Source organism: Stenotrophomonas sp. YJH_SMC_12-1, from assembly GCF_059370935.1.
Window position 1 is genome coordinate 1 of record NZ_JCAFUD010000007.1, and the last position, 111075, is coordinate 111075.

Here is a 111075-nt window from a genome sequence, read left to right on the forward strand (position 1 = left end):
CTACGGCGCGCCGCCGAAGATCGAAACACGGTAGTGCCGGCCGCTGGCCGGCAACCTGGCAATGCCACCGAAGATCATGAGGATGCCGGCCAGCGGCCGGCACTACCGGAATACCACGAGCTGTTGCGTCAGGCGACGCCCGGCGGACGGGAACGCGTGGCTGCGGCGGTTCTACGGCGCGCCGCCGAAGATCGAAACACGGTAGTGCCGGCCGCTGGCCGGCAACCTGGCAATGCCACCGAAGATCATGAGGATGCCGGCCAGCGGCCGGCACTAGATCATGAGGGTGCCGGCCAGCGGCCGGCACTACCGATTGCGAAGGTTTACGGCCCTGGCGGCAAACGCACTTCGAAACGGGCGCCGCCCAGTTCGCTGGAACGGCCGACGGCCAGTTCGCCGCGGTAATCCTTGATCAGGTCCTGCACGATCGACAGACCGATGCCGTGGCCCTGCACGCGCTCGTCGCCACGCACGCCACGCTGCAGCACCTTGCCGATGTCGTCCGGGGCGATACCCGGGCCATCGTCGTCCACCGCCAGCAGCAGGCCTGCGCGGCGCGCGTTCGGTGCCGGCAGCGGCTGCGCGGTCAGCAGCACGCGGCGGTTGGCCCACTTGAAGGCGTTTTCCAGCAGGTTGCCGAGCAGTTCCTGCAGGTCGCCCGGTTCGCCGTGGAAGCGCGCGGCCGGATCGATGTCGAACTCGCACAGCACGCCCTTGGAGGCGTAGACCTTCTCCAGGCCACGCACGATTTCCTCGGCGTTGGACTCGATCGGAAGCGGCGCGGAGAACAGCTTGTGGCCCGACGACGCAGCACGTGCCAGCTGGTACGAAACCAAGTTGTTCATGCGCTGCAGCTGCACGTCCAGCTCTTCTCGCAGCGCGCCATCGCCCGCGCCGCTGTCCATCTGCGTGCGCAGCACCGCAATGGGCGTCTTCAGGCTGTGTGCCAGGTCGGCCAGGGTGTTGCGCTGGCGCTCGAGGTTCTCGCGCTCGCTTTCGATGAAGGCGTTGATGCTGTCGGTCAGCGGTTCCAGCTCGCGCGGGTGGCGCTCGCTCATGCGCTCGGTCTCGCCGCGCTGCACCTTGGTCAGCTCGGTGATCACCCGACGCAGCGGACGCAGGCTCCACTGCAGGATGACGGTCTGCAGCAGCAGCAGGATCAGGCCGATGCCGCCCAGGTAGAACCAGACACGGCCGCGGAACACGCGCAGCTGCGCGCCCAACGCGCGCGAGTCTTCCATCACATAGATCGTGTACGGGAATTCGGTGGCCGGGTCGGCATCGGCGTCCCACACCAGGCCCAGGCCATAGCGGTACACCGAGCCCTGGCTGCCGTCGATCTGGATCATCGGCAGCGGGCCTTCGAACACTTCCTGGCGTGGCGCCAGCAGGCCGCCGCCGACGGTGGGCAGCATCGGGCCTTCGGCGGACATCGAATTGCCCTTGCCGTGCGGCATCACTACCTGCAGGTACAGGCCACTGCCCGGCACGTCGAAGCGCGAATCCGGCGGCTGCTCGCGGATGTACAGCGAGCGGTCGCGGGTAAAGTCGATGCCGGCCGCGTACGCGGTGGCGTAGTTCTTCAGGCGCTCACGCAGGTTCGCCTTCGCCGTATCGGCGAAGGCGGCGTCGAGTGCGTAACCGGCCAGGGCCAGGAACGCGACCAGGCCCACGGACGCGGCAAGCATCTGGCGCGCCTGCAGGGAGCGCGGCCGCCAGCGTCGGAAGAACCACAGACGGCCGGACATCATGGTCTCGCCAGGCTGAGCCGGCTCAGCCCTCGTTGCGCGGAATCGCGAAACGGTAGCCGCGGCCGCGCACGGTCTCGATCGGCTTCAGTTCGCCATCCGGGTCCAGCTTCTTGCGCAGGCGGCCGATGAACACTTCCAGCACGTTCGAGTCGCGGTCGAAGTCCTGCTGGTAGATGTGCTCGGTGAGGTCGGCCTTGGAGACCAGTTCACCGGCGTGCATCATCAGGTACTCCAGCACCTTGTATTCGTAGCTGGTCAGGTCGACATTGCTGCCGGCCACGCTGACGGTCTGCGCAGCCAGGTCCAGGGCGACCGGGCCGCATTCCAGGGTCGGCTTGCTCCAGCCGGCGGCGCGGCGCAGCAGCGCGTTGACGCGGGCCAGCAGCTCTTCAACGTGGAACGGCTTGACCAGGTAGTCGTCGGCGCCCTGCTTCAGGCCTTCGACCTTGTCCTGCCAGCTCGAACGCGCGGTCAGGATCAGCACCGGGAACTTCTTGCCTTCGTCACGCAGGGCCTTGATCAGCTCCATGCCCGACATCTTGGGCAGGCCGAGGTCGATGATGCCGACATCGAACGGAACTTCGCGCCCCATGTAGAGGCCTTCCTCGCCGTCCTGCGCAGCATCGACGGCAAAGCCTTCGCGCTTGAGCCGGGCTGCCAGGGTCTCACGCAGCGGGGCTTCGTCTTCGACCAGAAGGATACGCATGAACTCTCCCTAGTGTCCTGGGTGTGGCCCGGAGGCCTGTGGGGTACGGGTTGATAGCGACAACTATCCCTGTTCAGGGGTTATCGCCGCGTAGTGATGACATATCCGACCGCGGCGTGCGCGGCTGTGAACGCGACGGTGCGGGGTCGTCCATGTAGCGGACCCGGCCCCGGTCGTCCATGTACTTCACCCGGTTGATGTCACGCCCATCGAACGGCACGCGCTCGGCGCCGAGGATGTGGCCGCCGGTGGTGCGCTGCACGCGGCGCACGGCATCGGACAGCGAGCGCTCGTCGCCACGGCCACCGCGCTCGCCCCGCTCCATCATCTCCGCGCGCCCCTGATCGCCACGCGGCGGCTGTTGCGCCAGCGCCGAAGACAGCGGCGCAGCCGCCAGCACCACGCAGGTGGCCAGGGCAATGCGGCGATGGAAGGGAGCGGAAGACATCGATGCGATCCTAGCCGAGCACGGCGATTCGTTCAAAAGTCGTAAATCCGGGAGCCGGGTTCGGGACCCGGCGCTTTACAAATCCTTTGCAAATTCTTGGTTTGGGGCAGTGAATCCGGTCTGAACTTTTCCGGTCCTGCGCTCGCGTCGTTCATCTAGGTGAACATTCGGGACGAATCGCCGCCCCTTGTCAAGTCAGGACCGTGACCGACGTCACGCTGCGGCGCGATCAGCTTCGCGTTCGGTGACCGCCAAGGCCTGTTCGATCAGGCTCCAGCCGGCGCCCGGGCGGTGTGCGCCCTCGCTCAGCACCTGGCGGAAGGCGCGACCACCGGGCTGGCCATGGAACAGGCCGAGCAGGTGGCGGGTGATGTGCTTCAGCGCCAGGCCTTCGCCCAGCCGCGCCTCGATGTAGGGCCGCATCGCGCGCAGCAGGTCACCACGTGCCTGTAGCGGGGCGCCGGTGTGCAGCGCCTCCAGCTGATGCAGCAGATAGGGGTCGTGATAGGCCGCCCGGCCCAGCATCACGCCATCGACGTGCGCGGCCTGCGCCTGTACCGCCTCGATGCTGGCCAGGCCACCGTTGATCACCACCGGCAGTGCCGGGCGCTCCTGCTTCAGGCGGTAGGCCCAGTCGTACTTCAGCGGCGGAACCTCGCGGTTCTCCTTCGGTGACAGGCCCTTCAGCCACGCGTTGCGCGCATGCACCACCACCATCGCCGCACCAGCGGCGACCTGGCGGTCGACGAAGCTGGCAAACACGTCGTAGTCGTTGTCCTCGTCCACGCCCAGGCGGCACTTCACCGTTACCGGGATGTCGACCGCATCGACCATGGCCGCCACGCACTCGGCCACCAGTACCGGCTCGCGCATCAGGCAGGCGCCGAAACGCCCGGCCTGCACGCGGTCGGACGGGCAGCCGCAGTTGAGGTTGACCTCGTCGTATCCCCACTCGGCGGCAATGCGCGCAGCCTGCGCCAGCAGGGCCGGATCGCTGCCGCCCAGCTGCAGCGCCAGCGGCTGTTCGCTGCGATCGAAGCCGAGCAGGCGCTCGCGGTCGCCGTGGATGACCGCGTTGGCGTGCACCATCTCCGTGTACAGGCGTGCACCCGGCGCCAGCACGCGATGGAACACGCGGCAATGGCGGTCGGTCCAGTCCATCATCGGGGCAACGGACAGGCGAATTTCTTCAGTTTTCAACATTTTCATGCACTTACCACCGTAGATGGGTACACAGAAGCACCCGATTTTTCCTATTTTTTTTCCTACTGATTCCCATTCATCTGTACCATCCGCGTACCAACAGGAACGTGGTACACCGGGAGCTGGTACACCGATGGCAACGCTGCAACCGCGCAACGGCCGCTGGCGCGCCATTGTGCGTCGAAAAGGTCATCCCACGCAGAGCAAGACCTTCCCCACCAAGACTGCCGCCAAGACCTGGGACGACCGCATCGAGCGCGAACTCGCCGACTACGAGGCCAGAGGCGGCACCCCCGGAGAGAACCTGACCATCGAGCAGCTGATCAGCTGGCGGATCGAGGATCTGGCCTCGGTGAAAGCTGCAGGCGCGACCCAGACCGGAAACCTGACCCGACTCCGTGAAGGGCTGGGCAGCATAGTGGCCAGGCACCTGACGGCCAACGATGTGATCGACCACGCCCGCCGTCGCGTTCAGGGCAACCACATGAACGCCAAGGGGCACATTATCCCCCCTTGTTCGGCTGCAACCATGAACGTCGAGCTGGGGTTCCTGTCCGAGCTGCTGAAGCTAGCCGGGCCAATGAAGGGCGTGAAGCTGGCAAGCGACCCGGTGGCCGAAGCCCGCCCCGTTCTATGACTCTTGAAGTTGGTCGGGAAGTCCAAGCAGCGTGACCGCCGCCCGACGGCCGAGGAGCTGCAGCGCCTGCACGCCCACTTCGCAGCCGCAGAATGGCGGGCCACTATTCCCATGAACGATATCGTCGCCTTCGCGATCCTCACGGCGAAGCGTGAGAGCGAAATCACGCGGCTGCAGTGGTCGGACCTCGACGCCAACAACCGCACCGCGATGCTGAGAGATGCGAAGCACCCCCGCGCGAAGGCCGGTAACCACCGCACTTTCCCTCTCCTGGGCGAGTGCTGGGAGCTGGTGCAGCGTCAGCCGCGGACCGCCGGTGAAGACCGGATATTCCCCTTCAACTCGAAGTCTGTCGGCACGGCCTTTACTCGCGCCTGCAGCAAGCTCGGGATACTGGACCTGTGCTTCCATGATCTGCGGCACGAGGCCACCTCTCGCTTGTTTGAGCAGGGCTACGATATCCCTGAGGTTGCGGCGGTTACGCTCCATCGATCATGGAATGAGCTGAAACGCTATACCCAACTGCGGCCAGAATCCCTCCACCGAGTTCCGACCTAGGATGCGTGAGTGGACACCATGAATGACCAAACGGATTTCTCGGCACTGATCCGCATCACCTCGATGGACGCATTGAAAGCAGCGACCGAAGCGCGCTCCAAAGCCGACTCTGCCAGCTATCGAATGGCGGTTCGACAGATTTTTGCGGGGGCCGAGGGCATCCTCTGGTATGCAAAATGCATGGCGCGCGCAGCCGCAAAGATGCAGCCAGAGACCTACTCTGCATTGGAGATCGCCGCTCTCAACGATGAAACCTATGCAGTTGCGGAGAACGGCACCGTAAGGACTAAGCCGAACTTCATACCGATGGTCCACAGTATGAAATTGGTTGCCGACCTGATGTCCCGCAAGCAAGTGTCGAATGCCGACTTCACGTTCGACCAAGAGATGCTAGCCACCATTAAGCAGGCAGTAGCGGTCCGCAATCGACTCACGCACCCGAAATCAGGCGACGATCTTCTAGTAACGGAGGAAGAGTTTAATGTCGTGGTCGCCTCTTGGGGGCTGATGCTTGCCTTCACACTGAACACGGCGCTTGAAGCTGACAAGCGCCTCGGCACCGGCATCTTTCCAGTAATTAAGACCCCTAGGGTTTCGCTGCTGGACGCACTCGTCGGTGCAACCCAGCACGACATGGACGCGGGAGACACGCCGCAATAGCTTCAACTGGTCGACCTTGCGCTAGTGCTGGCCGAGATCCTGCAGGCGTACCGTGTGAGCCGGGCTGTAAACAGCCCACGCAACAACACCGAGCAGCTGCGGCAGCCAATCGCCTAGGTCGACGTCGTCATCCCCACTACTCCCAACCGAACGGCGGCGGGATGTGTAGCTTGGCCAACCTGTTCGCGCGTACCGCCGACCGGTACGCGGCGATCTTGGCCACGTCCTCGCGTAGACGCGCTTCATGCCTGGCCACCCATAGCTCAGCGCCGGCGCGGCCCTGCTCGTAGCTGCTGCAGTGCCGGCATGACCCGCCCGGCCCGCCAGGTGCGTCCCGGTGCCGGCCCAACGTGGCCACCCAGCTATCGTCGTCCACACGCTGCGTCAGCGCGACGACCCACACCCCCTCACAGGCGATCACGGTCAGGGGATCGGTGGGCAAGCTGGCCGAACGTGTCGTCCAGTAGAAGTCGGTGGGCAGCGGCATGGCCGGCAGCTTACGGCTGGCCGTCGCAAAGGCTGCGACAAGGGCGCGAGCAGCAGGCGTGAGCGAGTGCGAGTGCGAGTGCGAGTGCGAGTGCGAGTGCGACGATGCTGACGGCCCTTACGCGCGATGAGGTGCAATTTTTGAGGTGACCACGGGAGGGAGGTAACAAAGGTAATCGAGCCTTCAAGTCGTGAAAATTCATTCCTATAATCAATGCCTTACATGATCTACATGAAGGTAACAATTGGGTAACCTTGGAGTAACCCGATTACCCTTTAGAGAAGTAACATCGGCGGAGAAAAAAGTCCTTATGAATCAATGACATTACTTTGTAGGCAGCAGAAAATTACCTAATATCACCTCAAAAGTAACCACCTCTATTCCTTTGCAATCAAAGGCTTAGCCCCTGATCGGGGCCGCGTGTTGCCCGGTTACCTCCTTCCCGTGGTCACCTGAAAAATCGGTACTGCCGAGGAGCGCCAGTGACCGCCCGCAGACAGCCTTTCAGGCGCCCCTCTCGCGCAGGGAACCGCAGGGCCGGCCGGTGTCAGAGAACCCCGGAGAACGCCATACAGGGCCGGGACTGGCCCCTGCTGCAGACAGTGCAGAAAAAGCACCCTCTGAAGTGCGCAGGCGTGGCGGGGAGACGAGTGCGCGCGTCGGCGCCCGAGTATCAAGGCTTCAATGAGCCGCGCATTTATTGAAGGCAAAAAAAAGGGACGAGGCCGGAGCTCGTCCCTTGCGATCGGGGAATCGCGCGTCACTTCTTCTGTGGGGGCAGCGGCGGCGGCAGCCTGCTTGACGCCTTCTTGCTAGCACTTGCCGTGGTAGCCGGCCGCAAGACGGGCTTGGCGGGCTGGAGAAGCGCAAGCCGGTCAATACTCTCCATACCGACCCCCAAGGATCCAAGTCTGTTGATGCTGTCGTTCGCGAAGATCACTTGGACGTTGGTCTTTTCCTTCTTCGACATATCTTTGCCTTTAGCCTGATAAGTGTGCACGCCAGCAGAAATACCCGCCGCAGCGAGCATCACAACACCGGCACCAAAAGAAATCGCTGCCGCCCTGTCCAGGTTGGCGAGGCGACTACTAGCTTCTCTCTCCCCCCGCGAGATAATTGATTCTATATATCGTTTACTCTCCGCATAGGCGATGAGCACGGACACGATGGCAATGCCAAATGAAGCTACACCGAGCGCGTACAGCCAAAGGCCGACCAAGCTCGTCGCCCCAACCGTCGTAAGTAGCGTGACGATCAGGCCTATACCAGCAGTGGATAGCGTTATAAGGCTCTTATCGTACTCAAGCGACAGGTTCAGCCAAGCATTGATAGCCTGGCTATAGAACTGGATGCGTTTTTGCTCCTCAAATTCGGTAGGGTCCACAATCTCTTGCCATAGGCGCTCCGGAGCGGCTATTACATCGCACTTTGACCGGGACTGACCAGCGCAGATTGACACGGACCCGGCCGAGCTCGTCATAGTTCTTGCCTATAAGACGGTCGCAGCGCACGTCGAGCTTCCCGCCTCAGCATACCCCGCTTGCCATACAAACAGATTCCGTAGCGGTAACTTTGGCGGTACCCGCAGGCCTCCCTCCGGTTATGCCTTTTACTATCAGTAAGTTGCGGCCGAAATGCGAAGCCCTCCAGGTCTCCGCCTCGACGACAAGCTCATGCTCCAAGAACAGGACTATAAGGTCTCCCGTACATTGAGCACTGCCGCCAACTAGGACAAACGCCGCAAGGCTTATTGGCAGCTGTATCAAGTCGAGACGACCCTCGGCGTCCCCATGCGCACCGCGGAAGCCCTGGGGGTTGAGCCGTTGGCCACCGGCAACCACTTACCTCAGCCGCGCTGAATAAGCCTTGCGCCTCGTGCATGGCAGCCTTGCCGGGCCTCGGTTGCGCCGAACCTTTCTTGTGCCCCTGCTGCAGACTTGGGAAGAGACAAGCGCGCGCAGGAGGATCCAGGGTCCGCTATCATCACCTAGCGGCTACAGGGGGCGCATGCCCGGAGGCAGCAATCGCTGGCACTGTGACCTTTGGGTCACTTGCTTGGACGCGGCAGCAGAGCGCGGATGCTCTGCACAATGAAAGGAACGCACAGTGGCGAAAGTTGTATCGATCTTTAACAATAAGGGAGGCGTCGGGAAGTCGACGATCTCTTGGAATCTCGCGCACGCATTGGGATGTCAGGGGAAGCGCGTCCTACTCGTCGACTTCGACCCCCAGTGCAATCTTTCTATTGCGGTGCTGGGCGAGCAATATTTCAATGATCAAATGCCTACGCAGGCACAGCCCTATGGCCGCACGGTTCGGTCTTTCCTGCAGCGCTTCCTGCAAAGCACTACAGGCGAAGAGGTGTTCCTGCACAAGGGGCCACATACCAATCAGCTAGTCGACCTAATCGCAGGCGACTTCTGGCTCAACGTCTACGCCGACTCATTGAACGTTGGTAGTGACTTGTTGGCGGGCACTGGCCTCGCTCGCTATGTCGCGCTGCGGAAGCTAATCGCAAAAGCAGAGGAAGTAGCCGGCTACAGTTATGACTACGTGCTGGTAGACCTGCCGCCATCTTTCGGCGCGCTGGTAAGGGCGTCGTTTTATTCATCCGATTACTACGTTGTTCCCTGCACCTCCGATAACTTCAGTGTCTACTGCGTTGGTTTGATCGGGCAGATGGTGCCGAACTTCGTCGAGGACTGGCGTACAGGCCTGCAGCGTTTCAAGCAGGCGAACAACAACTTCACGTCGTTCGACAATCTCGGCATGCCAGTTTTTGCCGGCTGGGTATTCAATGGCTTCGATACGGCAGCTAAGCGCCGTAGTTCAGTGCAACTGGTCGCACAGGTGCCACTTGGCCCGCGAGAAATGATCCGTGCAGACCAGACAATGCACGATCGAATTGTCGAGGCAGTAGAAGAAGATCTGGCGGAGGTCCTGGGTACCCGAATCACCCATTACCAGCCAGTGGCCAATGGCCTACCGGAAAACTACCGCGTGGGCGACTTCGAGGACGCGAACGTGCTGATCCAGAACAGCCTGTGGCTCAACGTACCACTCGGCGAGCTGCGAGCACATCAGCAGGTGGCCTCGCTGAGAGATCGCCAAGGTTGGGCTGAGAATCAACTCTCCCAAATTGACCTATTCAAGACGAAGTTCGACGAGTGCGCTCGTAATCTGATCGCTGTCTGCGTCTAAGGAAGCAGACTGGCCGGCCCTATACACCGGGGCCGGTCTTCAGCCCTTTAGGTCGCCAGCCAAGTTCAGCCTCACCAGAAGAAGTGCATGCAGAGTAATTTTCTTTGCGCTCCCTTCATGCCGCTGCCGCTCCCAGCTCTAAGGCGTCGAAGCGGATCACTTCCTGCCCCAGCCACTCGTTGATCGCGGTCATGCGCGTCTGCAATGGGGCGAGTTCCATTGCAGTGCGCTACCTGAGGCTATCGCATGGGCGAGCACTGTTGAGGCGAGCAAGCCGGGTCCTACTTCTGATACGCCGAATCTGCAGTGCACGAAGAAGCGGCGGCGGGATATCGAACTTGGACTTAGAGCTTAGGCGGCTCGCCACTAGAGATCTGGAAGCTAAATCCAAGCATGACTAGGACAGCGGCGCCTTAGATATCTGCTGTATCAAGGGCCTTCTTTGTAGAACTGTAGCGTAGGAGCTTTCGCGTGAATCAGATGCTGTGTGACCACATTGATCAGTTGGACTTGGCTCTAGATCAGTTGGCCATGAAGGATCGGAACTTCGATCGCTTCGCAATTATGCTGATTGACAACGTGGTCGAGCTGACGCTGCATCAGCACGCTCGCGATAGACAGATATTTAGTGATGTGTGGAGCCCCTCAGCCGATACAAAGTTCAGTGAGAAATCCTTGCAGGCGGCGCTGGGTCAGAAATTTGATGCAAAGGTGGCCTTTGCATTAAAGACTGGGCTGTTGACGCAGGAGATGAGCCAGTCCATCAATTGGCTTCATTCTTTCCGAAATAGCTCGTATCACGCGGGACTGCGTCACGAGGGAATACTGCATTCGCTTGCAAACTTCTATTTTCTCAACTGCTGTGATCTTCTGACCAAGTTCCGACCCGCAGTATGGTCATTCGGCTCAGAGCGGGTTTCCCATCGCGTCGCAAAGTATCTGGATGACACCGTCAGTATTGAGCTGTTCTGGAAGATGGGCGATGTGTTCGACTTAGCGTGGAAACGCCTTAGGGCCGTGGCGGTCAACATGAAGCCCGACATGGTTGGCGATCTGACTCGCGATTGGGAAAACACAATCAACCTTGTCGATGCTCAAATCACGTTCATCGCAGGAAACGCGCCGCACCGGGGTATCTACAGCAGAGATCAAGTGGTCGTAGACGCCCAAACTTGGGCTTTGATATATACGGAGAAGGGCGTCAAGTACGCAGTAGAGAACGGCTATTCCGGACGCGCAGCTCAGGGCCCCGCAATCACTAGGTGGCTTCTGTCGAACTATGAAGCACCGTTTCCAGTTGATCCCATCCCTGCGTGGAGAGAGCGCCTGCATTCGTTCCGGAAGGAGAAGGATGCGCACAAGGCCCTGCAAAAGTACTGCAGTTTCATTACGCAAACGCAGGTGTTGCGGGAGGCGATATCTGATCAGTCCGAGCTCCTCGATGGTTACATCCAAGAGCAGATTGACTTGGCTAGGGATAAGTAGCTTAGTTCTCCTGGCAGCACCCGGTTGTATGCGGTGACTGGATCTTGCGGGGGCCTAGGATCCTCGCTCCAACTCAAGCGCCGTTGTGAAGCCGCTGCTGCCGTCGATGGTGTGAATGACCTTGGACACCAACCAGTCGGTGCCATCAATCTCCGGCTTGAAGCCGCTGACGGTGACCGTCTGCTCAGGGTAGATATCGGCGCGGCCCAGCGCGAGCGTGTAGCTCAGCTGGGCCGTACCGCGATCCAGCCGTTTGAACTCCGCTTCGGCCTGCTGACGCGCTTCGTCGGCGTTGGCATAGGTGGCCTGCAGCTTCTTCTCATTCTCTGAGGCGCCTACCAGCACGCCCGTGCGGCGGGCGCCCTTGCGGTCGCCCCAGTACGCGCGTACCGCGGAGTACTTCTCCCGGTCGGCGACGCTGTAGCGGTGCTGGTCACCACTGGCGCGGGTGATCTGAACGCCTGGCAGCGGCTCGCCGCTGGCCGTGGTGCCGGCGCCGATGGGCGAGAAGATCAATGTGCCGGCCTTGATTGTGGCCACCGCGTCGAAGCGCTTGCCCAGGCGGGTGAGCAGGTTGATGTCGCTCTCGTTGGCCTGGTCGAGGTGGGGAATGGGCTGGCGCGCCAGATCCGCGGCCACCGCCAGCCGCAGGGAATGCTCGCCGGCAATCGCCCCGAGAATGTCGCCCAGGGTGCTTTCGTGCCAGCTGCGTTCGCGGCGGCTGCGCACCGCACCGGCCAGGTTCGCCGAACGCGCGCGGATGCTCAGAATGTCGGGCGATCCGCTGTGCTCCACATCATCGACCACGAACGTTCCCTTATCGAACAGGCCGCTGCCCTCCCAGCCGATGGCCACCTGCAGCTCGACACCGCGACGCGGCAGCGACAGGCGTCCGTCATGGTCGTGCAGGCGCAGGTCGATCTGGTCCGCTTCGTCGCCACGGCTCCACGTCACCCACAACCGCGTAATCGCCACGGCGATGCTGAACATGGGGTCGGCCAAGATCGCGCAATGCGTGTTTGAGCGTCGGAAGGGGAGCAGGAAGGGCTGGGAGATGGTCAAGGGCAGCGACTTCAACGACGAAACCAGCTGGATTTCGCCCGAGCTTGCCGACCTGGCCAGCCGCCTTCCCTTCCCCTACGAGGTAGCCAACATGCTGCCCGGCAAGCGGGCTACGGCCGCTGCCGTAGCACAGGCCGCGCAGGAGGTGGCCAATGGCTGATTTCGTCGCCCTGGTGGCCATGTCCGTGCTGCTGCCCGTTGCCGGCGCCACCCTGCTCAAGATGTGGCAGACGCGCCCACCGCGTCGGCGCAACAGTGGCCTGGCCGTAGGCCAGATCCCGCAGGCGCTGCGCCGCCGTACCCCCATGGCCGTGCGCCGGGGGGTAGCCCATGGTTGAGCTGATGATCCGTGACCCGCACAGGTACTGCCCGGACTGCGGCCTGGCCGGTCACATCGACTACACCGAGATTCCCGCATCCGTGCGCACCTACACGCGTGCTGATGGCGAGTACTCGGACCACGTCGGCCCCTCCCGAGACTGCGAATGCCGCGACTGCGGCGCTTCTTTCACGCTGACCGGCTGGGAGGACTCCCATGGTTGATATCGACACCGCTCGCCGGTTCCTCGCCGCTGAGTTCGAGAGCGTCGGCCTGCCTCACGTCGCCGGCGGCATCCTGGCCGGCACCTGCCCGTTCGGCCAGGGCGCGTACATCGCAGCCGTTGCGGCCGCGCTGGCTGCGCCCAGTAGGGCCTATGGCTGCGAGAAGGGGGTCGCATGACACAGCAACAGAAGACGCCGCCACGTACCCTCCCCATTTGCAAGCGCCGACATATTGCCCGGTACATTCACGACCTCCGCAGAGCCGAGGCCGGTGGCGGTCACCTCATTGAATGCACCTGTAGTCATACCGCCAAGCATGCAAGCTTTGACCTTGCCTGGGCCCGTTGGCTCAAGCACCACGCGTTCCATCCGGTGTCGGCATCCGTGCAGCCAGATTGGTCGAACGTAGTACAGCTGAGCTTGCGGCTCGCGGGTGGCGACGCATGACGCAGGATGGGTTCGGCACGTTCTGGCTGCTATATGGCCAGTTCGGTACAACCATGACCACTGAGCAGCTCCGGGCGACCTACTTCCCGGCAACTTCGCTCAAAACGATGGCCAACAAGCACACCGCCGGCCTGCTTCCATCGAGGGTAGGCGATGTGTACGACACACGGGACGTTGCCGGCTGGTGGGACGACCAGCGAAAGGCTCGCGTAACTTAACGACAAAGGCCGCCCAATGGGCGGCCCTTTTGTGTGAGGTAGACCTGATCCGCTCAGTGGCTCTCTCGCTTACCTAGATAGATGTGCTTGACATAACCATAAGGACAAATCAATGCACATTTTCATTAACTCCAACTTCGCCCGCCGTGGTACACATACCACCAACAACGTCAACTTGACCAACAGCCCCAACGCTGTTGTGAACATTGCCACCCCCACCCAGCCGCTAAGCCACTTCCCATGCGACGGGACACATATCACCAACAACGTCAACGTGAATAACAGCCCCAATGCTGTTGTGAAAATTGGCGGCGCTACCCCACCTCCTAACCAGCCACCCGAGCGAACCAATTGGATGGTTCTGGCGGTCAAAGCGCTCGCCGCCATAGTCACTGCTGTCAAGGTAATTGGTCCGCTGCTGGGACCGTTGCTCGGTAGCTGACAGGCACCGCCCCGAGGGGGGGCCAAGCTATTGCACCAATAATGTACCAATAGCTTTCAAACCGTTGCCCCGCTTAGATGTCGCTCCGATCCATCATCGGGGCAACGGACAGGCGCAGGGAATCAGCGTAACGGGCGGTGGCGGACGTCATGGGGGTGTTGATCGTGGAGACTGGCATTGCCAGTGAGATCAATAGTTTACACCGCTCGGCTGAATGGCGGCGGCTGGCGCCCGGATAGCGCTGGGGCGCCCGGGCCCGAGGGCCGTCCGCAGGCCGGGCGGCGCCACCCCACAATGACGGGCAACCGGTCACAGTTGTCGCGATTCGTTGACGACGACGAAATATTGACGCCGTTATAGTCCGTCGCTCGCAATGGATTGGACGTGTGGAGCAGATGATGCAGCACAAGCGTTTGAGCAGGACCCTCGCCACCGCGCTGGCGGTCGCCGTACTGGCCATCGGCACGGCAACCGCAGCACCGGCTGCCACCGGGCTGAGCCCGACCTTCACCACCTGCCGTGACAAGGCACAGGGTGCGATCGAGCAGGCCGCCTGCCTGACCTCGGAAAGCGCACGCCAGGACCAGCGCCTGAACCAGGCCTACCGCCAGCTGCAGGCAAAGCTGAGTGGCGCAAAGAAGACCAAGCTGGTGAATGCCCAGCGCGCGTGGCTGCAGTCGCGCAGCCGCGATGGCGAACTGGATACCGCGCTGTACGACGATTCGCAGCCCGGCAACCTGCAGGGCGAGCTGAACGATGTGATGCGCCTGAGCGCGCGTGCCGACCAGCTGCAGAAGTATCTGCAGCTGCTGGACTGACCCTTGAGGGGCAAACCCTCTGACTGCACAAGGATGTAAGACATGCCAACCAACATCGATACCCATGATCTCGATGCCACCTCCGGCGCCGTGTATTTCGCCGTCGGCCGTGGTACCGAAGGGGGTCCCGCCTCCTACCATCTGGCCATCGCCGGCATCACCCAGGGCGTGACCGAACCGCACTGGGGCACAGTGAACAAGGTCGCGCAGAACAGCGGTTACAGCCTGGGCGCGATCCAGGTCGACTTCGGCCAGCGCGGCGAGTGGGCGCTGGGCGCCATCGACGGCCACGCACTGAAGGCGGGCGAGACGACCTATGTCGACGCCGTGATCGATCAGGCCAGCAGCTATGCCAAGGCGCACAACCTGCCGTTCACCCAGGACCACGCCGACCTGCGCCGCGACCTGCTCAGCCACGGCAATGGCCTGAGCGGGCGCAGCTCGATCCAGTTCATCGATACCAACACGCGCGACAGCATCAACGCCTGGGCCGGTTCGGCCGAGGGCAAGCAGTGGATCCACGCGAACATCGACTACCCGCAGGTGCGCAACGCCACCCGGATCGGCATGGCGATGGTGGACGCACACGGCAGCGGCATCGCCGAGGAAAACCGCTTCGAAGCGATCAGCCTGATCGCCAAGACCGCCAACCAGTTGCCCAGCCAGCTGCCCAAGCTGCAGAAGGTGCTGGAAGAAGGCGGTGACTACGAGGCGCTGCGCGCGAAGGCCGGGCAGATCCGCGAGACCTACCAGTACTTCGACGCGCCCAAGGCCGGCGACATCGCCGTGCGCTACGAAAATGCCTACGCCAACAACAAGGACGCAATGGACCGCGCCCATGCCAAGGTCAGCAGCCGCGACTACTCGCCCGCCGGTGAGCACAACGATGCGGACATCAAGGTGGCGCTGGACCAGATCGGCGCACCGCGCCAGCAGGCCGGTTCGCAGACGTTGAAGGACGGGTCCAGCGGCCGTGACGTGCTGAAGCTGGAGAGCAATCTGGTCACGCTGGGCTATGCCAGTGCTGACGGCCAGCAGACGCTGAATCCGGACCGGCGCTTCGATGCCACCACCCGCAAGGCGGTGGAAGACTTCCAGCGCGCACACAATCTGGACCCGGTGGACGGCAAGGCCGGGCCAGCCACGCTGGCCGCGATCGACCGCGACGCGCGCGAACTCCAGGGCAACCTGGCCGCGCTGGGGCTGACCGACGCCAAGGGTCAGGCCATCGGCAGCGACGGCTATCTGGGCGGTGGCAGCCGCCATGCGATCAACGCGTTCCAGCAGCAGCATGGCCTGCCTGCGACCGGCATTGCCGATGCGGAAACCCGCCAGGCGCTGGCCAATGAAGTGCAGCAGCGTGCGCAGGCACAGGGCAACACCCAGGAGCAGCAGGCCGCGGCCGAGCCTGCGCGCGAGACGGTGTACCCGATGTCCGACCCGCGCAGCCCGCAGAACTGGCTGTACACCGAGACCCTGGTGCAGGTGAAGTTCGCCGAGGAAGCGCGTGGCCTGCCCTCCGGCGAGCACAGCGAGAAGCTGGCCGCTGCGCTTACCGTGGAAGCTGCACGTGCCGGCCTGTACCGGGTTGATCGCGTTGAGCTGAACCAGGATGGCTCGATGGCGCGCGCGGTGCAGGCCAATGCGCTGCATGACGAAAGCGCGTTGAACCGCAATACCGCGCCGGTATCGACCGCTGACGCGATGCGCCAGAGCGTGCAGGAGAACAGCGAGCGGGCGTTGCAGGTGAGCGATCAGCAGCGCGAGCAGCAGAAGATCGACCAGCAGACCCAGCAGCACGGCCCGCGGGCCATGATGGCGTAAGAGAGCGGGCCCACGGGCCTGCGAGTGCCATTACCTTGCTCACCCCTCGTCGGCTTGAGGCCGACGGGGGCATTGGTTGAGGTGCGTCGAGGATTGTCGCAAATGCGAGGTCTTGCGCCTCGGAGCGTGCCCACGCTTCGAGGGAGTCGGCCTCGAGGTGTAGCCGATCCGGTTTGATCGCGTCGACGCTTTGACGACAGATAAGTCCGTCCGGAGCTTTCCCTAAGTGGTCAGTACCCGCCATCCATAGGCGGTCTGCTTCTTGAAACACTGCCGCCTCAGGCGGTCAGGTCTCACAGGTGGGCGTCGCGCAGATCAATCTGTACCTTCGGCGTCACGTGCGGGTAATCGAACACCGCACCCAGAGGGCCGGCCGAGGCAAAGAACACCTGCCCACGCACGCGGTAGACCTGCGTGTCACCGGCATCGTAGCGCTGCATATCCAGCATGCGGCCGAGGAGTTCGATGACCATGTTGGCCATGCCCTGGGCGACGAATCCGCGGTCACGCTCGCTGGGCGTCTCGGCGATGTCCTCGACGTTCTGCGACGATGCCGGACAGCGGAAGGCAGCGAAGCATGCCGCCGCTCTACAATCGGGCCATGGCCACCCACCGCCCGCAGTTCTTCGACCCCGCCACCGAACAGGGCGTGCTGCGCCTGTCGATCGCCGCCTCGCTGCTGCTGGCCGCCGCCGCAGTGGTATTCGGCCTGCTGGCCAATTCCTCGCTGATCATCTTCGACGGCATCTACGGCCTGATCGACGTGGTCATGACCTGGCTGTCGCTGCTGGTGGCACGCCTGATCGCGCTGTCCACCCAGACCGACGCGTTGCAGTCGAGGCTCAACCAGCGCTTCACCATGGGCTTCTGGCACCTGGAACCGATCGTGCTGGGGGTCAGCGGCACGCTGATGATCGGTGCGGCACTGTATGCCCTGGTCAATGCGGTGGATGCACTGATGTCCGGGGGCCGCCACATCGCACTGGGCCCGGCCATCGCCTTCGCCGGGCTGTCCATCGTCGGCGAAGGCGCGCTGGCCTGGTTCATCCTGCGCGCCAACCGCCGCATCGGCTCGGAGTTCATCGCACTGGATGCGAAAAACTGGGTGATCGCGGCCAGCATGTCAGCCTGCTACCTGCTGGCCTTCCTCGGCGGCGTGCTGGTGCAGGGCACCTCGTGGGCCTGGGTCGGGCCGTACATCGACCCGGCCATCCTCGCCTTCGTCTGCGTGCTGGTGATGATCGCCCCGCTCGGCACCGTGCGCCGGGCGCTGGCGGGCATCCTGCTGGTCACCCCGCCGGAGCTGCAGGCGCACGTGGATGCCGTGGCACGCGCGATCGTGGCCAAGCATGGCTTCGTCGAGCACCGCAGCTACGTGGCGCAGGTGGGGCGAGGCGAGCAGATCGAGCTGTTCTTCGTGGTGCCGGAAAACGACCCGCCGCGGCCGCTGGTGGAATGGGACCAGCTGCGCGACGAGATCGGCGACGCGCTGGGCGAGGCCTCGCCGGACCGCTGGTTGACCATCATGTTCACCACCGACCGCGAGTGGACGATCTAGGCCACCAGGACGATCGATCAAGTTTTTCGTACGCCCTGCAACCCAACGTACGCGGAAACCGGGCAAAGTACGCTCCAACGCACCACCCACCCACCGACCAGGAGCATCCCGATGTCCATCGAAAAGGTTCTGTACACCGCCCAGGCCACCTCCACCGGCGGCCGTGAAGGCCGTTCCGTCTCCTCCGACAACGTGCTGGACATCCAGCTGTCGACCCCGCGCGAGCTGGGCGGCGCCGGTGGCCCGGGCACCAACCCGGAACAGCTGTTCGCCGCCGGCTACTCGGCCTGCTTCCTGGGCGCGCTGAAGTTCGTGGCCGGCCAGGCCAAGGTCGCGCTGCCGGCCGACACCACCGTCACTGGCAAGGTCGGCATCGGCCAGATCCCGACCGGCTTCGGCATCGAAGCCGAGCTGACCATCAGCGCTCCGGGCGTGCCGCGCGAGCAGCTGGAAGAGCTGGTGCAGAAGGCGCACATCGTGTGCCCGTACTCGAATGCCACCCGCGGCAACATCGACGTGACGCTGATCGTTGCCTGATGGGGTGCTGCCGGCCAGCGGCCGGCACTACCAACGTAAAGAGCAAAAAAATGGGCGGATGCCGGTCGAAACCGAACATCCGCCCATCCCACCTTCGTTGTCCCACAGGGGGGCATGAGGTTGCCGGCCAGCGGCCGGCACTACCAGGTCACTTCTCGCTCGTGATGAGCTGCACGACGCTGGAGAAATCCAGCTTGCCGCGGCCGGCCTGGTGGTTCATCGAGTACAGGTTGCGGGCCACTTCGCCCAGCGGAATCGAGGCACCGACACTCATCGCCGCTTCCACCGCCAGGCCCATGTCCTTCAGCATCAGATCGCTGCCGAAACCGCCGCTGTAGCCGCGCGAGGCCGGCGCGTTTTCCAGCACGCCCGGCCACGGGTTGCACACTTCAGTGGCCCAGCTGCGGCCGGTGCTGACCGCCATCATCTGCGACAGCACCTTCGGGTCCAGGCCGTGCGCCACGCCCAGCGCGATGGCTTCACCGGTCACCGCCATGATCACGCCCAGCGCCATGTTGTTGCACAGCTTGGCGACCTGGCCGGCGCCGCTGGCGCCGACATGGAAGATGTTCTTGCCCATCGCCTGCAGCACCGGGCGCGCGCGTTCCAGCGCGTCCTCTTCGCCACCGACGATGAAGGTCAGGGTGCCGGCCTGGGCACCGGCGGTACCGCCGGACACCGGTGCGTCGATCATCTGCAGGCCACGCGCGGCAGCGGCCTCGGAGACCTTGCGGGCGCTGGCCGGGGCGATCGTACTGCAGTCGATGACCAGCGCACCGGCCGGAATCGCGGCAAGGATGCCGTCATCGCCCAGGTACACGCCTTCGACGTGGCGGCTGGCCGGCAACATCGAGATCACCACTTCGGCATCGGCCAGGGTGTCGCGCGCCGACGACGCAGCACTGGCACCGGCGTCAACGGCGGCCTGCACCGCGGCCGGGACCAGATCGAACACGCGCACGCTGTGGCCGTTCTTGACCAGATTGGCGGCCATCGGGCCACCCATGTTGCCCAACCCGATGAATGCAATGCGGCTCATGCAAGGCTCCTTTCAACAAGGGGAGTGCCCAGGTCGGCCAGCGGATGCGCGGCAGCGGCCCAGGGGGAAGCGAAGAAGGTGTCGGCCCACGCGCCGGTGGCCTCGGCCAGGGTGGCCGGGTTCCACTGCGGATTGCGGTCCTTGTCGATCAGCAGCGCGCGGATGCCTTCGGCGAAATCACCGTGGGCGGCGCAGTGCAGGGCGACGATGTACTCCAGGCGATAGACCGCGGCCAGGTCCTGGCCGGTACTGCGGCGCTGCAGTTCGTACGCCAAGCGTGCCGAACCCGGTGCGCCGGCAGCCAGGGTCTTCTGTGCCGCCTGCAGCCAGGCATCGTCGGTCTGCAGCTTGCTGATGCGCTCGATGATCGCGGGCAGGTCATCGCCCTCGCACAGCGCCTCGACCTGCGCGGCATTGGCCAGCAGCGGGCCGGTGGCGGCATCGCTGGCATGCGACTGCAGCAGATGGGTCAGGCGTTCGTGGTTGTGTGCGGAATCACTGGACCAGGCCACCTGCAGCAGCGCATCGAACACTGCACTGCGGCGCTCTTCGGCCACGTGCACGTCGGCCAGGCCGGCGTAGATGGCATCGCCCGGGTTGAGCAGTGCGCCGGTCAGCGCCAGGAACAAGCCGCCCTTGCCCGGTACGCGCGGCAGCAGCCAGCTGCCACCGACATCGGGGAACAGGCCGACGGTGATTTCCGGGAAGGCCAGCTTGGAACGCTCGCTGACCACGCGGTGGCTGGCGCCGGACATCAGGCCGATGCCGCCACCCATCACGATGCCATGGCCCCAGCACAGGATCGGCTTGGCGTAGGTGTGGATGAGATGATCGACGCGGTATTCGACGTCGAAGAACTCGGCGGCGTAGTCGTTCTCGCGGATGTCGCTGCAGCCGGCCTCGCGGAAGGCGACCATGCTCTTGTACAGGCTGTGCAGGTCGCCGCCGGCGCAGAACGCCTTCTCACCGGCGCCCTGCAGCACCACCATGGCGATGCCGTCGTCATCGGCCCAGGCATTCAGCTGCTTCAGCAGCAGGTGCGCCATCGGCAGCGAGAAACCATTGAGCGTGCGCGGCGCGTTGAGCGTGGCGATGCCGATGCGCGCGCCGTTGCCGGCCACGCGCTCCTCGAACAGCACCGGTGCGTCGTCGGCAACGGTGTCGGTGCTCATGCGTTCTTCCACTGCGCGGTGCGCTTTTCCAGGAAGGCGGTCACGCCCTCGACCTGGTCGGCGGTGTCGAACAGGTCGACGAAGGCTTCACGCTCGGCCACCAGCGCCGAGGCGTGGGTGCCGGTGCGGGTGGACTGCACCAGGGTCTTGCAGGCGGCGATGCTGGTCGGGCTCTGCTTGCCGGCCTTCTTCGCCCATTCCAGGGCCAGTGCCTTGGCTTCGCCCTTGCCGACCTTTTCTTCGGCCAGGCCAATGCGCAGTGCGGTCTCGGCATTGATGCGCTCGCCCAGCAGGATCATGCGCTTGGCCCAGCCCTCGCCGACCAGGCGCGGCAGGTTCTGGGTGCCGCCAGCACACGGCAGCAGGCCGACGGTGGCCTCCGGCAGCGCGACCTGGGCGTGGTCTTCGATGATGCGCAGGTCGCAGGCCAGCGCGCATTCCAGGCCACCGCCCATGGCGTAGCCGTTGATCGCGGCGATCGACACGCCACGGAAACCGGACAGCGCTTCGAAGGCTTCACCGAAGCGGCGCGCGGCCTCGCGTGCAGCGGCCTTGTCGCCGGAGGCGAACTGGTTGAGGTCCGCACCGGCGGAGAAGAACTTCTCGCCGTCACCGGTGATCACCAGCGCGTAGATGTCGCGGTCTGCGTTGAGCGCGCCCACCAGGTCGCGCAGCGCCGACAGGCTGTGCACGGTCCAGGTGTGCGCCGGCGGGTTGTTCAGGGTGACCACGGCGGTGTGGCCATCCACCTCCACCTTCAGGCCCACGTGCTCCTGGGTACGCCAATCCTTCATCGCAGTTCCTCTTCGGTGTTGAGCAGGTGACGGGCAACGATCACCCGCATGATCTCGTTGGTGCCTTCCAGGATCTGGTGCACGCGGCAGTCACGCAGCAGGCGCTCGATCGGGTATTCGCGGATGTAGCCGTAGCCACCGTGGATCTGCAGCGCTTCGTTGCAGACGTTGAAGCCGGCATCGGTGGCGAAGCGCTTGGCCATCGCGCACCACACGTTGGCGTCGCTGGCACCGGCATCGAGCTTGCGCGCGGCGGTGTGCACCATCTGCCGGGCGGCGACCAGCTGGGTGACCATGTCGGCCAGCTTGAACTGCAGCGCCTGGAACTCGGCCAGCGCCTTGCCGAACTGGCGGCGCTCGCCCATGTAGCGGCGTGCGGCATCCAGCGCACCCTGCGCGGCACCCAGCGAGCAGGCGGCGATGTTGATGCGGCCGCCGTCCAGACCCTTCATCGCCAGCTTGAATCCGCCGCCTTCCTCTCCCAGAAGGTGGCTGACCGGCACGCGGACGTTTTCGAAGGTGATGCCACGGGTGGGCTGGCTGTTCCAGCCCATCTTCTCTTCCTTGCGGCCGAAGCTGATGCCCGGCAGGTCCGACGGCACCGCAATCGCGCTGACACCCCCGGCACCGGGGCCACCGGTGCGCGCCATCACCACCAGCAGCTCGGTGGCACCGGCGCCGGAAATGAAGGCCTTGGAGCCGTTCAGCACATAGAAGTCGCCATCGCGCACGGCGGTGGTCTTCAGCGACGCCGCATCGGAACCCGCACCCGGTTCGGTCAGGCAGTACGAGGCCAGCTTGCTGCCCGAGGACAGATCGGCGCCCCACGCATCGCGCAGGGCCGGCTGGCCCCACTTGGACACCATCCACGAGGCCATGTTGTGGATGCTGATGTACGCCGCGGTCGACGGATCGACGTTGGCGAGCTCCTCGATGACGACGGCGGCGTCCAGTCGGCTCAGGCCGCTGCCGCCCACTTCCGGGTCCATGTACAGGCCGCAGAAGCCCAGTTCACCGGCCTTGGCGATCGCCTCGCGCGGAAAGATGCCCTCCGCATCCCATCGCGCGGCGTGCGGCGCCAGTTCGGCCTGTGCGAAGTCGCGCGCCGCCTCGCGGTACGCCTGCTGCGCTTCTTCCAGTTCCGTCGTCATCGAGTGGCTCATGGCTGCTCCTGCCGTTACTTCAGGCTGATCGTGGTGTTGACGCCGTGGCTCAGCGTCTCGTCATCGAACCAGCGCGCGGTGACCGTCTTGGTCTGGGTGTAGAACAGCACCACCTGCTTGCCGTACGGGCCGAGGTCACCCAGCTTGGAGGCGCGCGAACCGGTGAACGAGAACAGCGGCACCGGCACCGGGATCGGCACGTTGATGCCGACCTGGCCGACGTCGATGTCTTCCTGGAACTTGCGCGCGGCCGCGCCGGACTGGGTGAACAGTGCGGTGCCGTTGCCGTTCGGGTTGCTGTTGACCATCGCGATGGCGTCTTCCAACGTTTCCGCTTCGAGGATGACCAGTACCGGCCCGAAGATTTCTTCCTGGTAGATGCGCATGTCGGTGGTGACACCGGCAAAGATGGTCGGGCCGACGAAGTTGCCCTTCTCGAAACCATCGACCTGCGGCTTGCGGCCGTCGAGTACCAGCTTGGCGCCCTGCTCCACGCCCGAGGCGATCAGGCCTTCCACGCGCTCACGGGCGCTGCAGGAAATGACCGGGCCGACGTCGGTGCCGGACACGGTGCCGGCGCTGACCTTCAACGTCTTGGCCTTTTCGACCAGGTCCTGCACCCAGTTGCGCGCCTCACCGACCAGCACCAGAGTGGAGGCGGCCATGCAGCGCTGGCCCGCGGCACCGAAGGCGGCACCGACCATCGCGTTGAGGGTCTGTTCCTTGTTGGCGTCCGGCAGCACCACGGCGTGGTTCTTGGCGCCCATCATGCACTGCACGCGCTTGCCGGCCAGCGAGGCGCGGTTGTAGACGTGGGTACCGACGCGGGTGGAGCCGACGAACGACACGGCCTTGATGTCCGGGTGGTCGCAGATCGCGTTGACCACTTCCTCGCCGCCGTGGACGACGTTCAGCACGCCCTTCGGAATGCCGGCTTCCAAGGCAAGCTCGACCAGGCGCATGGTGACCATCGGGTCCTGCTCGGACGGCTTGAGGATGAAGGTGTTGCCCGTTGCAATCGCCATCGGGAACATCCACAGCGGGATCATCGCCGGGAAGTTGAACGGGGTGATGCCAGCGCACACGCCCAGCGGCTGCATGATCGTGTAGGTGTCCACGCCATTGGCCACGTTGTTGGCCAGCTCGCCCAGCTGCAGGTTGCCGATGGCGGCGGCGTGCTCGACCACTTCCAGGCCACGGAACACATCGCCTTCGGCGTCTGGCAGGGTCTTGCCCTGTTCGGCGGTGAGGATGTGGGCCAGCTCGCTCATGTTCTCGCGGATCAGCTGCTGGTACTTCAGGAAGATGCGCGCGCGGGTACCGATCGGGGTCTTGCGCCAGGTCTTGAAGGCTTCCTTGGCGGCGGCGACGGCGGCGTCCACTTCGCCGGTGGTGGCGAACGGCACTTTGGCCAGCACGTCCTGGGTGGCCGGATTGATCACGTCCTGCCAGTGGGAGGTGGCCGATTCAACGAACTGGCCATCGATCAGCATGCGGATACGGGGCGCTGCAACAGTCATGACGACAATCCCACGGGGTGCGAAAGATGCTTGGCATTATTCACATCACCCGTCTCGATTTCCGGGCTGAATCCGCTTAATCTGGCCAACACGCCAGACGATTCATGTTAATTCTGTGAATTATTCAGCCACCCAGCGGCAGCTTGGCCTGCGCTTGCTACGGCTGCGCGAGCAACGCGGCTACAGCCAGGTGGACCTGGCCCGCGCCTTGGGCCTGTCGGCCAGTTACCTGAACCAGATCGAGCGCAACAAACGCCCACTCACCCCGGCCGTGCAGAAGAAGCTGGGCGAGGTATTGGGCGATGTTTCCTCACTGTTCGACGAAGATGAGCCCGCTGCCCTGCAGGAAGCCCTGGGCGAGACCCTGCGCGACCTCGGCTTGGCCGAAGTCAGCGCGACCGAGCTGCGCGCCCTGGCCGGCAACCTGCCGCAGGTCAGCCGCGCACTGCTGGACCTGCACCGCCGCCACCTGGCGCTGCGCGAGCATGCCGCCGCGCTGGAGTTCCAGCTGGGCGAGCCCGGTGCCGGCAGCACCCTGCCCGCCGGTGACCAGGTGCGCGAGTTCTTCAACCGCATGCACAACCACATCCCCGAACTGGACGAGCTGGCCGAGCAGCTGTTCGCCGAATGGGGGCTGTCGCCCGGGCATGTGGCACCGCGGCTGCGCCAGCTGCTGGCCGACCGCCATGGCGTGCTGGTGGAAGTGGCCGCACTGCAGGCCGGGCGCGAGAAACGGCAATACGATGCCGATGCGCGGCGGCTGTGGCTGCCCGATTACCTGGAGCCCGGCCAGCAGGCGTTCCAGATGGCGGCCGAGCTGGCCCTTCACGGCTACCTGCCGCAGATCGATGCGGTAGTGGCGCGCGCTGGCTTTACCGATGAGGCACGCATCGCGCAGGCGCGGATTGGCTTGTCGAATTACTTCGCCGGTGCGTTGGTGATGCCGTACATGCGTTTCCTGCGTGCGGCCGAGACCAGCAGTTACGACATCGAGCTGCTGGCGCACCAGTTCGGCGTGGGCTTCGAAGCGGTCTGCCATCGGCTGAGCACGCTGGCACGGCGCAGTGCGCCCGGGCTGCCGTTCTTCTTCATCCGCGTGGACCGTGCCGGCAACGTGTCCAAACGCCATTCGGCCACCGATTTCCACTTCTCGCAGGTGGGAGGGTCGTGCCCGCTGTGGATCGTCTACGAGGCGTTCAACCAGCCCGGGCGCATCCTCACCCAGACCGCGCGCATGCCCGATGGCCGCCGTCATTTCTGGCTGGCGCGGCAGGTCAGCAGCGGGCCGGTGGGCCATGGCCAGCCACGCAAGACGTTCGCGGTGGCGTTGGGCTGCGACCTGCAGCATGCCGAACGCCTGGTGTATTCGCTGGGGCTGGATGTACAGAGCCCGGGGAACTCGGTGTCGATCGGGCCGGGTTGCCGGGTGTGCCCGCGCGAGGACTGCATGCAGCGCGCGTTCGCGCAGTTGCCGGGGCGGTAGGGGGTTCTGCAGGGCTGCGCCCTGCACCTGCGGTAGTGCCGGCCGCTGGCCGGCAACCTCAAAAGCAACAGCGGGCTTTCCGTGGGATGGCGGGGTGGTGTCGGATTGCGGGGACGCCGTGAACCCGTCCCTGAAGTGACCCCCGGCATCCATGCCGCGGACACCCCGCAATCCGACACCAGCCCGCCTTCGACAGTTTCCTCCTGGTGCTGGAACCTGATGCTGATGCTGATGGTGATGCTGATGCTGATGGTGGGTGCCGACCGTTGGTCGGCACGCTCTGGCCCTGCGCGAAATGCATCCACGCATGGCGTGGATCTACTACCGGCTCAGTAGATCGGCGTCACCTTCATCTGCGGCAGCGGACGCGGTGCGCCGTCGGTAAGGTCCGGGCCGAGGTCTTCCCAGGTACGTCCCTGCTCGACCATCAACCCCCACAGCTGCTGCGAGGCCGCCCGCTTGTCTTCCGAGCCCAGCTTGTACGACGGCGGTGCCGGTTCCCCGCGGGCAACCATCGCGTACGCCGCGCGGTAGGCCAGTACCTGCTGCGCCGGATCATCGGTGCGTGCCACTTCCAGCGTGTAGCGCTGGTAGGCCGAGGCCAGGTTGCGCCAGCGGATCCAGTAGTGGTTCTCGAACGAGAACGAACAGAAGCGCGCACCGGCTAGGCTGCCCTTGTCGGCGATGCGGGTCAGCACCTCCTGCGGCATGTCCAGGTTCATGCCGCCTTCGTCGCCCTGCAGGCTGACGTGCACGATGCGGTCGCGGTAGCCCGGCGCGCGCGCCTGCAGCAGATCGCGCCAGTTCTGCATGGTCGCCACCACCGCGAACAGGAAGCGGCCCAGCTCGGCGGCCGCCAGCGGTGTGGCGATCGACTGGTAGGTGCGCTGCCAGCCGTGTCGGTTCTCGGTGGGCAGGAACACCGCGTGCTCCAGCGACTGACGGCCACTGCTGCCGTGGTTCACCTCTTCGGCGTGCTGCGGGTAGACCAGATTGATGGCGAAGGTCGGCCAGCGCGGCAACGCGGCATCGAACAGATGGATCGGGAAATTGCTGCTGATGCCACCATCGGAGAACCAGCAGATGCGGAAGGCGGTGATCACCGGGCCGCAAGCCTGCCCGGCGCTGGTCAGCCCTTCCATGCTGTCGGCCACGTTGTGCTCGGGGTCGGCCGCCGGCGTGGTCGGCTCGCAGCGTCGTTCGCGGCGTGAGGGTTCATGCAGCGGCACCGCGCTGATCAGCAGCGGGAAGCTCAGGCTCATGCGCGTGGCCACCAGCACCGGCAGCTTCGGGCCCGGCGGCAGGTGGTAGTACTGCCGCCCTTCCACCTCCAGCGGCGGGCCGGCCTGCGTCACCAGCCACTGCACCACGCTGGCCGGGAACAGCTGCTCGAATTCCTCGCGCAGGAACCAGAACTGCGCGCCGCCCAGCGGCAGCGTGCGCGGCTCGTTGTGCGACACGCAGGTGGTGATCATCTGCAGGCTGATCGCATGCGGGCTGTCCGGCTCGCCGGCATAGCGCGGCGCATCGTGCAGGTCGGCGAAGGTGAGCGGTGCATCCAGCGGCTTGCCGGACAACTGCTGCAGGCATTCGTGCAGCCACTCGGTCAGTGCCGGCGTGCGTGCATCGCGGCCGAGGCCGCTGCACAGGCCCAGCAGATTGCGTCGCGCCACGCGTGCCACACGAAGCGCGGCACCGGCCACACCCGCACCGTACGCGCACAGCAGCGACGGCAGCAGCGTGGCCGCCACCCCGCTCCAACCACCGCCCCACCAGCCCAGGCCGAGCAGCAGCGCCAGCGACACCAGCACTTCCAGCGGCGCGATCTCGAACACGGCAACGGCCAGGCACAGCAGCTTGTGCGGCAGGCTGGCATTGCCGGTCAGCACCACCAGCAGGCGATAGGCCGCGCGTGCGCCGCGTGCGGGCTGGAACAGGCTGTAGATGAAGCCGCGCCGCGACAGCTGCGCCGACACCGCCGACAACCCGCCATAGCCTGCATCGCCGGGCAGGTGCTCGCCGGCCTGCTGGCGACGATCACCGCAGGCCGCCGCAGCCGCCACGGCGGCGGCGATGGCGCCGGCCGAAGTGCCGCCGATGCTCTTGAAGCGATACTCGCGCGCCAGCGCCAGTACCGCATTGGGGTACACGATGCCGCTGGTGATGCCGCCTTTCATGACCAGATCGCAGTACTTGTCCGCCACTGTCTTGCCCCCGAGCATGCCGTCCGCCGCGTGGGTGCCAGTATGGCGCAGGGGCTTCTCAGGGCCTGAGAACAACGGCGCAGTCCGCGCACGCAATGCGCCGTTCAGCAGAAAGCACGGCTGCAGGCTTGACCCGCCCCGCCATCGGCGTAGCATCTGCAGCAAGCCAAGGGACAGACCCGCGGCTGCCACAACGACATGAGGGATTCTCATGGAATTCGACTATCTCGTCTTCATCGGGCGATTCGAGCCCTTCCACAACGGCCACGCCGCCGTTGCCCGCCTGGCCCTGAGCCGGGCCCGCAAGCTGATCTTCCTGGTCGGCTCTGCCGATACCCCCCGCAGCCTGCGCAATCCCTGGACCGCGGCCGAACGCGCCGTGATGATCCAGGCCGCCCTCGATGGCCACACCGACCGTCTGCTGATCCGCCCGCTGCGTGACCACCTGTACAACGAAGCGCAGTGGATCGCCAACGTGCAGCGCCAGGTGGCTGAAGCCCTGCGCAACGACGGCGCCGCCGCCGATGCGAAGGTGGGCCTGATCGGCATGGACAAGGACGCGTCCAGCTACTACCTGCGCGAGTTCCCGCAGTGGCCGCTGGTGGACGTGCAGCATACCGCCACCCTGTCGGCCACCGAGCTGCGGCGCTACCTGTTCGAAGCCGGCGACGTCGACTTCCACGGCGCGCTGCTGATGCTGCGTGGCAATGTGCCGGCGCCGGTGTACGACATGCTTGAAGCGTTCCGCAAAAGCGCGCCTGCCTATGGCCAGCTGGTCGCCGAGTACCGCTTCATCGAACAGTACAAGGCCGCCTGGAAGGATGCGCCCTACGCGCCCACCTTCGTCACCACCGATGCGGTGGTGGTGCATTCAGGCCACGTGCTGCTGGTGCGTCGCCGCTCGGAACCCGGCAAGGGGCTGTGGGCGCTGCCCGGCGGCTTCGTCGGCCAGGAACAGAGCCTGCTCGACAGCTGCCTGCGCGAACTGCGCGAGGAAACCCGGCTGAAGATTCCGCTGCCGGTGCTGAAGGGTTCGCTGAAGGGCCAGCAGGTCTTCGACCACCCCGACCGCAGCCAGCGCGGCCGCACCATCACCCACGGTTTCCACTTCGAATTCCCGGCCGGTGAACTGCCGCCGGTGCGCGGCGGCGACGACGCAGACAAGGCGCGCTGGATACCGGTGAGTGAAGCCCTGGACATGGGCCCGCAGCTGTTCGAAGACCACCTGCACATCCTGGAGTATTTCCTCGGCCGCGGCTGACAGGCCCGGCCCCCCCACTGGCGGATAGACCGCTGGTGTCACTCGACGCGAAGGAGCTTCCGTCATGCACTACCTCGATAATCTTCTCCTCAACACCGACAGCTACAAGGCCAGCCATTGGCTGCAGTACCCGCCGGGTACCGATGCCACGTTCTTCTACGTCGAATCACGTGGCGGCCTGCACGATCGCACGGTGTTCTTCGGCCTGCAGGCGATCCTCAAGGACGCGCTGGCACGACCGGTCACCCACGCCGACATCGACGACGCTGCTGCGGTATTCGCCGCCCATGGCGAACCGTTCAACGAGGCCGGCTGGCGCGATATCGTCGACCGGCTTGGCGGCCACCTGCCGGTGCGCATCCGCGCCGTTCCCGAGGGCAGCGTGGTGCCCACCCACCAGGCACTGATGACCATCGAGTCGACCGATCCGGCTGCGTTCTGGGTGCCGTCGTATCTGGAAACGCTGCTGCTGCGCGTGTGGTATCCGGTCACCGTGGCCACCATCAGCTGGCACGCACGGCAGACCATCGCCGCGTTCCTGCAGCAGACCAGCGACGACCCGCAGGGGCAGCTGCCGTTCAAGCTGCACGACTTCGGCGCGCGCGGTGTATCGAGCCTGGAATCGGCCGCGTTGGGCGGTGCCGCGCACCTGGTCAACTTCCTCGGCACCGATACCGTGTCGGCGCTGTGCCTGGCACGCGCGCACTACCACGCACCGATGGCCGGCTATTCGATTCCGGCCGCCGAGCACAGCACCATCACCAGTTGGGGCCGCGAACGCGAGGTGGACGCCTATCGCAACATGCTGCGCCAGTTCGGCAAGCCCGGTTCGATCGTGGCGGTGGTGTCGGACAGCTATGACATCTACCGCGCGATCAGCGAACACTGGGGCACCACCCTGCGCGATGACGTGATCGCGTCGGGCGCCACCCTGGTCATCCGTCCCGACTCGGGTGACCCGGTGGAGGTGGTGGCCGAAAGCCTGCGCCGGCTGGATGAAGCCTTCGGCCACAGCCTCAACGGCAAGGGCTATCGCGTGCTCAACCACGTGCGGGTGATCCAGGGCGATGGCATCAATCCGGACACCATCCGCGCGATCCTGCAGCGCATCACCGACGACGGCTACGCCGTCGACAACGTGGCCTTCGGCATGGGCGGTGCACTGCTGCAGCGGCTGGACCGCGATACGCAGAAGTTCGCGCTGAAGTGCTCGGCGGCGCGGGTCGAGGGTGAGTGGATCGACGTCTACAAGGATCCGGTCACCGACGCCGGCAAGGCCAGCAAGCGTGGCCGCATGCGCCTGCTGCGCCGCCTGGACGATGGCAGCCTGCATACGGTGCCACTGCCGGCCAATGGCGACGACACCCTGCCGGACGGCTTCGAGGACGCAATGGTGACCGTGTGGGAGAACGGCCGCCTGCTGCACGACCAGCGGCTGGACGACATCCGCACGCGGGCGGCCGTGGGGCATTGAAGGTGCATCCCGACCGGGGTTGGATCCCGTTGCAGCGCAGCGGGCTCTGCCCCCTGCGCTCTTGACCGGCGCCACCAACAGGTCCACCTTGCACACGCCGAAGGTATCCCTCCCATCGCTGCGGCGCGGGGAGGGATTTAAACGGGAATCCGGTGAAGGCGCCTCGCGCGTCCATTCCGGAGCTGCCCCGCAGCGGTGAATGGAAACGAATCCTGCCAACAGCACTGGGCTCGCGCCTGGGAAGCGGCAGGTAGTAGGTGGGCTGCGGCCCGAGTCCATCAGCCCGAATACCGGCCCCGGCCGGGGGACACGACCGTCCCCTGACTCGACCTGGAATCTCCGCGGGGAGGTTGCCGGGGCCGTCGTCGTCCTGCGCGTGCAGGCGATGTGGCCGCGCGCGTCCTGTTCACGGTATCCGGCCAGACCCGTTCACCCACGCGCTGATGCATGGGCCACCGCCGTTGCCGGCGGTCCATGCGGTACCTGACGATGACCGAGCTCCAACGCCCCACCCTGACCCTGCCCGCCGACGGCAAGCGCCTGCTGCTGCATTCGTGCTGCGCGCCCTGTTCCGGCGAAGTGATGGAGGCGATCACCGCCTCCGGGATCGACTACGCGATCTTCTTCTACAACCCCAACATCCACCCGGTGAAGGAGTACGAGCTGCGCAAGCAGGAGAACATCCGCTTCGCCGAGCAGCACGGCATTCCTTTCATCGACTGCGACTACGACACCGACAACTGGTTCAGCCGTGCACGCGGCATGGAAAACGAGCCCGAACGCGGCATCCGCTGCACGATGTGCTTCGACATGCGCTTCGAGCGCACTGCGCTGTACGCGCACGAGCACGGCTACGACACCATCAGTTCTTCGCTGGGCATCTCGCGCTGGAAGAACATGGCGCAGATCAACGACTGCGGCATCCGCGCCGCCTCGCGCTATGAAGGCCTGCAGTACTGGGACTACAACTGGCGCAAGGGCGGCGGTGCCAGCCGCATGATCGAGATCAGCAAGCGCGAGCAGTTCTACCAGCAGGAATACTGCGGCTGCGTGTACTCGCTGCGCGATGCCAACCGCCATCGCCGCGAGAATGGCCGCGAGCGGATCAAGATCGGCCTGTTGTACTACGGGCAGGACGCTGGGACGCCGCAGGACGATTGACGTGCAGGCATGGGGCGGCCACGCTGGTCGCCCCTTCTGTTGTACCGGAACTGCCATGACCGCCCTGCCCGCCGATGTCGCCCTGCTGGTGATCGACCTGCAGCCGGACTTCATGCCCGGTGGCGCCCTGGCCTGCGACCAGGGCGATGCGCTGGTGGCACCCATTGCCGATCTGCTGGCGCAGCGCCGCTACCGCACCGTGGTGGCAACACAGGACTGGCACCCGGCCGACCATGCCTCGTTCGCCAGCCAGCACCCCGGCCAACGCCCGTTCGAGACCATCCTGCTGCACGCGCAGCCGCAGACCCTGTGGCCGGACCACTGCGTGCAGGGCAGCGCCGGTGCCGCCCTGCACCCGGGCGTGGACTGGACCGTGGCCGACCTGATCCTGCGCAAGGGCACGCGCCAACAGGTGGATTCGTACAGCGCCTTCCGCGAGAACCACGGCCCCGAGGGCGAGCGCCCGGCCACCGGCCTGGCCGGCTGGCTGCATGAACGCCGCATCCGCGAAGTGCACGTATGCGGCCTGGCCCGTGACTACTGCGTGCTGTGGAGCGCGCAGGACGCGGTGAAGTCCGGCTTCCGGGTGAAGTTCCTGTGGGAGCTGACCAAGCCGGTGACCGAAGCCAACGACGTGATGGTGCGCGAGGCGCTGGGCAAGGCGGGGATCGCGATCGTCTGAGGCGTGACCGCCGGGCATGGCCCCGCGCTATCGCGCACGTCGCTTATGCTGCTTGCGCGCTCCTGCCCACAACAACACAATCGATTCATCCAGCCCCCTAACTACGCCCCCCTATAGATCGCGGGACGGCCGAACCGGGGACTTTTCATTGGATGAAATCAGGATTCGGTAGTGCCGGCCGCTGGCCGGCAACCTCGGGACCTCTGCAGTTGCCGGCCAGCGGCCGGTACTACCGGATAGCACCCGTGGTAGCGCCGGGCCATGCCCGGCGGACGCGGGATGGGCGATTACCGGAATACCACCGTGCGATGCCCGTTGAGCAGGATGCGGTGCTCCACATGGCGGCGAACCGCGCGTGCCAGCACCAGCGATTCGGTATCGCTGCCCAGCCGCACCAGTTCACGCGGTGCCATCGCGTGGTCCACGCGGGCCACGTCCTGTTCGATGATCGGGCCTTCGTCCAGGTCCTCGGTGACATAGTGCGCGGTGGCGCCGATGATCTTGACCCCACGCGCGTGTGCCTGGTGGTACGGCTGCGCGCCCTTGAAGCTGGGCAGGAAGCTGTGGTGGATGTTGATGGCACGGCCGGCCAGCGCGCGGCACAGCGTGGGTGACAGGATCTGCATGTAGCGCGCCAGCACCACCAGGTCGATGCGTTCGCGCTCGACGAGGTCGATGATCTGCTGCTCCTGCACCGCGCGTGTATCGGCGGTCACCGGCAGGTGGTGGAACGGCACCTGGTAGGACGCCGCCAGCGGCGCGAAGTCGGCGTGGTTGGACGCCACTGCTGCGATGTCCACCTTCAGCTGGCCGCTGTGGGCGCGGAACAGCAGGTCGTTGAGGCAATGCCCCTGTTTGCTGACCAGCACCAGCAGCCGCGCGCGGCGTCGGCCATCGTGCAGCTGCCAGTCCATGCCGAAGCCTTCGGCAAGCGTGGCCATGGCGGCGTGCACGGTCTCCAGCGGCAGGCCGGCATCGCGGTCGAAGTGCACGCGCAGGAAGAAGCGGCCACTCTCCTCATCGCCGAACTGCTGGGCGTCGAGGATGTTGCAGCCGTGGTCGAACAGCAGGCCGGACACGCGGTAGACGATGCCGGTGCGGTCGGGGCATGACAGGGTAAGAATGGAATCGGGGCGCATCGCCACAGTGTAGGGCAGCGCCCTGCCCAGCGGCCGGATGATCACGGGTGCAACCGACCTGCTTGGTTCAGTACCAAGCGATACTTGGACCTTCCCGTGGCAAGCTGGTCGGTCATGAACCTGTTGCAACTGATCCGCAGCTTCACCCGCACCGCAGAGACCGGCAGCATTGCCGCCGCGGCCCGCATCCTTGGCATCAGCGCCACCGCGGTCGGCCAGAACATCAACCGGCTGGAGGCCCATCTGGGCGTACGGTTGCTGAACCGGAGTACGCGGCAGCTGGCCCTCAGCGAGGCCGGCGCGCTGTACCTGGCGCAGGTGCGCCACATCGAAGCCGACCTGGCGCGCGCGCAGGCGATGGTCACCGCCGGTGACATCGAACCGGCCGGGCCGCTGCGCATCGCCAGCAGCAGCGCCTTCGGTCGCCACGTGCTTGCCCCCTTGTTGCCTTCACTGCAGCAGCGCTACCCACAACTGCAGCTGGAGCTGCGCCTGACCGACCGCGCCGTGCAGCATGGGCCGGAAGCGGTGGATGCCAGCATCCGCATCGGGGCGCAGCTGGAGGACGGCGTGGTCGCGCGGCAGCTGGCGCGTGTTCCGTTCGTGTTCTGTGCCTCGCCGGCCTACCTGAAGGCGCACGGCACCCCGCAACAGCCTTCCGAACTGGGCGGTCATCGCGGGTTGCTGCACCGCTTCCCTACCGATGGCCGGCCATTGCGCTGGGGCCTGCTGAAGGACGGCCAGCGCGTGGACGCCACGCTGCCACCGAGCATGGTCTGCGATGACATCGATGCGCTGGCGACGCTGGCGGCGGCCGGTGCCGGCATCACCCGGCTGGCCGCATTCGTGGCCGAGCCGTACCTGCGCGAGGGCCGCCTGCAGGCGGTGTTCGGCGCCGACACCGCGTGGCGCCCGGAACCGATGGAGGTCTACTTCTGCGTCAGCGACCGCCGCGATTTCACCGCCAAGATCCGCGCGCTGTTCGAACACCTTCAGGCCGGCATCGCGCCGGCCTGGCGGGTGTGAGCCTCAGCGCGTCTTGAACACGCCGCGCGCATCGCGCGGCTCGCAGCGCAGGTACTGTGGCGCAGGTTCCACGCTGTCGCGCAATGCGGCAGCGGCATGCCACGGCCAGCGCGGGTCGTAGAGGATGCCGCGCGCCAGGGCCACGGCATCGGCGTGGCGATGGCGCAGGATCGATTCGGCCTGCTCGGGCTCGGTGATCATGCCCACGGCGATGACCGGCATGCGCACCTTGGCCTTGATCGCTGCCGCGAACGGCACCTGGTAGCCCGGACCGACGGTGATCTTCTGGCGTTCGTCCAGGCCACCGCTGGAGACGTGCAGGAAATTGCAGCCGCGCGCGTCCAGCACCTGGGCCAGCGCTTCGCTCTGCACCAGATCCCAGCCGCCATCGACCCAGTCGCTGGCGGAGATGCGCACGCCCACGGCGACCTTGTCCGATACCGCCGCACGCACGGCGTCGAACACTTCCACCAGCAGGCGCAGGCGGTTCGGCAATGAGCCACCGTAGCCATCAGTGCGACGGTTGCTCAGCGGCGACAGGAACTGGTGCAGCAGGTAGCCGTGGGCGGCATGCAGCTCGATCAGCTCGAAGCCGAGGCGCTCGGCACGCACCGCACTGGCGGCGAAGGCGGCGATGACCTCGGCGATGCCGGCCTCGTCCAGTTCCTGCGGTGCCGGATCGGCGGCGTGGAACGGCAGCGGCGACGGCGCCACGGTGGCCCAGCCACGCGCATCGTCGGCCGGCAGCTGGCCACCGCCGTCCCAAGGGCGGTTCACCGAGGCCTTGCGACCGGCATGGCCGAGCTGGATGCCCAGCGGCATCGGCGACCAGCGGCGGACGCTGGCCAGTACCTGTGCCAACGCGGCCTCGGTGCCGTCATCCCAAAGGCCCAGGTCGGCCCAGCTGATGCGGCCACGCGGCTCGACCGCGGTGGCTTCCAGGATCAGCAGGCCGGCGCCGGATTGCGCCAGGTTGCCCAGGTGCATGGCATGCCAGTCGCTGGCGCGGCCGTCTTCGGCGGAGTACTGGCACATCGGCGCGACGACGATGCGGTTGGACAGGGTCAGGGGGCCGAACGAGATCGGCGAAAACAGCTGGCTCAAGACAGTGATGGACGACGTAGGGGATGCGTATTGCACCGCCGCACGGCTCCGGGATCAACCATCTGGATGGATCGCTGTTTCGCGGCGGCGGGTGGCCTGTAGAGTCGACTGACAGTCGACTCTACCCAGCCGATGGTTCGATAACCGACGCCAGGGCCTCAGCACAATCGCGTTCATCCTTGAACTGCAGCAGGTCGTCTGCACGGGTGCGGCCACGGTTCAACGCCGCCACCGGCAGTCCTGCTTTGGCCGCCGCCTGCACGAAGCGGAAGCCGGAATAGACCATCAGCGACGAGCCCACCACCAGCACGGCGTCGGCCTGCTGCAGGTGCTCGTGCACCGCCTCCACCCGCTCGCGGGGCACGTTTTCGCCGAAAAATACCACGTCCGGCTTCAACACCCCGCCGCAGTGCGGGCACCCGGGTACCACGAAGCTGGAGAAATCGGTCTCCAGGTCGGCGTCGCCATCAGGCGCGACGCCGGCCTCCAGCGCATCCCAGCCGGGGTTGGCGTCCAGCAGGCGCTGCTGGAAGTCCTCGCGGCCACTGCGGCGCTCGCAGCCCATGCAGCGCACCAGGTCCAGGCGGCCATGCAGGTCGATCACGTTACGGCTGCCGGCGCGCTGGTGCAGGCCGTCCACGTTCTGGGTCAGCAGCACCTGCAGCTTGCCACGGCTTTCCAGTGCGGCCAGGGCCTGGTGGGTACCGTTGGGCCGGGCCAGGCCGAAGCGCGGCCAGCCCAGCAGGCTGCGCGCCCAGTAGCGCTGGCGGGTAGCCGTCTCGCCCATGAAGGCCTGGTAGGTCACCGGTGGCGTGCGTTTCCACTGGCCGTCGCTATCGCGGTAATCGGGAATGCCCGAGGCGGTGCTGCAGCCGGCGCCGGTCAGCACGAACAGGCGCTGGGCGCGGTCGATGAAGTCGGTCAGTGGCGGGGTCATGGCTGCCAGATGGGGGCGCCGCAGCGCCCCCGCAAGCGCCGGTCGGTTGTCCGGGTCAGGCCGCCGGCAGCGGCGGCACCGCGATCGGGTGGCCTTCCTCGTCCAGCGCGATCATCACGAAGTGGCCGCGGGTGCACAGCTTGCGCTCGCCGCTGTGCAGGTCTTCGGCGACCAGTTCCACCTCCACCTTCATCGAACTGCGGCCGACTTCGACGATGCGGCCGATGGTTTCCACCATCTGGCCGATGCGGATCGGCAGCTTGAAGTCGACCTGGTCGCTGCGCGCGGTCACCACGGTACGGCGCGAGTAGCGGGCGGCAGCCAGGAACGCGGCCTTGTCCATCCACGCCAGTGCCTGGCCACCGAACAGGGTGCCAAGGTGGTTGGTGTGGTTGGGGAAGACGATTTCGGCCATGCGCACTTCGATGGGCGGCACGGTCTCGGGGATCGGGGTCATGGGGGAGCTTCGGTGTGGGGTGCTGCGGATTCTAAGCGACCGGCGTGACGGCCATCGGAATGCACGTGCAACGGTCACCCGGCAGCGGTGCCTGCGCAGGCCGCGCCTGCAGCAGGCGTTACACTGCGCCACGCCCACTGCCAGGACCTCCCATGCCCGCCACTTCCGACCTGCTGGCCTTTGCGCTGGTTTCGCTGGCCATGGTGCTCACGCCCGGGCCGAACATGATCTACGTCATCTCGCGCTCGATCTGCCAGGGGCCGATGGCGGGACTGATCTCGCTGGGCGGAGTGGCACTGGGCTTCGTGTTCTACATGCTGTGCGCGGCATTGGGCATCACCGCCCTGCTGATGACGGTACCGTTCGCCTACGACGCGCTGCGCATCGGTGGCGCGCTGTACCTGCTGTACCTGGCCTGGCAGGCGCTCAAGCCCGGTGGCCGTTCGCCGTTCGCGGTGCGCGAACTGCCGCAGGACAGCCCGCGCAAGCTGTTCACGATGGGATTCCTGACCAATCTGCTGAACCCGAAAGTGGCGGTGATGTACCTGTCGCTGCTGCCGCAGTTCCTGCACCCGGACAGCGAAGGCAGCGTGCTGATGCAGTCGATCGTGCTGGGCTCCACCCAGATCCTGGTCAGCGTCAGCGTGAACGGCATGATCGCGCTGACCGCCGGCAGCATCGCCGGCTTCCTGGCCGCACGCCCGACCTGGCAGATGGTGCAGCGCTGGCTGATGGGCACGGTGCTGGCCGGACTGGCGGTGCGCATGGCGGTGGAAGGGCGGCGCTGATCGCGGCGTGCCCTCCAGGCGATACGCCCGGCCCCGTAATCAGAACAGTTCAGCGTGGTAGAAGCTTGGTTGTGCCGACCAGGCCTTGATATCGCCACATTGCGGCACGCTGGTGTAGTACAGGCGGATGGGTATGGCGGAGACCTTCGCACTCATCAGCATGGCGTAGGTTGCCTTGCAAACCTCGGGCGGCATGCTGAAGTCGCCTTTGCTGACGATGTTGCAGACCGCGTGGATGGGCGAGACGGTGGTCGCCACGAACACCTTGCCGCTGGCATCGATGGAAACGTTGGTCACCTTGGAATCGCAGTTCGTGCCATGGGCGAGGGGCGGACAGGCGACCAGGACGGCGAACAGTCCCCCCATCCACCCACGAAACACGGTCCTGCGGGTTGCTGTTCCAGGCACTGCAGTCTCCATTGCGACCTCCAGGGTCCATTCAGTTGCGCCACCATGGCAGGACCACGCGCACGGAAACCCGGCGCTGGGATTGTCCACGCGTCATTCCTGCAGTCGCTTCCCCTTTTCCTCCAGGCCCGGCAGGGGTACGACGCACTGCCGCCACTGGCGTCCAGCGAGAATAGCTCATCCTTCTGATGCGCAACGAAAAACCCCGGCATTGGCCGGGGTTCTTCGTTGCGACAGGCCGGGCCGGTTCGATCAGAAGTTCATGTCGAAGGCGACTTCGCCCTGCACGCCGACCTGGTAGGCCGAGACGCGGCGTTCGAAGAAGTTGGTCAGTTCCTGCACGTCCTGCAGTTCCATGAACGGCAGCGGGTTGCGCACGTTGTACTTCTTTTCCATGCCCAGCTTGGCGAAGTGCTGGTCGGCACAGTGCTGCAGGTACTGGCGCATGTCGCGGGTGGAGATGCCGGCCACGCCGCCGGACAGCACGTCCTCGGCGAACTGCACTTCGCATTCGATGGCTTCGGCCAGCATGTCGTAGACCTGCTGCTTCATCTCTTCGTCGAACAGGTCCGGTTCTTCCTCACGCACCACGCGCACCGACTCGAACGCGAACTCCATGTGCGCGCTCTCGTCGCGGAACACCCAGTTGGTGCCCGAGGCCAGGCCCGGCAGCAGGCCGCGCGAACGGAAGTAGTACACGTAGGCAAAGGCCGCGAAGAAGAACAGGCCTTCGATGCAGGCGGCGAAGCAGATCTGGTTGAGCAGGAACTGGCGGCGCTGTTCGCGGGTCTCGATGCGGGTCAGGCTCTGGATCGAGTCGATCCACTTGAAGCAGAAATCGGCCTTCTTCTTGATCGAGTCGATGTTCTCCACCGCCGAGAACGCCTTGGCGCGCTCTTCCGGATCCGGCAGGTAGTTGTCGAGCAGGGTCAGGTAGAACTGCACGTGCAGCGCTTCTTCATACAGCTGGCGCGACAGGTACATGCGCGCTTCCGGCGCATTGAGATGCTGGTACAGGTTCAGCACCAGGTTGTTGGAGACGATCGAGTCGCCGGTGGCGAAGAACGCGACCAGGCGGTGGATCAGGTGGCGCTCGCCCGGCGACATCTTGCTGTGCAGGTCGGTGATGTCGATCTGGAAGTTGATCTCTTCCACCGTCCAGGTGTTCTTGATCGCGTTCCGGTACATGTCATAGAACTGCGGGTAGCGCATCGGGCGCAGGGTCAGTTCAAAACCGGGATCGAGCAGCATCTGCTTGGGCTTGTCGGCCATGGGTGTTTCCTTGAATTCCTGGGTGAGCCGCCGGGCGTGGCCCGGCGCTACCGTGGGTGTTTTTCCGCAGCCGAGCATGGCTCGGCTCTACAGGTGCGAGGTGTTCGAGTGCCGACCAACGGTCGGCACCCACCGCGCGGTGTGTTACTGGCAGGCCTCGCAGGCTTCCGGGTTTTCCAGCGAGCAGGCGATGGCTTCGTCCGGGCTGAATACCTTGGCCGGGGCCGCAGCGCTCACCGTGGTCTTGGCGATCTTGGTGGCCGGGCGCGAACGCAGGTAGTAGGTGGTCTTGATGCCCTGCTTCCAGGCGTACATGTACATGGAGGACATCGCGCCGATGTTCGGGCTTTCCATGAACAGGTTGAGCGAGGCCGACTGGTCGATGAAGGCGCCACGTTCGGCGGCCATGTCGATCAGCGAACGCATCGGCAGTTCCCACGCGGTGCGGTAGACCTCGCGCAGCGTTTCCGGAATCTGCGCCACGCCGGCGATGGAACCTTCGGCCAGCTTGATGGCATCGCGCATTTCCGGCGTCCACAGGCCCAGCTTCTTCAGCTCGTTCACCAGGTAACGGTTGACCTGCAGGAAGTCACCGGACAGGGTTTCGCGCTTGAACAGGTTGGACACCTGCGGCTCGACGCACTCGTAGCAGCCGGCGATCGAGGCGATGGTCGCGGTCGGCGCAATCGCGATCATCAGCGAATTGCGCAGGCCGTGTTCCTTGATGCGGGCGCGCAGGGCGTCCCAGCGTGCGGTGTCTTCCGGCACCACGTTCCAGGCGTCGAACTGCAGTTCGCCACTGGCGGCGCGGGTGTCGTTGAACGACGGGTGCTTGCCACGTTCCTGGGCCAGCTCGCAGGAGGTTTCCAGCGCGTGGAAGTAGATCGCTTCGGCAATCTTCTTCGACAGGGCGCGGGCTTCGGCGCTGTCGAACGGCAGGCGCTTGCGGAAGAACACGTCCTGCAGGCCCATGCAGCCCAGGCCGACCGGACGCCAGCGCAGGTTGGCGCGGCGGGCGGTTTCGATCGGGTAGAAGTTCAGGTCGATGACGCGGTCGAGCTGGCGCACGGCCAGGCGCACGGTCTCGGCCAGCTTCTCGAAATCGAACTCGTTGTGCTCGTCGAAGTGGTTGCCCAGGTTGATCGAACCCAGGTTGCACACCGCGGTTTCATCGTTGGAGGTGACTTCCAGGATTTCCGTGCACAGGTTGGACAGGTGGATCACGTTGCCCGGACGCAGGGTCTGGTTGCTGGCGCGGTTGCACTTGTCCTTGAAGGTCATCCAGCCGTTGCCGGTCTCGGCCAGCGTACGCATCATGCGGGCGTACAGCTTGCGGGCGGAGATGGTGCGGTTGGCCTTGCCCTGGGCTTCGGCCTGCAGGTAGGCGGCCTCGAAGGCTTCGCCGAACAGGTCGGTGAACTCCGGCACGACGCGCGGATCGAACAGCGACCATTCCTGGTCGGCTTCGACGCGCTTCATGAACAGGTCCGGCACCCAGTTGGCCAGGTTCAGGTTGTGCGCACGGCGGGCTTCGTCACCGGTGTTGTCACGCAGTTCGAGGAAGTCCTCGATGTCGGCGTGCCAGGTTTCCAGGTACACGCAGGCCGCGCCCTTGCGCTTGCCGCCCTGGTTCACCGCGGCCACCGACGAATCCATGGTCTTCAGCCACGGCACGATGCCGTTGGAGTGGCCGTTGGTCGACTTGATCAGCGAGCCACGCGAACGCACGCGGGTGTAGCTGACGCCGATGCCGCCGGAGAACTTCGACAGCTGGGCGATGTCGCCGTACTTGGCATAGATCGACTCCAGCGAGTCCTGCGGCGAGTCCAGCAGGAAGCACGAGGACAGCTGCTCGTGGGTGGTGCCGGAGTTGAACAGGGTCGGGCTGGACGGCAGGTAGTCCAGGTTGCCCATGCGCTTGTACAGCGCCAGGGTCTCGGACACGTCCTCGCTCAGCGCACTGGCGATGCGCAGGAAGAACTGCTGCGGGGTCTCGATCACCTTGCGGGTGTGCGGGTGGCGCAGCAGGTAACGGTCGTACAGGGTACGCAGGCCGAAGTAATCGAAGTTCAGGTCCAGCGCGCCGTCGATGGCGTCGTTGAGCTTGCGTGCATTGGTCTGCACGAAGTTCAGCAGGCGGTCGTTGATCAGGCCGACTTCATGGCCACGGCTGACCGACTGCGAGAAGGCGTAGATTTCCTGGCCCGAGACTTCCTTGGCGATGTAGTTGGCCAGCAGCCGCGCGGCAAGGCGGCCGTACTCGGGCTCTTCACCGATCAGCAGGGCGGCGGTGCGGATGGACAGCTCGTCCAGCTCGCGGGTGGTGGCGCCGTTGTACAGGCCGGAAATGGTGCGGGTGGCCACGCGCATCGGATCGACGGCGTGCAGGCCTTCAGAGGAACGCTGCACCGCGCGCACGATCTTGTTCAGGTCCACCAGTTCGGTGGTCCCATTGCGCTTGGTCACACTCATCGCGTTGGCCGTCGGCGGCGACGTCAACAGGAACTCGCTTTCCTTCTCGATGGTGGCGCTGGATTCGGTGCTCACGGCGTGTGTCCTCTTGGCGTGATTGGGGGTGCTCGATGCATCGGGTGACGCGGCCCGGGACATGACAGCCCAGGGTGACAGGACGGCGTCGCAGGGAATGAGACCTGCGCCGGCCACTGCCGTTGACGATCGCGGAGGGGTACTGGGGCCACCCCCTGGAATTGGGGTTGCTGCGACCGACGGCCACAAGATAGTGGGGGTAATGGGGTCCGTCAACGCCAAATGTAGTGAAATTCGGCAATCCCTTGCGCCGCAAGGATCGTGCCATCGACGCCTGGATCGGACGCTTCAGACCTGCCGGAACGGGCTGCGCAGTCAAGCCCGAAAGGCGTCATTGCGGTGGCACAACGCACCGCGAAAACGGAACAATGACAGCTTCACATGACAGTGATGAAACTGGCTAGGGACAACCCTGTGGATAGATCGTGGGCAGCCGGTGGGAATCCGGTGGATGCCGGGATCACCCGCCGGGCAGCGACGCGAGGCCGTATGTGGCGGCCGGGCCGGAGGAGCGGCCGCAGGGTAACGCCGTTGCGCCCTCCCCCCCCCGGATCATTGCCGGCCAGCGGCCGGCACTACCGGAATTCCGGAGTGGTCGTGCCGGCCGCTGGCCGGCAACGCACGCCCTCAGGCCCCCTCACGCCCGGTGTGGGTACCCAGGTACTCGGCGCTCTGCATTTCGATCAGGCGCGAGGCGGTACGCTCGAAGGCACCTGTTACTCATGTTCTGCGTGAACACGGAATTTCTGACTGCCTTGTGCCAGAAGAATCTGGGGCTTTTACACATGAGCAGACTACGCTTCGATCAACCCCAGCGCTTCGCCCAAGCCTTCAACAAATCCGGCTTGCTCACCTGAATACTCCATTGCGATGCTTTCAAACTGCACGCACAAAGACGATTTGGAATCCACGTCCATCATTTGCAATGTGGAAGCCAATCGTTCGAGCCCCTGCACTGCAGCATCTGGATCCAATACGTCATCCGTCGAAAACTCGAGGAAGATGGCAAGCTCAACGATCGCTCGCGCAACGTGCTTGTTGATTTCCTGACTCATGATTCACCCTCACCGGAATACTTGAAGCAGCCGAGCGTGGGCTCGGCTCTACAACCAGCAGAACCCCTCACGCCCGGTGCGGGGTACCGAGGTACTCGGCGCTCTGCATTTCGATCAGGCGCGAGGCGGTACGCTCGAAGGCGCCCTGCAGGCGCTGGCCGGTGTACAGCTCGATCGGCGAGGTGCTGGCGGTGCAGACCAGGTTGACGTGGCGGTCGTACAGCTCGTCGATCAGGTTGACGAAGCGGCGCGCGGCGTCCTCATTCAAGCGGTCGAAGGCGGGAATCCCGCCCAGCAGCACCGTGTTGAACTCGTGCGCGATCTCGATGTAATCCGACGGCCCACGCGGGCCCTCGCACAGCGCGGCGAAATCGAACCAGGCGATGCTCTTGCCGCGGCCCCGGACCGGGATCTTGCGGCCCTCGATCTCGATGTTGCCGGGCTTGGCCGGCTGGCCGCCGCTCAGTTCGCTCCAGCGCGTGGCCAACCAGTCGTCGCTGTCGGCCGCCAGCGGTGCGCGGTACACCGGCGAGCGGGTCAGCGCGCGCATCCGGTAGTCCTCGGTGCCTTCGGCATACAGCTCGACGCAGAAGCGCTGCAGCAGGCCGATGGCCGGCAGGAAGCTCTCGCGCTGCAGGCCGTTGAGGTAGAGGTTCTCCACCGCGGTGTTGGAGGTGGTGACCAGGGTCACGCCCTCGGCGAACAGGCGCTCCAGCAGCCGCGCCAGCAGCATCGCGTCACCGATGTCGGTGACGAAGAACTCGTCCAGCACCAGCACGCGCAGGTTGCTGCGCCATTCCTGGGCGATCTTCGCCAGCGGGTCGCTCTGGCCCTGGTGCTCGCGCAGGCGCTCGTGGACGCTGCGCATGAAGCGGTGGAAGTGGGTGCGGTACTTCTGTCTGATCGGCAGGCCATCGTAGAACAGGTCGACCAGGAAGGTCTTGCCGCGGCCGACGCCGCCCCAGAAGTACAGGCCCTTGACCGGCTCGGGCTTTTTCCAGAACGAGGACAGGCGGTCCAGCCAGCCGTCCTCGGCACTGTCCAGCAGGGCCAGGTGGATGCGATCCAGCTCAGCCAGCGCCGCATGCTGGGCCGGATCGTCCTGCCAGTCACCGCGGGCGACCCCTTCCGCGTACCGCTGCGACGGGGTCAGCTCGGTTGCACTCATGCCGCCGCGCCCAGCCAGTGCTTCACGCCGTGGGTCAGCGCGCCACGCAGGTCGATCAGCTTGCGGTGGAAGAAGTGGCTGGTCTCGGGCATGCGCACCAGCTCATGCGGGAACTCCAGCGTGTCCAGCCACTGGTAGACAGCCTGCGGATCGACGATCTCGTCCTGCTCGCCCTGGATCACCAGCCAGCGCGCCGGCGGCACGATGCCATCGAAATCCCAGCGCCCGGCCGGCGGCGCGATCGAGATCAGCGCTTCCGGCTGCAGCGCGGCGGCGGCCTTCAGCGACACGAACGAACCGAAGCTGAAACCGGCCAGCCACAGGCGGTCGTGCGGGCGCTGGCTGCGCACCCAGGCGGCGACCGCCTTCAGGTCGTCCTGCTCGCCCACGCCGCCATCGAAGGTACCGGCCGAAGCGCCGACGCTGCGGAAGTTGAAGCGCACCGTGGCGATGCCCAGCTCGCGCAGGGTCGTGGCGGTCATGGTGACCACCTTGTTGTGCAGGGTGCCGCCCTCGGTGGACAGCGGATGGCAGACGATGGCCACGATCGGCTGTGCCGGCACGTCGGCCTTGGGCAGGTCGACGACCACTTCCAGCGGGCCGGCCGGGCCGTCCAGTTCGAGGCAGGCGGTTTCGCCGGGGGCGACGGGGAACGAAGGCTTGTGCATGGCACCATGATACCGTCCCCCGCCCCTGCCCTGTGCCCGCCCCATGCTCTACCTGTCTTTGGCCGTGATCTGCAGCGTGCTGGTTTCGGTGTTGTTGAAGGTGGCCGGACGCCGCCAGCTGGATGTTTCGCAGATGGTCACCTGGAACTATCTGGTGGCGGCAACGCTCACCGCCGTGGTGCTGCAGCCGCCGCTGGATTCGCTGCGCGCGCCGCACGCGCCGTGGCTGTCATTGCTGGCGCTGGCGGTGGTGCTGCCCTCGATTTTCCTGGTGCTGGGCCGCGCGGTGGCGGTGGCCGGCATCGTCCGCAGCGACGTGGCGCAGCGGCTGTCGCTGCTGCTGTCATTGGCCGCCGCCTTCCTGTTCTTCGGCCAGACTGCCACGCCGTGGAAGCTGGCCGGGCTCGGCCTGGGCCTGCTGGCGATGGTGGCGATCAGCCTGCGCCCACGCGGGCCGGTGGTCGCGTCCTCGCCCGGCGGCTGGGGCTGGCTGCTGGGGGTATGGGCTGGGTTTGCGGTGGTGGACGTGCTGCTCAAGCAGGTGGCGCTGTCCGGCACGCCGTCGATGGCGGCGGTGCTGGCCAGCTTCAGCGTGGCCTTCGTGCTGATGCTGGCGCTGCAGCTGTGGCGGCATGCGCGTGGCCGCAGCCGGCTGGCCTGGCGCAACCTGGGCGCGGGCGCGCTGCTGGGCCTGCTCAATGGCGGCAACATTCTCTTCTATGTGCACGCGCACCAGTCGATGCCGGACAGCCCGGCCACCGTGTTCGCCGGCATGAACATCGGCGTGGTGGTGCTGGGCGCGCTGGTGGGCGTGTTCGCCTTCGGCGAGGCGACCACCCGGTGGAACCGCGCCGGCCTGGCGCTGGCGGTGCTGGCGATCGGGTTGATCGCCTGGGGGTGAGCGTTGGTTGCGGCGGGCCATTTCCGCGCCCGCGGTGGGATGTCACTTTTCTTTTCGCGCGAAAAGAAAAGTAACCAAAAGAAACGCGCCGCCAGCCGCGAGCCGGTGCTGTGCACCGGCTCCCTGCGCTTCTCGGTGAATCAGGGGACGGCGCCGAACTCGCTGCGCTCAAACATCGGCGCCTCTTCGCCCCTGATTCACCTGCGATGCTCGGCTCGCTTGAAGACGGAGTGGAAGATCAAAAGCAACGGCAGGATCCGTGCCGATCAAGGTCCCGCCCAGAGCAGGTCCCCGCCGAACCTTATCTGTCGAAACCCAACAACAGCGGGTCGTGGTCGGAGCTGCGCCACGGGCCCTGCACGTTGCGGCCCTGGTAGCCGCTGGCATCCTGCTCGTCGGCGTTGCTGTGCCACTCGGCGGCACCGCGCAGGCGCTTGGCCATGCCCGGGCTCAGCAGCGCGTGGTCGAGGCGGCCGGTATAGCCGTTGTAGACGTAGCTGTAGGGATGCTCGATCTTGGCGACCTTGAACGCGTCCTGCCAGCCCAGGTCATGCAGGGTGCGGATCGGGTCTTCCATCGCGTAGGCATTGAAATCGCCGAGCAGCACCGCGTCCTTTGCACCGGTACCGGTCGGGTCGGTCTGCAGCCAGGCGTGCAGCTGCTGCGCCGAGGTCACGCGGGTGGCGTTCCAGCAGCCCTGGTTGTCGTTTTGGTCGGCGTCGGCACCGGCGGCGTCGCGGCAGCCCTTTGACTTGAAGTGGTTGGCCACCACCACGAACGGCGCGCCCTGCTTGCCCTGGAAGGCCTGCGCCAGCGGCACGCGGCTGTGCTCGACGAAGGGGCCACCGGTCAGCGTGGCCGGCTTGCCCACCGGCTGCAGGCGCGCGCTGCGGTAGATGATGCCGACCCGGATCGGGTTGTCACCGGGGCCGTTGCCCGCGTCGACAAAGCGCCAGTCGCCCTGCGCGCCACGGTCGCGGTTGAGCGCATCGACCAGTTCGGCGATGGCCGACTGCGGGCCGTAGCCGTCGTTCTCCAGCTCCATCAGCGCGGCGACATCGGCGCCCAGCGCGTTGACCGTGGTGACCAGCTTGGCCATCTGCGCCTTGTGTTCCTCCAGCGTGCGTGCGCCGCGCAGGGTCGGGAAGCCACCGCCCTGGCCGTCGCCGTTGAAGAAGTTCTCCAGGTTGAAGGCCGCCACATGCAGGTTGCCCGGCACGGTCGGCACCGCCGGGCGCTTCAGCTCCGGCAGCTTCAGCGCGCCTTCGACCTGCAGGCGCGGATGGCCATGCGCATCCATGCGCACGATGCCCTGCACATCGCGCAGCTGCATGCCGGTGCGCAGCACCGGGTTGCCCGGCAGGTAAGCCACGCTGGCCGGGTCGCGGGCATCGCTGCCATCTTCCAGCACCAGGCGGCGGCGCTGGTTGTCGGCCATCACCTGCTCATAGCCGGCAGTGCCCGGCGTGGCCACTTCGGTCGGCTGCCAGAGGCGGCCATCGAAGGCCACGGTGAGCTGGCCGAAGCGCTCCAGGCCGTCGGTACCGGCCAGGGTCAGCGGTGCGGCGATGCGCACGCGCTGGCCATCCAGTGCACGCCAGTCGGCCGGCGCGGCGGTCAGCACCACGGTGGCGCTGCTGCGCGCAGCGGAGGGCGCCGCGGCCGGTGCGGCCTGCGGCTGGGCCTGGGCAAAGGCGCCGGCCGGCAGCAGCAGGGACAGGGCAAGGGCGAGGGAACGGCGGCGCATCGGCGGGCGACTCCATGGAAGAGGCGCACAGACTAACCTTGAAATGCGAAACCCCAGCGACGCGCGCGGTTTTGGCCTTGGCCGGCAAAGCCGCCGGTGGCAGACGGAGAACGACCGCGGCGATTGGGGCGACCGGCGGGTAGAGTCGACTGTTAATCGACTATCGCGCGCAGCGCGGGCTTTTTCGGTGGCGTTGGGAAGAGCAGTCGACCAACAGTCGACTCTACCCCCGTTCCGCGGTTCCGCCATCCCGTTCGGCGGTTCCATGTTCCGACGTTTCCGACGTTTCCGCCGTTTCGCGGTTTGGCCGTCCCGGCGCCTACTTCAGGTTGCCCAGCATCCAGTCCACGGTGGCGTGGATCTGTTCCTCGGTCAGCGCCGGGTTGCCACCCTTGGGCGGCATGATGCCGCCATCCGGGCCGGTGTAGCCCTCGATGGCGTGCTTGTAGAGGGTGTCCTTGCCCTGCGCGATGCGCTTGTCCCAGTGCGAATGGTCCAGCGTCGGCGCCATGCCCACGCCGGTGGTGTGGCAGGCCGTGCACAGGTTGTCGAAGATGACCTTGCCGTCCTTGGTGCCACCGTAGGCCACCTGCGAGGCGGCCTTGGCCAGCGCGGCGGCCTTGGCCGCTGCCTGCGCGGCGGCGCCGGTGCTGCCGGCATAGACCGCGCCGGTGGGCGAAATGCGCTGTTCGGTGCGCTTGGCCGCCGTCGGCGACACCTCGGGCGGAATCCGGGTGTGGATGTAGGCGGCAAGGAGGATGAGGCCGAGGGTGATGGTCGCCAGCAGCGCGATCACCATGGAGAAGCGTTTCAGGAACTCCAGATCGTAATTCCGCACTCTTCGTTACCCCTGGCTGATAGTCGTTGGACCACGGCTGAGCGACTGCGTGATGGACCGAGTATAGAACGCGCTTTGCGTGCGACAACAGGCGTCACTGCTGGTGCGGCGCAACATGCCGGCCCGGTAGTGCCGGCCGCTGGCCGGCATCGCCATCCCGCCGGATGGATCGTGCAGAAACCGGCCAGCGGCCGGCTCTACCACGTTACCGGGCGCCGATTGCGCGCAGGCAGAAGCTGCAGATCGCATCCACCAGCGCGTCTTCGTCGCGGTGCGCTTCGCGGCTGGGTGCGGTCGGGCCGACCATCGCCTCGGTGAAGGCGCCGACCAGGCAGGCGGCGGCCACATGCGCGTCCTGCGCAGGCAGCTCACCGGCGGCCACGCCCTCCTCCACCAGCCGCAGGAACACGTCGCCGAAGGCGCGACGACCACGCATGCGCTCAGCCTCCACGTCCGGATCGACCGGTTCGACGATGAAGGCATGCGCCAGCCCCGGCCCGGCCAGGGCGCGGCGAACGAAGGCGGTGATCGCCAGCCGCAGGCGCTCGCTGGCCACCTCCGGACCACTGGCGATGCGCTCCATGATCGCGACCTCGTGGGCCACCGCGGCGTTGAGCACCTCCACGAACAGCTCGGCCTTGGACGGGAAATGGCGATAGATCAGGCCGGTGGATACCCCCGCCTGGGTCGCCACGGCGGTCACCGGGGCGTTGCGCCAGCCGCCGGTGGCGACCAGCTCACGGGTGGCCAGCAGGATCCGTTCACGGGCCCCGGCCAGGCGTTCTTCCATCAGTGCAGAGCGTTTGTAGGCCATGTTTTGATTCTGGTTTCAATTTTTGAATTTGTATTCACTTCTTATCCGAACCCCGCTACGCTGGGGTCCAATCGCCCGTGCGGGCAGCGGTCCTGCAGACCGCCGCCCGCTTTCCCGCCGGGTGCGTCCATTTCCTGCCATCCCGTCGTGGAGCCACCACAATGCACGTGCCATCCCTGAACTTCGACCTTGGCGAAGACATCGACCTGCTGCGCCAGAGCGTGGCCCATTTTGCTGCCGCCGAGGTCGCACCGCTGGCCGCCGAGGCCGATGCCAGCAACCAGTTCCCGCTGGCCCTGTGGCCGAAGCTGGGCGAACAGGGCCTGCTCGGCCTCACCGTGGAAGAAGCATACGGCGGCACCGGCATGGGCTACCTGGCCCACGTGGTGGCGATGGAAGAAATCTCGCGTGCCTCCGGCGGGATTGGCCTGTCCTATGGCGCGCACTCCAACCTGTGCGTGAACCAGCTGCGCAAGAACGGCAACGAAGAACAGAAGCAACGCTTCCTGCCCGGCCTGTGCGACGGCAGCCTGGTCGGCGCGCTGGCAATGAGCGAGCCGGGTGCCGGTTCGGACGTGGTGTCGATGAAGCTGCGCGCCGACAAGCGCGGCGACCGCTACGTGCTCAACGGCAACAAGATGTGGATCACCAACGGCCCGGATGCGGACGTGCTGGTGGTCTATGCCAAGACCGACATGGACGCCGGCGCCAAGGGCATCACCGCGTTCCTGGTCGAGAAGGGCATGAAGGGCTTCTCCACCGCGCAGAAGCTGGACAAGCTGGGCATGCGTTCCTCGCCCACCTGCGAGCTGGTGTTCCAGGACTGCGAAGTGCCGGAAGAAAACGTGCTGGGCCAGGTTGGCGGTGGCGTGCGCGTGCTGATGTCCGGCCTGGACTACGAGCGCGTGGTGCTGTCCGGCGGCCCGCTGGGCCTGATGGCCGCGGCGATGGACGTGGTGATGCCGTACGTGCACGAGCGCCACCAGTTCGGTGAGGCGATCGGCAGCTTCCAGCTGATCCAGGCCAAGATCGCCGACATGTACGTCGGCCTGGGCGCCTGCCGCGCCTATGTCTATGCCGTGGCGCGCGCCTGCGACCAGGGCCGCACCACCCGCCAGGACGCCGCCGGTGCCATCCTGTACGCCGCCGAGAAGGCGACCTGGCTGACCGGCCAGGCGATCCAGATCCTGGGCGGCAATGGCTACATCAACGAATACCCGACCGGCCGCTTGTGGCGCGACGCCAAGCTGTATGAAATCGGCGCCGGCACCTCGGAGATCCGCCGCATGCTGATCGGCCGCGAACTGTTCCAGCGCACCCTGTAAGGCCACCGCGATGACCGTCCTGAACAGCCAGCTGCAACCGGGCAGCGAAACGTTTGAAAGCAACCGCGCGGCCATGCAGGCCGTGGTCGACGATCTGCACGCCACCCTGGCGCGCACCGCGCTGGGTGGCAGCGAAGCCGCACGCGCCAAGCACACCGCACGCGGCAAGCTGCTGGTGCGCGACCGCATCGACGCCCTGCTCGACCCCGGCAGCGCCTTCCTCGAAATCGCGCCGCTGGCCGCGCATGGCATGTACGAAGACGCCGTGCCGGCCGCCGGCGTGGTGGCCGGCATCGGCCGGGTGAGCGGCGTGGAATGCGTGATCGTGGCCAACGATGCCACGGTCAAGGGCGGCACCTACTACCCGATGACGGTGAAGAAGCACCTGCGCGCGCAGGAGATTGCCGAACAGAACCACCTGCCGTGCATCTACCTGGTCGATTCCGGCGGCGCGTTCCTGCCGCTGCAGGACGAAGTCTTCCCCGACCGTGACCATTTCGGCCGCATCTTCTACAACCAGGCCAACCTGTCGGCGCAGGGCATTCCGCAGATCGCCTGCGTGATGGGCAGCTGCACCGCTGGTGGCGCCTACGTGCCGGCGATGAGCGACGAGACGGTGATCGTGCGCGAGCAGGGCACGATCTTCCTCGGCGGCCCGCCGCTGGTGAAGGCGGCCACCGGTGAAGTAGTGACCGCCGAGGAACTGGGCGGCGCCGACGTGCACACGCTCTTATCCGGCGTGGCCGACCACATGGCTGACAACGATCTGCAGGCACTGGCACGGGTGCGTGCGATCATCGCGCAGCTGAACTGGCGCAAGCCGGAACCGGCGATGGCGGTGCAGGCCAGCGAAGAACCGCTGCTGCCGGCACACGAACTGTACGGTGTGATCCCGGCCGATACGCGCAAGCCCTACGACGTACGCGAGGTGATCGCGCGCCTGGTCGATGGCTCGCGCTTCGACGAATTCAAGCCGCGCTATGGCGCGACGCTGGTGACCGGCTTCGCCCATCTGAACGGCTACCCGATCGGCATCATCGCCAACAACGGCATCCTGTTCTCCGAGTCGGCGCTGAAGGGCGCGCACTTCATCGAGCTGTGCACCCAGCGCAACATTCCGCTGGTGTTCCTGCAGAACATCACCGGCTTCATGGTCGGCCGCAAGTACGAACAGGGCGGCATCGCCAAGGACGGCGCCAAGCTGGTGATGGCGGTGGCCTGCGCCAGGGTTCCCAAGTTCACCGTGGTGATCGGCGGTTCGTTCGGCGCCGGCAACTACGGCATGTGCGGCCGCGCGTACTCGCCGAACTTCCTGTGGATGTGGCCGAACGCACGCATCGGCGTGATGGGCGGCGAGCAGGCCGCCAGCGTGCTGGCCACGGTCAAGCGCGATGGCATCGAGGCCAAGGGCGGCCAGTGGCCGGCTGCGGAGGAAGACGCGTTCAAGGCGCCGATCCGCGACCAGTTCGAGCAGCAGGGCCACCCGTACTACGCCAGCGCGCGCCTGTGGGACGACGGCGTGATCGATCCGGCCGACACCCGCCGGGTGCTGGCCCTGGCGCTATCGGCCAGCCTCAACGCCGCCCCGCAGCAGACGCGCTTCGGCGTGTTCCGCATGTAATCCATGCCATGACCGAGCACGCTCCCATGAAGCCCGTTGCCATGTTCACCAAAGTCCTGATCGCCAACCGTGGCGAAATCGCCTGTCGCGTCATCGCCACCTGCCGCCGCCTCGGCATCGCCACCGTGGCGGTGTATTCCGATGCCGACCGCAACGCGCGCCACGTGCGCCTGGCCGACGAAGCCATCCGCATTGGTCCGGCCGCCGCGCGTGAGAGCTACCTGCGCGGCGATGCGCTGCTCGACGCGGCACGCGCGACCGGCGCGCAGGCCATCCACCCCGGCTACGGCTTCCTGTCCGAGAATGCCGACTTCGCCGATGCCTGCACCGCCGCCGGCATCACCTTCATCGGGCCGCCGGCCAGCGCCATCCGCGCGATGGGCGACAAGAGCGCGGCCAAGGCGCTGATGGCCAAGGCCGGCGTACCGCTGACCCCGGGCTACCACGGCGATCAGCAGGCACCGGACTTCCTGCGCACGCAGGCCGACGCCATCGGCTACCCGGTACTGATCAAGGCCAGCGCCGGTGGCGGTGGCAAGGGCATGCGCAAGGTCGAGCGCAGCGAGGACTTCGTCGATGCGCTGGCCAGCTGCCAGCGCGAGGCGGCCTCGGCGTTCGGCAACGACCACGTTCTGGTCGAGAAGTATGTCGAGCGCCCGCGTCATATCGAGATCCAGGTATTCGGCGACAGCCACGGTGACGCGGTGTACCTGTTCGAGCGCGACTGCTCGGTGCAGCGCCGCCACCAGAAGGTGCTGGAAGAAGCGCCGGCCCCGGGCATGAGCGCGGAACGTCGTGCGGCGATGGGCAAGGCGGCGGTCGATGCCGCGCGCGCGGTGGGCTATGAAGGTGCGGGCACGGTGGAGTTCATCGCCGGCCCGGACGGCGATTTCTACTTCATGGAAATGAACACCCGCCTGCAGGTCGAGCACCCGGTCACCGAGTACATCACCGGTACCGACCTGGTGGAATGGCAGCTGCGCGTGGCCTCGGGCCAGCCGCTGCCGCTGCGCCAGGAGCAGCTGGCCATCCACGGCCACGCGATCGAAGCGCGCCTGTATGCCGAAGATGCCGACCGTGGCTTCCTGCCCTCCACCGGCACCCTGCGCCGCCTGCGCCTGCCAATCCCTTCGGCCCATGTGCGCGTGGATACCGGCGTGGAGGAAGGCGACAGCATCACTCCGTACTACGACCCGATGATTGCCAAGCTGATCGTCTGGGACGTGGACCGCGATGCCGCGCTGCGCCGCATGAGCCAGGCGCTGGCCGACTGCCAGGTGGTAGGCGTGACCACCAATGCCGGCTTCCTGCGCCGGCTGGTGAATACCGATTCGTTCGCGCACGCCAGGCTGGATACCGCGCTGATCGAACGCGAACAGGCGGCATTGAGTGCAGTGGGCGAAACGGATGATGCCCTGTGGCAGCTGGCCGCCGTGGCCGCGGTTGCTGGCACTGCCGGTGCCAGCACCGACGCGCGCGACCCGCATTCGCCATGGCAGGCCCAGGATGGCTGGCGCCTCGGCGCATCGGCACCGCGCGTGCTGCCGCTGCAGCAGGGCGAACGCAAGCACACGCTCAAAGTGTGGGCACAGGCCGATGGCTGGCGCGTGCAGCGCGATGACGCCGCGCCGGTTCAGGTGATCGGCACAGCCGATGCGCAGCATCTTACCGTGCAGCTGGGCGAACGCCGCTGGTCGCTGCAGCTGCTGCGCGACGGTGACCAGCTGTACCTGTTCGGCGCCGACGGCCAGCACCGCTTCACCCTGCACGATCCGGTGGGCGAATCGGACCACGCCGTGGCGGATGCCGGCAGCCTGCTGGCGCCGATGCCGGGCAGGATCGTCGCCACGCTGGTCGCCGCCGGTACCGAGGTCAAGCGCGGCACGCCGCTGGTGGTGCTGGAAGCGATGAAGATGGAGCACACCCTGCAGGCACCGGCGGATGGGACGGTGAAGGGCTATCGCGCCAAGGCCGGCGACCAGGTGGGTGATGGTGCGGTGCTGGTGGACTTCGACGCGGCGTGATGCAGCAGAGGCCGCGCGGGGTCAGCCCGCGCGGTCTTCAAGGTTCCAGATCACGCCTGCCGGGTCCAGTTCGCTGGTCGTCATCCGTGATGCACGCCATCCGAAACCGCAGACCGCGAGTACCCCCTCATTGATCGTGTCCAGGCCCAGGGCACGTTCGATGGGCTTTTCGTTGATCGCTGCAGTAATGAATGCTCCCAGGCCGGCATCCGTGGCCGCCAGGTACAGCGTCTGGGATAGATGTCCCGCCTCCATCGCGACAACCCGATAGCTTTTCCCATGCTGGCGATACTTCCAGTACGTCCTGTTGAAACGTGGGGCCAGGACCACCAGCACGTGCGCATCCGCGAACCAGTGCTGCTGCCCGACCATGGACATCACGAAGTCGCGATCGATGGCCACGGGGCAATCAACCGGCATCAGTCCGTGGCCCTGCGCTCGATAGAGGTACATGCCCGCGGCAAGTCCATCGACATTGCGCACCAGCACGTAGGCTTCCACAGGATGCAGTCCGCCGCCCGAAGGTACGTTCTTCTTCAGGAACACCAGATCATCGCCTTCGCGCTGGCAGCTGCTGCTGCCGAATGCCCGTTGCAGCATCTGGCTCAGCAGGGGCAGCGGCAGTGATCGGGTGACATCGAAGTTCCGGCAGGTGACGCGCCGCGCCAGCAGTGCGTCGAAATCGGTGGACTGCTGAGGCGGCAGTGGTACCAACCCAGCGTCGGCAGCGGCAGCGTGCGGTGGCGGCGGTCCCAATGTCCTGCGCATCTGCGAGGCCGTTTCGATCTGTGATTCACGCATGTTGCGAACGGCGTCAACATCCTCCCAGCGTGAGAAGGCATGCATGACCGCAGCCAGGGGGTGCCAATGCGTTGCACGCAGCCGCTCGTCACGAGCGGCAACATCGTCATCCTGTCCGCGAGTCAACACCAGGCCACTGGCGATCAGCAGGTCCATGGCAGGTGAACAGGCCTTCCCTGCCTCAAGCGTGGTCCATGCACTTGGGCTCAGGCTTCCCAGCAGTGCCTGTGCCGCAGCGTCCAGCACCACCGGTCCATCCAGGTGGGGGGCGAGTGCCTCCCAGGCAAGCGTGCGCACCAGCCCATCACCACCGCGCAGCAGGCCCTCAAACTCAAACCGGATCTGCTCGGTGGGCTGTACCACTACGATCGCGCAGCGCCTGACATCCATCGGATCAGCCCTTCCTTCATCGTGAATCCACGTTATCGAACCGCGACCCGATTCCTTTACATCTCCCGCTCTACCCTCTCAAGAACCGCTTTGCCAAGCCGACATCACCACTGCCCCTCGACACTCCATGGATGCAGGACACAATGCCCACGTTGACGCTCTCGCTGCCGGTCGCAAGGACGCTGGTTCAGCGCCTCGCCACCGATGACACCTTCCGCCAGCTCTTCGCTACCGACACGGCCGCCGCGATACTGCTGGCTGGACACGTTCCATCCAACCCGGCTGACCTTCAGCAGTTCGTCCAGGATTGCTGCAAGAACATCTGCCTGGCGGAGAAAGACGTCATCGCACAGGCCGAAGACCAGATCATCGCCATGCTGACCAGTGGTACCGGCTACTCCGTGCCGATGCTTGAGGACGGTTACGGCTCGCCGCGCACGCTGCGCTGAGGCATCGAGGCCATGGTGTCGGCAGCCTCGATTGCCGGCGCCGCCATGAGCCTCCGCACATCCACTACGTTAAGCGCCTGCAGGCAGAAGCTGCATTGCGCTTCTGCATATGCAAATCCGGGGCGATCACGCAGCCAACGCGTCTGCTCCTGGGCAACATCCTTCAGGCCCGCCTCCAGCGCCAGGTCACGCACTGCCAGCCGCACCTGCAGGCGTGGCTGCTTCTTCAGCAGCGGTACGAGCAGGTCCAGCCCGGCCTGGGGCCGGCCCTCATGCTGCATCATCCGCCCGGCCAACAGGGTGACGTACTGGCGCAACACGCTGCTGTCAGGGAGATCCTGAAGCGCGTTCATCCGGGCCTGGACCGCCTTGGCCGGTGCGGCATCGCCCAGTCTCAGTGCCAGCAAGGCTGCTGCGTGTGCTGCAACCAGGCGATCCACCACCTCCACCGCGGGTTCGCCGCTCAGCTCTGCGAACGGCGCGGTCGCGGCCACGCGCGCCACCATCAGCGCCTTCGACCTTCTGCCGGCCATCATGTAGGCGACGGCCAGGGGCATGTCGAAGTTGTACCGATCCATGCCCTGGCGCTGTCCGGCAAGCATCCTTCCCTGTTCGGCGAGCTTGATGGCGCCCTCGACATCGCCTTGGTCAAGCGCAATCGTGGTAGCGAAATTGCCAGCATGGAAGTTGCCTGGATCGATCCGCCCAAGCAGCGCATTGGCCTTCTCGAACTCGGAACGCGCTGCCGCCACCGTCGCCTGGCGCATCAATGCACCTTCCCAACCATTGCCGGCGGCACGGCTGAACGCGATGTCAGCCTCTGCGTAGCGCTCGCTGGCCAGCAAGGCGCGGCCGTACTGGTCCTGCGCGATCTCAGGCAGCTCGACCCTGCTTTGTGCAACACGCCGGGAAAGCGCCAGGGCCTCGGCAACGCGGTTCTCGTGGAAAAGATTCAGACCGGCGTTGTAGCTTGCAGGCATGTAATCCGGATACAGCTCCGCCATGCGCGCCCAGCCGTCGGTGGCGCGATCCGGATCACTGATCTGCAGCGCCCAGTTCTGCACGTACAGGCGCTCGCGTGGCGTAAGGTGCCCTGATCGACGGTCGGCCTCTGCCAGCAGACGCCGGGCATCGCGGTAATTCATCATGGCGAAGCGACAGCGGGCTTGGCCCAGCCATGCCAGGGCGAACTCAGGATCGACCTCGATCGCCTGCCCGAAGAACGCCATAGCGCCGTTGAAATCTCCTCGGCTGTAGCGCTTCTGGCCCAAGGCAAACGCACGCAACGCATCCATGCTGCCCGTGGTCACCTCCGGCAGGGATTGGCTGTCGCGCTGGATCAATGCGGGCTCTTCGCCCAGGCGATCACGCAGCTGGCGCGAAACATCGTCCACCGCCGCCAGTACTGCACCGGCCTTCGCATCGGCGGATACCACGGCCAGGGTGCGCAGCGTCGACGGCTCGACCACCTCCACGCTGAAGCGGGTTCGGCCGCCGACATCGGTCGCCGATGGCACGAACACCAGGCGGGCGCCCGTGCGCACCGCCACAGCGGCGGCATCGCCACGTTCACGGACACCGCGATCCGGCGGTTTCCGCATCATCTCAAGGGTGCGGCCGACGCGGTCGTCACTGACGACGTTGACGTAGCGGGACTGCTCGAGACTGATCCGGAACGCCTGGTCCAGGGCGTCATCGAGCAGTCGATTGCCGGTGAGGTTATGCAGCCCGCCGAGCACCACCCAGTCGCGTTCGGCGAACGCGATGGCCGGCTGTGGCCGGGTCAGCAACCAGACACCAAGCACTGCGGCCAGCAGTACGGCGGCCTGCGCCGCCATCGCCAGCGGACGGCGCCACAACGGAAGATCACGCCGGGCCTTGGCCGTGTGCCGCAGCCGCCCCGGGGTGGGCATGCCCGCCGCCTGCACGCCGTAGACTTCGGCTGGCTGGCTCACGCCCTTGAAGCGCCATCGCCCGAACGATCGCCATTGCAGGCCTTCAGCCATCGCGCCCAGCGACCCACTGGAGCGACGCACGATGGATTCGGCCACCGCCGAAAGCAGGATCTGGCCCGGACGTGCCAACTGCATCAGGCGCGCCGCCGTCGGCTTGGCCAGGCCTTCGACTTCAATCGCCTTGGCGCCAGCCCGCACTGCCTCGGCGCTGTTCTCCCAGGTCAGCACATCGCCCACATGCAGACCAGCCCGCGCCTGAAGATGGATCTCGTGTCTCTGCCCCAGCGGTTGCAGCCCACGCTGGTAATCCAATGCGAAGCCAAGCGCGTCGATCGGGCGCTCGAACAGCATGAACAGCCCGTCGGAGCGATCGATCAGCTGGCCGTTCCAGCGCTGCTGCAGCGCCAGCACCAGCCGGTCGTGTTCCTGGAACAGTTCGGCGGCAGCGACATCGCCGATGCGTTCGACCAGCAGCAGCGAGTCACACAGGTCGGTGAATAGCAGGGCGCGCAGTTGCTGGTTGTGCGGCGCCGACGTTCCGTTGTCGCCATTCATCGCCTCTGTCTCCCGATCTAGGGTGAGTCCACTGCGTCTGCCCAACGCAGGCAGTTGCCACCATCACGCTTGGCCTGGTACAGCGCACGATCCGCGCTGGCGTACCACTCGCTCCAGCCCGCATCCGGGTCCAGCAGGCTGGCGCCGATGCTGACCAGGCTGACGTGCGGCGTGCCGTGGCTGCGCTCGAGCAGGCCGTGTACCGCGCTGAGGATGAACTCTGCCGCGTGCTGCACGATCTCGTGGTTGCCACGACGCAGGATCAGGCAGAACTCGTCACCGCCGAGCCGGCAGGCCAGGTCCTGCTCACCGGCCATCGAGCGCAGGATGTTGCCCATGCTCTGCAGCACGCGATCGCCGGCCTGGTGGCCATGGCGGTCATTGATCTGCTTGAAGCGGTCGCAGTCGATGAGCAGCAGCGCCTGCGGCAGCCCACTGCCATCGGCGCGGCATTCCTGCAGGTACAGGGTGAGGCCACGGCGGTTGTGCAGCCCGGTCAGTTCATCGGTACGCACCAGTTCACGGGTGTGGGTCAGCTGGTGGGTAGTGATGTACAGATTGTCCAGCGCGGTTTCCAGATCATGGTTGCGCCGGCGCAGCTGGCTGATCAGCGCCTGTTCGTTGGTCAGCACGCGCATGATCGTGCGGCGCAGGAAGTAGGCGACCAGGCCCGGATCGGATTCCACCAGACGATGGAAGTCGGCGGGCCCCAGCTCAAGCACCTCGCAGTCCACCAGAGCGCGCGCACTGGCGCTGCGCGGGTGATCACCCACCAGCAGGCCCAGCTCACCGAAGAACTCCTGCTGCCCGAGGGTCTTGATCACCAGGTCCTCGCCGAAGTCCAGTTCGATCTGGCCTTCCAGGATCACGTACATGCGCTCGCCACGGTGGCCACGCTGGAACAGCCACTGCCCGGCATGAAGCTTGCGTGGACGGGCAAATCTGGCGAACAATGCGACCTCGGCATCGGACAGCAGCGCATGCACGATCTCGGCCATCGCCACCCGGGCGATACCTGACGTCACATCACTGTTCTCGGCCGCACCCCTGCCGGTCATTCCCTGCACCCGCCGCCAGCGTCCCCTGGTGAGCCGCGGAGCATAGCACCGCTTTAAAATGTGCGCCCTATCTCATTTTGAGCCGTGTGGTCCGCTTTCCCGATGTGAAGGCGCACGGTGGCCGTTCTGCCCGCCACGGTCCAGGGAAAAGTCGTTCCGGATCAATCTGATGGCCACCTTCACAGGGTTTCGGCCAAGTTGCCGGACTGTGGGGTGCGCTGGATTGACGCTGCATGCGTTCATCGAGTTTCCATCGATACAACAACGCCGGCAAGTCCCCCGACCGGCCGGCGTTGCCTGGCCCTTCCCTGGCCACCCTGATCGGATTCGCGACCCCGATAGAGCCGGCCGCTGGCCGGCTTCTCCGTAGTGCCCGAAGGCGCACGTGGGTGTCGGCCAGCGGCCGGCACTACCGCATCACGCAGCGCGTTCGCTGCGCCCGCCGTGGAACTGTTCTTCTTCGGTCGAGCCGGTCAACGCGGTGGTCGACGACTGGCCCTGCTGGATCGCCTGGGTCACGGCATCGAAGTAGCCGGTGCCAACCTCGCGCTGGTGCTTGACCGCGGTGAAGCCACGCTCGGCGGCTTCGAACTCGGCTTCCTGCAGTTCCACGAACGCGCTCATCTGGCGGCGTGCGTAGCCGTGGGCCAGATTGAACATGCCGTAGTTCAGCGCGTGGAAGCCGGCCAGGGTGATGAACTGGAACTTGTAGCCATAGCTGCCCAGCTCACGCTGGAACTTGGCGATGGTGGCGTCGTCCAGGTTCTTCTTCCAGTTGAAGCTGGGCGAGCAGTTGTAGGCCAGCAGCTTGCCCGGGAACTTCGCATGGATCGCCTCGGCGAACCTGCGTGCGAATTCCAGGTCCGGCTTGCCGGTCTCGCACCACACCAGGTCGGCGTAGGGCGCGTAGGCCAGGCCACGGCTGATCGCCTGGTCCAGGCCATTGCGGGTCTTGTAGAAGCCCTCGACGGTGCGCTCGCCAGTGGTGAACGGGCGGTCGTTGCCGTCGATGTCACTGGTCAGCAGATCCGCGGCCTCGGCATCGGTGCGCGCGACCAGCAGGGTCGGCACGCCCAGCACGTCGGCGGCCAGGCGTGCGGCGTTGAGCTTCTCGATGGCCTCGCGGGTCGGCACCAGCACCTTGCCGCCCATGTGGCCGCACTTCTTCACCGACGCCAGCTGGTCTTCGAAATGCACGCCGGCGGCGCCGGCCTCGATCATCGCCTTCATCAGTTCGAAGGCGTTGAGTACGCCGCCGAAACCGGCTTCTGCGTCGGCCACGATGGGCTGCAGGAAGTCGATGTCATCCTTGCCTTCGGCGTGGTGCAGCTGATCGGCACGCAGCAGCGTGTTGTTGATGCGCTTGACCACCGCCGGCACCGAATCGGCCGGGTACAGCGACTGGTCCGGATACATCTGGCCGGCCAGGTTGGCGTCGGCCGCCACCTGCCAGCCGGACAGGTAGATCGCCTTCAGCCCGGCCTTGACCTGCTGCATGGCCTGGTTGCCGGTCAGTGCACCCAACGCGTTGACGAACTCGCGCTCATGCAGCGATGCCCACAGCTTCTCCGCACCCAGGCGGGCCAGCGAATGCTCGATGTGGACGGTGCCGCGCAGGCGGACCACGTCGGCGGCGCTGTAGTTACGCTGGATGCCTTCCCAACGCGGGTTGGTATCCCAGTCGTGCTGGATCTGTTCGGCAGTGGGCAGCTTGCTCATGTCTTTCTCCAGTTCGGTTCGTGCGTGCAACGGGGAGGGAAACGGCGGGTTTGCGGGCAGTCAGTCAGTCGATGCGCGCGTAGGCCGGCAGGGTCAGGAAATCGGTCAGTTCGTCGCTGCGGCTCAGTTCGCCGAGCAGGGCGATGGCCTCGCCGATGCGTGCGCCACCGGGCAGCGCGGCGGTATCGCCCAGCCGTGCCGGCAGCTGCGAGAGGGTGGAATCCAGCAGCGCGAGGTCGATCGCGGTGCCGTCGTCCAGCTGCTGGCCCGGCGTGTGCAGCCACTGCCACAGCTGGCTGCGACTGATCTCGGCGGTGGCCGCATCCTCCATCAGGTGGTGGATCGGCACGCAGCCGTTGCCATCCAGCCAAGCGGCCAGGTAGCGCACGCAGACTTCCACGTTGCCTTCGAAACCGGCGCGGGTGATGGTGCCCGGCGGCCGTGCGATCAGTTCGTCGCGGCCGACGCGCACGTCCTGGCGCAGCACGCTGTGCTGGTTCGCACCGGGCATGTGTTCGTCGAAGATCGCCATCGCCACCGGAATCAGCGCCGGGTGTGCAACCCAGGTGCCGTCATGGCCGGCGGTGACTTCGCGCAGCTTGTCGGCGCGCACACGGGCCATCGCCTGTTCGTTGGCGGCGGCATCGTTGTTGATCGGAATCTGCGCGGCCATGCCGCCCATCGCATGCGCACCGCGGCGGTGGCAGGTCTGGATCAGCAGCTCCGAATACGCTTTCAGGAACGGCTGGGTCATGGTCACCTGGCCGCGTTCGGGCAGCACGCGGTCGGCGTGGCGGCGGAAGGTCTTCAGGTACGAGAAGATGTAGTCCCAGCGCCCGCAGTTCAGGCCGACGATGCGGTCACGCAGCGCGTGCAGGATCTCGTCCATCTCGAACACCGCCGGCAGCGTTTCGATCAGCACCGTCACCTTGATCTGGCCATGCGGCAGGCCGAGCATGCCTTCGATGTGCGACAGCGCGGTCTCCCACAGCGCCGCCTCTTCCATGCTCTGCAGCTTGGGCAGGTAGAAGTACGGGCCGCGGTCCTTCGCCTGCAGGGTGCGGGCGTTGTGGAAGGCGAACACCGCCGCGTCGAACAGGCCACCGGCCAGCGGCTGGCCGTCGATGGCCACGTGCTTTTCGTCCAGGTGCCAGCCGCGCGGGCGCACGATCAGCACCGCCTGCTCGTCGTACGGGCGCAGGCTGTAGTGCTTGCCATTTGCAGCGGTGAATTGCAGGTCACCGCGCACCGCCGCCGCCAGCGACTGCTGGCCGGCCAGCAGGTTGCGCCAGGTCGGCGAGGTCGAATCCTCGAAGTCGGCCATGAACACCTTGGCGCCGGAGTTCAGCGCGTTGATGACCATCTTCGGGTCGGTCGGGCCGGTGATCTCGACGCGGCGGTCCTGCAGCGCGGCCGGCAGCGGGGCAACGCGCCAGTCGCCGTTGCGGATCGCGGTGGTGTCTTCCCGGAAGTCCGGCAGGCCGCCCTGGTCGAAGAACGCCTGGCGCTCGCGGCGGGCCTGCAGCCGTGCCTGCCGGCCCGGTTCCACCGCGCGGTGCAGCGACACCAGCAGGGCCAGCAACGGCGCCGGCAGCAGGGTGTCCTGGCCGGCCACGCGGGTCGCCAGGGCGATACCGGGGGTGGCCTTGCTGGCAGGGGTGGGAACAGCGGAAGCGACGGCGGACATGGGGCGACTCCAGCGGTGGGGGAACGACTCCACGGTGCCGCTGGGCCCGAGTATTTGGCAAAACAGTTTTTGCAATGTTCTACATAAGTTATGCTAATACTCGTGACACGATGAGCACACGCACCCCGCCAAGTCCGCGTTTTTCCTACAAATCCGACCGGCTGAAGCCGCTGCGCGCGTTCTGCCAGACCGTGCGCCTGGGTTCGGTCTCACGGGCGGCTGAGGCACTTTTCGTCAGCCAGCCGGCGATCAGCCTTCAGTTGCAGGCGCTGGAACGGGAGCTGGGGGTGCCGCTGTTCGAGCGCAGCGGGCGGCGCCTGGTGCCCAGCCGCGAGGGCCAGCTGCTGTATGAAATGGCGCAGCCACTGGTGGAAAACCTGGACGGGCTGGAGGCGCGCTTCCGCGACAAGGTGCGCGGACTGGATGCGGGCGAACTGAACATCGCCGCCAACAGTTCCACCATCCTCTACCTGCTGCCGAAGATCGTCGAACGCTTCCGCCTGCATCACCCGGACGTGCGCCTGACCCTGCACAACGCGATCAGCGCCGACGGCACCGACCTGCTGCGCGAGGATGCCGCCGACCTGGCGATCGGTTCGATGACCGATGTGCCGGCCGACCTGAGCTACGCCCCGGCCTATCGCTTCGAGCAGGTGCTGATCGCACCGCACGATCATCCGCTGGCCAGTGGCGGCGAGCTGGAGCTGGCCGACATCGCGCGCTATCCGCTGGTACTGCCGCCGAAGCGGCAGATCACCTATCGCCTGGTGGACCAGGTGTTCCAGCGCCACCGCATCGCCTACACCGTGGCACTGGAGGTCGGCGGCTGGGAGGTGATCAAGCAGTACGTGGCGATGGGCATGGGCATTTCGATCGTGCCGGCGCTGTGCCTGAACGAGGCCGACCGCGAGCGGTTGGCGGCGCGGTCGATGAAGCGCTGGTTCCCGGAACGCAGTTACGGGGTGATCGTGCGCCGGGGCAAGGCGCTGTCGGCGCAGGCGCGGGCGTTCATCGAGCTGATCCAGCCGGAGTTGTTCAGTCCGCGCGATTACGACCAGAGCGGGCATTCCGAGCGGTAGGGGTGTTCGGCAGGGCTGCGCCCTGCACCTGCCGAGGCCGAAGCAACGGCAACAGCGGGCTATCCGTGGGATGGCGGTGCGCTGTGGGTGGGCAGGACACGCCGTGAACCCATCCCTGGGGGCTCGATGGCGCCATCCATGGCGCCAACGGTCCTGCCCACCCACAGCGCACCGCCTCTGACAGATCTCCGCGGCTGTTGGTAGGTGTCGACCTTGGTCGACACGTCATCAATGATCGAAATGGGCTTTTGTAGAGTCGAGCCATGCTCGACTGGCGGAAAAACGATCAAAGAAGACGCCAGGCACGGTCCCGGTCTGGCTAGACTGGCCCCATGTCCATCGAACTCCGCCACCTGCGTTACTTCCTCGCCGTTGCCGATACGCTGCACTTCGGCCAGGCGGCGGAGCGGCTGGGCATGTCGCAGCCGCCGCTCAGCCAGCAGATCCGCCAGCTGGAGGACCTGATCGGTGCGCGTCTGTTCGTGCGCAGCCATCGTCGTGTGCAGCTGACGCCTGCGGGCGAGCTGCTGCAGGAACGTGCACGCGCCATCGTGCAGCAGGTGGAAGCGGCGGTGGACGAGGTACAGCGCGCGCAGCGCGGTGAGCAGGGTGAACTGCACATCGGCCTGACCCGCGCCACGCCGCTGTCGCCGCAGATTCCGCGTTCGATCCTGCACTACCGCCAGCAGTATCCGCAGGTGCGGCTGCAGCTGAGCGAGATGAACACCCTGCAGCAGATCGACGCGCTGCTCGACGGCTCACTGGACGTGGGCATCATCCGCAAGCGTGCGCTGCCGCCGGAACTGGTGGCGCACAGCCTGTTCGTCGATCCGCTGGCGTTGATCGTGCATGCCGACCATCCTGCCCTGCGCAGACTGTCGAGGCAGGGCACGCTGTCGCTGCGCGACTTCGCGCAGGAGCCATTCGTGGCGTTCCGCCGCAGTGCCGGTGCGGGCATCCATGACCACATGATCGCGTTGTGCGCGGCTGCCGGATTCACACCGCGCATCGTGCAGGAGGCGGGTGAAGCCTCGACGCTGATCAGCCTGGCCGCCGCGGGCCTGGGCGCCGCGATCCTGCCGTCTTCGTGCGATCACATCCGGGTGGAAGGATCGCGCTTCGTGGCGCTGGCCGATGCCGGTGCCCATTCGGAAGTGCAGCTGGCGTGGCATCGCGAACGGGTAACCCCGTTGATCCGCAATTTCGCCACGCTGCTGCGCGGGGCATTCGCCGGTAGAGCCGACTGTTAGTCGACTATCGCGCGCAGCGCGGGGTTTTCGCGATCTGATGGAAGAGCAGTCGACTAACAGTCGACTCTACCTCGGCAAACCCGCCACACCGTGGTTGCCGGCCAGCGGCCGGCACTACCGTGCGTTGGGTCACGCTGTGACCGGCTGTGGCGCGCGCTGCTGCAGCGCCCAGACGATGCCACCGCCGATCAGGGTCAGCGCGGCGGCGAACGCACACACGCCAAGCCAGTCCCAGGCTGCATAGGCCAGGCCACCCACACCGCCCAGCACGCTGGACCCCAGGTAGTAGGCGAACAGGTACAGCGCCGAGGCTTCCGCACGCATCGCACCGGCGCGGCTTCCAACCCAGCTGCTGGCCACGGAATGACCACCGAAGAAGCCGAAGGTCACCAGTGCGATACCCAGCGCCATCGTGCTCAGCCACGGCATCGCCAGCAGCGCGATGCCGGCGCCGATCAGCGCGAACGAGATCGACAGGATGCGGCCGCGTCCGTAGCGCGTGGCCTGCTGGCCCATCCACGCCGAACTGAAGGTACCCACCAGATAGACGCTGAAGATCAGCCCGACCACGGTCTGGCTGAGATGGTAGGGCGGCGCCAGCAGGTGATAGCCCAGGTAGTTGTAGAGGGTGACGAACACGCCCATCAGCACGAACGAGGTGGCGAACAGCCACGGCAGGCCCGGGTCAGCGAACAGCGTGCGCCAGCGCGACGGCAATTGGCGCAGGCCGCCGCGACGTGCATGGAAGTGCCGCGACGGTGGCAGCTGCAGCCACAGCAGCACGGTGCTGGCCACGGCGATGATCGAGACCACGCCGATGCCCCAGCGCCAGCCCCAATGGTCGGCGATGATGCCGGCCAGCAGGCGCCCGCTCATGCCACCGATGGCGTTGCCGCCGATGTACAGGCCCATCGCCAGGCCCAGCGCGCGGCTGTCCATTTCCTCGACCAGGTAGGTCATCGCTACCGCCGGCACGCCGCTCAGCGCCAGGCCAAGCAGGGTGCGCAGCACCAGCAGCGTGGTCCAGTCGTCCACCAGCGCGGTGCACAGCGACAGCATGGCCGACGCCAACAGCGCAACGATCATCAACGGGCGACGGCCGACCGCGTCGGACAGCAGGCCGGCCAGCAGCATCGCCACCGCCAGCATGCCGGTGGTCAACGACAGCGACATCGCGCTGCCGGCGGCGGACACACCGAAGTGACGGCTGAACTCGGGCAGCAGCGGCTGCACGGTGTACAGCAGGCCGAAGGTGGAGAAGCCGGCCAGGAACAGCGCCAGCGCGGTGCGGCGGAAGGCCGGGGTGCCCTGCTGGATGCAGGTGTCGGTGCCGGTATCGAGAATGGAGGGACGGCCTTCAACGGCCGCCGCAGTTTCGCCAGTCATGGAATCGAAGGGCCGGTGGGGACGGCCGGGCGTGGGAGGGAACGGGCCTCAGACTAGGCCCGTCCATCCAGTCGATCCATAACCTGATAAGTCAGGATTGATACTCAAGAAGTATCAATTCAGCTTACAGGCGCTGCCACTCGAAACCGTCGCCGCGGCGGTAGTACACCGCCACCGCACGGCCGTAGACCTTGTCGGCATCGACGAAGCCGAAGAAGCGGCCATCGAAGCTGTTGCCACGGTGGTCACCCAACACCAGCACCTTGCCGTCCGGCACCACCAGGTCGGCGATGTCCGGGCCGCCCCCCATGTCCAGATCGAGGCTGGCACGGCGTTCACCGAAGGCTTCCACATCCTGCAGGTCCGCAGTCTGCAGCGGCTGGCCGTTGATGGTCAGGTGCCCTTCGTGCAGCTGCACATGGTCACCGGCCACTGCGGCAACGCGCTTGATCAGGCGGGTGCCGTCGGCTGGCGAATCGAATACCGCCACTTCGCCGCGCTGCGGCGTGCCGGTGGACATCAGCTCCCTGCTGGTGAATGGCAGGCGCAGGCCGTAGGCGCGCATGTCCACCACCACCCGGTCGCCGGGCTGCAGGGTCGGCTGCATCGAACCGCTGGGCACCACGTAGTGGTTGGCGAGGGTATCGCGGGCGGCGGCGAGCAGGCCGAGCATCACCAGCAACGGCAGCGCCTCCTTTTTCAGCCAGGCCAGCGCGCGATCGGAAAAGGGAGGGCGGGCAACGGCGTCCATGGCAGGCTCCGGGTGGGTGGTAGCTGCATCAGACCACACATGGGGGGAGAGGTTCCCGGTAGCGCCGGGTTACGCAGGTTTTACGCGCGGGACCGGCCGCCGGCATCGCACCTTTACGGCCAGCGCGCGCATCGTGTGCCCACCGCGCCACAGGGCGCATTCCGCAAGGTGTTGTATGACCCTCCTGGTGATCCGCCACGCATCTTCGTCCGCGCCGCGCCCGCAATTGCCGGCGCAGCTGAGCGGCCATCGCGTACTGTGCAGCGACTGCGCCAGCCTGTCCGAAGTGCGCCAGTGCCTGTGCCAGCCGCAGGCGCGTTCGGCCGACTGGGTGCTGCTGGATGTCGGCGTGGCCGACGAGGCGCAATGGCAGGCCGAGGGCGGTGCGCTGCAGGCGGCGCTGGAACGGCTGCCGGCGCAGTACATCGAGTTGCAGGCACCCAGCGAGCCCGGCCTGGAGTCGCGCCTGCGACTGCAGCATGGCCCCGCGGCGGTGGTCATCGACCAGCGCAGCCAGCAGGCCGGTTATCCGTTGTCGCTGGCCATCGTCGGCCGCCGCCTGGCGCAGGAGGGCTGAGCCATGTCGATCTTCATCATCCGTGGCCCGGAAGCCGCCGGTGCGCTGATCCGTACCGCCATGCCGCTGCCGGCACCGGTACTGAAGTCGCTGGTGCACCGGGCGATCGACGCCGGCACCAGCGTGGCGATACGCGCCTGCGGCTCGGAACAGGAACTGCTGGACGCCCTGCGCGTGGCCGACCACAGCCGTGGCGAGGTGACGCTGCTGGACCCGGGTGCGTGTGCCAACAGCCTGCGTCTTCAGCGCCTGCTGCCCTACCTGCACAACGCCTACGTGGAAGTACATGACGACGGCGCGGTGGCCGAGCCGTGCCTGCCGGCCGGTGTCGGCCAGCGCCTGGGCATCGCCACCGGCTACGGTGCGCAGAGCTATGTGCTGGCGCTGGACATCGCGCTGGATCACCTGGGGCTGGCCGAACAAGCCAACCGGGTACACGTGGGGACGTGATGGCCGGGCTGTGCCCGGCACCCGGTAGTGCCGGCCGCTGGCCGGCAACCTCATCAGCAACAGCAACAGCCAAAGCCGGTTTCCTGGGGGATGGCGGGGTGGGTCCGGTTGCGGGGGACGCTGCAAGTACGTCCCTGTAAGCTTGGCCGCGGCATCCATGCCGCGGACACCCCCGCAACCGGACCCACCCCGCCTTCGACAGATCTCCGCGAACTGTCGGAACAGCATGGCCTGCTTCTGGTGGGTGTCGACCTTGGTCGATACATGGATCCACGCCATGCGTGGATGAGCGGCACACTGCGGAATCTGTCGATGGCATCGATTCAACGAAAAACGGCGGGGTTTCCCCCGCCGTTATTTCTTTCGTACTTCAGGTCGCGCTTACTTCAGCCCGCGGAACTTCAGCAGCGGTTCCACCGACGGGTCCTTGCCGCGGAAATCGCGGTACAGGGTCGACAGCTCCACGCTGTTGCCGCGCGAGAGGATCTTGTCGCGGAATTCCTGGCCATTGGCGGCGGTCAGGCCACCGTGTTCGGTGAACCACTGGTAGGCGTCATGATCCAGCACTTCGGCCCAGAAGTAGGCGTAGTAGCCGGCCGAGTAACCGCCACCCCAGATGTGGTCGAAGTAGGTGGTGCGGTAACGCGGCGGCACCTGCAGCAGGTCGACCTTGAACTTCTTCAGCGCGCTCGCTTCAAAGGCGCCGACGTCCTGCAGCGGCGCGTCGGCCTTCTGCGTGTGCCAGGCCAGGTCCAGCAGTGCGGCCGACAGGTACTCGGTAGTCGCATAGCCCTGGTTGAAGCTGCGTGCCTTGAGGATCTTGTCGACCAGCTCCTGCGGCATCGCCTCGCCGGTCTTGTAGTGCTTGGCGTAGTTGGCGAACACCTTCGGGTCCAGCGCCCAGTGCTCGTTGAACTGCGACGGGAACTCGACGAAGTCGCGCGAGGTGGCGGTGCCGGCAATCGACGGATACTTCACGTTCGAGAACATGCCATGCAGTGCATGGCCGAACTCATGGAACATGGTGGTGACGTCGTCGAAGCTGATCAGCGCAGGCTGGCCGGCGGCCGGCTTGGTGAAGTTGCAGACGTTGTAGACCACCGGCTTGGCGCCGGTCAGGCCGTCCTGCTCGACGAACACGTCCATCCAGGCGCCGCCGGACTTGCTGTCACGCTTGAAGTAGTCGGTGTAGAACAGGGCCAGCGAGGTGCCATCCTTGTCGAAGACTTCGTACACCTTCATGTCCGGGTTGTAGGTCGGAATGTCGGTACGCGGCTTGAAGGTGATGCCGTACAGCTGGGTGGCGGCGTAGAAGACGCCGTTCTGCAGCACGTTGTCCAGTTCGAAGTACGGCTTGATCTGCGACTCGTCCAGATCGTACTTGGCCTTGCGCACCTGCTCGGCGTAGAAATCCCAGTCCGAGGCGGCGACCTGGAAACCGCCCTTCTGCGCGTCGATCACCTTCTGGATCTCGCCGGCTTCTGCGCGGGCCTTGGCGGTGGCGGCCGGCACGGTGTCGGTCAGCAGCTTGAGCGCGGCGGCCGGGGTCTTGGCCATCTGGTCGCCCAGCTGGTAGTCGGCGAAGGTATCGAAGCCGAGCAGCTTGGCCTTCTGCGCGCGCAGCTGGGCCAGACGCTGCACGGTCTGCCGGGTGTCGTTGGCATCGCCACGCTCGGCACGGGTTTCCGAAGCCTTCAGCACGGCGGCACGCTGGTCACGATCACTCAGCGAACCGAGCACCGGCTGCTGGGTGGTGTTCTGCAGCGGCAGCAGGAACTTGCCATCCAGCTTGCGCTCCTTCGCTGCGTTGGCGGCGTTGTTGATCGCATCCTCGTCCAGGCCGGCCAGCTTGGCCTTGTCGTCAACGACAACGGCCGCAGCGGCGGTGGCAGCCACCAGGCGGGTATGGAACTGGGTGGAGAGCGTGGTCTCTTCCACGTTGAGCTTGCGCAGCGATGCCTTGTCGGCGTCGGACAGCTGTGCACCGGCGCGCACCAGGCCATCGTAGTAGTGCTCGACCAGGCGCTTCTGCACCGGATCCAGTTCAAGCGTGTCGCGCTGGTCATAGATCGACTTCACGCGCGCGAACAGCTTCGGGTCGAGGTTGATCTCGTCCTGGTGCGCGGCCAGCTTCGGCGCCACTTCTTCCTGGATCTTCTGGCGCGCATCGTTGGTATCGGCCTGGACCAGGCCGAAGAAGATGCGCGACACGCGGGTCAGGGTCTCGCCGCTGCGCTCCATCGCCACGATGGTGTTGTCGAAGGTGGCCGGCTCGCTGCTGTCGGCGATCTTGCGAACGTCGGCCAGGTGCTGGCGCATGCCTTCTTCGAAGGCCGGCAGGTAGTCGCTGTCCTTGATCTTGTCGAACTGCGGCGCCTGGAACGGCAGCGTGCTGGCGCTCAGCAGCGGATTGGTGGAGGCTTCGGCCGGCTGCTGGGCCGGGGCTTTCTGGGCATCGGACACGGGGGTGGACTCCTTGCCGGAACAGGCCGCCAGCGCCAGGCTGATGGCGGCGGCCAGGACTACGGTACGCGACATGTAAAACGCTCCTTGGGCAGACGGTATGGAATACCAGCCCTCCACCCTACTCCTGTCGCGCTCGCCCGGCATGTGCCGGACGTGGCGTCTATGCGACGGCCTGCGGCCGGCTCAGACCGTGCCGCGGGTCTTGCCGATCCACGGCCGGTAGAACTCGCGGATGGCAGCCATGTCGGCCACATCGTCGCCACTCGGGGTGAACAGCGGACCGATGCCGATGGTCTTTTCCGGATAGTGGAAATAGGCGGTCAGGATCGGCACGTCTGCCATCCGGGCGATCTTCAGGAAGCCGGCCTTCCACTCCTTCACCGCCTTGCGGGTGCCCTCGGGCGTGATGGCGAACCACATCTTCTCGTTGTTGCGCAGCAGGTCCACCGCCTGGCCCACCGTGCCCTGCGGCGAGCTGCGGTCCAGCGGGATCACGCCCAGCTTGTGCAGCAGCGGCCCCAGCGGCCACCAGAACAGCGAGGCCTTGCCCAGCACCTTCACCTTCATGCCCAGCGCGATCTTGGCCGCCATGCCCCACAGGCCGTCCCAGTTGGACGAATGCGGCGCGATGATGAACACCAGGCGCGGGATGTCAGGCAGGGTGCCGGTCACCTTCCAGCCGCCCATGCGCAGGGTGCAGCGCGCCAGCCAGCGCAGGAAGGCGTTGGGTTTGACCTGTGGCATCTGCGGCGGCACGGCCGGCAGCAGCGGAGTCGGGTTGTTCAAGCAATCACTCCCAGTCACGTGATGAGCGCCCGCGCTTGATCTGCGCGCGCCCGCGTTTGGCGTCCAGACGACGCAGTTTCGACCCGAGGGTCGGCTTGGTGGCCTTGCGCGGTTTGGGCACGCTCAGCCCGGCCTGGATGAAGGCCGCCAGCCGCTCGCGCGCATCCTCGCGATTGCGATCCTGGGTGCGGAAACGTTGCGCGTCGATGACCAGCACGCCTTCGCCGGTCATGCGCCGGTCACGCCGCGCCAGCAGGCGCGTGCGCAACGGTTCGGGCAACGAGGGCGAGTTGGCCACGTCGAAACGCAGTTCCACCGCAGTGGAGACCTTGTTGACGTTCTGGCCACCGGCACCGCTGGCACGCACGAACCGCTCGACGATCTCGCCGTCGGGGATTTCAAGCTGCGCGTTGATGGTGACCGGTCCACTGCCCATCCGCGCATTGTAGCGGCAGCCACGTGTCGGAGTGCGCATCGCGCGCCGTATGCCGCCGATCAGGTACCGAACACGCCGCCTTCGCCTTGGCTGCGGGTATGCTGGCCGTCCCATGTACCGCAGGAAGCTTCGCATGACCCGCTCCGCACCCGCCCTGCCCTCCCTGCTGCGCCGCGCCGCCCTGCTGCTGGCGCTGGCCGTGGCCAGTGTCCCCGCCCTGGCCGCGCCGCCGACCGATGGCGACATCAACCGTCTGCTGTCCGCGTCACGTGCGCAGAGCATGATCGACACCATGCTGCCGCAGATCGAGGCGATGCAGCAGCAGCAGTTCCAGCAGGTGGCCGCACAGCGCCAGCTCAATGCCCAGCAGCAGGAGCAGCTGAAGCGGATCCAGGCGCGGACCAGCCAGACCCTGCGGCAGGCACTGTCCTGGCAGCAGCTGCGGCCGATGTACGTGGACCTGTACAAGAAGACTTTCAGCAAGGAAGACGTGCTGGCGATGGCCGAGTTCTACGAGAGCGCGGCCGGCCAGAGCCTGCTGGACAAGACCCCGGCCCTGATGCAGAACGTGATGGTGGCGATCCAGGCGCGCATGCAGCCGCTGTTCGCGGACCTGCAGAAGGACCTGGAAGCGATCGTCAACGAGCCGGAAAAGAAGTGAGGTCGTGCCGGCCGCTGGCCGGCAACCTCGTACGGTTGGGATCAGGCAGATGCCGGCCAGCGGCCGGCACTACCGTCTATAGGTCCACCTGCCAGCCGAACAGGTCCAGCGCCTTCTGGAACTCACGATCCAGCGGCGCACTGACATCCACGTTGCCGCCCTCAGGATGCGGGAAGCGCAGGCGCTCGGCGTGCAGCAGCATGCGGTGCACACCCTGCATGCGGAAGATGCGGTTGTGGCGACCATCACCATGGCTGGTGTCGCCGATCATGTGATGCGACAGGTGCTTGAGGTGCCGGCGGATCTGCCGGAAGCGCCCGGTCTGTGGCTGGCAGCGCAGCAACGCATAGCGCGAGCGGGTGAACTCGCCGACCGGCACCGACAGCTCGCCGGTGGCCAGGCGCTGGAAGTCGGTGACCGCCGGCTTTTTCACCGGTTTGCCCGGGCCGCCGTCCAGATCATGATCGACCTGCCAAGCGAGTTCGGCCGGCCAACCCCGGCAGACGGTCAGGTAGTCCTTCAGCACCTCGCCACCCATCAGCGCCTTGCCCAGCGCACTGGCGGTCTCGCGGTCAAAGGCCAGCAGCAGGCAGCCACTGGTGGCCCGGTCCAGGCGATGCACGAGGAAGATCGGGCGGCCCAGCTGCTCGCGCAGGCGGTCGGCCAGGAAGTCGTCTTCGCCACGGGCCAGCTTGCTGTCGTGGACCATCAGCCCGGCAGGCTTGTTGACCACGGCCAGGCGCTCATCCAGGTGCAGCAGCTGCAGGGGCGCGGTTTCAGTCTCGACCGCGGCGAGGGTGTCAGGTTCGGTGCTCACGGCGGGATTATCGAGGCTGGGCACTGAATGCGGTAGAGCCGGCCGCTGGCCGGCTGCCTCAGGGTCGCCTGATTGCTGGAGTTGCCGGCCAGCGGCCGGCACTACCAGATCAGCGCGGGCAGCGCGGCGGTCAGGCGTTGCGTACGGCCAGCAGCTCGCCGTTGCCCACCGGCACCAGGCTGGTGCTGAAGTCCGGATCAGCGTCCAGCAGCACGCGCAACGGTTCCATCTCTCCCGCATGCGAGGTGGCGTTGTCCACCACCAGCAGGCCGCCCGGGCGCAGCACGCGGCGCAGCTGCGGCCACCAGCCGGCGTATTGCCCGCGGTCCGAATCGAGGAACAGCAGGTCAATGCTGGCATCGGCGGCCTCTGCCAGCCACGGCCCGGCATCGTCGTGGACCAGCGTGATGCGATCGGCCAGGCCACTGCGCGCGAAGGTGTCACGCGCCATCGCCGCCTTGTCCTCGGCGTATTCCAGCGTGGTCACGTGGCCGTCGATGGCGGCGGCAGCCTCGGCCAGCCACAGCGTCGAATAGCCGTTGGAGGTACCGATCTCCAGTACGCGGCGCGCAGTGCCGAAGCGGACCAGCACCGCGAGGAATTCGCCCGTATCTGGCGTGATGTTGAGCATGCGGCGGCCACGCGCGCTTTCGCGGGCGTCGTTGTCGGCGCCGAAGCGGGCCAGTTCGTCCTTGAGTGCCTGCAGCATGGGGCCTACTTCCACCACGCGCGCAGCAGCGCCACTGCACCGACCGCACCGGACAGCCAGCTCCACGCCGGCACGTCGCCCCAGTACCAGCCCGGCGGCTGCAGCACATACATCAGTGCAGCGATGGCGAGCAGGCCGACGCCGGTGATCGCGCCCACGGCGCGCTTCTGCAGGCGCTGCAGGCTGGCGTCGAGCGCGACCAGATCGCGCGAACGCATCGCCAGTTCGTGGCGGCCTTCCACCTGCTGGGTCAGCCAGGCGTGCACCAGCCGCGGCATGTCCGGCGCATGGGTCATGATTTCCGGCAGGCGCTTGCCCAGCTCGCGCACCACCCGGCGCGGGCTGTAGCGCTCGCGCAGGATCTTCGCCAGCACCGGCTTGGCCACCGCCCAGATGTCGATCTGCGGGTCCAGCTGGCGGCCGACGCCCTCGATGTTCAGCAGGGTCTTCTGCAGCAGGATCAGCTGCGGCTGCAGCGTCAGCTGATAGCGCTGCGCCACCCGGAACAGCTTCATCAGCACTTCGGCCAGCGAGATCTGCGACAGCGGACGGGTGAAGTACGGCTCGCACACTGAACGCACGGCTGCTTCCAGATCGTCGATGCGTACGTGGTCGGGCATCCAGCGTGCCTGTACATGCAGTTCGGCGATGCGACGGTAATCGCGGTTGAAGATGGCCATGAAGTTCTCGGCCAGGTAGTACTGATCTTCCTGCGAGAGCTGGCCCATGATGCCGAAGTCCAGCGCGATGAAGCGCGGATTGGCACGGCGCGCCAGATCGGTGTCGACCCAGATGTTGCCGGCGTGCGCATCGGCGTGGAAGAAATTGTCGCGGAATACCTGGGTATAGAACACCCGCACGCCCTTGGCGGCCAGCGCCTTGCGGTCGATGCCGGCCTTGTCCAGTGCAGCGATGTCATCGGACGGAATGCCCCACACCCGCTCCAGGGTCAGCGCGCGCTCGGCGGTGTGGCTCCAGATCACTTCCGGCACGTACAGGTCGTCGGAGTTTTCCCAGAAGCGGCGCAGCACGCTGGCATTGGCGCCTTCGCGCTGCAGGTCCAGCTCGGCGGCCAGGGTGTTCTCGACCTCGGCCACCACTTCGCGCGGCCGGATCTTGTCGGCGCGCGGGTGGGTGCGCTCGACCAGGGCGGCCAGCGAATTGAGCAGGGCGATGTCGGCGTCGATCTGCTTCTCGATGCCCGGTCGAAGTACCTTGACCACCACCTGGCGACCATCAGCCAGCGTGGCCGCGTGCACCTGCGCGATCGAGGCCGAGGCCAGCGGTTCGGTGTCGAAGCTGGCGAAGGCCTCGCTGACCGGCAGGCCGAGCGCGTCCTCGACGATGCGGCGCGCGGTCTCGCCATCGAACGGCTTGACCCGGTCCTGCAGCAGGGTCAGCTCGTTGGCCACGTCCGGCGGCACCAGGTCGCGGCGGGTGGACAGGATCTGGCCAAACTTGACGAAGATCGGGCCGAGGTCCTGCAGCGCCAGGCGCAGGCGCGCACCGCGCGACTGCGAGGCGATGCTGGCCGAGGCGCGCGGCACGAACGGCTTGGCCAGGCGCAGCCAGCGCTCGGCCGGCGTGCCCTGCAGCAGGTCGTCGAGGCGGTAACGCAGGATCACCCGGCCAATGCGGCTGGCCCGCAGCACGGCCTTCATGCGGCACCCCGCAGGCGCTGCACGCGTGCACCAAGGCGCTCCACGTCATCGCGCAGCACATCCACGTCGTCGTGGAAGGCATCCAGCTCGGCGCGCGGCACCACATCGCGCGACTCCTCGGTGATGAACTCAGCGGCGCTGTGGGCCAGGTCGATCGCCCCCTGGCGCGCGTGCTGCAGGGCGCTGCGCAGGGTGTTGGCGACCTGCACGCCCAGTACTTCGCCGAATACGCTGACGAAAGGCTGCTGCCAGTCCGGATCGAAGCCCTTGGCCAGCTGCTGCAGGCGGCGCGCCAGCTCGGCATCGCCGGCCACGCGCACACGGCCCTTGCCGTTGTTGTCGCCGCGCCGCGCGTTGGCCAGCAGCGGCAGCTGCGCCAGCACGCCGGCCAGGCTGCTGCGCACGGCCAGGTCGGCTTCCTGCGCATCCACCGGGCCGACCCGCAGCTGGTCGCCGTCGACGCTGATGCGCATGGCCAGCGACGGCGCTTCCAGGGTCAGGTCGATATGCCGGCCGTCGAGGCTGGCCAATGCATGGCGGGTATCCGGATCCAGCGCCAGCGCGCGGTTCAGGGCGATCTGCAGGGCGCGGCCAGCGACCGGCTTGAGGGACTTGAGCAGGGAGAGAGCCATGTGCGCATTCTACCTGCGTGGGTGGGGGGCTTGGGCCGGGCTGCCGCCCGGCACCCGCAGATGCAACGGCAACGGCAATAGCCGAAGCAACAGCAACAGCGGGCATTCCGTGGGTTGGCGGGACGGGGCCGGTTGCGGGGGACGCCGTAAACCCGTCCGTGGGGGCTTGGCCGCGGCATCCATGCCGCGGACACCCCCGCAACCGGCCCACCCCGCCTTCGACAGGTTCCTGCTGCTCTTGGTGGGTGTCGACCTTGGTCGACACGGTAGATCCACGCCATGCGTGGATGGATTTCTGGTTCACCTGTGCCTCACGCGGATGGCCGATGAAGGTTCATGCTATGGGGCCACGCAACGCACAGGACATCGCACTCCCCATGGCACGGACCCGGGTCGGCATCATTTTCGGGGGCAAGTCCTCCGAGCACGAAGTTTCGCTGCAGTCGGCGAAGAACATCCTCGATGCGCTTGATCGCGAGCGCTTCGAGCCGGTGCTGGTCGGCATCGACAAGCAGGGCCAGTGGCATCTGAGCCAGCCGGATACCTTCCTGATCAATGCCGATGATCCGTCGCGCATCGCGCTGCATCGCTCGGGCCAGTCGCTGGCGGTGCGCCCGGGCGCCGAGCAGGCGCAGCTGCAGCCGTGCGATGCGGCCAGCGCGCTGGGCCAGATCGATGTGGTGTTGCCGATCCTGCATGGGCCACTCGGCGAAGACGGTGCGCTGCAGGGGCTGCTGCGCATGGCCAATCTGCCCTTCGTCGGTTCGCCGGTACTGGGCTCGGCGGTGGCGATGGACAAGGACGTGACCAAGCGCCTGCTGCGCGACGCGGGGCTGCAGGTGGCGCCGTGGCTGTGCATCCGTCGCCATCAGGCCGCGGAGGTCGATGCCGACGCGGTGATCGCCCAGCTCGGCCTGCCGCTGTTCGTGAAGCCGGCCAACCAGGGTTCGTCGGTGGGTGTGAGCAAGGTCAAGGATGCGGCGGGCTTCGCCGAGGCACTGGCATTGGCGCTGCGCTACGACCACAAGGTGCTGGTGGAATCGGCGGTGGTCGGCCGCGAGATCGAATGCGCAGTGCTGGGCAACGAGCACCCGCAGGCCAGCGTATGCGGCGAGGTGGTGGTGCACGACGAGTTCTACGCCTACGACACCAAGTACATCAATGACTATGGCGCTGAAGTGGTGGTGCCGGCCGACATCGACGCCGCCACCCAGGCGCGCATCCAGCAGATCGCGCGGCAGGCCTACCTGGCGCTGGAGTGTGCGGGCATGGCGCGCGTGGATGTGTTCCTCACCGCAGACGGCGAGATCGTCATCAACGAGGTCAACACGCTGCCGGGCTTCACCCGCATCAGCATGTACCCGAAGTTGTGGGGCGCCAGCGGTGTCGACTACACCGCGCTGATCACGCGCCTGATCGAGCTGGCGCTGGAACGCCACGAAGCTGATCGCGGGCTGCAGAGCGCTGTGTAACGTGGTGATCGCCCGCAGAGTCGAGCATGGCTCGACTCTGCGGAAAGCGATGCCGGCCAGCGGCCGGCACTACCGGCTAGCCGCGCTTGCGGAACATCGAGATCACCGCAAGGATCAGGAACACCACGAACAGGATCCAGGCGATGTTCGTTGCGGCGCCGGCGATACCGGAGAAACCCAGAACGGCGGCGATGATGGCGATGACAAAGAAAATGATGGCGTAGTGCAGCATGGCGCTCCTCGCGGGTGGTCGAGCCTTGGATGGCGTGGGTCCATCCTCCCGATCCTGCGGTGTGCAACCAGTGATGGCGATCTATGCAGCAGATGAAGCCTTCAGCCTGCGCAGCCCTTCTTCGATGCTGACCTGCGGCACATAGCCGAAGTCACGGCGGGCGGGCTCCATGCTGTACCAGTGCGGCGTGCACAGCTGTTCGGCCAGGAACCGGGTCAACGGCGGTTCGCCGCGCAGGCGCAGCAGCGGCCACAGCCGCTCGCAGATGGCGCCGACACGGTACGCGGTCTTGAAGCTGATCGCCTTGTCCACGGTCGGTGCACCCACCGCCTGCAGCAGCTTGTTGACCAGCTCGCGCATCGGCAGCGGTTCGCCGTTGGAAATGAAGTAGGCCTTGCCTGCACATGCGGCACCGGGCGCCAGTGCCTCGAAGGCGAGGAAGTGGGCAAGCGCGGCGTTGTCGATGTAGGTGGTATCGACCTTGTTGCTGCCATCGCCCACCAGGCGCAGGCGGCCCTGTCGTGCACGTTCGGCCAGGCGCGGTACCAGCTGCTGGTCGCCAGGGCCCCAGATCAGGCGCGGACGCAGCGCCACCGTCGCCAGCGAGGCGTCATTGGCTGCCAGCACGCGCTGTTCGGCAATCGCCTTGGTGGCCGCATAGGGCGCCTGGAAATCTTCGCCGTACGGCACTTCGTCGGCGCCGAGGCCTTCTACGGGGTGCGTGGCCCGGTGCGTCACGCTGGGCGTGGAGGTGTAGACCAGCCGGCCGATACCGTGCGCGCGGCAGGCCGCGAGGACGTTGTCGGTGCCGACCACGTTGGCCTGGTGGTAGCTGTCATAGCTGCCCCATGCGCCGGCCTTGGCGCCGTTGTGGAACACCGCATCGACGCCGGCCACCGCATGCAGGACCGCCTGCGCATCGGCCAGATCACCGCGGATCTGGCCCACGCCCATCGCCTGCAGTTCCGGGTAATGACTGCGGTTGAACGCCAGCACCTGGTGGCCACGCTCGACCAGCCCGCGGCACAGCGCCTGCCCAAGGAAACCACCGCCACCGGTGACCAGGATCTTCATGCGCGCTTCTCCAGTTCGGCGCTGGCCCAGACGGCGAGCTTCTCGCGGCCGATCTTGGCGTTATGACGGATATCGACGGGGAACGAAGGGTGTACCAGGAAGTGCTCCAGCCCGGCTCCGGCCAGGCATGCGGCGGCCTTGGCACGCAGCGCTTCCTGCAGTGCCGGGCTGTCGGACCGGCCACGCTGCAGCTCCACGCACAGCACCGGCACCTGCGCACCGGCGGCCCCCACGCCAACCAGCGCAGTGCGCGCCACGCCGGCCACGGTGTTGAACATCGGCTCGACCTGCTCGGTGTACAGCGGCCCGCGCGCGGTTTCCACGCGCTGCGTCTTGCGCCCGCAGAACCACAGGCGGCCCTGCACATCGAAATAACCAACGTCGCCCATGCGATGCACCACGCGGGTGCTGCCATCGGCCAGCGTCTCGCGGATCTTCGCCGCCGCAGTGGCCTGCGGGCGGTTGAAGTAGCTGTCGGTGGCGGTCGGCCCGGCCACGGTGATCTCGCCCACCTCGCCGGTGGCCAGCACACGTGCCTGCGACCAGTCAGCCAACGGTGCGTCGTCGATGGCGATGATGCGCACCTCGTTGGGGGCCACCACGTTGCCCACGCAGGTGCCGGCACCGGCCTCGGTCGCCGCGCGGGTGCGCTCCAGTTCGCGGCCTTCGACCACCGCCACCGGCAGGCACTCAGTGGCGCCATAGGGAGTCCAGAACTGCGCATCGGCCGGCAGCAGGCTGCGGATGGTGGCGACCACGTCCGGCGGCACCGGTGCCCCGGCCGAGGTCACCCGGGTCACCGTCGGCAGTGGCCGCCCGTGCCGAGCCAGCACCCGCATCAGCGCTGGCGAGCCGAACAGCTGGGTTACGCCGAAGCGCTGGATGGCATCGTGCAGGCGTCCCGGGTCGGCCTGCGCCGGCCGCGTCGGGTCCATGTCCGGGATCACCGAAGTCAGGCCCAACGCCGGGTCGAACAGCGCGAACGGTGGGAAGGTCGGCAGGTCCACCCCACCCGCTTCCATGCCGAAGGCACTGCCCAGCAGCTGGATCTGGCCGACGAAGTGGCGGTGGCGGTAGACCACGCCCTTGGGCACGCCGGTGGAGCCGCTGGTGAACAGGATCGCCGCCATGTCCTCGCCATCGGTATCGGCCAGCATGGCCCCCCCCTTGGCACCGGCACGTTCCAGCGCGGCCAGGCTGGTACCGCCCCAGCCGAGGCGGCGGCCGACCGTCACCAGCCGGGTGGCCGACGGCGCCCAGCGCAGCACCAGCCGCGCCACATGCGCCAGCGGAATGCCGATGAAGGCCTGCGGCTGCGCCTCGTCCAGGCACTGCTTAAGCGCGCGCCGGTCGATGCCCGGATCGACCAGCACCGGCACTGCGCCCAGCTTGAACAGCGCGAACATCAGCAGGAAGAACTCCGGAGAGGGCCGCACCATCACCACCGTGCGCACGCCACGGCCGATCCCGTAGCCGGCCAGGCCGGCGGCCATGGCATCACTGCGGGCGTCCAGCTGACGGTAATCGAGGGTGACATCGTAGGCGGCCATGCCGTTGCCGGCGCCGCGGCGGCCCGGGCAGCGGATGGCGATCTGGTCGGGGCGTTCACGCGCCAGTTCAGGCAAACGGGCCGCAATGTTGCAGGGTCGGTTCATCCGTTCATTGTCGCCGCTTACGGAATTTCTTGCGCGGCGGCCCACTTCGTGGAAAATCCGCACCCTCGTTCCCGATTCCGACTGCCGCCCGAGGCGGCTTGCCCATGCAACATCCCTGCATGACCTGCGGCGCCTGCTGCACCCAGTACCGCGTGGCCTTCCACTGGATGGAATCGGACGAGGTCACCCCCGGCGGCGTGCCGCATCAGCTCACTGAGGTGCTGGATCCGCACCGCCTGTGCATGCGCGGCACCCATTCCAAGCCGGTGCGCTGCGTCGCGCTGGATGCGCAGATCGGCGTGTATTCACGCTGCACGATCCACCCCAACCGGCCCAGCGTGTGCCGTGAGGTGGATGCATCGTGGGAATACGGCAAGGCCAGCCCGCAGTGCGACAAGGCGCGCATTGCCTATGGCCTGGATCCGCTGACGCCGGCCGACTGGCGCTGGCGCGATGACGCCGACAATGACGACGATCACCCGGACGACAACGGCAACAGCCCGTCCTCGCCGCCGCAGGCGCCGGTCGCCGCGTAATGGTAGTGCCGGCCGCTGGCCGGCAACCTCATCAACCCTTCGGGTGTGCCGACCAACGGTCGGCACCCACCGGAAGAGGAAGGGGTGGATGCCGACCGTTGGTCGGCACACCGATCAGATCGGGTTCTTGTCCAGAAAGGCGCGGATCTCCGGCACCAGCACTTCGTGCTTGTCTTCCAGCACGTAGTGGCCGGCGTCCTCGAACGCATGTACCTGGGCCTGCGGCAGCGCGGCCTGGAAGCCCTTCAGGAAGTGGTGGTCGAACACGAAGTCGCGCAGGCCCCAGCCGAGGAAGGCCGGCCGGTCGGCGAACGACGGCAGCGCCTTGCCGGCACGTTCCAGCAGCGACCACGCCTTGTCGGCCGGCGACAGCGGGATGTCCTGCATGAAGCGGATGGTGCTGATGCGGTTGGCGTAGCTGTTGTACGGCGACACGTAGGCGCGGCGCACGTCGGCCGGCATCTTCCGCTCCACGCCCAGCCACGAGGCACCTGACGAGAACGCGTTGAAGGTGCGGATGATCCACTCGCCGATCTTCCAGTGGCGGCCCAGCGCGATCTGCCACGGCATCTTCTTCGCCGCCGGCATCGGGAACGCGGCGGTGTTGAGCACCACCAGGCGCTTCACCTGGTCGTGATGCGACAGCGCCCAGCCGAAACCGATCATGCCGCCCCAGTCGTGCACCGCCAGGGTCACCGGACCGGTGATGCCCAGGTGCTTGAGCAGCGCATCGAGGTCGTCAACGCGCGACTGCAGCGTGTACTCGTAGCGGCTGTCATCGGGCTTGTCCGACAGGCCCATGCCGATGTGGTCCGGCACGATGCAGCGGTACGTGTCCGACAGGCCGGCGACCAGCGTGCGCCAGTAATAGCTCCACGACGGGTTGCCATGCACCATCACCACCACCTCGCCGTCGCGCGGGCCTTCGTCGAGATAGTTCATCGACAGGCCGGGGCGTACCTCGAAGCGCTGCGGGTGGGCGGGGTAACCGGGAAGCTGGGACATCGGATCGCACCTGTAGAAAGGGCCGGTAAACCGGCCCTTGAACACTTGGAAAAATCATCGCTGCCCGTCGTGCAGCAGGTCAGCGGTGACTCTTTTACCAGACCACTTCAGCCATCGAGCAGTTCAGGCCCGAGCCGATACCCAGAAGCGCGATGCGATCGCCCTTCTTCAGCTTGCCCAGCTGCTTGAGCTTGCTCAGCACGATCGGCACCGAGGCCGGGCCGATGTTGCCGTGCTCGCCGAAGATGGTCATCACCTTCTTCGGGTCGATGCCGAAGTTCTTGATGAACGCCGCGGTGTGCGGCTGGCTGACCTGGTGGATCACGAACTGGTCCAGCTCTTCCACGGCCCAGCCCAAGGCGATCTTGGCAGCGGTGAAGGTCTTCTGTGCCAGCTTGATGCCTTCGATCAGCAGCAGGCGGGTGTCGGTGACCATGCGGTCCAGGTTGCCCAGGCACAGCTGGTTCCACTCGGTGGCCGAGCGCGTCACGCCGCCCTTGTAGCGCGGCGCGTCCGGCACCAGCTCCGAGCGCGCCATCACCATCGCCGCGGCACCCGAACCGGTGGTCAGGGCGGCCAGCTCGTTGCGGAAATCGTCGGCGGTGACGTCCGGGGCGGTCATGCGCTCCAGGGTCTTCTCGTACACCAGGTTGGCGGTCTCGCCGTCCACCACCAGCGCGTAGTCGATGTCACCGCGCTCGATCATGCGCGCGGCGATGTCCATGCCGTTAATGAAGGCCAGGCAGGCATTGGCGACGTCGAAGGTCATGCACTCGTCGCTGACGCCGAGGTTGCCCGAGACGATGGAGGCCGTGGACGGCTCCAGGTAGTCGCGGCTGACCGAGGTGTTGACCAGCAGGCCAACCTGCGTCGCATTGATGCCTGCGTCTTCCAGTGCCTTGCGGCCTGCCATGGTGGCAGCGTCGGACGCCAGCACGCCGTTGTCCCACAGGCGGCGCGCGTGGATGCCGGCGATGTCGCCGAGCACGTCGGTGCGGATACCCAGGCGATCCAACGTCGGCTGCAGGCGTTCGTTGATTTCCTTGGTGGTCAGCGTATGCGGCGCGTCGACGTGTGCCAGGCCGGCGATCGAGACATTCTTGAAGAGCATCGAGGTTAGCGCCAAGGCTCAGGCAAAAGGGGGCGCTATTCTATAACCCCCGGGGCCTTCACCGCATCTTTACGAATTCAGCCTTGGCCGTATGGTGAAGCGTTCAGCGCGGCGGGCACTGGAATGCGGCGAAGCGCTGGCTGCCATCGGCCGGGGTCGCGGCGGCCTGCACGGCATTGGCGCCTGCGCTCGGGGCCTCGTTGCGGGCCAGGGTTTCCAGCTCTTCCTGCACGCGCAGCGGGTTGCGGTTGTAGAAGCCGACCTTGCTCTTCACGGTCACCACCACCTCGCCCTTGGCGATGCAGCCAGCGGGAACCGGGCCTGCCGGCAGCACGCGGGTCGCCTTGCCGGCCGGTTCGATCGGCACCCAGGTACAGGCGGTGACGGTGAGCAGCAGGGAGGAAAGCAGCAGAACGCGCATGGGCAGATCCTGGAAGGGTATGGAGGGATTCTGCCTGAACCGCCTGAATCGGGGGTAGCCGGTGGGGGACGGATCCCCCGCAGGGGGTTGCGACCCCGCCTTCGGGTCACGGCGTTGCCGGCCAGCGGCCGGCACTACCTGGGGAGGCCTGCCCGCGGGGGCGGGCAGGCGCATCCCTTATTTCTTGACCGGGTTGCCTTCGGCGTCGATCACCGTCACCTCGCCCAGGTTCAGCGCACGCACGGCCGCTTCGGTCTGCTTGAGATCACCCACCACCACCCAGGTCAGCGCCTGCGACTTGATCTCGGCGGCGGCCTGCTGCACCTGCGCCGGGGTCATCGCCTCGATCTCGGCCTTGCGGCGCAGCACGTAGTCGTCCGGACGCTTGAACTGCACGATCGAACCGATGGTCGAGGCGACCGCGCTGGCGGTCTCGTAGGCACCGGGCAGGCTCAGGGTCTGGATGTTGCGGATGCGGTTGACCTCGGCGGCGGTGGCCGGCTTGCTGCCATCGGCGAACGCGGCGATTTCCTTGCGCATTTCCGCCATCGCCGGGCCGGTCTTGTCGATCTGCACCGGCGCGCTGGCCATCCACGGGCGCTGGCCCACCGAGTTGATCGCGCTGCTGCGCGCACCGTACGACCAGTGCTTGTCCTCACGCAGGTTCATGTTCAGGCGCGAGGTGAAGTCGCCGCCGATCACGCCGTTGGCAATATCGAAGCGGGTCGAGCTGGTGGCGCTGGACGGCGCCACCACCTGCCCCGCGAACAGGTTGGCCTGCACCGCACCCGGCTGGTCGATCAGGAACACGCGCGGGCCCTTGGGCAGCGCGACATCGGTAGCCGCCTTCACCTGCGGCGCCTCGCCGGTCGCCTTCCAGTCGCCCAGCTGCTTGTCCAGCAGCGGCACGATCTCGGCCAGGGTGGTGTCACCGACCACGATCAGGGTGCCGTTCTGCGGGCGCAGCCAGTCGCGGTGGAAGTCGACCAGGTCTTCGCGGGTCAGGCCGTTGATCGCTGCTTCGTCACCGCTGCCGGTGAACGGAATGGCATACGGGTGGCCCTTGCCGTACAGCAGCGGCGGCAGCACGCGCATCGCCACCGCACCCGGGTTGACCTTCTCCTGCTGGATGCCGGCAATCCAGCTCGCCTTGACCCGGTCGATCTCGCCCTGCTCGAAGCGCGGTTCGCGCAGCAGGTCCCGATACAGCGCCAGCGACGGTGCCAGGTTTTCCTTCAGCGCCGACAGGTCCACGCTCATGGAGTCCAGGCCGGCCGAGGCATCCAGGCTGGCGCCCAGTGCGTCTGCGGCATCGGCGAAGGCCAGCGAGCCGAGCTTGCCGGCGCCTTCGGTCATCAGGCTCATGGTGAAGTTGGCGGTGCCCGGCTTGCGGCCCTGGTCGGCGCTGAAGCCACCCGGGAACTGGTAGCTGAACTGCACCACCGGAATCTCGTGGCGCTCGGCCAGGATCACCTGGGTGCCGTTCTTCAGCGTGGCGCGCTGCAGCGCCGGGAACTTCAGCTGCGGGAACTCGCGGGTCTGCGGCACGCCGGCCTTGCGGTCGACCTGCTCGGGCAGGGTGCTGTACTTCGGGTCCACCGCCGGCACGTTGAAGGGCTTCGGCGCTTGGCTCGGGTCTTCCTTCAGCGCCACGCGCTCACCCGGTGCAATCACCAGGGTGTGGCTGCCCTTGTCCAGCCACTGCGCGCCCAGACGGCTCAGATCAGCAGCACTGGCCTTCTCGATGTTGGCCAGCGAGGTGCGGAAGCAGCCCGGGTCGCCGGTGAACACCGCGCACTCGGCCAGTGCGTCGGCCTTGCCGCCGAAGCCGCCGATGCGTTCGATGCCGCGGATGAAACCGGCGCGGGCACCGGTCTTGGCGCGTTCCAGCTCGGCCGCGGTCGGGCCCTGCTTGATCAGCCGGTCCAGTTCCTCGTCGATGATCTTCTCGACCTTGGCAGGGTCCTGGCCCTGCTTGACCGTCGCCATGATCACGAAGTTCGAACCCAGCTGCGACGTCGACAGGCCTGCCGCGATGCTGTCCACCAGCTTGTCCTGGTGCTGCAGGCGCTGGCTCAGCCGCGAGGACTTGGCACCGCCCAGTACCTGCGCGAACAGCTGCAGCTGATCGACCTCGGTGGTACCGACCTGCGGCACGTTCCAGGCGCGGTAGATACGCGCCTGCGGCACCTTGTCGGTCATCGTCTCGCGCGTGTCGGCGCTGCGCTTGGCCACGTTCACCGCCGGCTGCGCCATGGTCGGGCCGGCCGGGATGCTGCCGAAGTACTTGCCAACCTTTTCCTTGGCGGTGGCCAGGTCGATGTCGCCAGCCAGCACCAGCACGGCGTTGTTCGGGCCGTACCAGGTGCGGAACCAGGTCTTCACGTCATCCAGCGACGCCGCGTTCAGATCGTTCATCGAACCGATCACGCCGTGGTGGTACGGGTGGCCAACTGGATACAGCGCCTTGTTGAGCTGGTCCCAGGCCTGGCCGTAGGGCTGGTTCTCGCCCTGGCGCTTCTCGTTCTGCACCACGCCACGCTGCTCGTCCAGCGCCGCCTGGTCGATCGCACCGACGAGATGGCCCATGCGGTCCGATTCCATCCACAGCGCCATGTCCAGCGCAGTGGTGGGCACGTTCTCGAAGTAGTTGGTGCGGTCGGTATTGGTGGTGCCGTTCTGGTTGGTGGCACCCACCTGCTTGAACGGCTCGAAGAACTCGCCATCGTGGTTTTCGCTGCCCTGGAACATCAGGTGTTCGAACAGGTGCGCGAAGCCGGTGCGGCCGGCCGGTTCGTCCTTGCTGCCGACGTGATACCAGACGTTGACCGCGACGATCGGCGCCTTGCGATCGGTGTGCACGATCACGCGCAGGCCGTTGGGCAGGGTGAACTGCTCATACGGGATATCGACCTTGGCCGGTGCGGCCGGCTTTGCCGCCAACGCATGGGAAGGCACAAGCGTGCCCAGGGCGGTGCTGAGGGCAACGGCCAGCAGCGCAGTGCGCGGGCGAAGGGCGAGAGACATATCCGGATCCTTGGTCACATAGGTGAACCCCGATCCTAGCGTGCGCGCGCAACGGCAGGAATCGGTCGCCAGTCACTGGGGGTGTTTGCCCCTGTGCGCCATCCGCGGAGCCGATCTGCCCTGTCCGGGCCGTCACAAGCACCCGCCGGCGACGTCCGGACAGTGTCCGCAGCACATCGAATGGACAGGTGTCCGCCCGCCGGACACTTTTCGATGACCATAAAACCCTTGCAAATCAATAATTAAAAGTTGGCACGGGGATTGCTTGGTAGTTTCTGCACCAGGAAGGGCTTCAGACAAAAGCTGACTGAAGGATGAACAAACGCAGGAAATCGAAAATTTTCCTTGCAAGCCCAGAATTGGTGTACTACCTTACTACCACACCACTGATCACCAACACTAAACAGGCCCCGTCATGAACGCCAAGACCATTGCCATCGCCATCGCCCTGATCGCCGGCACCGCGGTTGTTTCGTCGGTGCAGGCCTCCGAATCCATCAAGACCCTGTCCACCGTGCAGGTTCGTCCGGCCGCCGACCAGCTGGCCCAGCAGGCCTGGGAACAGGCCAGCGGCATCCCGACCCTGGCCACCGTGGAAGTGCGCCCAAGCGCCGACCAGCTGGCCGAGCGCAGCGGCTACGTCGCCGCCCCGGTCGCCGCCGCGATGCCGATCACCACCCTGGCCTCGGTGGAAGTGCGCCCGAGCCTGGAGCAGCGCGTCGCCCTGGCCGCCGAACTGGAAGCCCAGCGCTACGCCGCGACCCTGGCTGCCGCCGCCACCAGCGTCGCCAACCAGGTGATCGTCAACCTGCCGGCCCTGCAGGTGCGTCCGAGCGCCGCCGACCTGCAGGCCCTGGCCACCGAAACCGCCCAGGTCCTGCTGCGCCCGTAAGCGGTGCCGCCCTGCCTCGCGCAGGGCGTGCGCCGTAAAGGCGGCGGTCGTCGCAGGTACACTGCGCCGATGAATGCCGCGCCCCAGTTCCACGTGATCCTGTTCCAACCGGAAATCCCGCCCAACACGGGCAATGTGATCCGGCTCTGCGCCAACACCGGCGCGCAGCTGCACCTGGTCGAGCCGCTCGGCTTCGCACTGGAAGACAAGCAGCTCAAGCGCGCCGGCCTGGACTACCACGAGTACTCGCGCCTGCAGGTCCACCCCGACCTGGACACCGCGCTGGCGCGGATCGCACCAAAGCGGTTGTTCGCACTCAGTACCCGCGCCAGCGTGCGCTACGACAGCGTGGCCTTTGAAGACGGTGATGCTTTCCTGTTCGGCCCGGAAAGCCGTGGCCTGCCGCAGGACGTGCTCGATGCCTTGCCCGATGGCCGCCGCCTGCGCCTGCCGATGCGGCCGGACAACCGCAGCCTCAATCTTTCCAACACCGTTGCCGTGGTGATGTACGAAGCGTGGCGCCAGCATGGGTTTGCCGGCGGGGCGTAATTTGCGTGTGTCACTTTCTTTGCTCGCGCAAAGAAAGTAACCAAAGAAACGCGCACCGATGCCCGATCGCGCGCTGAAGGAATGTGCCGACCAAGGTCGGCACCCACCAAAGGCAGGTTCAGGGGACTGCTGAGAACGTCTGGTGGGTGCGGACTGCTTCTGGTGGATGCGGACCTTGGTCCGCACGGATGCCCGATCGCGCGCTGAAGGAATGTGCCGACCAAGGTCGGCACCCACCAAAGGCAGGTTCAGGGGACTGCTGAGAACGTCTGGTGGGTGTGGGCTGCTTCTGGTGGGTGCGGACCTTGGTCCGCACTGTTTCCCGGTCGCGCGCCGAAGGAGTGTGCCAACCAAGGTTGGCACCTACCAAAGACAGGTCAAGGCGGCTGCAGAAACTTCTGGAAAGATGTGCCAACCAAGGTTGGCACCCACCGGAACCAGGTTTCAGAACGCGTTGATGCCGGTCAGTTCGCGGCCGATCACCAGCTGGTGCACGGTCTCGGTGCCTTCATAGGTGATCACCGATTCGAGGTTCAGCGCGTGCCGGATCGCCACGTGTTCGGTGGTGATGCCAGCGCCACCCAGCAGGTCACGGCATTCGCGGGCGATGTCGATCGCCATGCGGCAGTTGTTCCACTTGGCCAGGCTGACCTGCTGCGGCTGCAGCTGGCCGGCTTCCTTCAGCCGGCCCAGCTGCAGGGCCAGCAGCTGGGCGGTGGTGATGCGGCGGGCCATTTCCGCCAGCTTGATCTGCGCGCTCTGGGTGGCGGCCAGCGGGCGGCCGAACAGCACACGCTCCTTGGCGTAGCCCAGCGCTTCATCCAGGCAGGCGATGGCCGCGCCGATCGGGCCCCAGCTGATGCCATAGCGGGCCTGGGTCAGGCAGCCCAGCGGCCCCTTCAGGCCCTTCACGTTCGGCAGCCGGTGGCTGTCGGGCACGCGCACGTCATCGAAGAACAGCGCACCGGTCAGCGATGCGCGCAGGCTCATCTTGTGCTTGATTTCCTGCGTGGTGAAGCCGGCCATGCCCTTCTCCAGCACGAAGCCCTGGATACCGTCCTCGGTCTGTGCCCAGACGATGGCCAGGTCGGCCACCGGGCCGCTGGTGATCCACATCTTGCTGCCGCTGATGCGCCAGTCGCTGCCGTCGCGCACCGCGCGGGTCTTCATGCTGGCCGGGTCGGACCCGCCGTGCGCCTCGGTCAGGCCGAAGCAGCCGATCAGCTCGCCGCGTGCCATCGCCGGCAGCCACTGCTGGCGCTGTTCCTCGCTGCCGTACGCGTAGATGGGATACATGCACAGCGAGCTCTGCACCGAAACGAAGCTGCGCAGGCCAGAATCGCCGCGCTCCAGCTCCTGGCAGATCAGGCCATAGCTGACCGCGCCGAGGCCACCGCCACCGTATTCGGCCGGCAGTGTCGCGCCGAGCAGGCCCAGAGACGCGATCTCCGGCACCAGCTCGGCGGGGAAACGGGCCTGGTCGAAGGCATCGCCGATGATCGGCAGCACGCGCTCGTTGGTGAAGCGGGCGACGCTCTCCTGCACCGCGCGCTCTTCCTCGTTGAGCAGGGAACGGACATCGAACAGATCGTACGGATGCAAAGCCATGGCACTCACGCGCAGTCAGGACCGGGCCATTGTCGGTCATCCGCAAGCATCGCGTCTGGTAGGTGTGGACCTTGGTCCACACGGATGTGGGTCCGGGCGGTGAAACAATGTGCCAACCAAGGTTGGCACCTACCCGGCCGCGAGCATTACGCTGCACTGCAGCAATCATGGTGTGAACATCGGCGATCTAGCTCGATCACGCGCGTCCCGGTACCCTGACACATTCAAACAACCGTTTCGCCCGTGGCTGCACGCGCGATTCCCAGGCACCGCCGGTGGCCCCGATGCCGGCCCTACCCACGAGTCATGCAATCGATGAGCGCTGAAGCCAACGCCCTGCCCCCGCGTGAAGTAATGGAATTCGACGTGGTGATCGTCGGCGCCGGCCCCGCCGGCCTGGCCACCGCGATCCGCCTGCGCCAGCGCGCGATCGAAGCCGGCCGCGAGTTGTCGGTGTGCGTGCTGGAGAAGGGGTCCGAACCAGGCGCGCACGTGCTGTCCGGCGCGGTGATGGATCCGCGCGCGCTGGCCGAACTGTTCCCGGACTGGGCCGAGCGTGGCGCACCGCTGAAGCAGAAGGTCACCCGCGACGAATTCCTGTTCCTCAGCGAAACCGGCGCACGCAGCACGCCCAACGCGCTGCTGCCGGAGTGCTTCCACAACGAAGGCAACTACATCATCAGCCTGGGCGAAGTGACCCGCTGGCTGGCGCAGCAGGCCGAGGCGCTGGAAGTGGCGATCTTCCCCGGCTTCGCCGCCGCCGAAGTGCTGTTCGGCGACAACGGTGAAGTGATCGGCGTGGCCACCGGCGACATGGGCATCGAGAAGGACGGCAGCATCGGCCCGGCCTTCGAGCGCGGCATGGCGCTGCACGCCAGGTACACGATCTTCGCCGAAGGCGCACGCGGCCACCTCGGTCGCCAGCTGATCGCCCGCTACAAGCTGGACGAAGGCAAGGACCCGCAGGCCTACGGCATCGGCATCAAGGAACTGTGGCAGATCGACCCGGCCAAGCATGAGCCGGGCCTGGTGGTGCATGCCGCCGGCTGGCCGCTGGACAGCGACACCTACGGCGGCGCGTTCCTGTACCACGCCGACGGCGGCAAGGTCGCCATCGGCTACGTGGTCGGCCTGGACTACAGGAACCCGTGGCTGAGCCCGTTTGAAGAGTTCCAGCGTTTCAAGACCCATCCTTCCATCCGCAAGCACCTGGAGGGTGGCACCCGCATCGGTTACGGCGCGCGTGCGATCACCGCCGGTGGCCTGTTGTCGCTGCCGAAGACGGTGTTCCCCGGTGGCGCGCTGGTCGGCTGCGAGGCCGGCTACCTCAACGCCAGCCGCATCAAGGGCAGCCACGCCGCGATCAAGACCGGCATGCTGTGCGCCGACGCCGCGTTCGATGCACTGGCCGCCGACCGCCAGCACGATGAACTGAGTACCTATCCGACGGCGTTCGAAGCCAGCTGGCTGTTCACCGAACTGCAGCAGGCCAAGAACTTCAAGCAGTGGTTCAAGAAGGGCCAGACCGTGGCCACGCTGATGACCGGCGTGGAACAGTGGCTGCTTCCCAAGCTGGGCGTGCGCAACCCGCCGTGGACCCTGCACCGCACCCAACCCGACCACGCCTGCCTGGAACCGGCGGCCAAGCACACCCGCATCGCCTACCCGAAGCCGGATGGCGTGCTGACCTTCGATCGACTCAGCTCGGTGTTCCTGAGCAGCACCAACCACGACGAGAACCAGCCCAGCCACCTGACGCTGAAGGACCCGAGCATTCCGGTGAAGGTGAACCTGGCCGAGTACGCAGGCCCGGAAGCGCGCTACTGCCCGGCCGGCGTGTACGAGTTCGTCGGCGAAGCCGACAGCGCGCGCCTGCAGATCAACGCGCAGAACTGCGTGCACTGCAAGACCTGCGACATCAAGGACCCCACCCAGAACATCGTGTGGGTGACCCCGCAGGGCGGCGGCGGCCCGAACTACTCGGGCATGTGAACGCCACGGGCTGCGACCGCGTGTCGCAGCCCACCTGCCCCGCTGCGTCGCTATCCTGCCCGCCCATGCGTGCTTTCCGCCTGCTCATCACCGTTGCCGTGGCCCTGGCGGCCACGGCCTGCCAGCGCCCGCCTGCGGCACCGGCCACACCGGAACAGGCGCAGCAGCAGGCCATGCAGCGCGCGTTTGAACTGTGTGCCGGCTGCCACACCGTGCAGCCCGGGGGCATCCACCGCTTCGGGCCGAACCTGCACGGCGTGATCGGCCGGCGCGCCGGCAGCCTGCCCGACTACGGCTACTCCGATGGCATGCGCCGCGCCGACATCACCTGGACCGCGCAGACCCTGGATGCGTTCCTGCAGTCACCCACCCATGTTGTACCGGGCACACGCATGTACAACGCCTTCCCCAGCGCCGAACGCCGTGCGCTGGTGATCGCCTACCTGCATCAGCAGTCGGCTCAGTGAGCCAGGCGCTGCAACTGCTGTTGCAGCCGCGCCACGAATGCCGCCACCGCGGTGAACAACGGCTCCGGATCGGTCTCGGCCGCATCCTGCAGGCGTTCGACCAGGGCATTGGCCTGCGCAGCCAGCACCGTCGCTCCCACCGCGCCCAAGCCACCGGCCTGGCGATGCAGGTGCAGCGCGGCAGCCTCACGGTCGCCGGCCTCCAGCGCGCGCTGCACAGCGGCCAGGTCACCTGCACTGGCCTGCAGCAGGCTGTCGCGCAACCGCTCGGCCACCGCACGTGAGCCGAAGCGCCGCTGCAGGCTGTCCAGATCGGGCAGCGTCCTGTCATCGACGGCAGCGGACTCGGCCAGGGGCTCCTCGAACCGTTGCCCCTGCGCCTGCGGCAACCAGCGCAGCAGTGCCGCGCGCAGCGTCGCCAATGACAATGGCTTGGCCAGCACCTCATCCATGCCGGCTTCACGGCAACGACGCGCATCGTCGTCCAGCACGCTGGCGGTCAGCGCCAGCACGGCCAGCCGGGGTTGCCCGGTGCGTCCCTCGCGTTCGCGCAGCAGCCGGGTGAAGCCAAAGCCATCCAGCACCGGCATCCGGCAGTCAGTGATCACCAGATCGAAGCTCTCCGACGACAGCCGATCCAGTCCCTGCTGGCCGTCACCGACAATCACGTGCGGCACGCCCAGCTGCTGCAGGCGCCAGGCCATCATCGCCTGGTTGGTCGGATGGTCCTCGATCACCAGCACCCGTGCCTCGCGCAGCGGCGCAGGCAGCAGCGCCACCTGATCCTGCTCGGCCACCAGGGCCTCGACATCGCCACTACCGGCCTCCACCAGCGACAGCCGCACCTCGGCGCGGGTGCCCTCGCCCAGCGTACTGTGCAACGCCAGCTCGCCGTCCATCATCTGCACCAGACGCTGGCAGATGCTCAAGCCCAACCCGGTGCCACCGTGGTCTCGCTGGATGTAGGCACCGGCCTGGGTGAACGGCGCGAACAGGTGCTGCAGTTGTTCCGGTGCAATGCCGATGCCGGTATCGGTGACACTCAGGCACAGCGGCTGAGCCCCCTCCTCGCTGGTCGGCCCCAGCACCTCCAGCTGCAGGCGAACCTCGCCCTGCGCGGTGAACTTGATGGCGTTGCTGAGCAGGTTGAACACGATCTGGCGCAGGCGTACGCCATCCACTTCGTGGGCCGGCGCCAGCTGCGGGTCAATCTGCACGTGCAGCGCCAACCCACGTGCACTGGCCTGTGCGGAGAGCAGGCGGCACACGCTCTCCAGCAACGGCCGCAGCGGCTGCGGCACCGGCTCAAGGCGCAGTGCGCCAGCCTCCAGCCGTGAGTAGTCGAGGATGTCGTCCAGGATCTGCCGCAGCATCTGCGCCGAGTCCTCGATCACCCCCAGGATGCGCTGCTGTTCGATGTCCAGCGGCGAATGCGCCAGCACTTCCAGCATGCCCAGCACGCCACTCATCGGCGTGCGGATTTCATGGCTCATGGTCGCCAGGAAGCGCGACTTCGCTTCCGCCGCCTGCTCGGCCTCGGCCTTGGCCGTGACCAGGGCGTCGGCCTGTGCACGCGCTTCGCTCACATCCACCCAGTAGCCACTCCAGGTCACCGCACCGGCTTCTGCGGCATACGGATGGGCCTGGCTGCGCACCCAGCGCGCGCCTTCGCCCTCGGCGCGCAGGCGGAACTCGAGGATCAGCGGCGCGAACTGGCGCGCGGCCTGTTCGACGGCCTGCAGGATGTGTGCGCGATCGTCTTCCTCAATGCGTTCCAGCAGCGTCCTGGCGTCCTGCTCGGCCTGCTGCCGGCTGATTCCGAACAACGCCTGCAGATCACCGGCGATGAACGGGAAGCTGAGCACGCCATCGGCGTCGCGGCGTGCCTGGTAGACCACCGCAGGCAGGTTGTCGGTGACCTCGGCCAGTCGCTGTTCCAGATGACGCCGACTGGTCACTTCGCGGCGCAGGCGCCAGTAGCCGATGCCATGCACCAACAACGCGGTCAGCAGCACCACCAGCAGTGGCAGGCCCCAGTGCAGTGCGCTTTTCCAGTCAACGCCATTGCGATACTCCACCGCCAGCCAGTCGCCACGCAGCGCCTCATGCTTGCGCGGCGTCATCTGCAGCAGCAGGCGATCGAAGGTGGTCGCCAGTGCGGCATGCCGCCGCTCCACCGCCAGCACCAGCTGATCGTTGAAGCCCGCCGGTGCAGCGACCTGCAGGCGGCCGGGGAAACGACTGCGCAGCAGGTAGTCGACCACCGCCAGATTGCCCACGTAGGCATCGGCCTCGCCATCAAGCAGCCGCTGCATCGCCTGTTCCGCACTGCGTGCCGCCATGATCCGGGCCTGCGGTGCCTGCTGCAGCACGTAGCCCCGCACACGCTCGGGATCGGACAGCAGCACGCGCTTGCCCTGCAGGTCCGACATGCCCAGCAGGGCTGGGCTGTCGACGCGGCTGACGATCACGTTCGGCACACTGATGAAGGGCTGGCTGAACACCCAATCCGGCCCCAGGTAGCGCGAATCGGCCGGAATTCCCATCACCGCCTGCAGCTCGCCACGGCGGGCCTTCTCGCGCACCTCATACCAGTCGTGGCTGCTCTCCGGCTGCAGGTTGGCGCCGGCCTGCATCAGACGGCGCAGGTACTCACTGGCCAGGCCGCTGGGCTTGCCCTGCTCGTCGGTGAACGACAGCGGCGCCGCGTTCGGTGCGAAACCGATCTTCAACGGCTGTTCCAGCACCCGCTTCTCGGCCCGGCTCAGCGCCATCTGCGCCGATGCCGACCACTGCGGTGGCGGCAGCCAGCGCTGCACCAGGGCATCGCGCTGGGCCTGGCTGGTCGCAGCCAGGGCCAGATCCAACGCTTCTGCCAGCGGCTGCTTGCTGTTGGGTACACCGAAGTGCAGGCGTTCGGGAGGCAGATCGCTCGGCCGCAGCAGCACCACGCCCTGCAGGCGCTGGGTGGCGATCAGTTCGGTGGCGACATAGGCATTGCCGATATAGACATCAGCTTTGTCGTCTCTGACCATCTCGAGTGCCGCCAACGAGCTGTTTGCGACAAGCTGACGGGCCTGTGGAAAACGCGCGCGCACCTGCGGGCCGGTCAGGAAATCCTGCTCGATCACCACCCGCAGTCCATCCAGATCGGGATTGTCCGAGGCACGCAGGTCGTCGGGGCGGCCCACCAGGGCCAGCGGTGCCTCGCCATAGGCGGCGGTATAGACCATGCAGCGGGTGCGGTCGGCACTCAGACCGACATTCATCACCACATCGATCTCGCCACGACATGCCGCATCCAGCACGGAGGTCCAATCCGGAAAACGACGGGCCTCGACCTTCACACCCAACTGACGGGCAAGAAGCGACAGATAATCCGGACCCAGACCCACCTGCTGGCCATCACGGAGTGACTCGAATGGTGGCCAGCCGCTGTCATACTGCCCCACGACGATGCTTGGATGGGCGGCGAGGTACTCGCGCTGCAGGGGACTGAGCGGCAACAGCCCAGGCACTGCCTGTGCCAGCGCCACGGGCAGCACCAGCACGGCCAGCAGCAGGACCAGCCCGCGAACAGCCCAGCTACGCATCGGCGTCGATCTCCTAGAATCCTGACAGGGCCGCGATGGTCGCGGCCCGGCTTGCCCGGTGGCCATACTAGAGCAATGAGCTTGCGCATCATCATCGCAGACGACCACCCTGTGGTCCGTATCGGTACCCGCGCCGTCATCGAATCGAGCGGGGTCGGCCGCGTGGTCGGCGAGGCTGACAGCGCGCAGGCGCTGATGGCCCTGCTCGGCAGCCAACCCTGCGACCTGCTGGTGACCGACTATTCCATGCCGGGCAGCCCACAGGCCGACGGCTTCGCCATGATCGGCATGATCCGCCGCCGCTTCCCCGACCTGCCGGTGCTGATGCTCAGCGTCTCCAACAACCTGGCGATCCTGCGCATGGTGCTCGACAGCGGCGTGCTCGGCCTGGTCGACAAGAGCTCGTCGATGGACGAACTACCGCAGGCCATCCAGGCGGTCTATCGGGGCCAGCCCTACATCAGCCGGAGCCTGCGTGAGCGGGTCGAGGCTGCGGGCAGCTGGCGCATGCGCGAGGGCGACGGCAAGCCTTTGTCGCCACGCGAGGTGGAAGTGCTGCGGCTGCTCGGCACCGGCATGACGGTGAAGGAGATCTCGCTGCAGCTGCACAAGAGCGTCAGCACCATCAGCCGGCAGAAAGGCGACGCCATGCTCAAATTGGGCCTGAAGGGCGACGCCGAACTGTTCGACTACCTGCGCGACGGCAAGATCTGAGAACCAGATCACACTGTGAGGGCATCTGTCACCGCCCTCTTTGACCGGCCGCCGTTCTGTGCCAAGATGACCCGGCATGGGTTTTCAATGCGAGGTCGAAGGAATCGGCCGGCTCATGTCCTCGCTCCCGTCCCAGGTGGATGGGGTGCGGTTTCCTGCCGGCCGTCTGGCCCGGCAACGCTGACCATGGAGAGGCGCATGCATCACCCCCCCGAGCCATGTTGGACCCTGCCGTTGCGGCCCCTGCGCGCATTCGCGGCGTGCCTGCTCGTCTCTCTTTCCGCTGCGGCCTGCAGCGCCGCCGATCCGGCCCCCTCGTCCTCCCAGCCTGGCGCCCCCGTGCAGGCTGCCGATGCGCCCCGACAGGATGTTGCCCCGATGCAGAACACCTCTCCCGACACCGCCGTCACCCCGCCCGACGCGCCGACCGTGATGTATTTCACCTACCAGGTGGACGGTGATGGCGCGACCTCCTACGAGGTCCAGAACGGCAGCGTGGCGACCTTCTGGTTCGGCCACACCTTCACCCTCGATGGCACCACGTATTACACGGGTTTCTCCTGGGATACCCGCGAGCACTACGGCAAGCCGGGCGAGCAGACGCCGGCCGGTCCGGATGACCGCGCCAACCTCGCCGAGGCCACTTTCGTGCTGGCCGGCACCGACGCGAAGAAGCCATGGAAGTTCCGTGGCCAGGAATGGACCATCGGCGCGCTGGGCGCGTACGACAAGGCCGACGATGTCGATACCCGGCGCAAGCCGCTTGAACATCGCACCGCCGACGGTCGCCTGCTGCTGGCGGTGCCGACCAGCAGCTTCGACCGCGGCATCAGCAGCACCGGCTATGCGCTGCTGCTGTTCAACCCCAAGCGCAGCGAAGACGACGTGGACAGCAAGGTCTGGCGCTATGTCGGCTCGGTGCGTACGGGCGAGGACAACAGCGCCGCCTGCGACGAAGGCAACGTGATGCCCTGCACCGACAGCGATGGCGAACTGGCCTTCGCTGCCGACGGCAGCGGCCTGCCGCGACTGACCGTGACCTTCAAGGGCACCACCATCGAAGGCCCCGGCAAGACCCGTGCGCTGGGCGCCGGCGACGCCGTGCACTACACCTTCGACAGCGCGACCCAGCAGTACGTCGCGCCCTGATAGCACCCGCCCACGCGCGGGTTTCCTGTTGACCGACATGTTCTTGACTCACGGATGAGTCCGGTTGGCGATTCGCGGCATGCGCCGCTCCATCAACCCCGAGGAAAACGTCATGGCACAGCATGACTACAGCAGAAAGGAAGTTCTGGACATCGTCGAGCAGGTCGCCCGGCAGAAAGGCCTTCCGGTCGATGACTTCATGCGCTTCGCGCACATCGAGACCGGCGGCACCTTCAACGAGCGCGCCCACAATACCTCGTCCGGCGCCAAGGGCCTGTTCCAGTTCGTGCCCGGCTCCGCGCGCCAGTACCACCTGACCGGCCACGAGTTCGACCCGACCCGCAACACCGAAGCGGCCGCAAAGATGTACCAGGACAACCTGGACTCGATGGCACGCCGCAACGAGCGCACCGGCCACCCGTACCTGTCCGGAGGCAGTACGCCGACCGGCCTGGACCTGTACCTGGCCCACCAGCAGGGCAGCGCCGGCTATGGCTCGGTGCAGACCGCGATTGCCACCGGCACCTTCGGCGTGGTCCGCAACGGCCACGGCGAAGAGATCAACATGCGCCGCAACGTGCTGAACCAGATCGGTTCCGACGCGAAGGCGCTGACCGGCCACACCCTGGCCGAGATGCGCGGCATGAACGATGGCGACCTGGCGCGGACGTTCTCCAGCTACTACATCCACAAGTACGCGGCGATCAGCATTCCGGAAAAGAACATCGAACCGCAGGCGGTGGCGCAGGGCCAGGGCCAGGCCCCGGCCGCGCCTGCACAGGCCAGCGCAGCCGTGGCGGCGGGTGCAGCCACGCTGGCGGCAACCGCAGCGGCGGCTGCCACACCGAAGCCGGGCATCGAACTGCAGGCCGCCTACGAGGCCGGCGTGAAGTACGACCACGTGAAGTACGCCATCAACATTCCGGGTCACGCGCTGTACGTACCGGGCAAGACCGGCAAGAACGTGGAGCAGGGTTACATCGACTGCTCCGGCTGGGTCGGCACGCTGCAGAACCGCACCATGGACGAGATCAACCAGAAGGCCGGGCATGCGGTCTTCAGCAAGGCCGATCGCATCGACCTGGGCAACCTGGGTTCCGGCGGCATCGTGCGCAAGGCATTCGACCAGTCCGGCGTGCTGCTTGACCGCGACGCGATCCTCAAGCCCGGTGCGCTGAAGGAAGGCATGATCATCGGCCTGGATACGGCCAGGACCCGCCACGAGCACTGGAACGGCATCGACCACATCGTGATGGTGGTGCGCGACCCCACCACCGACAAGCTGCTGATCAGCCAGTCCACCGGCAGCAAGGGCGTGCACACCATGCCGGTCGAGGACTACCTCAAGCAGGTGAAGGACCACCCGAACTGGAAGCTGTACGCCTCCGATCCGCTGTCCAAGGCGCGCGACCTGCTGGAAAACCGCACCCCGTCGCACGAGCAGGCCCAGGGCAAGCCTGCCGCCGAGCACAAGGCCGCTGCCACGCCGCACGCCGAACTGTACAAGCAGGGCGCGCACAGCGAGGGCGTGCGCAAGGTGCAGGAGCAGCTGGGCCACCTCGGCTACGTCGGTGCCGACGGCAAGCCGCTGGTCGAGGATGGCCGCTTCGGCCGCAACACCGACGCGGCGGTGCGCCAGCTGCAGAAGGACAACGGCCTGGTGGCCGACGGCATTGTCGGGGCGAAGACGCTGGAGGCCATCAAGGAAGCCCGCGAGCGCCCGCTGCTGAACGACGAACGGCACCCGCGCAATCCGCTCTTCATCCAGGCCAGCAAGGGTCTGGAACTGTTGCCGGCCGGCACCTTCAAGGATCGCCACGCGCTGGAAAGCGCCGCGGCGGCCCTGACCAAGGAGGCGCATGCCGCCGGCCTGCAGCGCATCGACACGGTGGTGCCCAGCCCGAACGGTGAACGCCTGTTTGCCGTGCAGGGCACGATCGGTGACCCGGCGGCCAGCCGCGTGGCGGTGGAGGCCCGAGCCGCCAGCGAGCAGAGCATCGCGCTCAGCAGCGGTGCCGTGCAGGGCGCGCCTAACGTGCTGCACCAGCAGCAGGACGCCCAGCAGGAGCAGGCCCGGCAGGCACAGAAGGCGATGGGCATCTAAGCCCGCAACGCCTTGGCAGAGAAGGGAGGGCCACGTCCGCGTGGCCTTTTCCCTTTCTGCCAGCTGAGCGGCCGAGGCCGCTTTCAGCCTTGCTTCATGCCGCCTGCCGCTAGATGAATGCGCAAGCCGCACGGTGGACCAGGCAATGTTCCGGCAATGTTGGAACGTCAGCGTGGTCTCCACGGCAGCCGGGGCGCCCGCGCCCTCCCTGCCCAGCGTGGCATGCACCTCACAGGAGAACGAACATGCTCAGTACTTCCACACTCAGCTTCCGTGGTCTGGCGATGGCCCTGGCACTGGTTGCCGGTGTCGCCGTGGTCAGCGATGCCAGCGCGATGTCGAGGAAGGACAAGCGCACCCTGGTCGGCGCCGTGGTCGGTGGCGTGGCCGGCAACCTGCTCTCCAACGGCGATCCCGCTGCCACCGTCGGCGGCGCCGTGGCCGGCGGCGCGATCGGCAACTTGACCACCTCCGACCGCCGCGACCGCCGTTACTACGACAATCGCCGTTACGACGACCGCTACGATCGCCGTTACGACCGTGGCTACTACCGCAGCGGCTACTACGACCGCGGTGATGACCGTCGCTGGCAGCGCGAGCGCTACTACGACAACCGCTACTACCACGACCGCGGTCGCCATCGCGGCTGGTAAGCAGCGCGGCATCTCCCATGCCGATGCACGGACGGGCGGGTCGATGACCCGCCCGTTTGCGTTGGCCGCGTGCATGGCGTTGAATGCGCAGCCTTGGATGTGACTTTCCCCACTGGGGCTGCGGCATGACTTCTTCCTCCCACCGCGTGCAGGGCCTCAACAACGACGAGGTCGCTGCCGACTGGCCACCGATCAGCGCGGCGGACATCGCGTGGCTGCGCCAGCACTACCCGCAGCTGGACGAGCGCAGCGAACCGCGCTGGCACAGCCCGCGGCCGCTGTCGGCTGCCGCCATCGTCAACGGCGTGGAAGGCGCGGTGTTCATCAAGCGCCACCACCACAGCGTGCGCAGCACGGCCTGCCTGGAAGAAGAGCATCGCTTCATCGCCCATCTCGCCGCAGCGGGCGTACCGGTGGTGCAGGTGCTGCCAGCGGCCGATGGCCACACTGCGGCCGAACATGGCGAATGGACGTTCGAGCTGCATGCGATCGGCGTCGGCGAGGACCTGTACCGCGACGCCGTGTCGTGGTCGCTGCTGACCGATGTCGCGCAGGCCCGCGAAGCCGGGCGCACACTCGCGCAGCTGCACCGGGCCGCCGCCAGCTACCACGCGCCCCAACGCAGCACCCATGTGCTGGTCGCGCGCGACGATCTGATCCGTGCTGACGATCCGATCGCGGCCATCAAGGCAGGGCTGCACGAGCGTCCCGGGCTGGCCCGCTATCTCGCGCGCATTCCATGGGAAGCGCAGTTGCAGCGCGACGTGCTGCCGTGGCATGCCGGCCTGGCCGAGCGCCTGCGCGATGAGCCACGGTTGTGGGCGCACAACGACTGGCACGTTTCCAACCTGCTGTGGCGCGATGGGCAGATCAGTACCGTGCTGGATTTCGGCCTGGCCTCGCCCACCAGTGCGCTGTTCGACCTCGCCACGGCGATCGAGCGCAACGCGGTGGCGTGGCTGGAACTGGAGCGCGGCATGGAGGCGGTGCGCATCGATATTGCGCTGGCCCTGCTCGACGGCTACCGCCAGGTGCTTCCGCTGTCGGCGGCACGCGTGCACCTGCTGGCCGACCTGCTGCCGATGGTGCATTTCGACTTCGCACTATCCGAAGTGGAGTATTTCGAGGGCGTCACCGGCTCGACCGCCAATGCCGATGTGGCGTGGCAGCCCTTCATGCTCGGCCATCCGGCGTGGTTCCATACCGCCCCGGGGCAGGCACTGCTCAACGCGCTGCACGCGGCAGCCTGAAGGACGCCGGCTCGCAAATCCGTACCATTTGTAGTGAAATGGTCACCTGAAGCGGGGGTGCCTGGATCTGCCAGGCTGAGAGAGTCCCTTGGAACCTGATCCGGTTTGCACCGGCGTAGGGAGCTTTGAGCCGCAGCCACACCCCCGTCATGGGCCGGTGCACCTGCGCGCCGTCGCTTCGTCTCCCTTGTTGTCCGAAGACGAACCGAATGAACCGCTGCCTGCGCCCCACCCTGCTCTGCCTCGCCCTCTGCGCCGCGCTGCCGCTGCACGCCAGCGAGGCCGAAACGTCCCCCGATGCGGCTGCCACCGGCGCCGAGCGCTCGCCGACCGAACTGGCGGCGGTGCGCGTGCAGGCCGGCAAACCGAAGGCCGATACCTCGCGCGTGAATGCCTTCGGTGGCGGCAGCTGGAAGGACACGCCCGCGTCGATGAACGTGCTCGAGCGCGATTACCTCGACGGTCGCCAGGTACGTTCGCTGTCCGAGCTGGCCAGCAACGATGCCTCGCTGGGTGATGCCTACGCGCCGGTGGGCTACTACCAGAACATCGCCATCCGAGGCTTCGCACTGGACGCGGCCACCGGCTACCGCTTCAACGGGCTGTCCATCGCCGGCGAACAACGCCTGGCGCTGGAGAACGTGCAGTCGGTGGAGATCCTCAAGGGTGAAGCCGGCCTGGCGGCAGGCGTGATGGCGCCGGGCGGAATCATCAATTACATCGGTAAGCGCCCGGCGGAAGTGCGCACCGCCACGCTCGGCACCGATTCGGAAGGCTCGCGCTACGTTGCCGTCGATGTCGGCCACTGGATCACCCCGCGCTTCGGCGTCCGCCTGAATGCCGCATGGGATTCCAGCAATTCCTACGTCGAGCACGCCGATGGCCGCCGCAACTTCTACTCGCTGGCCGCCGACTGGCTGATCGGCGAGCGCGGCAAGCTGGAAGTGGATGCCAACTACCAGACCAGCTCGCAGCGCTCGGTGTCCGGCTACCAGCTGCTGGGCGCGCGTGACCTGCCGCGCGGTGTCGACCGCGAGCATCTGCTCGGCTACCAGCCGTGGCAGCGCCCGGTGGATATCGCCAGCACCAACATCACCGCGCTGCATACCTACGACTTCAACGACGCCTGGCAATCACGTGTATCGGTCGGCCACAGCCGTTCGGTGATCGATGACAACGTCGCCTTCGCCTACGGCTGCTACTACGCCGCGCAATGTGCCGATGGCAGCGTGCCAGGCAACTACTTCGCACCCAACGGCGACTATGACATCTACGACTACCGCAGCCCGGACGACACCCGCCGCAACCAGCAGGCCCGTGCCGAACTGCGCGGCCGCTTCGAGACCGGCAGCGTCGGTCACCACCTGACCGTCGGCGCCGACTACTTCCGCCGCACCGTGGACAAGCGCCCGAGCGTCAACGAGTACGTCGGTACCAGCAACATCCACGAGGCACCGGTGCCGGTGTTCGCGCCATCGCCGAAGATGCCGGGCCCATCCGCACGTCGCCTGGACAGCCGCCAGACCGCGTTCTTCGCGCTGGACCGGGTGAGCTTCGGTGACGACTGGCAGTGGCTGGCCGGTGGCCGCTTCGTGCGCCTCGATGAGCGCGCCTACGACAAGCGTGGCACCCCGCAGCGGCACAGCCGCCTGTCGCGCTTCCTGCCGCAGACCGCGGTGGTGTGGAAGGCCACCGACCAGCTCAATGCCTATGCCAGCTACGTGCGCGGCATTTCGCTGGGCCAGGAAGCGCCGTTCTGGACCAGCAACGCCGACACCTTCCTGCCGTCGGTGCAGTCGCGGCAGCTGGAAGTGGGCGTGAAGTACGTGCCGGTCGAAGCGCTGACCCTGGGCGCGGCCGTGTTCCGCATTTCGCAGCCGTACCAGTACGCCAAGCCGGACAGCAGCGACGTCGGCTACACCTTCGTCGAGGAAGGCACGCAGACCCACACCGGCCTGGAGCTGACCGCCAACGGCCAGCTGACCGATGCGCTGCAGATCGTGGCCAGCGCCAGCGTGCTGCAGGCGCGCGCGCGCGACACCGGCACGCCAGCCTATGAAGGCCATCAGCTGGTGAACGTGCCGAAGGTACGCGCCAGCGTGCACCTGGCCTACGCGCTGCCGTTCGTGCAGGGCCTGGACGTGACCGGCGGCTGGCGCTATGCCGGTGCCAACGTGGCACGTGTCGACGGCGGCGTGCGCGCACCGGACTATTCAGTGTTCGACGCTGGCCTGCGTTTCCAGCATCGCCTGCGCGAGCGCACAGTGACCTGGAACCTGTCGGTGGACAACGTGTTCAACCGCTTCTACTGGCGCGATACCGGCAGCAGCGGCGGTGACTACTACCTGTTCCCCGGCGCACCGCGACAGGCCCGCCTGTCGGTGACGTTCGCGCTGTGAGCGGCGTGATGCTCGAGTGGACCTCCGCACTGTGCAGCATCCTCGGCGTCTGGCTGATGGCCCGGCGCCGGCTGGCGGCGTGGCCGGTGGGCCTGCTGTCGGTGGCGCTGTATGGCCTGGTGTTCGCCGAGGCCAAGCTGTACTCGGACACCCTGCTGCAGATCGCCTTCGGTGGTTTCCTGGTCTATGGCTGGCTCAACTGGCGACAGCATGCCGCCGATGAGGGCAGCATCCGCATCGTTCCGCTGGCACGCGGCACGCTGCTGCGCGACCTGGCCATCGGCCTGTGCGGTGGCGTGGCGCTGGGTGCAGCCATGCACAGCTTCACCGACGCTGCCCTGCCGTGGTTGGATGCGCTGCTGACCGGTCTGAGCCTGGTCGGGCAATGGTGGCAGGCCCGCCGCCACGTGGCCTGCTGGTGGGTATGGATCGCAGTGGACGTGGTCTATGTGGGTGCGTACCTGTTCAAGTCGCTGCACGTGACCGCCGCGCTGTACGTGTTCTTCCTCGGCCTGGCCGTGTTCGGCCTGCGCGCATGGAGCGCCGCCGCTCGCGAGCCACAGGTGGCAACCCGGTAGGGCCACGCCATGCGTGGCTGGGCTACCGGTAGTCGCCAACCTTGGTTGGCGTGCGTGCCGACCAAGGTCGGCATCTACCCAGAACATCCACGCATGGCGTGGATCTACTGGGTCAGCACCAAACCCAGCCGCAGCGGCTGGCGCATGTCGGCCGGTGGCGCGGCCTGCAGGGATGCACTCTGCAGGGTCGCGCGCAGGTCGGCGTCGACCTGGGCATCACCCAGGCTGTCGAATTCCAGCTTCGAAATGCGGCCATCCGCCGCGATCCACACGCTCACCGGCAACGGCGTCGGCGCATCCGGATGTGCCTGCAGCCATTCCAGCACACGCTGCGCCTGCGGATCCTGCTCCTGCTGCAGGCGCTGCTGCAGCTGCCCCCCCACGGCGGCGGCATAGGCCATCCAGTGTGCAGGGGCTTCCTGCGCGGAAACGCTGGCACTCCCCAGTGCCAACGCGCCGAACAACGCGGCCAGTGGCCGCCACCAGCGGCGTGCACCGGTTGTGTTCCTTGCCATCGCCATCGCCCGCCCCTGCGCTCCCATCCAACCGCTGATGGTCGGCGCGGTAGATGACAGGCAGATGGCGGCACAGTAGAGCCACGCCATGCATGGCGTGGATCTACTGGAACAGAGCGGCCAGTAGCATGCGCAAGGACGAGAGCCGTGATCAGTCGCCCAGGTCGGCCAGCACCTTGCGCGAGGGCGCGAAGAAGGTCACGCCGGTGGTGGCGGTGGAGAAATCAAGGATGCGGTCATGCAGCGGTGCGGGATTGCCGATGAACATGCGCTCGAGCATCTTCTCGATCACCCACAGGCGGCGCGTGTAGCCGATGAAGTAGGTGCCGTACTCGCCGCGACCCGGGTTGGCGAACGGCATGTTGTCGCGCAGGATCTCGTGCTCGCCGTCGGCATCCTCGATGGTGCACAGCGTCTTGTGCGACTTCTGCGCATCGGCCGGCGCATCGTCCAGCTCGATGTTGTCGTGCTTGGTGCGGCCGATGATCGCTTCCTGCGCTTCGGTCTTCTGCGCGCGCCAGGCATCAAGATTGTGCAGGTACTTCTGCACCACCACGTAACTGCCGCCGGCATGCTCCGGGTCTTCCTCGCCCACGATGGTGGCTTCCGGCAGCGACAGCCCTTCCGGGTTGGCGGTGCCGTCAACGAAATCGAGCAGGTCGCGGCCATCGAAATAGCGGAAGCCGGCCACGTCATCGACCGTCTCCACCGCATCGCCAAAGGCCATCAGCAGGTTGCGTTCGAACGCCACGATCAGGTCCATGGTACGTGCACGGATGTGGTACAGCAGGTCGCCCGGCGTGGACACAGCGGTATGGGTCGCGCCCTTGATCTCGCGGAACGGCTGCAGCTCGCGCGGCGGCGTGGTGCCCACCAGCGGCTGCCACACGCGGTGGCCGATGGCCACGTTGCAGGTGAAGGTGCGTTCGATCTCGCGGATGGCGGTGTTCTTGATCAGGTCGTCGGTGCTGGCCAGCACCTCGCGTGCCTTGGCGATCGACGCCTCGTCATCCTTCACCTTCAGCACCAGGAACGCCGCCGAATGGGTCAGTGGCGCGGTGATCTGCTGCGGCTCGTTGTGGAGCGTGTGGTTGACGGCGGTGATCGGTGCGGGCTGGGAGTTCACGGCGGTTCCTGCTGGCTTGAGGCGGGCGCATCGCGTGTGGCGATGTGCGGGCGATCATAGCGGAACCGCCTGACCGGGGACGGAGCGGTTCTCGTTCCGTCCACCGGCGAAGGTACGAAGGCCTCAATCCACATCACTCCAGACCGCCAGTTCGTAGCCATCCAGATCGCGGAAGTGGAAGCGGCGACCACCCGGGAAGGCGAACACCGCCTGCACCACCTCGCCACCGGCGGCGATCACGCGTTGCTGTGCATCGGCCAGGTCCGCGCAGTAGAGGATCACCAGCGGCCCCCCGTGGGCACGCACCGCCGCGTCGGCCACGAAGCCACCTTTCAGACGGCCGTCGTCGAACTCGGTGTAGGCCGTGCCGTAGTCCGTGAAGCGCCAGCCGAACACCTCGCCGTAGAAGCGCTTGCTACGGTCAATGTCGGCGACGTTGAATTCGATGTTGTCGATGCGGCGTTCGGCATCGTGGGGCGCGGCAGGATTCATGGCGAGGCTCCGTGGTGGGAGCCCAGCATCGATCAATGCAGCACAGTGGTCTTGAACAAAACGGCCATCATTGTCCCCACTCCAGGCGCAGCTCGCTGGCGGTCATGCCCGCCAGTTCACGCGCCTCGCGGCTGAGATGGGCCTGGTCGGCATAGCCGGCATCAGCGGCCAGCATCGCCAACGAATGCAGTGGCAGCGCGCGACTCTGGCGCAGGAAACGTTGCAGCCGCAGGATCCGCTCCAGCGTCTTGGCGCCGTAGCCGAACTGCGCCTGGCTGAAACGCCGTAGGCTGCGCGGGCTCAGGCCCAGGTGCGCCGCCAGCGTATCCAGCGTGGCATTACCCGCGGCGAGCGCCTGGAACAGGACATGGGCGCGCTGCGCCGGCGTATCGAGCGCGGCCGCACCCATGTGCTGTTGCAGGCAGTGCGCCATTCGCTGCAGGCGCTGTGCAGGCGCGGTGTCGCCGATGGAGGCCGCCGCCTTGTTCGCCCACGCGCCCTTCAGGTCGGCCAGTGGCACGGCCTGGCCGATGATCCCGGCCAAGGGCAGGCCCAGCGCGGCCAATGCCTGGCCGGGACGGAAGCGCGCGCCCAGCACCTGCGCACCGGGTGCCAGCGCCGGGTGCGCGGCCACGCGGTCCGGGCCGACGACGAACAGCGCACCGTCGCGCCAGAGGATATCCACGCAGCCATCGGGCAATACGGTGATGTGCCCATCGGCATCGGCAGGAAGCTGGCTCTGCCACAGCTGGCCAAAGTGGCCGCGCAGCGGCGCAGGCGCCAGATGCTCCTGGTAGATCGTGCCGGTGCCTGCAAGAGAGGAAGGGCCGCCCATGCCGCATTGTGGCGCCACGGGGCCCATAAAAGTGAAGCCCGGCGCGAGGCCGGGCTTCGGTTGGCGTGTGGGAGAGAGAGAGTCACACGCCAGCACAACACGCACTAACGACAGGCGTTTGTTACCAGGTGAAGCGCGGGCCCACGAACCACTCGCGGTCGCCGGCCTTGGCCAGCTTCACTTCGCCACTCAGGCCCCAGTTCTGGTTGAACTTGGCGGTGGCGCCGACACGGCCATAGAACTCGCCGTCCGGGTTGATGCCGTGCTTCTTGGTGTAGTCCTCGTAGCCGGCCATCACGTAGCCTTCCACGTACGGGTTGAACGCGGTGCGCACGCCAACTTCGGTCGAGTAGCCGTTGAAGTCCAGGCCATGCTTCATGTCGAACTTCTGGTACGCAACGCGAGCCACCAGGTCGGTGTTCGGTGCGATGCCGTAGTTGTAGCCGGCGCCGATGCGCCACTGGTCGACGTCATTCTTGAACTTGTCGGTCTCCTGCGCGCTGTAGTCGCCGAAGATGTGGAAGTTCGGGTGCACCGCCACGGAACCCTTCACCTTCCAGCCGTCGGCGTCGCCGCCCTTGGCATCGGTGTTCACGTAGCCGCCTTCAACGTAGTTGTACGACAGGCCATCGGTTGCCGATGCAGCGAACGGCAGAGCAGCCAGAAGACCCAGGGCGAGCAGCGAATTCTTGTTCATCGGGACACACCTTTAATTATTTTGGTTTCGTCGGCCGCCTCCCGGGAGGGGGAGAGAGAAGAGGCGGTCGACAGGTGTGAATTATCCGTTAGGGGGTCTAATCAACCCTGAATATTGAACTGACTGGTGTATAAATAAGGCTGGCGTTCAGGGAACTCCGCATGGGACCGCTGTCGGCTTCTTGCGCGCACCACGCTCGGTGCTTGATGCGGGCTCTGATCCTGATCGCCTCGCCGGTTGTGCTACTGCAGGCACAGGCCGCTGAGCGCATCGTTTCTGCCAGGCACATCGTCGTACAGACAGACGATGTCACGCGCTTCTTCAAGGTGCTGGACGCCAACCAAGGGCGCCCAAGCGCCGATGATCTGCAACACGGCTATCTGGATGCGGGTACGGATGCCCTGCGCAGCTTCACCGACCGCCGTATCGGCTCGATGGAGCGGCTGGCCAGGGCCATCCAGGACAAGCCGGCATTGTTTGCGAAAGCGAGAACCTGCGCGACCGCATTGCCATCGATCCGCACGCGCGTCGCCGCTGCCGTCGATCGACTTGGCGCCCTGTTGCCGTCTGCGCGCTTTCCCCCGGTCACCGTACTGGTGGGCCGCGGCAACAGTGGTGGCGTGACTACCGAAGCAGGTGTGGTCATCGGACTGGAAGCACTGTGCAACGCCGACTGGATGCAGACCGACGTAGGTGACCGCTTCGTGCATCTGATCGCGCATGAGTATGTGCACGTGCAACAGCCCGGTGCACGCGTGGACATCGAGCAGCCCACCCTGCTCTATCAGACCCTGCTGGAAGGGGGCGCCGAATACGTGGCCGAACGGATCTCCGGGCAACCGGCCAACGCGCATCTGCAGCGTTGGACGCAGGGTCGCGAGTGTGCGCTGGAGCGTGCGTTCCTGCAGGACAGCATGGGTACCGATCTTTCGAGGTGGCTGTACAACGGTCCCGGCAACGATGCGCGCCGCGGAGATCTCGGCTACTGGATCGGCTATCGCATCGCCCATGCCTATGTTGCGCGCGCGGCCGACACGCGCAGCGGCGTCGCCGAACTGCTGGATGTCCAGCCCGGGAACGCTGCGGCGCTGCTGGAAGCAAGTGGATGGCAACCTGCGTGCGGAGTAGGCGAAAGCACGCAGACGCGCATGCCGTGATGCCGGCTTCATGCAGGTGAATGGGTAACGTTTAACAGGCACAAGGCGCTTCGCCGATGCAGATCAGTTCGCTTGATCCCGCTTGTTAAGGTTTGTTGATCTACAGGCCTTCACAGCCCATCCACGTACTCAAATTCCAGCTGAAAGCACGGGCTAGCGCCGGGAACAAACGCCGCTATATTCCAGCTTCCCCAGACGAAGGAGGGAGTTGGAAATGAAACTGACCAAGCAGCACATCAACGCAGCACGCGCCATCACCGTCGCCATCGTGGCCACCGTAAGCCTCGGCGCTTGCGCCACCTACAAGGACGAGTTCGCAACCATCAACTCGCGCCTCGATCAGCTCGACGTAAAGGTGCAGGGCGCTGCCCAGAGTGCCGAGTCCGCCAACCAGTCGGCGCAGCAGGCCAACCAGCGTCTGGACCAGATCGAAGGCCGCGTACAGCAGCTTGAAAGGGCACCGGCCGGTCGCAAGCCGCGCGGCTGATAGCTCCCTCATCCTTTGAATTGATCCACCTCTGTATCGGGAACCAGTGGCCTTCGCCGGCCACTGGCATCCTTCCACCCAGAATTGCAAGGAGCCGTCCCATTCGTACCTCCTCCTCCCCTGCACGCCGCGTCCTCCATGCCGCACTGGCGATGGCACTGGCCGTTGCGTGCAGCGGCGCAGCCAGCGCCAAGGGCAAGGACAAGGAAGCGCCTGAACAGCGAATTGCTGCCGTTGATGAACTTCCACCCGACCAGAGCGTGTCCGAAACAGTGATCGAGCTGGCCGGCTGGGTGGTTGCCAGCAAGGACAACCAGGGCTACCCGTTCGCAATCATGGACAAGGCCGCCGCGCAGGTCCTGATCTTCGGCGGCGACGGTAAGCTGCGCGGCGCGGCACCGGCGCTGTTCGGTTCGGCCATCGGTGATCACTCGGCCCCTGGTGTTGCCAAGCTCGCACTGAGCGCGATTCCCGGCCATGACCGCACCACCCCTGCCGGCCGTTTCATTGGTGGCTACGGCCCCTCCGACGATGCCGGGCGCGTGCTGTGGGTGGACTACGATTCCGCCGTCTCGATGCACCCGCTGCCGCCAGGCACCCCGAAAGAGAAACGCGCCCAACGGCTGGCAACGC

Annotated in this window: 102 protein-coding genes and 2 riboswitches (1 of these 104 only partly in view); of the genes, 47 read left to right on the forward strand and 55 right to left on the reverse strand. The window is 66.4% G+C overall.

Annotated features, from left to right (window positions below; all coding sequences use genetic code 11):
* Window positions 1-323: 323 nt before the first annotated feature.
* From AC5P8Y_RS13630 to dusA, 4 genes are all read right to left on the reverse strand, one after another.
* On the reverse strand, window positions 324-1748 hold the full coding sequence (locus AC5P8Y_RS13630) for an ATP-binding protein (protein WP_032953760.1): 1425 nt from the start codon (window positions 1746-1748) through the stop codon (window positions 324-326).
* 25 nt (window positions 1749-1773) lie between these two features.
* A complete protein-coding gene (locus tag AC5P8Y_RS13635) occupies window positions 1774-2457 on the reverse strand; it encodes a response regulator transcription factor (RefSeq protein WP_004136763.1) in 684 nt (227 codons plus the stop codon).
* Window positions 2458-2530: 73 nt separating this feature from the next.
* Window positions 2531-2905 carry a hypothetical protein gene (locus AC5P8Y_RS13640; RefSeq protein WP_005407693.1) on the reverse strand — a complete coding sequence of 125 codons (375 nt, stop codon included), beginning with the start codon at window positions 2903-2905 and terminating at the stop codon, window positions 2531-2533.
* A 213-nt stretch (window positions 2906-3118) separates the two neighbouring features.
* Window positions 3119-4114 carry a tRNA dihydrouridine(20/20a) synthase DusA gene (gene dusA / locus AC5P8Y_RS13645; RefSeq protein ID WP_049449936.1) on the reverse strand — a complete coding sequence of 332 codons (996 nt, stop codon included), beginning with the start codon at window positions 4112-4114 and terminating at the stop codon, window positions 3119-3121.
* Between the two features lie 127 nt (window positions 4115-4241).
* Here dusA and AC5P8Y_RS13650 point away from each other — a divergent pair, with 127 nt between their 5' ends.
* The 3 genes from AC5P8Y_RS13650 to AC5P8Y_RS13660 are packed head-to-tail and all read left to right on the forward strand — an operon-like array spanning window position 4242 to window position 5963.
* Window positions 4242-4745: a site-specific integrase gene (locus AC5P8Y_RS13650; RefSeq protein WP_495202011.1), complete on the forward strand. Its 504-nt coding sequence runs from the start codon at window positions 4242-4244 to the stop codon at window positions 4743-4745.
* Between the two features lie 9 nt (window positions 4746-4754).
* Window positions 4755-5303 (forward strand): site-specific integrase, encoded by a 549-nt coding sequence (locus tag AC5P8Y_RS13655; protein ID WP_495202049.1) that lies wholly within the window; start codon window positions 4755-4757, stop codon window positions 5301-5303.
* A gap of 9 nt (window positions 5304-5312) precedes the next feature.
* Window positions 5313-5963, forward strand: a complete 651-nt coding sequence (locus tag AC5P8Y_RS13660) for a hypothetical protein (RefSeq protein WP_495202012.1) — start codon at window positions 5313-5315, stop codon at window positions 5961-5963.
* A 136-nt stretch (window positions 5964-6099) separates the two neighbouring features.
* On the opposite strand, the gene AC5P8Y_RS13665 is transcribed toward AC5P8Y_RS13660, so the two are convergent.
* The gene (locus AC5P8Y_RS13665) at window positions 6100-6450 is read right to left on the reverse strand and encodes a hypothetical protein (protein ID WP_495202013.1); all 351 of its coding nucleotides are present in this window, start codon (window positions 6448-6450) and stop codon (window positions 6100-6102) included.
* Between the two features lie 760 nt (window positions 6451-7210).
* On the reverse strand, window positions 7211-7834 hold the full coding sequence (locus tag AC5P8Y_RS13670; RefSeq protein WP_495202014.1) for a hypothetical protein: 624 nt from the start codon (window positions 7832-7834) through the stop codon (window positions 7211-7213).
* Between the two features lie 722 nt (window positions 7835-8556).
* Between AC5P8Y_RS13670 and AC5P8Y_RS13675 the strand changes: the two genes are divergently transcribed.
* Together AC5P8Y_RS13675 and AC5P8Y_RS13680 are read left to right on the forward strand one after the other, a co-directional pair.
* The gene (locus AC5P8Y_RS13675; RefSeq protein WP_495202015.1) at window positions 8557-9651 is read left to right on the forward strand and encodes a ParA family protein; all 1095 of its coding nucleotides are present in this window, start codon (window positions 8557-8559) and stop codon (window positions 9649-9651) included.
* A gap of 471 nt (window positions 9652-10122) precedes the next feature.
* A complete protein-coding gene (locus AC5P8Y_RS13680) occupies window positions 10123-11136 on the forward strand; it encodes a hypothetical protein (protein ID WP_495202016.1) in 1014 nt (337 codons plus the stop codon).
* Between the two features lie 54 nt (window positions 11137-11190).
* On the opposite strand, the gene AC5P8Y_RS13685 is transcribed toward AC5P8Y_RS13680, so the two are convergent.
* Window positions 11191-12126, reverse strand: coding sequence for a contractile injection system protein, VgrG/Pvc8 family (locus AC5P8Y_RS13685; protein WP_495202050.1), 936 nt, complete (start codon window positions 12124-12126; stop codon window positions 11191-11193).
* Window positions 12127-12190: 64 nt separating this feature from the next.
* Here AC5P8Y_RS13685 and AC5P8Y_RS13690 point away from each other — a divergent pair, with 64 nt between their 5' ends.
* The 7 genes from AC5P8Y_RS13690 to AC5P8Y_RS13720 all read left to right on the forward strand — a co-directional run bounded on the left by AC5P8Y_RS13690 (window position 12191) and on the right by AC5P8Y_RS13720 (window position 16490).
* Window positions 12191-12358, forward strand: a complete 168-nt coding sequence (locus AC5P8Y_RS13690) for a hypothetical protein (RefSeq protein ID WP_495202017.1) — start codon at window positions 12191-12193, stop codon at window positions 12356-12358.
* Complete coding sequence (locus tag AC5P8Y_RS13695) at window positions 12351-12536, forward strand: hypothetical protein (protein WP_495202018.1); 186 nt, start codon at window positions 12351-12353, stop codon at window positions 12534-12536. Before AC5P8Y_RS13690 ends, AC5P8Y_RS13695 begins: the two co-directional genes overlap by 8 nt.
* A gap of 4 nt (window positions 12537-12540) precedes the next feature.
* Window positions 12541-12741 carry a hypothetical protein gene (locus AC5P8Y_RS13700; protein ID WP_495202019.1) on the forward strand — a complete coding sequence of 67 codons (201 nt, stop codon included), beginning with the start codon at window positions 12541-12543 and terminating at the stop codon, window positions 12739-12741.
* The gene (locus AC5P8Y_RS13705; protein WP_495202020.1) at window positions 12734-12919 is read left to right on the forward strand and encodes a hypothetical protein; all 186 of its coding nucleotides are present in this window, start codon (window positions 12734-12736) and stop codon (window positions 12917-12919) included. The genes AC5P8Y_RS13700 and AC5P8Y_RS13705 overlap by 8 nt, the downstream gene beginning before the upstream one ends.
* Before the next feature lie 599 nt (window positions 12920-13518).
* Entirely contained in the window at window positions 13519-13848 is a 330-nt protein-coding gene (locus tag AC5P8Y_RS13710) for a hypothetical protein (RefSeq protein WP_495202021.1), read from the forward strand.
* A gap of 398 nt (window positions 13849-14246) precedes the next feature.
* Complete coding sequence (locus tag AC5P8Y_RS13715) at window positions 14247-14666, forward strand: lysozyme inhibitor LprI family protein (protein ID WP_225792009.1); 420 nt, start codon at window positions 14247-14249, stop codon at window positions 14664-14666.
* Window positions 14667-14708: 42 nt separating this feature from the next.
* Window positions 14709-16490 carry a peptidoglycan-binding protein gene (locus tag AC5P8Y_RS13720; RefSeq protein WP_495202022.1) on the forward strand — a complete coding sequence of 594 codons (1782 nt, stop codon included), beginning with the start codon at window positions 14709-14711 and terminating at the stop codon, window positions 16488-16490.
* A gap of 293 nt (window positions 16491-16783) precedes the next feature.
* On the opposite strand, the gene AC5P8Y_RS13725 is transcribed toward AC5P8Y_RS13720, so the two are convergent.
* Entirely contained in the window at window positions 16784-16963 is a 180-nt protein-coding gene (locus AC5P8Y_RS13725) for a hypothetical protein (protein ID WP_033833506.1), read from the reverse strand.
* A gap of 104 nt (window positions 16964-17067) precedes the next feature.
* Between AC5P8Y_RS13725 and AC5P8Y_RS13730 the strand changes: the two genes are divergently transcribed.
* Both AC5P8Y_RS13730 and AC5P8Y_RS13735 read left to right on the forward strand, forming a co-directional pair.
* A complete protein-coding gene (locus AC5P8Y_RS13730; protein WP_005407688.1) occupies window positions 17068-18048 on the forward strand; it encodes a cation diffusion facilitator family transporter in 981 nt (326 codons plus the stop codon).
* 111 nt (window positions 18049-18159) lie between these two features.
* Window positions 18160-18585, forward strand: a complete 426-nt coding sequence (locus tag AC5P8Y_RS13735) for an organic hydroperoxide resistance protein (RefSeq protein ID WP_014035621.1) — start codon at window positions 18160-18162, stop codon at window positions 18583-18585.
* Window positions 18586-18733: 148 nt separating this feature from the next.
* Here AC5P8Y_RS13735 and mmsB read toward each other — a convergent pair whose 3' ends face one another.
* The 5 genes from mmsB to AC5P8Y_RS13760 are packed head-to-tail and all read right to left on the reverse strand — an operon-like array spanning window position 18734 to window position 24273.
* Window positions 18734-19624, reverse strand: a complete 891-nt coding sequence (mmsB, locus tag AC5P8Y_RS13740) for a 3-hydroxyisobutyrate dehydrogenase (RefSeq protein WP_005407687.1) — start codon at window positions 19622-19624, stop codon at window positions 18734-18736.
* A complete protein-coding gene (locus AC5P8Y_RS13745; RefSeq protein WP_033833501.1) occupies window positions 19621-20796 on the reverse strand; it encodes an enoyl-CoA hydratase/isomerase family protein in 1176 nt (391 codons plus the stop codon). The genes mmsB and AC5P8Y_RS13745 overlap by 4 nt, the downstream gene beginning before the upstream one ends.
* The gene (locus AC5P8Y_RS13750; protein WP_005411946.1) at window positions 20793-21590 is read right to left on the reverse strand and encodes an enoyl-CoA hydratase; all 798 of its coding nucleotides are present in this window, start codon (window positions 21588-21590) and stop codon (window positions 20793-20795) included. Before AC5P8Y_RS13750 ends, AC5P8Y_RS13745 begins: the two co-directional genes overlap by 4 nt.
* On the reverse strand, window positions 21587-22753 hold the full coding sequence (locus AC5P8Y_RS13755) for an acyl-CoA dehydrogenase family protein (protein ID WP_033833499.1): 1167 nt from the start codon (window positions 22751-22753) through the stop codon (window positions 21587-21589). The genes AC5P8Y_RS13750 and AC5P8Y_RS13755 overlap by 4 nt, the downstream gene beginning before the upstream one ends.
* Window positions 22754-22767: 14 nt before the next feature.
* A complete protein-coding gene (locus tag AC5P8Y_RS13760) occupies window positions 22768-24273 on the reverse strand; it encodes a CoA-acylating methylmalonate-semialdehyde dehydrogenase (protein WP_012478809.1) in 1506 nt (501 codons plus the stop codon).
* A gap of 115 nt (window positions 24274-24388) precedes the next feature.
* Between AC5P8Y_RS13760 and AC5P8Y_RS13765 the strand changes: the two genes are divergently transcribed.
* Complete coding sequence (locus AC5P8Y_RS13765) at window positions 24389-25756, forward strand: helix-turn-helix domain-containing protein (RefSeq protein ID WP_033833498.1); 1368 nt, start codon at window positions 24389-24391, stop codon at window positions 25754-25756.
* A gap of 329 nt (window positions 25757-26085) precedes the next feature.
* Here the strand turns inward: AC5P8Y_RS13765 and AC5P8Y_RS13770 are convergent, their stop codons facing one another.
* A complete protein-coding gene (locus AC5P8Y_RS13770) occupies window positions 26086-27978 on the reverse strand; it encodes a patatin-like phospholipase family protein (protein WP_049403796.1) in 1893 nt (630 codons plus the stop codon).
* A gap of 193 nt (window positions 27979-28171) precedes the next feature.
* Between AC5P8Y_RS13770 and AC5P8Y_RS13775 the strand changes: the two genes are divergently transcribed.
* The 4 genes from AC5P8Y_RS13775 to pncA all read left to right on the forward strand — a co-directional run bounded on the left by AC5P8Y_RS13775 (window position 28172) and on the right by pncA (window position 32538).
* Window positions 28172-29221, forward strand: coding sequence for a bifunctional nicotinamide-nucleotide adenylyltransferase/Nudix hydroxylase (locus AC5P8Y_RS13775; protein ID WP_495202023.1), 1050 nt, complete (start codon window positions 28172-28174; stop codon window positions 29219-29221).
* 64 nt (window positions 29222-29285) lie between these two features.
* Entirely contained in the window at window positions 29286-30695 is a 1410-nt protein-coding gene (locus tag AC5P8Y_RS13780) for a nicotinate phosphoribosyltransferase (protein WP_049403798.1), read from the forward strand.
* 83 nt (window positions 30696-30778) lie between these two features.
* A riboswitch (cobalamin riboswitch) is annotated at window positions 30779-31008 on the forward strand.
* A 161-nt stretch (window positions 31009-31169) separates the two neighbouring features.
* Window positions 31170-31856 (forward strand): epoxyqueuosine reductase QueH, encoded by a 687-nt coding sequence (locus AC5P8Y_RS13785; RefSeq protein WP_005407678.1) that lies wholly within the window; start codon window positions 31170-31172, stop codon window positions 31854-31856.
* Between the two features lie 55 nt (window positions 31857-31911).
* Complete coding sequence (pncA, locus tag AC5P8Y_RS13790) at window positions 31912-32538, forward strand: bifunctional nicotinamidase/pyrazinamidase (protein ID WP_049403799.1); 627 nt, start codon at window positions 31912-31914, stop codon at window positions 32536-32538.
* A gap of 287 nt (window positions 32539-32825) precedes the next feature.
* Here the strand turns inward: pncA and purU are convergent, their stop codons facing one another.
* The gene (purU, locus tag AC5P8Y_RS13795; RefSeq protein ID WP_005411937.1) at window positions 32826-33677 is read right to left on the reverse strand and encodes a formyltetrahydrofolate deformylase; all 852 of its coding nucleotides are present in this window, start codon (window positions 33675-33677) and stop codon (window positions 32826-32828) included.
* A 114-nt stretch (window positions 33678-33791) separates the two neighbouring features.
* Here purU and AC5P8Y_RS13800 point away from each other — a divergent pair, with 114 nt between their 5' ends.
* Window positions 33792-34703: a LysR family transcriptional regulator gene (locus AC5P8Y_RS13800; RefSeq protein ID WP_111108756.1), complete on the forward strand. Its 912-nt coding sequence runs from the start codon at window positions 33792-33794 to the stop codon at window positions 34701-34703.
* 3 nt (window positions 34704-34706) lie between these two features.
* On the opposite strand, the gene AC5P8Y_RS13805 is transcribed toward AC5P8Y_RS13800, so the two are convergent.
* The 3 genes from AC5P8Y_RS13805 to AC5P8Y_RS13815 all read right to left on the reverse strand — a co-directional run bounded on the left by AC5P8Y_RS13805 (window position 34707) and on the right by AC5P8Y_RS13815 (window position 37201).
* Entirely contained in the window at window positions 34707-35807 is a 1101-nt protein-coding gene (locus tag AC5P8Y_RS13805; RefSeq protein WP_005411935.1) for an NADH:flavin oxidoreductase/NADH oxidase, read from the reverse strand.
* Between the two features lie 121 nt (window positions 35808-35928).
* Entirely contained in the window at window positions 35929-36744 is an 816-nt protein-coding gene (locus AC5P8Y_RS13810; RefSeq protein WP_049403802.1) for an NAD-dependent protein deacetylase, read from the reverse strand.
* Window positions 36745-36799: 55 nt separating this feature from the next.
* Window positions 36800-37201 (reverse strand): acyl-CoA thioesterase, encoded by a 402-nt coding sequence (locus AC5P8Y_RS13815; protein WP_005407672.1) that lies wholly within the window; start codon window positions 37199-37201, stop codon window positions 36800-36802.
* Window positions 37202-37353: 152 nt separating this feature from the next.
* Between AC5P8Y_RS13815 and AC5P8Y_RS13820 the strand changes: the two genes are divergently transcribed.
* Complete coding sequence (locus AC5P8Y_RS13820; RefSeq protein ID WP_005407671.1) at window positions 37354-37989, forward strand: LysE family translocator; 636 nt, start codon at window positions 37354-37356, stop codon at window positions 37987-37989.
* 39 nt (window positions 37990-38028) lie between these two features.
* Here AC5P8Y_RS13820 and AC5P8Y_RS13825 read toward each other — a convergent pair whose 3' ends face one another.
* From AC5P8Y_RS13825 to AC5P8Y_RS13850, 6 genes are all read right to left on the reverse strand, one after another.
* Window positions 38029-38487 (reverse strand): hypothetical protein, encoded by a 459-nt coding sequence (locus AC5P8Y_RS13825; RefSeq protein ID WP_227416083.1) that lies wholly within the window; start codon window positions 38485-38487, stop codon window positions 38029-38031.
* 162 nt (window positions 38488-38649) lie between these two features.
* On the reverse strand, window positions 38650-39669 hold the full coding sequence (locus AC5P8Y_RS13830) for a ribonucleotide-diphosphate reductase subunit beta (protein WP_005407669.1): 1020 nt from the start codon (window positions 39667-39669) through the stop codon (window positions 38650-38652).
* 144 nt (window positions 39670-39813) lie between these two features.
* Window positions 39814-42216 carry a ribonucleoside-diphosphate reductase subunit alpha gene (locus tag AC5P8Y_RS13835; RefSeq protein WP_495202024.1) on the reverse strand — a complete coding sequence of 801 codons (2403 nt, stop codon included), beginning with the start codon at window positions 42214-42216 and terminating at the stop codon, window positions 39814-39816.
* A gap of 794 nt (window positions 42217-43010) precedes the next feature.
* Entirely contained in the window at window positions 43011-43271 is a 261-nt protein-coding gene (locus tag AC5P8Y_RS13840; RefSeq protein ID WP_111097703.1) for a hypothetical protein, read from the reverse strand.
* 67 nt (window positions 43272-43338) lie between these two features.
* Window positions 43339-44439, reverse strand: a complete 1101-nt coding sequence (gene zapE, locus AC5P8Y_RS13845; protein ID WP_053504951.1) for a cell division protein ZapE — start codon at window positions 44437-44439, stop codon at window positions 43339-43341.
* On the reverse strand, window positions 44436-45107 hold the full coding sequence (locus AC5P8Y_RS13850; RefSeq protein WP_049465451.1) for an alpha/beta hydrolase: 672 nt from the start codon (window positions 45105-45107) through the stop codon (window positions 44436-44438). Before AC5P8Y_RS13850 ends, zapE begins: the two co-directional genes overlap by 4 nt.
* 43 nt (window positions 45108-45150) lie before the next feature.
* Here AC5P8Y_RS13850 and AC5P8Y_RS13855 point away from each other — a divergent pair, with 43 nt between their 5' ends.
* Window positions 45151-46008: an EamA family transporter gene (locus tag AC5P8Y_RS13855; protein WP_049403806.1), complete on the forward strand. Its 858-nt coding sequence runs from the start codon at window positions 45151-45153 to the stop codon at window positions 46006-46008.
* Between the two features lie 301 nt (window positions 46009-46309).
* On the opposite strand, the gene AC5P8Y_RS13860 is transcribed toward AC5P8Y_RS13855, so the two are convergent.
* The 3 genes from AC5P8Y_RS13860 to AC5P8Y_RS13870 form a co-directional block, all read right to left on the reverse strand.
* A complete protein-coding gene (locus AC5P8Y_RS13860; protein ID WP_049404814.1) occupies window positions 46310-47755 on the reverse strand; it encodes an ExeM/NucH family extracellular endonuclease in 1446 nt (481 codons plus the stop codon).
* A gap of 319 nt (window positions 47756-48074) precedes the next feature.
* Complete coding sequence (locus AC5P8Y_RS13865; protein ID WP_005407662.1) at window positions 48075-48593, reverse strand: c-type cytochrome; 519 nt, start codon at window positions 48591-48593, stop codon at window positions 48075-48077.
* Window positions 48594-48798: 205 nt separating this feature from the next.
* Window positions 48799-49407, reverse strand: a complete 609-nt coding sequence (locus tag AC5P8Y_RS13870) for a TetR/AcrR family transcriptional regulator (RefSeq protein ID WP_005407661.1) — start codon at window positions 49405-49407, stop codon at window positions 48799-48801.
* Window positions 49408-49568: 161 nt separating this feature from the next.
* On the opposite strand from AC5P8Y_RS13870, the gene AC5P8Y_RS13875 reads away from it, so the two are divergent.
* The 3 genes from AC5P8Y_RS13875 to AC5P8Y_RS13885 are packed head-to-tail and all read left to right on the forward strand — an operon-like array spanning window position 49569 to window position 54377.
* Window positions 49569-50732, forward strand: a complete 1164-nt coding sequence (locus tag AC5P8Y_RS13875; RefSeq protein WP_005407660.1) for an isovaleryl-CoA dehydrogenase — start codon at window positions 49569-49571, stop codon at window positions 50730-50732.
* Between the two features lie 10 nt (window positions 50733-50742).
* Window positions 50743-52353: a carboxyl transferase domain-containing protein gene (locus tag AC5P8Y_RS13880; protein ID WP_495202025.1), complete on the forward strand. Its 1611-nt coding sequence runs from the start codon at window positions 50743-50745 to the stop codon at window positions 52351-52353.
* 8 nt (window positions 52354-52361) lie between these two features.
* Window positions 52362-54377, forward strand: coding sequence for an acetyl-CoA carboxylase biotin carboxylase subunit (locus tag AC5P8Y_RS13885; protein WP_414498107.1), 2016 nt, complete (start codon window positions 52362-52364; stop codon window positions 54375-54377).
* A gap of 21 nt (window positions 54378-54398) precedes the next feature.
* Here AC5P8Y_RS13885 and AC5P8Y_RS13890 read toward each other — a convergent pair whose 3' ends face one another.
* Window positions 54399-55568, reverse strand: a complete 1170-nt coding sequence (locus tag AC5P8Y_RS13890) for a putative peptide maturation dehydrogenase (RefSeq protein WP_033833259.1) — start codon at window positions 55566-55568, stop codon at window positions 54399-54401.
* A 143-nt stretch (window positions 55569-55711) separates the two neighbouring features.
* On the opposite strand from AC5P8Y_RS13890, the gene AC5P8Y_RS13895 reads away from it, so the two are divergent.
* Window positions 55712-56017 carry an NHLP-related RiPP peptide gene (locus AC5P8Y_RS13895; RefSeq protein ID WP_033833258.1) on the forward strand — a complete coding sequence of 102 codons (306 nt, stop codon included), beginning with the start codon at window positions 55712-55714 and terminating at the stop codon, window positions 56015-56017.
* Here AC5P8Y_RS13895 and AC5P8Y_RS13900 read toward each other — a convergent pair.
* From AC5P8Y_RS13900 to aceB, 4 genes are all read right to left on the reverse strand, one after another.
* Entirely contained in the window at window positions 55990-58527 is a 2538-nt protein-coding gene (locus AC5P8Y_RS13900) for a putative peptide modification system cyclase (protein WP_033833257.1), read from the reverse strand. The two genes, AC5P8Y_RS13895 and AC5P8Y_RS13900, sit on opposite strands and share 28 nt — an antisense overlap.
* Window positions 58528-58544: 17 nt before the next feature.
* Window positions 58545-59585, reverse strand: a complete 1041-nt coding sequence (locus AC5P8Y_RS13905; RefSeq protein ID WP_024956231.1) for a GGDEF domain-containing protein — start codon at window positions 59583-59585, stop codon at window positions 58545-58547.
* Window positions 59586-60002: 417 nt separating this feature from the next.
* Entirely contained in the window at window positions 60003-61304 is a 1302-nt protein-coding gene (aceA, locus tag AC5P8Y_RS13910; RefSeq protein ID WP_005407653.1) for an isocitrate lyase, read from the reverse strand.
* A gap of 64 nt (window positions 61305-61368) precedes the next feature.
* Entirely contained in the window at window positions 61369-62991 is a 1623-nt protein-coding gene (aceB, locus tag AC5P8Y_RS13915; RefSeq protein WP_033833256.1) for a malate synthase A, read from the reverse strand.
* Window positions 62992-63101: 110 nt separating this feature from the next.
* Here aceB and AC5P8Y_RS13920 point away from each other — a divergent pair, with 110 nt between their 5' ends.
* A complete protein-coding gene (locus AC5P8Y_RS13920) occupies window positions 63102-64070 on the forward strand; it encodes a LysR family transcriptional regulator (RefSeq protein WP_005407651.1) in 969 nt (322 codons plus the stop codon).
* A 332-nt stretch (window positions 64071-64402) separates the two neighbouring features.
* Complete coding sequence (locus tag AC5P8Y_RS13925) at window positions 64403-65320, forward strand: LysR family transcriptional regulator (protein WP_495202026.1); 918 nt, start codon at window positions 64403-64405, stop codon at window positions 65318-65320.
* Between the two features lie 129 nt (window positions 65321-65449).
* On the opposite strand, the gene AC5P8Y_RS13930 is transcribed toward AC5P8Y_RS13925, so the two are convergent.
* Window positions 65450-66706, reverse strand: a complete 1257-nt coding sequence (locus AC5P8Y_RS13930; protein ID WP_049404807.1) for an MFS transporter — start codon at window positions 66704-66706, stop codon at window positions 65450-65452.
* A gap of 124 nt (window positions 66707-66830) precedes the next feature.
* Window positions 66831-67457 carry a signal peptidase I gene (lepB, locus tag AC5P8Y_RS13935; protein WP_005407648.1) on the reverse strand — a complete coding sequence of 209 codons (627 nt, stop codon included), beginning with the start codon at window positions 67455-67457 and terminating at the stop codon, window positions 66831-66833.
* Window positions 67458-67632: 175 nt separating this feature from the next.
* Between lepB and AC5P8Y_RS13940 the strand changes: the two genes are divergently transcribed.
* Window positions 67633-68034 carry a hypothetical protein gene (locus AC5P8Y_RS13940; protein WP_033835527.1) on the forward strand — a complete coding sequence of 134 codons (402 nt, stop codon included), beginning with the start codon at window positions 67633-67635 and terminating at the stop codon, window positions 68032-68034.
* Window positions 68035-68037: 3 nt separating this feature from the next.
* Window positions 68038-68484 carry a 3-dehydroquinate dehydratase gene (locus AC5P8Y_RS13945; protein ID WP_154329137.1) on the forward strand — a complete coding sequence of 149 codons (447 nt, stop codon included), beginning with the start codon at window positions 68038-68040 and terminating at the stop codon, window positions 68482-68484.
* Window positions 68485-68865: 381 nt separating this feature from the next.
* Here the strand turns inward: AC5P8Y_RS13945 and dcp are convergent, their stop codons facing one another.
* From dcp to arfB, 3 genes are all read right to left on the reverse strand, one after another.
* Complete coding sequence (gene dcp / locus AC5P8Y_RS13950) at window positions 68866-71022, reverse strand: peptidyl-dipeptidase Dcp (RefSeq protein ID WP_033835526.1); 2157 nt, start codon at window positions 71020-71022, stop codon at window positions 68866-68868.
* Window positions 71023-71133: 111 nt separating this feature from the next.
* Complete coding sequence (locus AC5P8Y_RS13955; RefSeq protein WP_033835525.1) at window positions 71134-71736, reverse strand: lysophospholipid acyltransferase family protein; 603 nt, start codon at window positions 71734-71736, stop codon at window positions 71134-71136.
* A gap of 4 nt (window positions 71737-71740) precedes the next feature.
* A complete protein-coding gene (arfB, locus tag AC5P8Y_RS13960) occupies window positions 71741-72172 on the reverse strand; it encodes an alternative ribosome rescue aminoacyl-tRNA hydrolase ArfB (protein WP_005407644.1) in 432 nt (143 codons plus the stop codon).
* A gap of 133 nt (window positions 72173-72305) precedes the next feature.
* Between arfB and AC5P8Y_RS13965 the strand changes: the two genes are divergently transcribed.
* Complete coding sequence (locus AC5P8Y_RS13965) at window positions 72306-72833, forward strand: DUF2059 domain-containing protein (protein WP_005407643.1); 528 nt, start codon at window positions 72306-72308, stop codon at window positions 72831-72833.
* 76 nt (window positions 72834-72909) lie between these two features.
* On the opposite strand, the gene AC5P8Y_RS13970 is transcribed toward AC5P8Y_RS13965, so the two are convergent.
* Genes AC5P8Y_RS13970 through AC5P8Y_RS13985 form a run of 4 tightly spaced genes read right to left on the reverse strand, consistent with a single transcriptional unit; the run spans window position 72910 to window position 76652 of the window.
* Window positions 72910-73752 carry a pseudouridine synthase gene (locus AC5P8Y_RS13970; protein ID WP_425529948.1) on the reverse strand — a complete coding sequence of 281 codons (843 nt, stop codon included), beginning with the start codon at window positions 73750-73752 and terminating at the stop codon, window positions 72910-72912.
* A 28-nt stretch (window positions 73753-73780) separates the two neighbouring features.
* Window positions 73781-74359 (reverse strand): O-methyltransferase, encoded by a 579-nt coding sequence (locus AC5P8Y_RS13975; RefSeq protein WP_033835524.1) that lies wholly within the window; start codon window positions 74357-74359, stop codon window positions 73781-73783.
* A 5-nt stretch (window positions 74360-74364) separates the two neighbouring features.
* Entirely contained in the window at window positions 74365-76020 is a 1656-nt protein-coding gene (ubiB, locus tag AC5P8Y_RS13980; RefSeq protein ID WP_049404805.1) for a ubiquinone biosynthesis regulatory protein kinase UbiB, read from the reverse strand.
* Window positions 76017-76652, reverse strand: a complete 636-nt coding sequence (locus tag AC5P8Y_RS13985; RefSeq protein WP_005411902.1) for a ubiquinone biosynthesis accessory factor UbiJ — start codon at window positions 76650-76652, stop codon at window positions 76017-76019. Before AC5P8Y_RS13985 ends, ubiB begins: the two co-directional genes overlap by 4 nt.
* 377 nt (window positions 76653-77029) lie before the next feature.
* On the opposite strand from AC5P8Y_RS13985, the gene ddlA reads away from it, so the two are divergent.
* A complete protein-coding gene (ddlA, locus tag AC5P8Y_RS13990; RefSeq protein WP_049402665.1) occupies window positions 77030-78124 on the forward strand; it encodes a D-alanine--D-alanine ligase in 1095 nt (364 codons plus the stop codon).
* A 76-nt stretch (window positions 78125-78200) separates the two neighbouring features.
* Here ddlA and AC5P8Y_RS13995 read toward each other — a convergent pair whose 3' ends face one another.
* The 3 genes from AC5P8Y_RS13995 to oleC all read right to left on the reverse strand — a co-directional run bounded on the left by AC5P8Y_RS13995 (window position 78201) and on the right by oleC (window position 81085).
* Window positions 78201-78356, reverse strand: a complete 156-nt coding sequence (locus tag AC5P8Y_RS13995; protein ID WP_005407633.1) for a DUF1328 domain-containing protein — start codon at window positions 78354-78356, stop codon at window positions 78201-78203.
* An 81-nt stretch (window positions 78357-78437) separates the two neighbouring features.
* Window positions 78438-79430, reverse strand: a complete 993-nt coding sequence (oleD, locus tag AC5P8Y_RS14000) for a 2-alkyl-3-oxoalkanoate reductase (protein WP_111109062.1) — start codon at window positions 79428-79430, stop codon at window positions 78438-78440.
* Complete coding sequence (gene oleC, locus AC5P8Y_RS14005) at window positions 79427-81085, reverse strand: olefin beta-lactone synthetase (protein WP_005420778.1); 1659 nt, start codon at window positions 81083-81085, stop codon at window positions 79427-79429. Before oleC ends, oleD begins: the two co-directional genes overlap by 4 nt.
* Before the next feature lie 104 nt (window positions 81086-81189).
* Here oleC and AC5P8Y_RS14010 point away from each other — a divergent pair, with 104 nt between their 5' ends.
* Complete coding sequence (locus AC5P8Y_RS14010) at window positions 81190-81621, forward strand: YkgJ family cysteine cluster protein (RefSeq protein WP_005407630.1); 432 nt, start codon at window positions 81190-81192, stop codon at window positions 81619-81621.
* A 114-nt stretch (window positions 81622-81735) separates the two neighbouring features.
* Here AC5P8Y_RS14010 and AC5P8Y_RS14015 read toward each other — a convergent pair whose 3' ends face one another.
* The 4 genes from AC5P8Y_RS14015 to AC5P8Y_RS14030 all read right to left on the reverse strand — a co-directional run bounded on the left by AC5P8Y_RS14015 (window position 81736) and on the right by AC5P8Y_RS14030 (window position 87185).
* Window positions 81736-82626, reverse strand: coding sequence for an alpha/beta fold hydrolase (locus AC5P8Y_RS14015; protein WP_033835519.1), 891 nt, complete (start codon window positions 82624-82626; stop codon window positions 81736-81738).
* Window positions 82627-82720: 94 nt separating this feature from the next.
* The gene (locus tag AC5P8Y_RS14020) at window positions 82721-83737 is read right to left on the reverse strand and encodes a 3-oxoacyl-ACP synthase III (RefSeq protein ID WP_004135358.1); all 1017 of its coding nucleotides are present in this window, start codon (window positions 83735-83737) and stop codon (window positions 82721-82723) included.
* Window positions 83738-83840: 103 nt separating this feature from the next.
* Entirely contained in the window at window positions 83841-84158 is a 318-nt protein-coding gene (locus AC5P8Y_RS14025; RefSeq protein ID WP_164227148.1) for a DUF4156 domain-containing protein, read from the reverse strand.
* 177 nt (window positions 84159-84335) lie between these two features.
* A complete protein-coding gene (locus tag AC5P8Y_RS14030) occupies window positions 84336-87185 on the reverse strand; it encodes a M16 family metallopeptidase (RefSeq protein WP_288469171.1) in 2850 nt (949 codons plus the stop codon).
* Between the two features lie 415 nt (window positions 87186-87600).
* Between AC5P8Y_RS14030 and AC5P8Y_RS14035 the strand changes: the two genes are divergently transcribed.
* Window positions 87601-88077: an XAC0231 family protein gene (locus AC5P8Y_RS14035; protein ID WP_005407626.1), complete on the forward strand. Its 477-nt coding sequence runs from the start codon at window positions 87601-87603 to the stop codon at window positions 88075-88077.
* 69 nt (window positions 88078-88146) lie between these two features.
* On the forward strand, window positions 88147-88626 hold the full coding sequence (locus tag AC5P8Y_RS14040; protein ID WP_005407625.1) for a tRNA (cytidine(34)-2'-O)-methyltransferase: 480 nt from the start codon (window positions 88147-88149) through the stop codon (window positions 88624-88626).
* A gap of 444 nt (window positions 88627-89070) precedes the next feature.
* Here AC5P8Y_RS14040 and AC5P8Y_RS14045 read toward each other — a convergent pair whose 3' ends face one another.
* Window positions 89071-90234: an acyl-CoA dehydrogenase family protein gene (locus AC5P8Y_RS14045; RefSeq protein ID WP_033835514.1), complete on the reverse strand. Its 1164-nt coding sequence runs from the start codon at window positions 90232-90234 to the stop codon at window positions 89071-89073.
* Window positions 90235-90549: 315 nt separating this feature from the next.
* Here AC5P8Y_RS14045 and AC5P8Y_RS14050 point away from each other — a divergent pair, with 315 nt between their 5' ends.
* Complete coding sequence (locus tag AC5P8Y_RS14050) at window positions 90550-92226, forward strand: electron transfer flavoprotein-ubiquinone oxidoreductase (protein ID WP_495202027.1); 1677 nt, start codon at window positions 90550-90552, stop codon at window positions 92224-92226.
* 65 nt (window positions 92227-92291) lie between these two features.
* On the forward strand, window positions 92292-92693 hold the full coding sequence (locus AC5P8Y_RS14055; protein WP_033835512.1) for a c-type cytochrome: 402 nt from the start codon (window positions 92292-92294) through the stop codon (window positions 92691-92693).
* Here AC5P8Y_RS14055 and AC5P8Y_RS14060 read toward each other — a convergent pair.
* Window positions 92687-96286, reverse strand: coding sequence for an ATP-binding protein (locus tag AC5P8Y_RS14060; RefSeq protein ID WP_049402843.1), 3600 nt, complete (start codon window positions 96284-96286; stop codon window positions 92687-92689). The genes AC5P8Y_RS14055 and AC5P8Y_RS14060 overlap by 7 nt on opposite strands.
* A gap of 75 nt (window positions 96287-96361) precedes the next feature.
* Between AC5P8Y_RS14060 and AC5P8Y_RS14065 the strand changes: the two genes are divergently transcribed.
* From AC5P8Y_RS14065 to pnuC, 7 genes are all read left to right on the forward strand, one after another.
* A complete protein-coding gene (locus AC5P8Y_RS14065; protein WP_005407620.1) occupies window positions 96362-97000 on the forward strand; it encodes a response regulator in 639 nt (212 codons plus the stop codon).
* Window positions 97001-97378: 378 nt separating this feature from the next.
* On the forward strand, window positions 97379-98149 hold the full coding sequence (locus tag AC5P8Y_RS14070) for a hypothetical protein (RefSeq protein WP_049402844.1): 771 nt from the start codon (window positions 97379-97381) through the stop codon (window positions 98147-98149).
* Between the two features lie 112 nt (window positions 98150-98261).
* Window positions 98262-100253, forward strand: a complete 1992-nt coding sequence (locus AC5P8Y_RS14075; protein ID WP_033835107.1) for a peptidoglycan-binding protein — start codon at window positions 98262-98264, stop codon at window positions 100251-100253.
* Window positions 100254-100498: 245 nt separating this feature from the next.
* Window positions 100499-100906: a glycine zipper 2TM domain-containing protein gene (locus AC5P8Y_RS14080; RefSeq protein ID WP_014645533.1), complete on the forward strand. Its 408-nt coding sequence runs from the start codon at window positions 100499-100501 to the stop codon at window positions 100904-100906.
* Between the two features lie 125 nt (window positions 100907-101031).
* Window positions 101032-102156 carry a phosphotransferase enzyme family protein gene (locus tag AC5P8Y_RS14085; RefSeq protein WP_033835102.1) on the forward strand — a complete coding sequence of 375 codons (1125 nt, stop codon included), beginning with the start codon at window positions 101032-101034 and terminating at the stop codon, window positions 102154-102156.
* 43 nt (window positions 102157-102199) lie between these two features.
* Window positions 102200-102295: riboswitch (TPP riboswitch) on the forward strand.
* A gap of 70 nt (window positions 102296-102365) precedes the next feature.
* A complete protein-coding gene (locus AC5P8Y_RS14090) occupies window positions 102366-104555 on the forward strand; it encodes a TonB-dependent receptor (protein WP_049402845.1) in 2190 nt (729 codons plus the stop codon).
* Between the two features lie 8 nt (window positions 104556-104563).
* Complete coding sequence (gene pnuC / locus AC5P8Y_RS14095; protein ID WP_049402883.1) at window positions 104564-105133, forward strand: nicotinamide riboside transporter PnuC; 570 nt, start codon at window positions 104564-104566, stop codon at window positions 105131-105133.
* Between the two features lie 104 nt (window positions 105134-105237).
* Here the strand turns inward: pnuC and AC5P8Y_RS14100 are convergent, their stop codons facing one another.
* The 5 genes from AC5P8Y_RS14100 to AC5P8Y_RS14120 all read right to left on the reverse strand — a co-directional run bounded on the left by AC5P8Y_RS14100 (window position 105238) and on the right by AC5P8Y_RS14120 (window position 108798).
* Entirely contained in the window at window positions 105238-105654 is a 417-nt protein-coding gene (locus AC5P8Y_RS14100; RefSeq protein WP_033835100.1) for a hypothetical protein, read from the reverse strand.
* A 145-nt stretch (window positions 105655-105799) separates the two neighbouring features.
* Window positions 105800-106774, reverse strand: a complete 975-nt coding sequence (locus AC5P8Y_RS14105) for a Dyp-type peroxidase (RefSeq protein WP_049402846.1) — start codon at window positions 106772-106774, stop codon at window positions 105800-105802.
* A gap of 123 nt (window positions 106775-106897) precedes the next feature.
* The gene (locus tag AC5P8Y_RS14110; protein WP_033835099.1) at window positions 106898-107266 is read right to left on the reverse strand and encodes a VOC family protein; all 369 of its coding nucleotides are present in this window, start codon (window positions 107264-107266) and stop codon (window positions 106898-106900) included.
* Between the two features lie 67 nt (window positions 107267-107333).
* Window positions 107334-108101 carry a helix-turn-helix transcriptional regulator gene (locus AC5P8Y_RS14115; protein ID WP_049402847.1) on the reverse strand — a complete coding sequence of 256 codons (768 nt, stop codon included), beginning with the start codon at window positions 108099-108101 and terminating at the stop codon, window positions 107334-107336.
* Window positions 108102-108222: 121 nt separating this feature from the next.
* Entirely contained in the window at window positions 108223-108798 is a 576-nt protein-coding gene (locus AC5P8Y_RS14120; protein WP_005411880.1) for an OmpO family porin, read from the reverse strand.
* A gap of 206 nt (window positions 108799-109004) precedes the next feature.
* Between AC5P8Y_RS14120 and AC5P8Y_RS14125 the strand changes: the two genes are divergently transcribed.
* From AC5P8Y_RS14125 to AC5P8Y_RS14135, 3 genes are all read left to right on the forward strand, one after another.
* On the forward strand, window positions 109005-109955 hold the full coding sequence (locus tag AC5P8Y_RS14125) for a DUF2268 domain-containing putative Zn-dependent protease (RefSeq protein ID WP_049402848.1): 951 nt from the start codon (window positions 109005-109007) through the stop codon (window positions 109953-109955).
* Between the two features lie 214 nt (window positions 109956-110169).
* Window positions 110170-110442 carry a hypothetical protein gene (locus AC5P8Y_RS14130; RefSeq protein WP_005407606.1) on the forward strand — a complete coding sequence of 91 codons (273 nt, stop codon included), beginning with the start codon at window positions 110170-110172 and terminating at the stop codon, window positions 110440-110442.
* 152 nt (window positions 110443-110594) lie between these two features.
* Window positions 110595-111075: the 5' portion of a L,D-transpeptidase family protein gene (locus tag AC5P8Y_RS14135; RefSeq protein ID WP_049402849.1), read on the forward strand. Its footprint extends 212 nt past the window's final position; the window shows 481 of its 693 coding nt (coding positions 1-481); the start codon lies at window positions 110595-110597; its stop codon lies off the right edge, out of view.

What these genes read in the sequence shown, in the direction of transcription:
- AC5P8Y_RS13630 (WP_032953760.1), bottom strand. Translation starts at nt 1,748, where the DNA reads ATGTCCGGCCGTCTGTGGTTCTTCCGACGCTGGCGGCCGCGCTCCCTG.
- AC5P8Y_RS13635 (WP_004136763.1), bottom strand. Translation starts at nt 2,457, where the DNA reads ATGCGTATCCTTCTGGTCGAAGACGAAGCCCCGCTGCGTGAGACCCTG.
- AC5P8Y_RS13640 (WP_005407693.1), bottom strand. Translation starts at nt 2,905, where the DNA reads ATGTCTTCCGCTCCCTTCCATCGCCGCATTGCCCTGGCCACCTGCGTG.
- dusA (WP_049449936.1), bottom strand. Translation starts at nt 4,114, where the DNA reads ATGAAAATGTTGAAAACTGAAGAAATTCGCCTGTCCGTTGCCCCGATG.
- AC5P8Y_RS13650 (WP_495202011.1), top strand. Translation starts at nt 4,242, where the DNA reads ATGGCAACGCTGCAACCGCGCAACGGCCGCTGGCGCGCCATTGTGCGT.
- AC5P8Y_RS13665 (WP_495202013.1), bottom strand. Translation starts at nt 6,450, where the DNA reads ATGCCGCTGCCCACCGACTTCTACTGGACGACACGTTCGGCCAGCTTG.
- AC5P8Y_RS13685 (WP_495202050.1), bottom strand. Translation starts at nt 12,126, where the DNA reads ATGTTCAGCATCGCCGTGGCGATTACGCGGTTGTGGGTGACGTGGAGC.
- AC5P8Y_RS13690 (WP_495202017.1), top strand. Translation starts at nt 12,191, where the DNA reads ATGGTCAAGGGCAGCGACTTCAACGACGAAACCAGCTGGATTTCGCCC.
- AC5P8Y_RS13695 (WP_495202018.1), top strand. Translation starts at nt 12,351, where the DNA reads ATGGCTGATTTCGTCGCCCTGGTGGCCATGTCCGTGCTGCTGCCCGTT.
- AC5P8Y_RS13700 (WP_495202019.1), top strand. Translation starts at nt 12,541, where the DNA reads ATGATCCGTGACCCGCACAGGTACTGCCCGGACTGCGGCCTGGCCGGT.
- AC5P8Y_RS13705 (WP_495202020.1), top strand. Translation starts at nt 12,734, where the DNA reads ATGGTTGATATCGACACCGCTCGCCGGTTCCTCGCCGCTGAGTTCGAG.
- AC5P8Y_RS13710 (WP_495202021.1), top strand. Translation starts at nt 13,519, where the DNA reads ATGCACATTTTCATTAACTCCAACTTCGCCCGCCGTGGTACACATACC.
- AC5P8Y_RS13715 (WP_225792009.1), top strand. Translation starts at nt 14,247, where the DNA reads ATGCAGCACAAGCGTTTGAGCAGGACCCTCGCCACCGCGCTGGCGGTC.
- AC5P8Y_RS13720 (WP_495202022.1), top strand. Translation starts at nt 14,709, where the DNA reads ATGCCAACCAACATCGATACCCATGATCTCGATGCCACCTCCGGCGCC.
- AC5P8Y_RS13725 (WP_033833506.1), bottom strand. Translation starts at nt 16,963, where the DNA reads ATGGTCATCGAACTCCTCGGCCGCATGCTGGATATGCAGCGCTACGAT.
- AC5P8Y_RS13730 (WP_005407688.1), top strand. Translation starts at nt 17,068, where the DNA reads ATGCCGCCGCTCTACAATCGGGCCATGGCCACCCACCGCCCGCAGTTC.
- AC5P8Y_RS13735 (WP_014035621.1), top strand. Translation starts at nt 18,160, where the DNA reads ATGTCCATCGAAAAGGTTCTGTACACCGCCCAGGCCACCTCCACCGGC.
- mmsB (WP_005407687.1), bottom strand. Translation starts at nt 19,624, where the DNA reads ATGAGCCGCATTGCATTCATCGGGTTGGGCAACATGGGTGGCCCGATG.
- AC5P8Y_RS13745 (WP_033833501.1), bottom strand. Translation starts at nt 20,796, where the DNA reads ATGAGCACCGACACCGTTGCCGACGACGCACCGGTGCTGTTCGAGGAG.
- AC5P8Y_RS13750 (WP_005411946.1), bottom strand. Translation starts at nt 21,590, where the DNA reads ATGAAGGATTGGCGTACCCAGGAGCACGTGGGCCTGAAGGTGGAGGTG.
- AC5P8Y_RS13755 (WP_033833499.1), bottom strand. Translation starts at nt 22,753, where the DNA reads ATGAGCCACTCGATGACGACGGAACTGGAAGAAGCGCAGCAGGCGTAC.
- AC5P8Y_RS13760 (WP_012478809.1), bottom strand. Translation starts at nt 24,273, where the DNA reads ATGACTGTTGCAGCGCCCCGTATCCGCATGCTGATCGATGGCCAGTTC.
- AC5P8Y_RS13770 (WP_049403796.1), bottom strand. Translation starts at nt 27,978, where the DNA reads ATGCTCGGGGGCAAGACAGTGGCGGACAAGTACTGCGATCTGGTCATG.
- AC5P8Y_RS13775 (WP_495202023.1), top strand. Translation starts at nt 28,172, where the DNA reads ATGGAATTCGACTATCTCGTCTTCATCGGGCGATTCGAGCCCTTCCAC.
- AC5P8Y_RS13780 (WP_049403798.1), top strand. Translation starts at nt 29,286, where the DNA reads ATGCACTACCTCGATAATCTTCTCCTCAACACCGACAGCTACAAGGCC.
- AC5P8Y_RS13785 (WP_005407678.1), top strand. Translation starts at nt 31,170, where the DNA reads ATGCGGTACCTGACGATGACCGAGCTCCAACGCCCCACCCTGACCCTG.
- pncA (WP_049403799.1), top strand. Translation starts at nt 31,912, where the DNA reads ATGACCGCCCTGCCCGCCGATGTCGCCCTGCTGGTGATCGACCTGCAG.
- purU (WP_005411937.1), bottom strand. Translation starts at nt 33,677, where the DNA reads ATGCGCCCCGATTCCATTCTTACCCTGTCATGCCCCGACCGCACCGGC.
- AC5P8Y_RS13800 (WP_111108756.1), top strand. Translation starts at nt 33,792, where the DNA reads ATGAACCTGTTGCAACTGATCCGCAGCTTCACCCGCACCGCAGAGACC.
- AC5P8Y_RS13810 (WP_049403802.1), bottom strand. Translation starts at nt 36,744, where the DNA reads ATGACCCCGCCACTGACCGACTTCATCGACCGCGCCCAGCGCCTGTTC.
- AC5P8Y_RS13815 (WP_005407672.1), bottom strand. Translation starts at nt 37,201, where the DNA reads ATGACCCCGATCCCCGAGACCGTGCCGCCCATCGAAGTGCGCATGGCC.
- AC5P8Y_RS13820 (WP_005407671.1), top strand. Translation starts at nt 37,354, where the DNA reads ATGCCCGCCACTTCCGACCTGCTGGCCTTTGCGCTGGTTTCGCTGGCC.
- AC5P8Y_RS13830 (WP_005407669.1), bottom strand. Translation starts at nt 39,669, where the DNA reads ATGGCCGACAAGCCCAAGCAGATGCTGCTCGATCCCGGTTTTGAACTG.
- AC5P8Y_RS13840 (WP_111097703.1), bottom strand. Translation starts at nt 43,271, where the DNA reads ATGAGTCAGGAAATCAACAAGCACGTTGCGCGAGCGATCGTTGAGCTT.
- zapE (WP_053504951.1), bottom strand. Translation starts at nt 44,439, where the DNA reads ATGAGTGCAACCGAGCTGACCCCGTCGCAGCGGTACGCGGAAGGGGTC.
- AC5P8Y_RS13850 (WP_049465451.1), bottom strand. Translation starts at nt 45,107, where the DNA reads ATGCACAAGCCTTCGTTCCCCGTCGCCCCCGGCGAAACCGCCTGCCTC.
- AC5P8Y_RS13855 (WP_049403806.1), top strand. Translation starts at nt 45,151, where the DNA reads ATGCTCTACCTGTCTTTGGCCGTGATCTGCAGCGTGCTGGTTTCGGTG.
- AC5P8Y_RS13860 (WP_049404814.1), bottom strand. Translation starts at nt 47,755, where the DNA reads ATGCGCCGCCGTTCCCTCGCCCTTGCCCTGTCCCTGCTGCTGCCGGCC.
- AC5P8Y_RS13870 (WP_005407661.1), bottom strand. Translation starts at nt 49,407, where the DNA reads ATGGCCTACAAACGCTCTGCACTGATGGAAGAACGCCTGGCCGGGGCC.
- AC5P8Y_RS13875 (WP_005407660.1), top strand. Translation starts at nt 49,569, where the DNA reads ATGCACGTGCCATCCCTGAACTTCGACCTTGGCGAAGACATCGACCTG.
- AC5P8Y_RS13880 (WP_495202025.1), top strand. Translation starts at nt 50,743, where the DNA reads ATGACCGTCCTGAACAGCCAGCTGCAACCGGGCAGCGAAACGTTTGAA.
- AC5P8Y_RS13885 (WP_414498107.1), top strand. Translation starts at nt 52,362, where the DNA reads ATGACCGAGCACGCTCCCATGAAGCCCGTTGCCATGTTCACCAAAGTC.
- AC5P8Y_RS13890 (WP_033833259.1), bottom strand. Translation starts at nt 55,568, where the DNA reads ATGGATGTCAGGCGCTGCGCGATCGTAGTGGTACAGCCCACCGAGCAG.
- AC5P8Y_RS13895 (WP_033833258.1), top strand. Translation starts at nt 55,712, where the DNA reads ATGCCCACGTTGACGCTCTCGCTGCCGGTCGCAAGGACGCTGGTTCAG.
- AC5P8Y_RS13900 (WP_033833257.1), bottom strand. Translation starts at nt 58,527, where the DNA reads ATGAATGGCGACAACGGAACGTCGGCGCCGCACAACCAGCAACTGCGC.
- AC5P8Y_RS13905 (WP_024956231.1), bottom strand. Translation starts at nt 59,585, where the DNA reads ATGACCGGCAGGGGTGCGGCCGAGAACAGTGATGTGACGTCAGGTATC.
- aceA (WP_005407653.1), bottom strand. Translation starts at nt 61,304, where the DNA reads ATGAGCAAGCTGCCCACTGCCGAACAGATCCAGCACGACTGGGATACC.
- aceB (WP_033833256.1), bottom strand. Translation starts at nt 62,991, where the DNA reads ATGTCCGCCGTCGCTTCCGCTGTTCCCACCCCTGCCAGCAAGGCCACC.
- AC5P8Y_RS13920 (WP_005407651.1), top strand. Translation starts at nt 63,102, where the DNA reads ATGAGCACACGCACCCCGCCAAGTCCGCGTTTTTCCTACAAATCCGAC.
- AC5P8Y_RS13925 (WP_495202026.1), top strand. Translation starts at nt 64,403, where the DNA reads ATGTCCATCGAACTCCGCCACCTGCGTTACTTCCTCGCCGTTGCCGAT.
- AC5P8Y_RS13930 (WP_049404807.1), bottom strand. Translation starts at nt 66,706, where the DNA reads ATGACTGGCGAAACTGCGGCGGCCGTTGAAGGCCGTCCCTCCATTCTC.
- lepB (WP_005407648.1), bottom strand. Translation starts at nt 67,457, where the DNA reads ATGGACGCCGTTGCCCGCCCTCCCTTTTCCGATCGCGCGCTGGCCTGG.
- AC5P8Y_RS13940 (WP_033835527.1), top strand. Translation starts at nt 67,633, where the DNA reads ATGACCCTCCTGGTGATCCGCCACGCATCTTCGTCCGCGCCGCGCCCG.
- AC5P8Y_RS13945 (WP_154329137.1), top strand. Translation starts at nt 68,038, where the DNA reads ATGTCGATCTTCATCATCCGTGGCCCGGAAGCCGCCGGTGCGCTGATC.
- dcp (WP_033835526.1), bottom strand. Translation starts at nt 71,022, where the DNA reads ATGTCGCGTACCGTAGTCCTGGCCGCCGCCATCAGCCTGGCGCTGGCG.
- arfB (WP_005407644.1), bottom strand. Translation starts at nt 72,172, where the DNA reads ATGGGCAGTGGACCGGTCACCATCAACGCGCAGCTTGAAATCCCCGAC.
- AC5P8Y_RS13965 (WP_005407643.1), top strand. Translation starts at nt 72,306, where the DNA reads ATGACCCGCTCCGCACCCGCCCTGCCCTCCCTGCTGCGCCGCGCCGCC.
- AC5P8Y_RS13975 (WP_033835524.1), bottom strand. Translation starts at nt 74,359, where the DNA reads ATGCTGCAGGCACTCAAGGACGAACTGGCCCGCTTCGGCGCCGACAAC.
- ubiB (WP_049404805.1), bottom strand. Translation starts at nt 76,020, where the DNA reads ATGAAGGCCGTGCTGCGGGCCAGCCGCATTGGCCGGGTGATCCTGCGT.
- AC5P8Y_RS13985 (WP_005411902.1), bottom strand. Translation starts at nt 76,652, where the DNA reads ATGGCTCTCTCCCTGCTCAAGTCCCTCAAGCCGGTCGCTGGCCGCGCC.
- ddlA (WP_049402665.1), top strand. Translation starts at nt 77,030, where the DNA reads ATGGCACGGACCCGGGTCGGCATCATTTTCGGGGGCAAGTCCTCCGAG.
- AC5P8Y_RS13995 (WP_005407633.1), bottom strand. Translation starts at nt 78,356, where the DNA reads ATGCTGCACTACGCCATCATTTTCTTTGTCATCGCCATCATCGCCGCC.
- oleD (WP_111109062.1), bottom strand. Translation starts at nt 79,430, where the DNA reads ATGAAGATCCTGGTCACCGGTGGCGGTGGTTTCCTTGGGCAGGCGCTG.
- oleC (WP_005420778.1), bottom strand. Translation starts at nt 81,085, where the DNA reads ATGAACCGACCCTGCAACATTGCGGCCCGTTTGCCTGAACTGGCGCGT.
- AC5P8Y_RS14010 (WP_005407630.1), top strand. Translation starts at nt 81,190, where the DNA reads ATGCAACATCCCTGCATGACCTGCGGCGCCTGCTGCACCCAGTACCGC.
- AC5P8Y_RS14015 (WP_033835519.1), bottom strand. Translation starts at nt 82,626, where the DNA reads ATGTCCCAGCTTCCCGGTTACCCCGCCCACCCGCAGCGCTTCGAGGTA.
- AC5P8Y_RS14020 (WP_004135358.1), bottom strand. Translation starts at nt 83,737, where the DNA reads ATGCTCTTCAAGAATGTCTCGATCGCCGGCCTGGCACACGTCGACGCG.
- AC5P8Y_RS14025 (WP_164227148.1), bottom strand. Translation starts at nt 84,158, where the DNA reads ATGCGCGTTCTGCTGCTTTCCTCCCTGCTGCTCACCGTCACCGCCTGT.
- AC5P8Y_RS14030 (WP_288469171.1), bottom strand. Translation starts at nt 87,185, where the DNA reads ATGTCTCTCGCCCTTCGCCCGCGCACTGCGCTGCTGGCCGTTGCCCTC.
- AC5P8Y_RS14035 (WP_005407626.1), top strand. Translation starts at nt 87,601, where the DNA reads ATGAACGCCAAGACCATTGCCATCGCCATCGCCCTGATCGCCGGCACC.
- AC5P8Y_RS14040 (WP_005407625.1), top strand. Translation starts at nt 88,147, where the DNA reads ATGAATGCCGCGCCCCAGTTCCACGTGATCCTGTTCCAACCGGAAATC.
- AC5P8Y_RS14045 (WP_033835514.1), bottom strand. Translation starts at nt 90,234, where the DNA reads ATGGCTTTGCATCCGTACGATCTGTTCGATGTCCGTTCCCTGCTCAAC.
- AC5P8Y_RS14050 (WP_495202027.1), top strand. Translation starts at nt 90,550, where the DNA reads ATGAGCGCTGAAGCCAACGCCCTGCCCCCGCGTGAAGTAATGGAATTC.
- AC5P8Y_RS14055 (WP_033835512.1), top strand. Translation starts at nt 92,292, where the DNA reads ATGCGTGCTTTCCGCCTGCTCATCACCGTTGCCGTGGCCCTGGCGGCC.
- AC5P8Y_RS14060 (WP_049402843.1), bottom strand. Translation starts at nt 96,286, where the DNA reads ATGCGTAGCTGGGCTGTTCGCGGGCTGGTCCTGCTGCTGGCCGTGCTG.
- AC5P8Y_RS14065 (WP_005407620.1), top strand. Translation starts at nt 96,362, where the DNA reads ATGAGCTTGCGCATCATCATCGCAGACGACCACCCTGTGGTCCGTATC.
- AC5P8Y_RS14070 (WP_049402844.1), top strand. Translation starts at nt 97,379, where the DNA reads ATGCAGAACACCTCTCCCGACACCGCCGTCACCCCGCCCGACGCGCCG.
- AC5P8Y_RS14075 (WP_033835107.1), top strand. Translation starts at nt 98,262, where the DNA reads ATGGCACAGCATGACTACAGCAGAAAGGAAGTTCTGGACATCGTCGAG.
- AC5P8Y_RS14080 (WP_014645533.1), top strand. Translation starts at nt 100,499, where the DNA reads ATGCTCAGTACTTCCACACTCAGCTTCCGTGGTCTGGCGATGGCCCTG.
- AC5P8Y_RS14085 (WP_033835102.1), top strand. Translation starts at nt 101,032, where the DNA reads ATGACTTCTTCCTCCCACCGCGTGCAGGGCCTCAACAACGACGAGGTC.
- AC5P8Y_RS14090 (WP_049402845.1), top strand. Translation starts at nt 102,366, where the DNA reads ATGAACCGCTGCCTGCGCCCCACCCTGCTCTGCCTCGCCCTCTGCGCC.
- pnuC (WP_049402883.1), top strand. Translation starts at nt 104,564, where the DNA reads ATGCTCGAGTGGACCTCCGCACTGTGCAGCATCCTCGGCGTCTGGCTG.
- AC5P8Y_RS14100 (WP_033835100.1), bottom strand. Translation starts at nt 105,654, where the DNA reads ATGGCGATGGCAAGGAACACAACCGGTGCACGCCGCTGGTGGCGGCCA.
- AC5P8Y_RS14110 (WP_033835099.1), bottom strand. Translation starts at nt 107,266, where the DNA reads ATGAATCCTGCCGCGCCCCACGATGCCGAACGCCGCATCGACAACATC.
- AC5P8Y_RS14115 (WP_049402847.1), bottom strand. Translation starts at nt 108,101, where the DNA reads ATGGGCGGCCCTTCCTCTCTTGCAGGCACCGGCACGATCTACCAGGAG.
- AC5P8Y_RS14120 (WP_005411880.1), bottom strand. Translation starts at nt 108,798, where the DNA reads ATGAACAAGAATTCGCTGCTCGCCCTGGGTCTTCTGGCTGCTCTGCCG.
- AC5P8Y_RS14125 (WP_049402848.1), top strand. Translation starts at nt 109,005, where the DNA reads ATGCGGGCTCTGATCCTGATCGCCTCGCCGGTTGTGCTACTGCAGGCA.
- AC5P8Y_RS14130 (WP_005407606.1), top strand. Translation starts at nt 110,170, where the DNA reads ATGAAACTGACCAAGCAGCACATCAACGCAGCACGCGCCATCACCGTC.